Source organism: Providencia sp. R33, from assembly GCF_019343475.1.
GTDB lineage: Bacteria > Pseudomonadota > Gammaproteobacteria > Enterobacterales > Enterobacteriaceae > Providencia.
Genome location: NZ_CP072453.1, coordinates 1,091,995 through 1,207,337, shown reverse-complemented (window position 1 = coordinate 1,207,337; position 115,343 = coordinate 1,091,995). Strand labels below are relative to the sequence as shown.

General features: G+C 41.1%; 107 protein-coding genes and 1 pseudogene (2 of these 108 only partly in view). 55 read left to right on the top strand and 53 right to left on the bottom strand.

From position 1 onward, the window contains the following. On the bottom strand, positions 1-324 hold the 5' portion of the coding sequence (locus J6836_RS05540) for a DUF441 domain-containing protein (RefSeq protein WP_219247534.1). It extends 129 nt beyond the left edge of the window; only the first 324 of its 453 coding nucleotides appear in the window; the start codon lies at positions 322-324; its stop codon lies beyond the left edge, outside the window. A gap of 254 nt (positions 325-578) precedes the next feature. Between J6836_RS05540 and J6836_RS05535 the strand changes: the two genes are divergently transcribed. From J6836_RS05535 to J6836_RS05510, 6 genes are all read left to right on the top strand, one after another. Continuing rightward, positions 579-1,223 carry an epoxyqueuosine reductase QueH gene (locus tag J6836_RS05535; RefSeq protein WP_219247532.1) on the top strand — a complete coding sequence of 215 codons (645 nt, stop codon included), beginning with the start codon at positions 579-581 and terminating at the stop codon, positions 1,221-1,223. Positions 1,224-1,578: 355 nt separating this feature from the next. Further along, positions 1,579-2,004, top strand: coding sequence for a PPC domain-containing DNA-binding protein (locus tag J6836_RS05530; RefSeq protein WP_219247531.1), 426 nt, complete (start codon positions 1,579-1,581; stop codon positions 2,002-2,004). A 36-nt stretch (positions 2,005-2,040) separates the two neighbouring features. Further along, the gene (locus J6836_RS05525) at positions 2,041-2,622 is read left to right on the top strand and encodes an ECF transporter S component (protein ID WP_219247530.1); all 582 of its coding nucleotides are present in this window, start codon (positions 2,041-2,043) and stop codon (positions 2,620-2,622) included. Further along, positions 2,623-3,327 (top strand): energy-coupling factor transporter transmembrane component T, encoded by a 705-nt coding sequence (locus tag J6836_RS05520; protein WP_219247529.1) that lies wholly within the window; start codon positions 2,623-2,625, stop codon positions 3,325-3,327. Next, complete coding sequence (locus J6836_RS05515) at positions 3,318-4,181, top strand: energy-coupling factor ABC transporter ATP-binding protein (RefSeq protein WP_255586330.1); 864 nt, start codon at positions 3,318-3,320, stop codon at positions 4,179-4,181. Before J6836_RS05520 ends, J6836_RS05515 begins: the two co-directional genes overlap by 10 nt. Next, positions 4,168-4,968, top strand: a complete 801-nt coding sequence (locus J6836_RS05510) for an energy-coupling factor ABC transporter ATP-binding protein (RefSeq protein WP_219247528.1) — start codon at positions 4,168-4,170, stop codon at positions 4,966-4,968. The genes J6836_RS05515 and J6836_RS05510 overlap by 14 nt, the downstream gene beginning before the upstream one ends. Before the next feature lie 53 nt (positions 4,969-5,021). On the opposite strand, the gene purC is transcribed toward J6836_RS05510, so the two are convergent. The 4 genes from purC to dapA form a co-directional block, all read right to left on the bottom strand. Further along, entirely contained in the window at positions 5,022-5,735 is a 714-nt protein-coding gene (gene purC, locus J6836_RS05505) for a phosphoribosylaminoimidazolesuccinocarboxamide synthase (RefSeq protein ID WP_219247526.1), read from the bottom strand. Between the two features lie 438 nt (positions 5,736-6,173). Beyond that, positions 6,174-6,830 carry a hypothetical protein gene (locus tag J6836_RS05500; protein WP_255586329.1) on the bottom strand — a complete coding sequence of 219 codons (657 nt, stop codon included), beginning with the start codon at positions 6,828-6,830 and terminating at the stop codon, positions 6,174-6,176. Positions 6,831-7,022: 192 nt separating this feature from the next. Further along, positions 7,023-8,075 carry an outer membrane protein assembly factor BamC gene (bamC, locus tag J6836_RS05495; RefSeq protein ID WP_219247524.1) on the bottom strand — a complete coding sequence of 351 codons (1,053 nt, stop codon included), beginning with the start codon at positions 8,073-8,075 and terminating at the stop codon, positions 7,023-7,025. A gap of 16 nt (positions 8,076-8,091) precedes the next feature. Continuing rightward, positions 8,092-9,000, bottom strand: a complete 909-nt coding sequence (gene dapA, locus J6836_RS05490) for a 4-hydroxy-tetrahydrodipicolinate synthase (protein ID WP_219247522.1) — start codon at positions 8,998-9,000, stop codon at positions 8,092-8,094. Between the two features lie 287 nt (positions 9,001-9,287). Between dapA and J6836_RS05485 the strand changes: the two genes are divergently transcribed. Continuing rightward, the gene (locus J6836_RS05485) at positions 9,288-9,845 is read left to right on the top strand and encodes a glycine cleavage system transcriptional repressor (RefSeq protein ID WP_219247520.1); all 558 of its coding nucleotides are present in this window, start codon (positions 9,288-9,290) and stop codon (positions 9,843-9,845) included. A 14-nt stretch (positions 9,846-9,859) separates the two neighbouring features. Further along, entirely contained in the window at positions 9,860-10,330 is a 471-nt protein-coding gene (gene bcp, locus J6836_RS05480) for a thioredoxin-dependent thiol peroxidase (protein WP_206086558.1), read from the top strand. A gap of 53 nt (positions 10,331-10,383) precedes the next feature. On the opposite strand, the gene J6836_RS05475 is transcribed toward bcp, so the two are convergent. Beyond that, positions 10,384-11,448 (bottom strand): AI-2E family transporter, encoded by a 1,065-nt coding sequence (locus J6836_RS05475; protein WP_219247518.1) that lies wholly within the window; start codon positions 11,446-11,448, stop codon positions 10,384-10,386. A gap of 196 nt (positions 11,449-11,644) precedes the next feature. On the opposite strand from J6836_RS05475, the gene J6836_RS05470 reads away from it, so the two are divergent. Continuing rightward, entirely contained in the window at positions 11,645-13,108 is a 1,464-nt protein-coding gene (locus J6836_RS05470) for a beta-barrel assembly-enhancing protease (RefSeq protein WP_219247516.1), read from the top strand. A gap of 10 nt (positions 13,109-13,118) precedes the next feature. Next, the gene (gene arsC, locus J6836_RS05465) at positions 13,119-13,475 is read left to right on the top strand and encodes an arsenate reductase (glutaredoxin) (RefSeq protein ID WP_219247514.1); all 357 of its coding nucleotides are present in this window, start codon (positions 13,119-13,121) and stop codon (positions 13,473-13,475) included. Positions 13,476-13,766: 291 nt separating this feature from the next. Here arsC and J6836_RS05460 read toward each other — a convergent pair whose 3' ends face one another. From J6836_RS05460 to upp, 4 genes are all read right to left on the bottom strand, one after another. Further along, positions 13,767-13,940, bottom strand: a complete 174-nt coding sequence (locus J6836_RS05460; RefSeq protein ID WP_219247512.1) for a hypothetical protein — start codon at positions 13,938-13,940, stop codon at positions 13,767-13,769. A 240-nt stretch (positions 13,941-14,180) separates the two neighbouring features. Beyond that, positions 14,181-14,885, bottom strand: coding sequence for a DnaA inactivator Hda (gene hda, locus J6836_RS05455; RefSeq protein ID WP_273803179.1), 705 nt, complete (start codon positions 14,883-14,885; stop codon positions 14,181-14,183). Between the two features lie 129 nt (positions 14,886-15,014). After that, a complete protein-coding gene (gene uraA, locus J6836_RS05450) occupies positions 15,015-16,307 on the bottom strand; it encodes a uracil permease (RefSeq protein WP_219247510.1) in 1,293 nt (430 codons plus the stop codon). A gap of 109 nt (positions 16,308-16,416) precedes the next feature. After that, entirely contained in the window at positions 16,417-17,043 is a 627-nt protein-coding gene (gene upp / locus J6836_RS05445; protein ID WP_047757238.1) for a uracil phosphoribosyltransferase, read from the bottom strand. A gap of 359 nt (positions 17,044-17,402) precedes the next feature. Here upp and purM point away from each other — a divergent pair, with 359 nt between their 5' ends. The 7 genes and pseudogenes from purM to J6836_RS05410 all read left to right on the top strand — a co-directional run bounded on the left by purM (position 17,403) and on the right by J6836_RS05410 (position 27,165). After that, a complete protein-coding gene (purM, locus tag J6836_RS05440) occupies positions 17,403-18,443 on the top strand; it encodes a phosphoribosylformylglycinamidine cyclo-ligase (RefSeq protein WP_219247508.1) in 1,041 nt (346 codons plus the stop codon). Beyond that, the gene (purN, locus tag J6836_RS05435; protein ID WP_219247505.1) at positions 18,443-19,081 is read left to right on the top strand and encodes a phosphoribosylglycinamide formyltransferase; all 639 of its coding nucleotides are present in this window, start codon (positions 18,443-18,445) and stop codon (positions 19,079-19,081) included. The genes purM and purN overlap by 1 nt, the downstream gene beginning before the upstream one ends. 246 nt (positions 19,082-19,327) lie before the next feature. Then, the gene (gene speG, locus J6836_RS05430; protein WP_219247503.1) at positions 19,328-19,915 is read left to right on the top strand and encodes a spermidine N1-acetyltransferase; all 588 of its coding nucleotides are present in this window, start codon (positions 19,328-19,330) and stop codon (positions 19,913-19,915) included. A gap of 54 nt (positions 19,916-19,969) precedes the next feature. Next, a complete protein-coding gene (gene ppk1 / locus J6836_RS05425; RefSeq protein ID WP_219247501.1) occupies positions 19,970-22,039 on the top strand; it encodes a polyphosphate kinase 1 in 2,070 nt (689 codons plus the stop codon). A gap of 4 nt (positions 22,040-22,043) precedes the next feature. Next, positions 22,044-23,573 carry an exopolyphosphatase gene (locus J6836_RS05420; RefSeq protein ID WP_219247499.1) on the top strand — a complete coding sequence of 510 codons (1,530 nt, stop codon included), beginning with the start codon at positions 22,044-22,046 and terminating at the stop codon, positions 23,571-23,573. Between the two features lie 374 nt (positions 23,574-23,947). After that, positions 23,948-25,219 (top strand): annotated as a pseudogene (gene mgtE / locus J6836_RS05415) (magnesium transporter); the annotation flags it as partial. A gap of 590 nt (positions 25,220-25,809) precedes the next feature. Beyond that, the gene (locus J6836_RS05410; RefSeq protein WP_219247495.1) at positions 25,810-27,165 is read left to right on the top strand and encodes an MFS transporter; all 1,356 of its coding nucleotides are present in this window, start codon (positions 25,810-25,812) and stop codon (positions 27,163-27,165) included. Between the two features lie 66 nt (positions 27,166-27,231). Here the strand turns inward: J6836_RS05410 and J6836_RS05405 are convergent, their stop codons facing one another. Beyond that, positions 27,232-27,522, bottom strand: coding sequence for a hypothetical protein (locus tag J6836_RS05405; RefSeq protein ID WP_219247493.1), 291 nt, complete (start codon positions 27,520-27,522; stop codon positions 27,232-27,234). Positions 27,523-27,921: 399 nt separating this feature from the next. On the opposite strand from J6836_RS05405, the gene J6836_RS05400 reads away from it, so the two are divergent. From J6836_RS05400 to yegS, 7 genes are all read left to right on the top strand, one after another. Then, positions 27,922-29,172 carry an MdtA/MuxA family multidrug efflux RND transporter periplasmic adaptor subunit gene (locus J6836_RS05400; protein ID WP_219247491.1) on the top strand — a complete coding sequence of 417 codons (1,251 nt, stop codon included), beginning with the start codon at positions 27,922-27,924 and terminating at the stop codon, positions 29,170-29,172. After that, complete coding sequence (locus J6836_RS05395) at positions 29,172-32,294, top strand: MdtB/MuxB family multidrug efflux RND transporter permease subunit (protein WP_219247489.1); 3,123 nt, start codon at positions 29,172-29,174, stop codon at positions 32,292-32,294. Before J6836_RS05400 ends, J6836_RS05395 begins: the two co-directional genes overlap by 1 nt. Next, the gene (gene mdtC, locus J6836_RS05390) at positions 32,294-35,395 is read left to right on the top strand and encodes a multidrug efflux RND transporter permease subunit MdtC (RefSeq protein ID WP_219247487.1); all 3,102 of its coding nucleotides are present in this window, start codon (positions 32,294-32,296) and stop codon (positions 35,393-35,395) included. The genes J6836_RS05395 and mdtC overlap by 1 nt, the downstream gene beginning before the upstream one ends. After that, positions 35,385-36,773 (top strand): two-component system sensor histidine kinase BaeS, encoded by a 1,389-nt coding sequence (gene baeS / locus J6836_RS05385; protein WP_219247485.1) that lies wholly within the window; start codon positions 35,385-35,387, stop codon positions 36,771-36,773. Before mdtC ends, baeS begins: the two co-directional genes overlap by 11 nt. Before the next feature lie 2 nt (positions 36,774-36,775). Further along, positions 36,776-37,471, top strand: coding sequence for a two-component system response regulator BaeR (gene baeR / locus J6836_RS05380; RefSeq protein WP_219247483.1), 696 nt, complete (start codon positions 36,776-36,778; stop codon positions 37,469-37,471). 126 nt (positions 37,472-37,597) lie between these two features. Then, complete coding sequence (gene trhP, locus J6836_RS05375; RefSeq protein WP_219247481.1) at positions 37,598-38,983, top strand: prephenate-dependent tRNA uridine(34) hydroxylase TrhP; 1,386 nt, start codon at positions 37,598-37,600, stop codon at positions 38,981-38,983. A gap of 439 nt (positions 38,984-39,422) precedes the next feature. Then, on the top strand, positions 39,423-40,322 hold the full coding sequence (gene yegS / locus J6836_RS05370) for a lipid kinase YegS (protein ID WP_219247478.1): 900 nt from the start codon (positions 39,423-39,425) through the stop codon (positions 40,320-40,322). A 50-nt stretch (positions 40,323-40,372) separates the two neighbouring features. Here yegS and thiD read toward each other — a convergent pair whose 3' ends face one another. The 3 genes from thiD to J6836_RS05355 all read right to left on the bottom strand — a co-directional run bounded on the left by thiD (position 40,373) and on the right by J6836_RS05355 (position 43,748). Next, on the bottom strand, positions 40,373-41,170 hold the full coding sequence (thiD, locus tag J6836_RS05365) for a bifunctional hydroxymethylpyrimidine kinase/phosphomethylpyrimidine kinase (RefSeq protein WP_219247476.1): 798 nt from the start codon (positions 41,168-41,170) through the stop codon (positions 40,373-40,375). Positions 41,171-41,353: 183 nt separating this feature from the next. Beyond that, on the bottom strand, positions 41,354-42,220 hold the full coding sequence (locus tag J6836_RS05360) for a YjjW family glycine radical enzyme activase (RefSeq protein WP_219247475.1): 867 nt from the start codon (positions 42,218-42,220) through the stop codon (positions 41,354-41,356). Next, entirely contained in the window at positions 42,192-43,748 is a 1,557-nt protein-coding gene (locus J6836_RS05355) for a YjjI family glycine radical enzyme (RefSeq protein WP_255586328.1), read from the bottom strand. The genes J6836_RS05360 and J6836_RS05355 overlap by 29 nt, the downstream gene beginning before the upstream one ends. Before the next feature lie 515 nt (positions 43,749-44,263). On the opposite strand from J6836_RS05355, the gene pagP reads away from it, so the two are divergent. Beyond that, complete coding sequence (gene pagP, locus J6836_RS05350; protein WP_219247472.1) at positions 44,264-44,839, top strand: lipid IV(A) palmitoyltransferase PagP; 576 nt, start codon at positions 44,264-44,266, stop codon at positions 44,837-44,839. Between the two features lie 63 nt (positions 44,840-44,902). On the opposite strand, the gene J6836_RS05345 is transcribed toward pagP, so the two are convergent. Together J6836_RS05345 and mgrB are read right to left on the bottom strand one after the other, a co-directional pair. Continuing rightward, entirely contained in the window at positions 44,903-46,276 is a 1,374-nt protein-coding gene (locus J6836_RS05345) for an amino acid permease (RefSeq protein ID WP_219247470.1), read from the bottom strand. A gap of 231 nt (positions 46,277-46,507) precedes the next feature. After that, a complete protein-coding gene (gene mgrB, locus J6836_RS23325; RefSeq protein ID WP_442959471.1) occupies positions 46,508-46,642 on the bottom strand; it encodes a PhoP/PhoQ regulator MgrB in 135 nt (44 codons plus the stop codon). A 346-nt stretch (positions 46,643-46,988) separates the two neighbouring features. On the opposite strand from mgrB, the gene J6836_RS05335 reads away from it, so the two are divergent. Both J6836_RS05335 and yidA read left to right on the top strand, forming a co-directional pair. Next, positions 46,989-47,372, top strand: a complete 384-nt coding sequence (locus J6836_RS05335; protein WP_219247465.1) for a helix-turn-helix domain-containing protein — start codon at positions 46,989-46,991, stop codon at positions 47,370-47,372. Between the two features lie 227 nt (positions 47,373-47,599). Next, positions 47,600-48,412: a sugar-phosphatase gene (yidA, locus tag J6836_RS05330; RefSeq protein ID WP_219247463.1), complete on the top strand. Its 813-nt coding sequence runs from the start codon at positions 47,600-47,602 to the stop codon at positions 48,410-48,412. Between the two features lie 50 nt (positions 48,413-48,462). Here the strand turns inward: yidA and yddG are convergent, their stop codons facing one another. Beyond that, positions 48,463-49,359, bottom strand: coding sequence for an aromatic amino acid DMT transporter YddG (yddG, locus tag J6836_RS05325; RefSeq protein WP_219247461.1), 897 nt, complete (start codon positions 49,357-49,359; stop codon positions 48,463-48,465). Positions 49,360-49,522: 163 nt separating this feature from the next. Beyond that, positions 49,523-50,983: an alanine/glycine:cation symporter family protein gene (locus tag J6836_RS05320; RefSeq protein ID WP_219247460.1), complete on the bottom strand. Its 1,461-nt coding sequence runs from the start codon at positions 50,981-50,983 to the stop codon at positions 49,523-49,525. A 600-nt stretch (positions 50,984-51,583) separates the two neighbouring features. Between J6836_RS05320 and J6836_RS05315 the strand changes: the two genes are divergently transcribed. Beyond that, entirely contained in the window at positions 51,584-51,835 is a 252-nt protein-coding gene (locus J6836_RS05315; protein ID WP_219247458.1) for a DinI family protein, read from the top strand. A 366-nt stretch (positions 51,836-52,201) separates the two neighbouring features. Continuing rightward, on the top strand, positions 52,202-52,573 hold the full coding sequence (locus J6836_RS05310) for a hypothetical protein (protein WP_255586327.1): 372 nt from the start codon (positions 52,202-52,204) through the stop codon (positions 52,571-52,573). 61 nt (positions 52,574-52,634) lie between these two features. Here J6836_RS05310 and J6836_RS05305 read toward each other — a convergent pair whose 3' ends face one another. Beyond that, a complete protein-coding gene (locus J6836_RS05305) occupies positions 52,635-53,006 on the bottom strand; it encodes a hypothetical protein (RefSeq protein WP_219247454.1) in 372 nt (123 codons plus the stop codon). Positions 53,007-53,285: 279 nt separating this feature from the next. Between J6836_RS05305 and J6836_RS05300 the strand changes: the two genes are divergently transcribed. Then, on the top strand, positions 53,286-53,510 hold the full coding sequence (locus J6836_RS05300; protein WP_219247452.1) for a HEAT repeat domain-containing protein: 225 nt from the start codon (positions 53,286-53,288) through the stop codon (positions 53,508-53,510). 165 nt (positions 53,511-53,675) lie between these two features. Continuing rightward, positions 53,676-54,029, top strand: coding sequence for a hypothetical protein (locus tag J6836_RS05295; RefSeq protein WP_219247451.1), 354 nt, complete (start codon positions 53,676-53,678; stop codon positions 54,027-54,029). A 53-nt stretch (positions 54,030-54,082) separates the two neighbouring features. Here J6836_RS05295 and J6836_RS05290 read toward each other — a convergent pair whose 3' ends face one another. Further along, a complete protein-coding gene (locus tag J6836_RS05290) occupies positions 54,083-54,586 on the bottom strand; it encodes a DUF1543 domain-containing protein (RefSeq protein ID WP_219247449.1) in 504 nt (167 codons plus the stop codon). Positions 54,587-54,854: 268 nt separating this feature from the next. Here J6836_RS05290 and J6836_RS05285 point away from each other — a divergent pair, with 268 nt between their 5' ends. Then, the gene (locus tag J6836_RS05285; protein WP_219247447.1) at positions 54,855-56,006 is read left to right on the top strand and encodes a pyridoxal phosphate-dependent aminotransferase; all 1,152 of its coding nucleotides are present in this window, start codon (positions 54,855-54,857) and stop codon (positions 56,004-56,006) included. 58 nt (positions 56,007-56,064) lie between these two features. On the opposite strand, the gene J6836_RS05280 is transcribed toward J6836_RS05285, so the two are convergent. After that, a complete protein-coding gene (locus J6836_RS05280) occupies positions 56,065-56,409 on the bottom strand; it encodes a DMT family protein (RefSeq protein ID WP_219247445.1) in 345 nt (114 codons plus the stop codon). 115 nt (positions 56,410-56,524) lie between these two features. On the opposite strand from J6836_RS05280, the gene J6836_RS05275 reads away from it, so the two are divergent. Then, positions 56,525-57,016, top strand: coding sequence for an N-acetyltransferase (locus tag J6836_RS05275; protein ID WP_219247443.1), 492 nt, complete (start codon positions 56,525-56,527; stop codon positions 57,014-57,016). A gap of 64 nt (positions 57,017-57,080) precedes the next feature. Continuing rightward, positions 57,081-57,863 carry a class I SAM-dependent methyltransferase gene (locus tag J6836_RS05270; RefSeq protein ID WP_219247441.1) on the top strand — a complete coding sequence of 261 codons (783 nt, stop codon included), beginning with the start codon at positions 57,081-57,083 and terminating at the stop codon, positions 57,861-57,863. 57 nt (positions 57,864-57,920) lie between these two features. Here the strand turns inward: J6836_RS05270 and J6836_RS05265 are convergent, their stop codons facing one another. Beyond that, complete coding sequence (locus tag J6836_RS05265) at positions 57,921-58,322, bottom strand: hypothetical protein (protein WP_219247439.1); 402 nt, start codon at positions 58,320-58,322, stop codon at positions 57,921-57,923. Positions 58,323-58,483: 161 nt separating this feature from the next. After that, on the bottom strand, positions 58,484-58,822 hold the full coding sequence (locus J6836_RS05260) for a GlpM family protein (RefSeq protein ID WP_219247437.1): 339 nt from the start codon (positions 58,820-58,822) through the stop codon (positions 58,484-58,486). Between the two features lie 370 nt (positions 58,823-59,192). On the opposite strand from J6836_RS05260, the gene J6836_RS05255 reads away from it, so the two are divergent. Together J6836_RS05255 and J6836_RS05250 are read left to right on the top strand one after the other, a co-directional pair. Beyond that, positions 59,193-60,860: a methyl-accepting chemotaxis protein gene (locus J6836_RS05255; RefSeq protein WP_219247436.1), complete on the top strand. Its 1,668-nt coding sequence runs from the start codon at positions 59,193-59,195 to the stop codon at positions 60,858-60,860. Positions 60,861-61,017: 157 nt separating this feature from the next. Next, the gene (locus J6836_RS05250; RefSeq protein ID WP_219247434.1) at positions 61,018-61,860 is read left to right on the top strand and encodes an MBL fold metallo-hydrolase; all 843 of its coding nucleotides are present in this window, start codon (positions 61,018-61,020) and stop codon (positions 61,858-61,860) included. 97 nt (positions 61,861-61,957) lie between these two features. Here the strand turns inward: J6836_RS05250 and J6836_RS05245 are convergent, their stop codons facing one another. Then, entirely contained in the window at positions 61,958-62,347 is a 390-nt protein-coding gene (locus J6836_RS05245) for a nuclear transport factor 2 family protein (RefSeq protein ID WP_219247432.1), read from the bottom strand. A gap of 676 nt (positions 62,348-63,023) precedes the next feature. On the opposite strand from J6836_RS05245, the gene J6836_RS05240 reads away from it, so the two are divergent. From J6836_RS05240 to aes, 3 genes are all read left to right on the top strand, one after another. After that, entirely contained in the window at positions 63,024-63,233 is a 210-nt protein-coding gene (locus J6836_RS05240) for a hypothetical protein (RefSeq protein WP_219247430.1), read from the top strand. A gap of 728 nt (positions 63,234-63,961) precedes the next feature. After that, positions 63,962-64,285, top strand: coding sequence for a helix-turn-helix domain-containing protein (locus J6836_RS05235; RefSeq protein WP_219247428.1), 324 nt, complete (start codon positions 63,962-63,964; stop codon positions 64,283-64,285). A gap of 462 nt (positions 64,286-64,747) precedes the next feature. Further along, positions 64,748-65,716, top strand: a complete 969-nt coding sequence (gene aes / locus J6836_RS05230) for an acetyl esterase (RefSeq protein ID WP_219247427.1) — start codon at positions 64,748-64,750, stop codon at positions 65,714-65,716. A 319-nt stretch (positions 65,717-66,035) separates the two neighbouring features. Here the strand turns inward: aes and icd are convergent, their stop codons facing one another. After that, the gene (gene icd, locus J6836_RS05225) at positions 66,036-67,289 is read right to left on the bottom strand and encodes an NADP-dependent isocitrate dehydrogenase (RefSeq protein WP_219247425.1); all 1,254 of its coding nucleotides are present in this window, start codon (positions 67,287-67,289) and stop codon (positions 66,036-66,038) included. A 530-nt stretch (positions 67,290-67,819) separates the two neighbouring features. Between icd and J6836_RS05220 the strand changes: the two genes are divergently transcribed. The 9 genes from J6836_RS05220 (at position 67,820) to J6836_RS05180 (ending at position 76,541) form a co-directional block, all read left to right on the top strand. Then, entirely contained in the window at positions 67,820-68,473 is a 654-nt protein-coding gene (locus J6836_RS05220; protein ID WP_219247423.1) for a hypothetical protein, read from the top strand. Positions 68,474-68,604: 131 nt separating this feature from the next. Then, positions 68,605-69,261, top strand: coding sequence for a 23S rRNA pseudouridine(2457) synthase RluE (gene rluE / locus J6836_RS05215; protein WP_219247421.1), 657 nt, complete (start codon positions 68,605-68,607; stop codon positions 69,259-69,261). After that, positions 69,254-69,703 (top strand): NUDIX domain-containing protein, encoded by a 450-nt coding sequence (locus J6836_RS05210; RefSeq protein ID WP_219247420.1) that lies wholly within the window; start codon positions 69,254-69,256, stop codon positions 69,701-69,703. Before rluE ends, J6836_RS05210 begins: the two co-directional genes overlap by 8 nt. A gap of 135 nt (positions 69,704-69,838) precedes the next feature. Beyond that, complete coding sequence (gene mnmA / locus J6836_RS05205; RefSeq protein ID WP_219249392.1) at positions 69,839-70,942, top strand: tRNA 2-thiouridine(34) synthase MnmA; 1,104 nt, start codon at positions 69,839-69,841, stop codon at positions 70,940-70,942. A gap of 2 nt (positions 70,943-70,944) precedes the next feature. Next, positions 70,945-71,571 (top strand): high frequency lysogenization protein HflD, encoded by a 627-nt coding sequence (gene hflD / locus J6836_RS05200; RefSeq protein WP_219247418.1) that lies wholly within the window; start codon positions 70,945-70,947, stop codon positions 71,569-71,571. 17 nt (positions 71,572-71,588) lie between these two features. Beyond that, positions 71,589-72,959 carry an adenylosuccinate lyase gene (gene purB, locus J6836_RS05195; protein ID WP_219247415.1) on the top strand — a complete coding sequence of 457 codons (1,371 nt, stop codon included), beginning with the start codon at positions 71,589-71,591 and terminating at the stop codon, positions 72,957-72,959. Positions 72,960-73,197: 238 nt separating this feature from the next. Beyond that, positions 73,198-73,872 carry a two-component system response regulator PhoP gene (phoP, locus tag J6836_RS05190; RefSeq protein WP_219247413.1) on the top strand — a complete coding sequence of 225 codons (675 nt, stop codon included), beginning with the start codon at positions 73,198-73,200 and terminating at the stop codon, positions 73,870-73,872. Position 73,873: 1 nt separating this feature from the next. Next, complete coding sequence (gene phoQ, locus J6836_RS05185) at positions 73,874-75,331, top strand: two-component system sensor histidine kinase PhoQ (protein WP_219247411.1); 1,458 nt, start codon at positions 73,874-73,876, stop codon at positions 75,329-75,331. Between the two features lie 85 nt (positions 75,332-75,416). Beyond that, on the top strand, positions 75,417-76,541 hold the full coding sequence (locus J6836_RS05180) for a ribosomal protein uL16 3-hydroxylase (protein WP_219247410.1): 1,125 nt from the start codon (positions 75,417-75,419) through the stop codon (positions 76,539-76,541). Positions 76,542-76,663: 122 nt separating this feature from the next. Here J6836_RS05180 and pepT read toward each other — a convergent pair whose 3' ends face one another. Further along, positions 76,664-77,899 carry a peptidase T gene (gene pepT / locus J6836_RS05175; RefSeq protein ID WP_219247408.1) on the bottom strand — a complete coding sequence of 412 codons (1,236 nt, stop codon included), beginning with the start codon at positions 77,897-77,899 and terminating at the stop codon, positions 76,664-76,666. A 390-nt stretch (positions 77,900-78,289) separates the two neighbouring features. Here pepT and J6836_RS05170 point away from each other — a divergent pair, with 390 nt between their 5' ends. Further along, complete coding sequence (locus J6836_RS05170; protein WP_219247406.1) at positions 78,290-79,000, top strand: SDR family oxidoreductase; 711 nt, start codon at positions 78,290-78,292, stop codon at positions 78,998-79,000. Positions 79,001-79,052: 52 nt separating this feature from the next. Here the strand turns inward: J6836_RS05170 and cobB are convergent, their stop codons facing one another. Next, on the bottom strand, positions 79,053-79,886 hold the full coding sequence (cobB, locus tag J6836_RS05165) for a Sir2 family NAD+-dependent deacetylase (protein ID WP_219249390.1): 834 nt from the start codon (positions 79,884-79,886) through the stop codon (positions 79,053-79,055). Positions 79,887-80,213: 327 nt separating this feature from the next. On the opposite strand from cobB, the gene J6836_RS05160 reads away from it, so the two are divergent. Together J6836_RS05160 and J6836_RS05155 are read left to right on the top strand one after the other, a co-directional pair. After that, positions 80,214-80,702, top strand: coding sequence for a TIGR00645 family protein (locus J6836_RS05160; protein ID WP_219247404.1), 489 nt, complete (start codon positions 80,214-80,216; stop codon positions 80,700-80,702). A gap of 142 nt (positions 80,703-80,844) precedes the next feature. Continuing rightward, positions 80,845-81,390, top strand: a complete 546-nt coding sequence (locus tag J6836_RS05155) for a class IV adenylate cyclase (RefSeq protein ID WP_219247402.1) — start codon at positions 80,845-80,847, stop codon at positions 81,388-81,390. Positions 81,391-81,450: 60 nt separating this feature from the next. Here the strand turns inward: J6836_RS05155 and lolE are convergent, their stop codons facing one another. From lolE to lolC, 3 genes are read right to left on the bottom strand one after another with little or no spacing between them, the layout of a single operon-like run. Continuing rightward, on the bottom strand, positions 81,451-82,698 hold the full coding sequence (gene lolE / locus J6836_RS05150) for a lipoprotein-releasing ABC transporter permease subunit LolE (RefSeq protein WP_219247400.1): 1,248 nt from the start codon (positions 82,696-82,698) through the stop codon (positions 81,451-81,453). Further along, positions 82,698-83,399, bottom strand: a complete 702-nt coding sequence (gene lolD / locus J6836_RS05145; RefSeq protein ID WP_219247398.1) for a lipoprotein-releasing ABC transporter ATP-binding protein LolD — start codon at positions 83,397-83,399, stop codon at positions 82,698-82,700. Before lolD ends, lolE begins: the two co-directional genes overlap by 1 nt. Beyond that, on the bottom strand, positions 83,392-84,594 hold the full coding sequence (lolC, locus tag J6836_RS05140; protein WP_219247396.1) for a lipoprotein-releasing ABC transporter permease subunit LolC: 1,203 nt from the start codon (positions 84,592-84,594) through the stop codon (positions 83,392-83,394). Before lolC ends, lolD begins: the two co-directional genes overlap by 8 nt. A gap of 276 nt (positions 84,595-84,870) precedes the next feature. Here lolC and mfd point away from each other — a divergent pair, with 276 nt between their 5' ends. Next, positions 84,871-88,314 (top strand): transcription-repair coupling factor, encoded by a 3,444-nt coding sequence (gene mfd / locus J6836_RS05135; RefSeq protein ID WP_219247394.1) that lies wholly within the window; start codon positions 84,871-84,873, stop codon positions 88,312-88,314. 71 nt (positions 88,315-88,385) lie between these two features. On the opposite strand, the gene umoD is transcribed toward mfd, so the two are convergent. The 22 genes from umoD to yceD form a co-directional block, all read right to left on the bottom strand. After that, complete coding sequence (gene umoD / locus J6836_RS05130) at positions 88,386-88,979, bottom strand: UmoD family flagellar biogenesis regulator (RefSeq protein WP_219247392.1); 594 nt, start codon at positions 88,977-88,979, stop codon at positions 88,386-88,388. Positions 88,980-89,522: 543 nt separating this feature from the next. Further along, a complete protein-coding gene (locus tag J6836_RS05125) occupies positions 89,523-90,827 on the bottom strand; it encodes an NAD(P)/FAD-dependent oxidoreductase (protein ID WP_219247390.1) in 1,305 nt (434 codons plus the stop codon). Between the two features lie 418 nt (positions 90,828-91,245). Beyond that, positions 91,246-92,865 (bottom strand): bifunctional metallophosphatase/5'-nucleotidase, encoded by a 1,620-nt coding sequence (locus tag J6836_RS05120; RefSeq protein WP_219247388.1) that lies wholly within the window; start codon positions 92,863-92,865, stop codon positions 91,246-91,248. A 39-nt stretch (positions 92,866-92,904) separates the two neighbouring features. Next, positions 92,905-94,257, bottom strand: a complete 1,353-nt coding sequence (locus J6836_RS05115) for an OprD family outer membrane porin (RefSeq protein WP_219247386.1) — start codon at positions 94,255-94,257, stop codon at positions 92,905-92,907. Between the two features lie 1,340 nt (positions 94,258-95,597). Further along, positions 95,598-96,620, bottom strand: a complete 1,023-nt coding sequence (nagZ, locus tag J6836_RS05110) for a beta-N-acetylhexosaminidase (protein ID WP_219247385.1) — start codon at positions 96,618-96,620, stop codon at positions 95,598-95,600. Positions 96,621-96,673: 53 nt separating this feature from the next. After that, positions 96,674-97,537 carry a phosphotransferase gene (locus tag J6836_RS05105; RefSeq protein ID WP_255586398.1) on the bottom strand — a complete coding sequence of 288 codons (864 nt, stop codon included), beginning with the start codon at positions 97,535-97,537 and terminating at the stop codon, positions 96,674-96,676. 1 nt (position 97,538) lies between these two features. Continuing rightward, positions 97,539-98,120, bottom strand: coding sequence for a penicillin-binding protein activator LpoB (gene lpoB / locus J6836_RS05100; protein WP_219247381.1), 582 nt, complete (start codon positions 98,118-98,120; stop codon positions 97,539-97,541). A 2-nt stretch (positions 98,121-98,122) separates the two neighbouring features. Further along, positions 98,123-98,536: a YcfL family protein gene (locus J6836_RS05095; RefSeq protein WP_255586326.1), complete on the bottom strand. Its 414-nt coding sequence runs from the start codon at positions 98,534-98,536 to the stop codon at positions 98,123-98,125. Then, entirely contained in the window at positions 98,536-98,886 is a 351-nt protein-coding gene (hinT, locus tag J6836_RS05090; protein WP_219247379.1) for a purine nucleoside phosphoramidase, read from the bottom strand. The genes J6836_RS05095 and hinT overlap by 1 nt, the downstream gene beginning before the upstream one ends. Before the next feature lie 46 nt (positions 98,887-98,932). After that, entirely contained in the window at positions 98,933-99,724 is a 792-nt protein-coding gene (locus tag J6836_RS05085; protein WP_219247377.1) for a metal-dependent hydrolase, read from the bottom strand. A gap of 12 nt (positions 99,725-99,736) precedes the next feature. Beyond that, a complete protein-coding gene (holB, locus tag J6836_RS05080) occupies positions 99,737-100,729 on the bottom strand; it encodes a DNA polymerase III subunit delta' (RefSeq protein ID WP_219247375.1) in 993 nt (330 codons plus the stop codon). Positions 100,730-100,741: 12 nt separating this feature from the next. Further along, on the bottom strand, positions 100,742-101,368 hold the full coding sequence (gene tmk / locus J6836_RS05075; protein ID WP_219247373.1) for a dTMP kinase: 627 nt from the start codon (positions 101,366-101,368) through the stop codon (positions 100,742-100,744). Positions 101,369-101,374: 6 nt separating this feature from the next. Beyond that, a complete protein-coding gene (gene mltG / locus J6836_RS05070) occupies positions 101,375-102,397 on the bottom strand; it encodes an endolytic transglycosylase MltG (protein WP_219247372.1) in 1,023 nt (340 codons plus the stop codon). 43 nt (positions 102,398-102,440) lie between these two features. After that, on the bottom strand, positions 102,441-103,271 hold the full coding sequence (gene pabC, locus J6836_RS05065) for an aminodeoxychorismate lyase (RefSeq protein ID WP_219247371.1): 831 nt from the start codon (positions 103,269-103,271) through the stop codon (positions 102,441-102,443). A gap of 149 nt (positions 103,272-103,420) precedes the next feature. Then, complete coding sequence (fabF, locus tag J6836_RS05060; protein WP_219247369.1) at positions 103,421-104,671, bottom strand: beta-ketoacyl-ACP synthase II; 1,251 nt, start codon at positions 104,669-104,671, stop codon at positions 103,421-103,423. Between the two features lie 78 nt (positions 104,672-104,749). Further along, positions 104,750-104,986, bottom strand: coding sequence for an acyl carrier protein (gene acpP / locus J6836_RS05055; RefSeq protein WP_004253236.1), 237 nt, complete (start codon positions 104,984-104,986; stop codon positions 104,750-104,752). A gap of 155 nt (positions 104,987-105,141) precedes the next feature. Further along, on the bottom strand, positions 105,142-105,876 hold the full coding sequence (gene fabG / locus J6836_RS05050) for a 3-oxoacyl-ACP reductase FabG (protein WP_219247367.1): 735 nt from the start codon (positions 105,874-105,876) through the stop codon (positions 105,142-105,144). Positions 105,877-105,883: 7 nt separating this feature from the next. After that, on the bottom strand, positions 105,884-106,816 hold the full coding sequence (gene fabD / locus J6836_RS05045) for an ACP S-malonyltransferase (protein ID WP_219247365.1): 933 nt from the start codon (positions 106,814-106,816) through the stop codon (positions 105,884-105,886). 18 nt (positions 106,817-106,834) lie between these two features. After that, positions 106,835-107,785: a beta-ketoacyl-ACP synthase III gene (locus J6836_RS05040; RefSeq protein WP_219249387.1), complete on the bottom strand. Its 951-nt coding sequence runs from the start codon at positions 107,783-107,785 to the stop codon at positions 106,835-106,837. 9 nt (positions 107,786-107,794) lie between these two features. Further along, on the bottom strand, positions 107,795-108,835 hold the full coding sequence (gene plsX, locus J6836_RS05035; RefSeq protein WP_219247363.1) for a phosphate acyltransferase PlsX: 1,041 nt from the start codon (positions 108,833-108,835) through the stop codon (positions 107,795-107,797). A gap of 11 nt (positions 108,836-108,846) precedes the next feature. Further along, positions 108,847-109,017, bottom strand: coding sequence for a 50S ribosomal protein L32 (gene rpmF / locus J6836_RS05030; protein ID WP_047755811.1), 171 nt, complete (start codon positions 109,015-109,017; stop codon positions 108,847-108,849). A 12-nt stretch (positions 109,018-109,029) separates the two neighbouring features. After that, entirely contained in the window at positions 109,030-109,554 is a 525-nt protein-coding gene (gene yceD, locus J6836_RS05025; RefSeq protein WP_219247361.1) for a 23S rRNA accumulation protein YceD, read from the bottom strand. 143 nt (positions 109,555-109,697) lie between these two features. On the opposite strand from yceD, the gene J6836_RS05020 reads away from it, so the two are divergent. Continuing rightward, positions 109,698-110,282, top strand: a complete 585-nt coding sequence (locus J6836_RS05020; RefSeq protein ID WP_219247359.1) for a Maf family protein — start codon at positions 109,698-109,700, stop codon at positions 110,280-110,282. A 45-nt stretch (positions 110,283-110,327) separates the two neighbouring features. Here J6836_RS05020 and rluC read toward each other — a convergent pair whose 3' ends face one another. Next, positions 110,328-111,287: a 23S rRNA pseudouridine(955/2504/2580) synthase RluC gene (gene rluC / locus J6836_RS05015; RefSeq protein WP_219247357.1), complete on the bottom strand. Its 960-nt coding sequence runs from the start codon at positions 111,285-111,287 to the stop codon at positions 110,328-110,330. Positions 111,288-111,828: 541 nt separating this feature from the next. Between rluC and rne the strand changes: the two genes are divergently transcribed. Then, entirely contained in the window at positions 111,829-115,023 is a 3,195-nt protein-coding gene (gene rne / locus J6836_RS05010) for a ribonuclease E (RefSeq protein ID WP_219247355.1), read from the top strand. 197 nt (positions 115,024-115,220) lie between these two features. Further along, positions 115,221-115,343, top strand: the start of a protein-coding gene (locus J6836_RS05005; RefSeq protein WP_219247353.1) for a putative quinol monooxygenase. It continues 177 nt past the right edge of the window; 123 of the gene's 300 nt are visible here — the first part of the coding sequence; it begins with the start codon at positions 115,221-115,223; its stop codon lies beyond the right edge, outside the window.

The window sequence follows — 115,343 nt, the reverse complement described above, 5'->3', positions numbered from 1 at the left end:
CATTAAAGCCACTCCACGGCTCCCTAACCAAGAAACCGCGATACCAATGACGATTGCCAGAATGGATTTCCAATTCAAAAATGAGCCCAGTACTTCACCCGCACTGATTTTACCACTCGCAATGGGCGCCATGACCCCAATAGTTAAAATCAGGATCCCGATGGTTAACCCATACTTTTCAATCCAAGGGAAATAATTATTTAGTGGTGTTATTCGGACAACCAATAAAAATAACATGGCAAGTGTTACGGTCATATTATGGCTAATAATCCCTAACCCTGCTAAGACCAAAAGAATGATTAATGTGGGGTCAACGTGACTCATAGATTTTTCCCTGTAAAACTAGCAATTTTTTGTGAGTAGCAAAATAACTTATTTTAAAACATGTTATTGGCTCATTAGTTAAGAAGCAAACAATTACATCAACTCTTTTGTTAATAACCCTATCCAGTATTAGGTTTGTGATTTTTATTCGCCCTGGCATTACATTTTCAATACTAATCAGCAGCGGTTATTACTTTAATTTCTATCTGATTGTTTTATACTGCCAGCAAACAGACTCAACATAAGAAATTTTTATGAATATAACTCGAGAAAAACTCACTTTACCTGCAAATGCCAGCAAACTGTTATTGCACTCCTGCTGTGCCCCTTGCTCAGGGGAAGTCATGGAAGCTATTCAAGCCTCTGGTATTGATTATACAATTTTCTTTTATAACCCTAACATCCATCCTAAAAGAGAATATTTAATCCGCAAAGAAGAAAACATTCGCTTTGCTCAAAAACATAATATTCCATTTATTGATGCTGATTATGATACTGATAATTGGTTTGAACGCGCGAAAGGAATGGAAGATGAACCTGAACGCGGGATCCGTTGCACAATGTGTTTTGACATGCGTTTTGCGCGCACGGCTTTGTATGCCGCCGAAAATGGATTTTCTGTGATTTCCAGTTCACTTGGGATCTCGCGTTGGAAAGATATGCAGCAAATCAATGATTGCGGGAAACGTGCCGTTGCGCCTTATGAAGGTATGGAATATTGGGACTATAATTGGCGCAAAAAAGGCGGCTCCGCCCGGATGATCGAAATAAGTAAACGTGAACAGTTTTATCAACAAGAATACTGTGGCTGCATCTACTCATTGAGAGATACAAATAAACATCGAAAGTCCCAAGGGCGAGATATTATTAAAATAGGCGTTCTGTATTACACACCATAGCAAATTTCCCTCCCAGCATAATCCATGGCAAACCAGCAAAATGTAAAAATAAACCATGATTGTGCTGGTTTTTCACACCCAGAGAAAAACTTAAGTTAAATTCTCGGAATATTTATCACTCTTTAATTTTTAACTTATCCTTTTTTTTGATTTTCCACACCATAAACACCAACTTGCAGTGTGTTTTCCTGAAGTTTGCCTCAAATGTCCTACTCCCCAGAAAACCAGCGATTATTGCGTATAATACCCCTGAGTAATCAATACACAAAAACTTATAACCTAGCATTATTTATCATTTTAATGTTTTACATGGTTGTGCGACATTCTGCACAATTTCAGCTCTAGGATTGAAAACATGACCCAAACATTATCCCCTTATTCAAACGCGCGTTTTATCGCTATCCGTTTGCTTCCAGGTGAAGACGTTTTATTGACACTAAGGAAACACATTGCCCTGCATGGGTTCCAAGCCGCATTTATTGCTGGTTGCGTTGGGAGCTTAACAAATGTTGCGTTACGCTTTGCTGGGCAAGAAGACACCGACCATATCAGTGGAAAATTCGAAATTGTCTCGTTAATTGGCACATTAGAAGCCAATGGTGAGCATCTCCATTTATCCGTTTCTGATGAAAAAGGTCACATGCGGGGTGGCCATATGATGCCAGGCTGTAGCGTTAGAACCACATTAGAGTTAGTTATTGGTGAACTTGAAAACATCACCTTTACACGAGAACCCTGTGCTCTTTCAGGTTACGAAGAGCTTATTGTTATTTCGCGTTGATTTTCATATTTTATTTTTGCAAGGAATGGTTTTCTTATGAGTAAGTCATCGTTTATTTCCAGCCGTACACTGACGCTAATTGTTTTTTCAATTGCGATTAACATGGTTGTTGGCCAATTAAGTTCCATGTTAAAACTGCCGATTTTCCTCGATTCTATAGGCACGATTATTTGTGCATTACTCGCGGGGCCTTGGGCCGCATTAACCAGTGGCCTACTCACTAACTTATTGTGGGGATTATTAAGCGGGCCTATTGCAGCAGCTTTTGCCCCCGTCGCAATGATGATTGGGTTAAGCGCTGGCCTATTAGCGCGAGCAGGTGGATTTCGTACATTACCAAGAGTGATTTTATCGGGTGTAGTCATCACCTTTGCATTAATGATTGTTGCAGTGCCAATTCGTACATACTTGTTTGGTGGAACAACAGGTAGCGGCGCAGATTTCTTTGTCGCTTATTTCCATGCTGTGGGTGATAACTTACTTGAATCCGTCGCAATTACGGTATTAGGCGCAAATATTGCTGATAAAATAATCTCAGCGCTGGTCGCTTGGCTACTGGTTCGTCAATTACCTGAACGCGTGCAACGTAACTACCCTAATATGGCGAAGGTGCGCTAAATGCACCCTTTTACCTCACTAACCGCATGGTTTTGGCTCAGTGCCAGTTCATTATTCTTACCGCTGGGCTGGCCATTGGTTCTGCTGGGGTGTAGCACGTTTATTGCTTTATTATTGTGGCAACCCGCTCGCTTTCGCTGGAAATTTGTCGCGTGGTTTATGCTCCCGATGGGGTTAGGTTTATGGCTGATACACGGGGGCTGGTTAGCGCAATTACTGACGGGTGAAACTTTGAAAAATAGCCGCCCTGAGTTCGCATTAGCATTATGGTTTAAGCTACTCACCATCATCAGTGCTTCCCAAATCTGGCTACAATATGTTCCAACCGAGCGGTTTATCCGTGCTTTGTTCGCTAGCAGGCTACCTGCTAGCTTTTCTTACCTTCTTGCTGGGCCTCTATTGCTTGCTGAACAACTTAAGCAACAGCTGAGTATTATCCGTGAAGCACAGTTAGCAAGAGGCGTTCCCCTTGACGGTAATTTTTGGCAACGGTGCACTTCATTACCCGCCATTTTATTCCCCTTAGCCAGTAATACGTTAAGCGAGTTAACTATTCGTGGCGCAGCACTGGATATGCATGCTTTTCGCTACAGCGCCAAACGCACAACTTTAAACCCGCCAGTGGATAACCTCAGGCAAGTTGTATTACGTTACACCCTGTTATTAATGATATTTATTGAAGGTGGGTTAGCTCTGTGGTGGTAAATTTACAGCAAATGCACTTTATTCCCCAAGGTGCGCAACAACCTTTACTTGGGCCCATTGATCTCCAACTTAATGCGGGGCAATGGTTTTGCGTTTTGGGCGGAAATGGCAGTGGAAAAAGCACGTTAGCTCAGCTTATTGCCGGTTGGCATGGGGATTTATTACACGGTGAATTAACAGGCACAACCGAAGTCTTGCAGCAACCGCTAGTCAATAACTCATTAGTCCAAGCGTCTGTTACGCGCCAATTTATTCAGCAATCACCACATTTACAACTTTCAGGCTGCACATTTACAGTTGAACAAGAGATTGCCTTTGGCCCCGAAAATCTAGGCCTTAGCGAAGATGAAATTACCCAACGCATCGAACATGCCATCGCTTTCACGTTTTGTGAGCCTCTCAGGCATCGGCACCCCGCGACCTTATCTGGTGGCGAAGCACAACGTGTTGTTTTGGCGAGCGCTCTTGCTATGCGCCCACAATTATTGTTGCTCGATGAGGCTTTTAGTCGCTTGACGCCCAGTGCGACCCAGCGCCTATTGACTCAACTGAAACACTATTCAATGCAAACAAATTGCTGCGTCATATTATTTGAGCGTAATTTATTACCTTCTATTGGCTTTTGTGACAATTTTCTGTTGTTAAGTACAGGAAATGTATTTTCGGAGGCAGGAAGAATGCTCGCCAGTGGTTCTTTAGACACCATTTTTCCGAGCTCAATTGCCACGATTAATATGCCCGATGCATGGCGCGTGGTTGGTGAGTTAGTCAAACTTGGCAAATGGCAAAGCGCAATCCCTCGAAATGAAACTCAATTAGTGAATGCGTTTAAGGAATTATATGCTAGAGCTTAATGACTTAAGTTACCGCTGGCCAAGCTCAACTATCAATAATATCGCTAATTTATCGTTCAAGATCGAAACTGGAGAATGGGTTGCGCTTGTCGGTGATAATGGCGCGGGGAAATCCACACTCTTGCGGCTTCTTGCTGGGTTATTATCCCCTAATCAAGGGGATTTACGGTTACATGGTCAGCAACTTGCCCAGTTAGCGGCTCCAGAACGCGCTAACCACGTTGGCATCCTATTCCAAGAGGCTGAAAAGCAAATTTTCCACAGCACGGTTAAAGCCGAGGTTGCTTTCGGGCTAAAGCGGCAAAAGCTGGCAAAAGAGGTCGTTGCAGAACGCGTACAAAATGCGCTGGAGGCTTGCCACTTAGCTGATGTAGCTGAAAAACATCCCCTTGACCTTCACGCAGGGCAACGCAGGATGGTTGCAGTTGCTTGCTTAGAGGCGGTCTCTCCACCACTCATTTTGCTGGATGAGCCAAGCCGCGATTTTGATGCATTATGGATGCAGCGGTTTGAAAACTGGTTGAATTTACAACGAGATAAAGGTACGACTATTGTGACGATTAGCCATGACTTTGATTTTGTGGCTCGTCATTTTAAACGGGTGCTACATTTATCCCATGGAAAACTGATTGCTGATGGTTTACCGATTGAGGTGCTCAATCATAATGTGTTACAGGTTGAGTCTGAACTCCCTGCTCCAACCTTGATTTCATTAAGCCAAACGTTGGCATTATCATCTGAATCAGTCACACCTAATGCGTGGGTTAAAAATTTTCACCATGATTAAATAAAAAAATAGCCTGCTAAGCAGGCTAAAGTCGTTCTATTTATAGGAAATAATTAATCTAATTGAACCCCGATGCGGCGCGCAACTTCTTCATAAGCTTCGATTAAACCACCAAGGCTTTGGCGGAAACGGTCTTTATCCATTTTATTTAAGGTTTCTTTATCCCATAAACGGCTACCATCTGGGGAGAATTCATCACCCAGAACCACTTGTCCGTTGAATAAACCAAACTCCAGTTTAAAATCGACTAAAATCAAACCTGCATCTGCAAAAATCTTGCTTAATACATCGTTGGCTTTGTAGCTAAGTTCACGCATTTTGGCGAGGTTTTCTTTACTCACCCAACCAAAGGTTTCGCAGTAAGATTCGTTAACCATTGGGTCATGTTTAGCATCGTCTTTTAAGAACAGGTCAAATAATGGTGGGTTTAAAATCATCCCTTCTTCAACACCTAAACGCTTCACTAGTGAGCCTGCGGCACGGTTACGGATCACACACTCAACGGGCACCATGTCTAATTTTTTGACGAGTGCTTCGGTGTCAGATAGTAATGCTTCCATTTGTGTTGGAATGCCCGCTTCTTCTAACTTGCTCATAATGAAGTGGTTAAACTTGTTATTGACCATGCCTTTACGGTCAAATTGCTCGATACGCTCACCATCGAGTGCTGATGTATCATTACGGAATTCCAGAACTAACAGATCAGGATCCTCAGTGGTATAGACAGTTTTTGCCTTGCCACGATACAACTCAGCTTTCTTTTGCATCTTACACACTCCAGAGATGTGATTAAACTATAGAGAATAACAATATGTGAATAGATTTTGTGACGCTGTTTTGCAGAACACAAAATTAACGGAAGATGCAAAATGGGTAAAAACACCCTTTCGCCGTTAGTTTTTTGCTCTGTTTCAGTCAGTTAGCCATCAAACAATATCAATTATCTAACCTACTGATATTCAATATTTTATCTTTCAATGCCTATTATGATAATAAAATTTCACGCTCGACGCAAACGATTACTTAGCGATAAACACTGATTTTTTGTCCATTTGTTTTTCTCTATCTAAAGTTATCGTTAATAATGGGATGAGTTAAAATGAAGTATCAACCTTTAATTTGCTAATAACTAATTAGTTAACTATATCTTTGATAACAAAAGAAAGATGAATAATAAATAAACCAATTAATAATCAGAGTTATTATTAGGACTGATTCAATGCTGATTGACTGATAACAACTAACTTATGTGGATGAATATCTTTGTCTTTTCCCCAGTACACGTCCATCCAGTTAAGGTAAAAATCCTCCATATTCGCAATACGGGCAAGGGGCCTCTCTTCTTCTTCGCCATTAGAGGCGTAGACAAAATAATTTTGACTAAAAGCCCAACTGATCATCGTTTCCCAAAAACGCTGCCCAGCGTCGGTTTGTTCTTCATCAGTAACCATAATGGAATAAGAATTAAGTAAGTTAATGAAAAATTGACGAGGTAAATCTTTAATTATTTCAACATGGTTATATGCGCTACTGCGCCACACTTTAACCTGAGTACACGTGGTTTTCCCTATTACAATATCCTGCCGAAACCGCAGTTCAACCAAGTAAACCGTTTCAGGCTTCTCGCCTTCTGCAATTAAGCGGTACTGATCCTTCTTTTTTGATTTCACTAACTGATAGCCTTCAGGTAAGGCAAAATTAGGAAGTACAAATTTACTCACACCTTCCGCTAAAAAATGTAGCGTGTCTTCAACATTTCGGCGGGTGATGCGTAATTTTTGGTTAAATTCCGTCCCTGAAATCTTTCTTGGCATAATATCGTTGCTACCGTTTTTTATGGGTTTTGCCGAGTGATTATGCACGTTTCGCCTCTGAAGAGTTATTGATATTAAATGAAGTATATCCGAAAAATTGCTGATGATAAATTCATCAAAATATGCGTTAGCTGTATCGATTATTAATATGGATAATCGAACATTATTATTTGTTTATCCATAAAAAAACCGCGGCTAACAGAGCCACGGTTTCTATTTTTAACGACCAAAACGACGTGATTATTTCTTTGCAGGAGCTTTACTAAACGCCGCTTTTAATGCTGCAACCATTTCGTCATTTTGTTTCTGCGTTAACGCAACACCTTTTGTCGAAATAAACTGCAACGTACTACGGTTGTTTAAGTCACCCACTTGCACTTTATAGTCTGCTTCAGGCACTGTTGGGTCATCAATGCCCAGCGCTTGCCACTCAGAACTGCTTAAGCCTTTGTAAGTCACCATCACTGAACCCGTTGAACGCGTGCGGTCACCCACTTTCATCCCTACGCTTTCTAAGGTATGTGGTAAACGTTCCCAAACAGCATCAAACGGTGCACGGACAACAATCAGTGGTAAACCAGTGTCATCACTGCCAGTTTGCACATCAATGATGCCATAAGCGTTTTGCAGGCTGTTTTTGTTCGATGTATCACGTAACGCATACAGGTTGTCGGTTAATTCATTTAATAACAATTTGTTATAACGCTGAATTTCAACGACATCCGTAATGGTTTCATCCCCTTGGCGCATGCCTAAGCTCGTTACCGTCAAGGCAATCATGCCATTTTCAGGTTTAACTGACACTTTATGGCGGCTTTCCATTGGGACGTTTTCATCTGCACGATCCCATTTTACCCAATTGGTTTCAATGGAATGCGTACCGTCATCTTTTGAGGAAACAGGGATCCCTCGTTGCTCTAAAATCATCGTAACTTGTGACCATAAAGCACTGTTTTCAGGTGTATTTTCTAACAACAAACGGCTTGCATCGGCGCTATCTTCCGTGCGCGAACCCGCTAATTGCGAAATCGTCAGTACTGGTGGACGAATATCCAACGCTTTTCCAACAGGGCCTGTTGACGTGGTTTTTGGAATGTCGTATTCGCCATTTTGTGCAGGCAATGTAATCCCTTGCGGCACATTTAACACTTTCAATGGCGCGGCGTTAAGATATTCCTCATCACCACTGACCTGACGTTTATAGCGCTGATCGCTGGAGCAGGCTGCCAGTAACACAACAAGTGACAGGCCAGCAACCTTCATAACCTTCGATTTTTGCAATAATGTTGCCATTAAAATTCCCTAAATTTTACAGTAACCCAGCGAGTTTTAAAGCGTCCTCAACTTTTTGCTGGCCTGCGGCAGTTAACGGTGTCATAGGTAACCGTAATGTTCCATCTGCAATCAGACCTAAGCGATGACAACCCCATTTCGCTGGAATTGGATTCGGTTCAACAAATAACTGCTGGTGTAAGCCCATCAGTTTTTTATTTAATTCACGCGCCTCAGTATATTTGCCTGCAAGCGCTAAGTCACACATTTTTACCATCTGCGCGGCAGCAACGTTCGAAGTTACTGAAATAACGCCCTTTCCGCCCAGTTGCATGAAATCAAGTGCGGTCGCATCGTCACCGGTTAGCAGCACAAAATTATCATCAACCAGCTCTTTGATTTGATGAACACGTGCTAAGTTCCCTGTCGCTTCTTTAATTGCGACAATATTCGCCAATTTTGCTAAACGACCCACAGTTTCTGGCAGCATATCGCAACCTGTACGTGATGGTACATTATAAAGAATTTGTGGCAAGCTCGTGTTTTCTGAAATTGCTTTAAAGTGTTGATATAACCCTTCCTGAGAAGGCCTATTATAATAGGGTGTTACAGTCAGGCAAGCAACTACACCACTGTTTTCAAAATCATTTGTCAGTGAAATTGCTTCTGCAGTTGCGTTCGCACCCGCCCCTGCAATAATCGGGATACGCCCATCAGCAAGCTCTAACGTTGCTTTCACGACATCCACGTGCTCTTTATGCGTTAAAGTTGCAGACTCACCGGTAGTACCAACAGAAACGATGGCTGTTGTGCCGCTTTCAACATGGTAATCGACCAATTTTTTTAAGCTTGCTTTATCTAAGCGCCCAGCTGAATCCATTGGTGTGATAACGGCAACAATGCTTCCCGTTAAAAAATCTTTGTAGTTTGCGTTTCCATTAGCCATAGCGATACCCCTTAAATAATTGAACCTCCATGTTACGTTTTCATTTCCAAGAAGAAAACCACCCAACAGCAAGATTTTAATGAATTTTGTTAATGCCAGCGTAGTTAACTTAAATAGAAGTAATAATTCACTGACTTTTCTCGCAAGAGTGAATGACGCCTCTTGGCAGATGTCACTTTTTATGTTTTCCTTATCCATAGTGTACGTCAGTTTTTTATAGCCTTGTTTTAAGGCTATATTCTAATCAAATGTTTAACTGACATAATCAAAAAAATAAGGAATAGACTTTGCCTAAGACTGAACAGCAATTTCTTGTCATTACTGCGCTGGGAACAGATCGTCCGGGCATTGTGAACACTATTACACGCCTTGTTAGCGAGTGCGACTGTAATATTGAAGATAGTCGCTTAGCGATGTTTGGCAAGGAATTTACTTTCATTATGATGTTATCCGGAAGTTGGAATGCAATTGCCCTGCTTGAGGCAATTTTACCACCCAAGGGCGCTGAACTCGACTTACTGATCGTCATGAAGCGGACGCAAAGTGTTCAAATAACCTATTACCCATCTACAGTTACTGTGAATGTCGTTGTCGATGATGCACCTAGAATTGTCGAGCAATTCACAAATTTATTTACAACTTCACAATGCAATATCGCAGAACTTGTTTCTAAAACACAACCAGCCAATAATGATATGCCTGCTCAACTGGAAATTCAGATTACTGCACATGACCCGTTGGACGACAATGGCATAATTATAAAGAATAAATTTCAACAACTATGTACAATGCTAAATGCCAAAGGCAACATCAGTATTGTTAACAACCCCAATATGCAGAGTTAACGGAGATATATGTAATGAACCCATTGAAAGCCGGTGATAAGGCGCCACAATTTAGCCTTCCTGACCAAGATGGTGAGATCATCAATCTTTCTGATTACCAGGGTCAGCGCGTATTAGTTTACTTTTACCCGAAAGCGATGACTCCCGGCTGTACTGTTCAAGCGTGCGGCTTACGTGATGAGATGGATACACTCAAAGCAAAAGGCGTCGAAGTTTTAGGCATTAGCACAGACAAACCAGAGAAACTGTCGCGTTTCGCTGAAAAAGAAATGTTGAATTTCACGCTGTTATCCGATGAAGACCACCAAGTGTGCGAGCAATTTGGGGTTTGGGGCGAAAAACAATTTATGGGGAAAACCTACGATGGGATCCACCGTATTAGTTTCTTAGTCGACCCAACAGGGAAAATCGAACACGTTTTTGATGATTTCAAGACCACCAACCACCATGAAATCGTTCTCGCGTACATCAACGCAAACGCATAATATTTTATAATTCAATAGTGCTGTATATCCCATACAGCACTATGATTGATTTCTTATTTAGCCGCTTCTACTTGCTCTTCTGGCCAAACATGGATAACCGCTTTAATTAAAGTTGCTAATGGTATTGCAAAGAAAACCCCCCAAAAGCCCCATAACCCGCCAAATACCACTACAGACAAAATAATCACCAATGGGTGTAAGTTTACGGCCTCTGAAAACAGTAATGGCACCACAACGTTGCTATCCAGCCCTTGAATGATCAAATAAACTAACATCAAATACCAAAACTCACTGCCAATGCCGTATTGAAACAACGCGACAATGACAACAGGAATAGTGGCAGCGACTGCACCAATATAGGGAATGAGTACCGCGACACCCACAAGTACCGATAACAATACCGCATAGCGCAAATCAAAATAGGCGAAACATAAATATGTTGCGACGCCGACTATCACCATTTCCGTTACTTTACCACGCAGATAATTGGTGATCTGTTCGTTCATTTCAACCCAAACTTTCCCCACCAGCAAACGGTTTTTGGGCAGCAACTTTAAGAAACTCCGGCTAATACGTTCTTTGTCTTTTAGTAGAAAAAAGGTCATTAATGGCACTAACACTAAATATACGGCGAGGGAGAAGATCCCAATTAAAGATGCCACTGACGCTTTAACCACTGAATCTGCAATCCCTGACAAACGACTACGCAGGTTGTCTGCCATCATATCAATAATTCCCACGTCAACTAATGCAGGGTATTGCTCAGGTAATTTTTGTGCAAATTCATTGAAGCGGTTAACCATGTTTGGCAGATCGGACATCAAATTAATGCCTTGCTGCCATGCTGTTGGCGCAATAATTAAAATTACCATGGCACTTATTCCCGCAAACAGGGTCAAAATGATACTCACCGCAAGAGCGCGGGATAACCCAGTGCGTTGTAACATATTTGTTGGCCATTCAAGTAAATAGGCCAAGGCAATTGCCACCAGCAACGGAGCCAGTATACTGCTGAAAAAGAAGATGATCACAAAACCTGAGACAAGTAATGTAAACAGTGCCACGGCTTGTGGATCGGCAAAACGCCGACGGTACCATTGTAAAAACAATTCCAGCATGTGTTGCTCCTGAGGAATTAATGCGAAGGACAGTTCCTAAATTATCGAAAATTATACCGAATAACAGATTTTACGATAGCTTTTGCTATCATGTGTTTTAAACTTTTCGAGTTATTTAATGCCTTGTACTTATAGACTCGAAATAAAGTCGGTATTTACCCTAAATTTTAAACGTTGTATGGGATACTCACGTTTCATGAAAAAAAAATTGAAATACCCATTATTGGCTTTCATGATCGCTGCACTCATAAATGGTGCAGTTTTGCCTGCTTATAGCGCAATTGAAGATACCTTACCCGACATCGGTACCACTGCCGGTGGCACGCTCAGTATTAATCAAGAAATTATTATGGGTGATGCTATCACTCGGCAAATTCGTGCCAGCACACCACTTATTTACGATCCCCTGTTAACTCAATATGTTAACAAGATTGGCATGCGCTTAGTGAAGAATGCCGACTCAGTTAAAACTCCGTTTAAGTTTTATTTAGTTAATAACCCAAATATCAATGCCTATGCCTATTTTGGCGGCAATGTGGTGCTGCATTCTGCCTTATTCCGTTATAGCCAAAATGAAAGTCAACTCGCATCGGTAATGGCGCACGAAATTTCCCACGTCACGCAAAGACACCTTGCACGAATGATGGAAGACCAAAAAAGCACCACGCCGTTAGCCATTGCAGGGACAATTGGCTCACTCCTTTTAGTGATGGCCAACCCACAAGCGGGTTTTGCTGCACTGACAAGTACCATGGCGGGTGTGCAACAAGGGATGATCAGTTTCACCCAAGCGAATGAGCAAGAAGCAGACCGTATTGGCCTGCAAACATTGCGTCGTTCGGGTTTTGACCCTCATGCGATGGCAGATTTTATGCAAACTATGGCTGACCAAACCCGCTATATGTCTAAACCACCTGAAATTTTATTAACGCACCCCCTTCCCGACAGCCGTTTAGCGGATGCGCGTAACCGTTCAAGCCAATTACCCAAAGTTAGCGTACCTTCATCTTTAGATTTTATGTTGGCCCGTGTCCGTATTTTAGCCATGTATGGCACAGACCAAAAACATGCCCTTGACCAGATCATTGAAAATTACGAAAAAGGCACGTCAAACGAACAACTCGCCGCGCAATATGGCAAGGCGCTGATCCTTTCACAGGATAAAAAATATGCAGATTCAGGGAAAATCCTCACTGAGCTGTTAAATAAACAGCCGGATAACCCGTGGTTTATCGATAGCATGACCGATATCGACATTGAACAAAACCAAGCAATGAAAGCTGTTACACGTCTGCAAACTGCACTGAAAAAATCACCGAAAAACACGGTATTTATCGTTAACTTGGCGAATGCGTTAATCAACAACCATCAGTATAAAGAAGCCACTACACTGCTGAATAAATACACCTTTGATTACCCGGATGACCCGATTGGTTGGGATTTATTGGCTGAAGCGTCAGCAAAACAAGGCAATCGCCCAGAAGAACTCGCTGCTTATGCCGAAGGCCTCGCACTGCGTGGTGGTTATGACACGGCAATCAATTACTTAAGTGATGCCAGCCGCCAAAGCCGTTTAGGCAGTTATGAACAACAGCGCTACGATGCACGTATCGATGCATTGAGAAAACTACAATTACGTGATGAAAATGCAAAACCGTAAGGACTTAAAAATGACGGATTCAATTAAGATTTACCATAACCCGCGTTGCTCGAAAAGCCGTGAAACCTTAGCACTTTTAGAAGAAAAAGGGGTCGCACCAACGGTGGTTGAATACTTAAAAACGGCACCGACTGCTGTAGAGATTAAAAAGTTACTGAAAATGTTAGGTTTTAAAGATGCACGTCAATTAATGCGTACGAAGGAAGACCTGTATAAAGAATTGAATTTAAGCGATGACAGTTTAACGCAGGATCAACTCATTAAAGCTATGCATGAAAATCCTAAATTGATTGAACGCCCTATTGTGGTTAATGGTGATAAAGCCCGTTTAGGTCGCCCACCTGAGCAAGTGTTGGGGATTTTGTAAAAATCCCTCTTAATAAGCAAAAACCAGTCCCACTGAAAAATTAAGACTGGTTTTTTGTTATTTCTGACCTTTATATTCCATATAGCTCAGTATGGTTAAAAAAAAAGCAGTGAAAAAGCCCACTATATTTGAAATTATTATTGCTTCAATAAAATCACTTTTACCATAAGAAAAATTACCAACCTTATAGAGTATATTTAATTGGTTAATTAATTGGGTTATGACTATAACGCAAAAAAAAATAACAAATAAACTTAAATAAAAATAGATAAAATACAACAAGATTTTCATTTATTCATTATCTCCTTTTAGGTTGTCATCTATATTTTTCTTCGTTAATTCTGATGATACAGCACCCGTAGCACTACCAATAATATTAGGGTACTTAGATTGTTTTGGAGGAGCAGATATGGATGGCATATGGGTTAAAAATCGTTCTTTCAGCCCACTAGACCACGTATTCATTTTCTTATCTAATAATTGAGTTGTTTTCTGTCCGAAATAATGAAGAGCTTGCGGTTACTGTAAAAGAACCTATATATTCCCTTTCGTTCATGATTTGATTTCCTTACCTATTTTATAGTAAAGAAAAATCTAAAATACTATTTTTTTATAGTCAACTAACCATATCTTTTATATTTATTATTTTAAATACCATTGCCATTCAAGTTTAAGGCTATATTAATCATTAAGACAGTAATATTACTATAGCTTCAAAATATCTTTAACAAACGGAATGGTGAGTTTGCGCTGGGCAACAATTGAGGCGTGATCGAGCTTGTTGAGAATATCAAACAACGTACCCATTTTTCTGTCGAGGCGCTTAAGCACAAAACGGCATACATCTTCGGGCAGTTCAAAGCCACGCATGCGAGCACGTAATTGTAAGGCGTAGATTTTATCTTCATCACTTAATGGATGCAGTTTGTAAATCTGCCCCCAGTCAAGGCGGGATGCTAAATCAGGCAGTTTGAGGTCAATTTGACGAGGTGGGCGATCACTGGTGATCAACAAACAGGTACGGCCAATTTCGAGGATACGATTGTATAAATTGAAAATCGCCATTTCCCATTCTTCATCCCCCGCTATGCATTGGATATTATCAATACATACCAGTGAGAGGTTTTCCATGCCTTCAAGGACATCAGGTACAAAATAGGCGCGTTTATCTAAAGGAACATAACCAACAGCGACACCTTGCTCTGAAAGCTCTGCACACGCCGCATGGAGTAAATGGCTTTTTCCGCCACCTTCACGTGACCAATAGTAAATGTAGCTACCATGGGCTTGGTTGATTGCAGATTTTATAGCAGACAGCAACGCATCATTTTCCCCTGCATAAAAGCTGGCAAAGGTTTCATCATCCGGTAGATAAAGTGGTAGTGAAAGCTGTGATGGTGTGTTCAGAATCGCCTCTGGCTGTACAAATCAATTTTCGCTAAACAGTTTACCACAAAAAACGCGGCTAGATGAACAGGATCCCGTTCAATTGCCGCTGCTTTAACCACAGCGGCAATTGACTGAAATTAAAAAATACGATTACTTATCACTATTTAGCTCTTTAACTTCACTGTTAATAAACTGTTTTTCAGGGCGAACAAAGGTAATAAAGCGGAACAGTAATGCCATAAAGATCCCGACAATAGTCGCTAATGCCATGCCTTTCAATTCAGCTTGACCAATATGAATAACCGCACCACTCACCCCGATGATTAAGATCACAGAGGTTAAAATTAAGTTTTGTGGCTTATTATAGTCAACCTTCGAATCAATCAAAACACGAATACCTGACGCACCGATGACCCCGTACAATAATAAAGAAACACCGCCCATCACTGGCACAGGGACTAATTGGATAGCCGCGGCTAATTTACCGATACATGATAGCAAAATCGCGATAATCGCCGCTCCACCGATAACCCAAGTACTGTAAACCTTGGTGATCGCCATCACGCCGATGTTTTCACCATAGGTAGTGTTTGGCGTTGAACCGAAGAAACCGGATAACACTGTTGAGAAACCGTTAGCAAACATGGAGCGATGTAAACCAGGGGATTTCATTAAATCCCGCTCAACGATATTGGCCGTAACCACTAAATGCCCTACGTGTTCTGCGATAACGACTAAAGCCGCAGGTAAAATAGTGAGTATGGCAAACCACTCAAAACGTGGGGTATAGAATGTTGGGATAGCAAACCAAGGCGCTTCAATCACTGGAGTGAAATCCACAATGCCCATAAAATATGACAACGCATACCCCGTTAAGAACCCGATTAAAATAGGGATAATCGATAAGAACCCGCGGAACATGACCGCACATAAAATGGTGACTGATAACGTGGTTAATGAAATGATTAAAGTATTGGTATCAACCGCGGCGCCATCTTTTGGCAGTAAACCTGCCATACCCGCTGCCGTCTGAGCGAGCTCTAACCCGATAACGGCAACAATCGCCCCCATCGCTGCGGGTGGGAACATGACGTTGATCCAGCCCCTTCCCGCGACTTTGACAATTAACGCCACAAGGCAAAACAGCACGCCACAAATAATAAAGCCGCCAAGTGCCAGTTCATAGCCTAAAGGCAGTAAAATCAGCACCGGTGAAATAAAGGCAAAACTTGACCCTAAATAAGCAGGGATCTGACCTTTACAGATAAAGAGGTAGATTAGTGTACCGATGCCGTTAAACAGCAAGATTGTTGCTGGATTTACACCAAACAAAATGGGTACGACAACGGTTGCGCCAAACATCGCAAAAAGATGCTGAAAACTTAGTGGAATGGTTTGTAGTAATGGTGGTCTTTCTTCAACACCAATGGTGCGACGTGTCATTTTAGCTTATCCCCTTTTAGCTATGATTTATGCAAGTGCCCGAAGACCTGCATACGTTTTATCTCATTCAATAAATCAAAAAAAAGCCGACTTCTCAGTCGGCTCATTTTTATTTAGTACCAAATATCTTATCGCCCGCATCACCGAGACCAGGAACAATGTAACCTTCTTCATTGAGATATTGATCAATGGAAGCGGTATACAGCTCAACGTCTGGGTGGACTTTTTCTAATGCTTTGATCCCTTCAGGTGCCGCAACTAAGACTAAAACCTTAATTGACTTACACCCTTCTTTTTTCAGTAAATCGATAGTTGCGATCATCGAGCCGCCAGTTGCCAACATAGGGTCAACAACTAACGCCATACGCTCATCGATATCTGAAGTCAGTTTTTGGAAATAAGGGACAGGTTGCAGTGTTTCTTCATCACGGTAAACACCAACCACACTGATACGTGCGCTAGGAATACTTTCCAATACACCATTCATCATACCAATACCTGCACGAAGAATTGGTACTACGGTGATTTTCTTACCTTTAATTTGTTCTATTTCGACAGGACCACACCAACCATCAATAGTCACTTTTTCAGTTTCTAGGTCAGCGGTTGCTTCATAAGTCAGTAGGCTACCAACCTCTGAGGCCAGTTCACGAAAGCGTTTAGTGCTTATATCATGATCTCGCATCAGGCCAAGTTTATGTTTAACGAGAGGGTGTTTTACCTCAACGATCTTCATGGGTTTCTCCTACTATTTTAGACGCTGGCGGACAAAAAAATCGCGGGATTATAACTCTTTTAACCATGAATGCCACTAGATTACGTTTGATTTTGGTCAAAACATCAACGATTAGGCAAACTTTTTTTAAAATAGTATACCCCATATCGGTTAAGTTGCATGTTGATGATCAACCGAATTTATTTTTTTGCCAATATTTAAATACCACTCACATTTCACCTTGTGAACACGCTCACTTTCTGCCATTTCCAGCCATAAGAATTTTCATTCACAAAGCTATCGCAAACGTTTGCTTTGCCTGTTAGAATACTGTCCATGATGTTATTTTTCTCAAAAATGTAATTGCCTTGGGGGCCGTAGTGACTGATAAAACCTCTCTCAGCTATAAAGATGCCGGTGTCGATATTGATGCAGGTAACGCACTGGTTGAACGTATTAAAGGTGTTGTAAAAGAAACGCGTCGTCCCGAAGTGATGGGGGGTCTTGGTGGGTTCGGTGCTTTATGTTCCCTGCCACAAAAATACCGCGAGCCTGTACTCGTTTCAGGCACCGATGGCGTTGGTACAAAGTTACGTCTGGCAATGGATTTAAAACGTCACGATTCAATCGGGATTGACCTTGTTGCCATGTGCGTCAATGACCTTATCGTTCAAGGGGCTGAGCCATTATTCTTCCTTGATTACTACGCAACAGGCAAATTAGACGTTGATACCGCTGCCAGCGTCATCACGGGAATTGCTGAAGGCTGTAAACAATCTGGTTGCGCATTAGTGGGTGGTGAAACCGCTGAAATGCCAGGCATGTACCACGGTGAAGACTATGATGTTGCAGGCTTTTGCGTCGGTGTGGTTGAACGCTCTGAAATCATTGATGGCAGCAAAGTCAGCGCTGGTGATGCACTAATCGCCCTCGCCTCAAGTGGCCCTCACTCAAACGGCTATTCATTAGTACGTAAAGTTTTAGAAGTTAGCAAAACGAACCCTGAAACTGAACAGTTAGATGGCAAATCATTGGCTGATCATTTATTAGAACCTACACGTATTTATGTGAAAAACGTGTTAGAGCTGATCGCAAAAAATGACATTCACGCGATTGCACACATTACGGGTGGCGGTTTCTGGGAAAATATCCCGCGCGTTCTGCCTGATAACACCCAAGCCATTATCGATGGTAGCAGCTGGCAATGGCCTTCTGTTTTCAGCTGGTTACAACACGCTGGTGATGTCACTACCCATGAAATGTACCGTACCTTTAACTGTGGTGTTGGCATCATCATTGCCCTGCCACAGAGTGAAGTCAACGCCGCATTAGCGTTATTAACATCACTGGGTGAAAATGCATGGCAAATTGGCTCCATCGGCCAATTACCTGCAGGTGAAGAGCAGGTTGTAATCCGCTAATGAAAAAAATCGTTGTTCTCATTTCTGGCAGCGGCAGTAACTTACAATCGATCATTGAAGGTTGCCAATCAGGCACCATAAAGGGTCGTATAGTTGCCGTAGTGAGCAACCAAAGCACGGCTTATGGGCTAGTGCGGGCACAGCAGGCAGGGATCCCTGCCGCTTGCCTTGATGCAAAAACGTATACAAATCGCCAAGCCTATGATGCGGCTTTATTAGCGCTTATTGAGCAATACCAGCCCGATTTGGTGGTCTTAGCTGGGTTTATGCGTATTTTATCCCCAGAATTTGTGACTCATTTCACAGGGAAATTACTCAACATTCACCCTTCTTTATTACCAAAATACCCTGGGCTACATACTCATCGTAAAGCCTTGGAAAATGGCGATCAAGAACACGGCACTTCCGTTCATTTTGTTACTGAGGAATTAGACGGTGGTCCTGTGATATTACAGGCTAAAGTACCCGTTTTTCCCGAAGATACAGAAGAAGACCTGATTGAACGAGTCAAAACGCAAGAGCATGCTATCTACCCTCTGGTTGTACAATGGTTTAGTGATAACCGCTTAACCATGGTTGAGGGTAAAGCCGTATTAGATGGTAAAACGCTCCCTCAACAGGGTTATGCTAACGAGTAGTTTATTTACACGGTTAAATAGCAAATTGAAGGGTGGAATTTCCACCCTTTTTATTGCGGAATAATTGATTAATAAACAACCACCGATCTGATTGTTTTTTCAGCGATTAACCACTTAACTCTGCATAAAGTGAACTATTCTTCAACAAGGGGATGATCTCTCTGTGTTATGTCATTATTTTATCTAAAATAAGTGGTATCCTTATTTAAGCGAAAAAAGTTTTTTCATAACCAATAGAGGTGTTTTATGACTACCGGGCAAGTTCATCCGTTTAGGTTGCGCCCACTTGAACGTGAAGATTTAGCGTTTATCCATCAACTTGATAACAATGCCAGTGTGATGCGCTACTGGTTTGAAGAGCCTTATGAGGCCTTTGTTGAGCTAAGTGATCTTTACGACAAACATATTCATGACCAATCCGAACGCCGTTTTATCGTTGAAAATGATAGCGAGAAAGTCGGGTTAGTTGAGCTGGTTGAAATTGATTATGTTCACCGCCGTTCTGAATTCCAAATTATTATTGCCCCGAGCCATCAAGGCCATGGGTATGCGAGCCGTGCAGCAAGACTGGCAATGGACTATGCTTTCTCTGTATTAAATTTATATAAACTTTATCTTATTGTTGATAAAGAAAATGTCAAAGCAATCCACATTTATAATAAACTTGGCTTCCATACTGAAGGTGAATTGATCGACGAGTTTTTTGTGAATGGTCGCTACCATACGGCTATCCGTATGTGCGTTTTCCAACAGCAATATTTTGCGATGAAACAGCAATCAGAGAACCCAGAAAGCGTCATCGCACAAGATAAAGCAATTAAGCATCACATTTAGTTAACTGGCTGATACAATCGCCATTAAGCAACAAGCGTCTAATACGGAGTCAGAATGTCCCAAGAACGTCTCTATCATGAAAAAGAGCTCAGCTGGCTGTCTTTTAACGAGCGCGTTTTGCAAGAAGCCGCCGATAAGCGTAACCCGCTGATTGAGCGAATGCGTTTTTTGGGCATTTATTCCAATAACTTAGACGAATTTTATAAAGTGCGCTTTGCTGATGTAAAGCGCCGTATTTTAATCAACGAAGAGCGCGGCTCTGCCAGTGGTTCTCGCCATTTACTCAAGCGTATTCAATCAAAAGTCGCCAAACAAGAACAAGAATTTGACGTTTTATATAATGACTTACTGCTTGAAATGGCCCGTAACCAAATCTTCCTGATTAACGAGCGTCAAATTTCCCCGCGCCAACAAATCTGGCTACGCCAGTATTTTCGCCAAAATTTACGCCAGCACATTACACCGATTTTAATCAATCCCGATACGGATTTAGTTGAGTTTCTAAAAGATGACTATACCTATCTTGCGGTTGAAATTATTCATGGTAATGATATTCAATATGCGCTGTTAGAAATCCCATCGGATAAAGTCCCGCGATTTGTTAATCTCCCACCTGAGATGCCAAAACGCCGCAAATCCATGATTTTGATTGATAACATACTTCGTTATACGCTAGACGAAATTTTCAAAGGCTTTTTCGATTACGATGAACTTAATGCGTATTCAATGAAAATGACCCGTGACGCCGAATACGATATCGCGACTGAAATGGAATCCAGCTTACTGGAGATCATGTCGTCAACATTAAAACAGCGCCTAACTGCAGAGCCTGTACGTTTTGTTTATCAACGAGATATGCCAGATGAAATGGTTGCCTTATTGCGGGAGAAATTAGGGTTATCCAACGATGACTCCGTCATTGCTGGTGGCCGTTATCATAATTTCAAAGATTTTATTAATTTCCCCAATGAAGGAAATAAAAATTTATTAAACAAGCCACTCCCCCGTTTACGCCACCGCTGGTTTGATAATTTCCGTAACGGTTTTGATGCTATTCGTGAGCGGGATGTACTGTTGTATTATCCGTATTACACCTTCGAACATACCTTGGAGTTATTGCGCCAAGCCTCATTCGACCCAAATGTGTTATCCATCAAAATCAATATTTACCGTGTAGCGAAAGAGTCGCGCATCATCGATTCGGTGATCCACGCGGCGCACAACGGTAAAAAAGTTACCGTTGTCGTTGAATTACAAGCGCGTTTTGATGAAGCGGCAAACATCCATTGGGCGAAGCGACTTACAGAAGCGGGTGTCCACGTCATTTTCTCCGCGCCGGGCCTGAAAATTCACGCTAAATTATTTATTATCTCCCGTATGGAAGAAGGCCAAATTGTTCGCTACGCCCACATTGGTACGGGGAATTTCAACGAAAAAACCGCGCGGTTGTACACCGACTACTCCTTGTTAACGGCTAACGAGCAAATTACCAATGAAGTGCGCCGTGTGTTTAGCTTTATTGAAAACCCATATCGCCCTGTCACCTTCGATAATTTGATGGTTTCACCGCAAAATACGCGAACAAAATTAACGGCGTTAATTGACCAAGAAATTGCCAATGCCCTTGAAGGCTTACCAAGTGGCATCACATTAAAAATTAACAACTTAGTTGATAAAGAACTCACTGATAAGCTTTATGATGCTTCCAATGCAGGGGTGAAAATTCGCCTGTTAGTTCGCGGCATGTGTTCACTCGTGGCTGGGCAAGCGGGTTACAGTGAAAATATTCAAGTCACCAGCATTGTTGACCGCTTTTTAGAACATGACCGTGTTTACGTTTTTGCCAATGCTGGTGATGACAAAGTCTTTATTTCTTCAGCGGATTGGATGACGCGAAACATTGACTACCGAATTGAAGTCGCTGTTCAATTAGTCGATCCCCTTTTAAAACAACGGGTTTTGGATATTCTGGAATTACAATTTAGTGATACGGTAAAAGCGCGTTATGTTGACAAAGATTTAAGTAATCATTATGTTCCCCGCGGCAACAAGCGAAAAATTCGTTCTCAGATTGCCATTTATGAACATTTGAAATCACTTGAAACGCCAGATACCCGAGCTTGATACTATGCCAATAACAACATCATCAGCACCAAGACCCCAAGAAATTGCGGCCATTGACCTAGGTTCAAATAGCTTTCATATGGTGATTGCGCGCGTCGTCAATGGTGCGCTCCAAGTGCTTACTCGCCTAAAAAAACGGGTTCATCTTGCTGATGGACTCAGTGATACCAATGAATTAAGCGAAGAAGCGATGGAGCGAGGGCTTTCCTGTTTGGCATTATTCGCTGAACGTTTACAAGGATTTTCGCCTGATAACGTCTGCATTGTCGGTACCCACTCTTTACGTGTCGCTACCAATGTGAAAGATTTTTTGCAACGCGCAAAAGAGATCATGCCCTATCCTATTGAAATTATTTCTGGGCAAGAAGAAGCACGTTTAATTTTCATGGGTGTCGAACACACCCAACCAGAAAAAGGCCGAAAATTGGTTTTAGATATTGGTGGTGGCTCCACTGAAATTGTCATCGGTGAAAAATTTGAGCCATTATTAATAGAAAGCCGACGTATGGGCTGTGTCAGCTTTGCAAAAAGCTATTTTCCCAATGAAACCATCACACCTGAATTTTTTAACCGTGCCTACCTCGCGGCTTGCTTAAAATTAGAAAGCACCGCCATCCTGTTTAAAAAATACACGTGGGATGTAGCAATGGGTGCGTCAGGTACGATTAAAGCTGCACACAGTGTTTTATTGGAACTTGGCTATAAAGACGGGATTATCACCCGTGAACGCCTTGCTGAAATCAAAGGCATGGCTTTGAAATATAAATCTTTTTCTTCGCTAGATATTCCAGGCCTTTCCAATGAACGCAAACAGGTGTTTGTTCCTGGTTTAGCTATTTTGCTCGCCGTGTTTGATTCCTTGGATATTAAAGAATTACGTTTGTCCGATGGCGCCCTGCGTGAAGGGGTTTTATATGAAATGGAAGGCCGTTTTCGCCACCAAGATATCCGCCAGCGCACCGCCTTAAGCCTTGCCGAACACTATAATATTGATAGAGAGCAAGCAAAACGCGTACTGAAAACGATGGAAGAACTTTATTACCAATGGGGACAGCAGAACCCTAAGCAGCTCAACCCACAGTTGGAATCTATCCTAATTTGGGCTGTGATGCTCCATGAAGTAGGTTTAAGTATTAACCACAGCGGCATGCACCGGCACTCGGCTTATATCCTACAAAATACCAATTTGCCCGGTTTTAACCAAGAACAGCAGCTTTTGTTAGCCACACTGGTTAGAAACCATCGACGTGCCATAAAGTACGATGATATCCCTAAGTTTAACTTATTTAAACGCAAACAATTTATGCCGTTAATTCAGATTTTACGGCTCGCTATCTTATTAAATAATCAACGACAATCCACCACCACCCCTTCATCACTGCGCATTGAAACTGATGATGGGTATTGGACACTTTATTTACCGGCTGAATATCTTGAGCAGAATGCCTTGATGTTACTGGATTTAGAAAAAGAAAGTGGCTACTGGGAAGAGGTTCCTGGGTGGTCATTAAGTATATGTGCAGAGAATGAATAACTTTCAGCCATTATTGTGGTGATTTCTTCTTATTTTTTTCACGCTAAGCGCGGAAATCACTGCCTGTTTAGCGCGACTATTTGATATATTATTCAAATGGGCGACAATAATGATAATAAATTTCGTCCGCTCGCAGACGAATTAATAAAACGCGCTTCGGCGCGGCTATTGTTTTAAGGATTAAAATGTCACAATCTGCTTTCTCAAACGATGTGGGGCCAATGGTTAACCCGCACTCACAAAAGCTGGCACACATTCGCCAGCAGATCCTGACGCTTTTTTTAGATGACGAAGAATTCGTCCATGCGCTTGTTGAAAATGATCAACACGTCAGTATTGATGACAAAGCAATTAGTGAAAAGATCAGTACTGTTAAAGAATTACTCCTTGATTTACACACCGCGGATATCGCCGATATTTTAGAAATGCTCCCTTACGATGAGCGTCTCGCCTTATGGCGTTTGGTTGATAACAACGAACGCGGTGAAGTGCTTGTCGAGGCCTCCGTTTCTGTGTGGGACAGCCTGATTAAAGACATGTCGGATAGAGAACTACTACGTGCAGTCGCTAGCCTACATGTGGATGAACAAGCTTATATTGCCGAACACCTGCCGCGCGATACCATGCGCCGCTTACTCACCTATTTAGAACCAAGCCTACGCAGCCGTATTCGTGAAGTTTTACAATACGCAAAAGACAGCGTTGGCCAAATGATGGATTTCGAATTCGTTACCGTGCGCCCAAATGTGGCGTTAAAAACGGTTCAACGCTATTTGCGTCAACGTGGCAAAATTCCAGAAGCCACGGATAAAATCTTCGTCGTCGATAATAACAATTATCTGCAAGGGGAATTACCCTTAACCACCATTTTGACGCAATCTCCCGATAAAATCGTCGCGGATGTAATGAAAACAGATACGGTCACCTTCTTGCCTGATGAAAAAGGGGAAGATGCAGCAAGTGCGTTCGAACGGTATGACTTAATTTCTGCGGCTGTTGTTGACAGTAACGGCTTGTTGATGGGGCGTCTAACCGTTGAAGACATTGTTGATAATATTAGCGAAGAAAATGATAACAGCATTCGTCGTATGGGGGGTTTAAGCCCTGAAGAAGACGTCTTTGCCCCTGTTGGTCAGGCGGTTAAAACCCGTTGGACATGGCTGGCAATCAACCTATGTACGGCTTTCGTCGCATCCCGCGTAATTGGTGTGTTTGAAGACACCATCTCTCAGTTGGTTGCTCTCGCCACGTTGATGCCTATTGTGGCAGGGATTGGGGGGAACACGGGTAACCAAACCATCACCATGATCGTGCGGGCAATCGCGCTCCATCAAATTCAAAGTGGTAGTTTCTCTTTCTTAATGCTTAGGGAGCTGGGCGTCGCCTTTATCAACGGTATTGTCTGGGGCGGTATCATGGGGGTTGTCACCTATTTCCTCTATGGCGACCTCGCAATGGGTGCTGTCATGACGCTTGCGATGGTACTAAACCTATTGATGGCCGCGATTATGGGTGTGCTTATCCCACTGATTATGATCAAAATGGGTAAAGACCCTGCCATTGGTTCTAGCGTGATGATCACCGCAATCACCGATACTGGCGGTTTCTTTATTTTCCTCGGTCTTGCGACCCTATTCTTAGTATAATATTTGTTCGTGCATGCTCAATGATAGCTTCAGAGCATGCACGGTTTATAAAATTCCGCCATTACCCATCAAAACCGCACAAACATTCCAAATCAAACTCAAAAAACAAATTACTTTACGATGTATTTATTATTTTATTAGCGTGTTCAGCTATTACATTCATTAAAAAAAATATTCAATTAATTATATTTAGTGCTTAATTCATTATATTAAATAGTAAGAAATTATTAAATTAATCATAATTAGCTAAATATATTGCCATTTTAAATATACGATATTCTGCAAATTACGTATTCATAACATCATATAAGGTTATTTATACCCATATTAGATGTTAAGTCTTAACAAAGAAAACTAATAGGAATGTTATGCTTGTTTTCAGTGTTGCGGTTTACAGAATATAGAATTTCCTGCTATAAATATGAGTATGCAAAAAGATACTGTGTATTGAACTACGTTATACCCATCCAACGTTTTCGACCTCTTATCTGCACCCAATAAATATGATTGGCTCATTATTTTGAGTAAATGCTTGTTACCCTGAATTTATATCATCGTGGTATTTTCAGGTATTTTAGAAGGATAGTACTATGACATCGCAAACAGCTAGCCAGCCCTCGGCACGACCTTTGGGCAAAGAAGATTATAAAACTTTAGGCTTGTCCTCTTTGGGCGGCACATTGGAATTTTATGATTTCGTTATTTTCGTCTTTTACGCGAAAATTATTTCTCAGCTCTTTTTCCCTGGGGATAATGAATTTCTCGCGCTAATGGCGACACTTGGCTTGTTTGCTGCGGGTTACCTCGCTCGCCCACTTGGCGGCATTATTATGGCTCACTTTGGTGACAAAATTGGCCGTAAAAAAATGTTCACCTTAAGTATTTTCTTGATGGCGTTTCCAACGTTTGTCATCGGTTTCTTGCCAACATTTGAAACAATTGGTGCTGCTGCGCCACTGTTATTATTGTTAATGCGTATTATGCAAGGTGCTGCTATCGGTGGTGAAATGCCAGGCGCATGGGTATTTATTGCTGAACATACGCCGAAACAACGCTACGGCTTAGGTGTTGGTACGTTAACATCAGGGATCACTGGTGGTATCTTACTGGGCTCAATCGTTGCGATTATCATCGAACGCACCTATACCGCTGCTGAAGTGCATGATTTTGCATGGCGTATTCCGTTTATCTTAGGTGGTGTTTTTGGCTTTATCTCTGTGTATTTACGTCGTTTTTTACAAGAAACACCTATTTTTAAAGAGTTAGCGGCGAAAAAAGCGTTATCCCAAGAATTACCAGTAAAAACCGTCATTAAATCCCATAAACAAGCCTGTATGATCACCGCTGCGCTGACATGGTCATTATCCACCGCCATTGTTGTTACGATTTTGATGACACCGGATGTGGTTTTAAAAGGCATCTACAATATTGACCGTAACATTGCATTGCAAGCAAACTGCGCTGCGACATTAACTTTAACATTAGGTTGTATTTTCTGGGGTTGGTTAGGGGATAAAACAGGTACGCGCACCTCAATGACCTTGTCATGGGGCGGCTTGGCTGTCACCGCGATTTATTTCTATTCGTCGTTATCAACAGATATTGCTGCCAATACTTTAATCTTTAACTATGGGTTGATGGGCTTCTTTGTCGGTGCAATTGCAACAACACCAATTATCAGCACCCGTGCGTTCCCACCTGAAATTCGTTATTCAGGCCTGTCGTTCGCTTATAACGTTGCCTACGCTATCTTTGGTGGCTTAACCCCAATCTTAACAGGTGCATGGTTACAACAATCTCACATGGCCCCAGCGTATTATGTCGCAGGCGTGTCATTATTAGCGGTTGCCGTTGCATTCTTACCACTGTCTTGGAAAGGTTGGACTGCAAAAGAAAACCAAACAGATGATCGTGCACCTGTATTAAATACCAGTGCCACTCAGTAGTTAATCTGTTATACACCAGTGAAATGGCCTCTATTTAAACAGAGGCCATTTTTATTTATAGGCTGATTACAAAGTTGCGATTGGTAATGCAAAAGCCATTTCTAAATAATTAACCTCTACAGGTGCTTGATTTGTGACGCTGTCATCTTGTTTAAAATGTGCAGAGGTGGACACCAAAGCCTCCAATTGTTGGATATCTTTTGCTGCTTGATTAAAGAAACCTTGGATGCTGCCGCCAATCTCTGCAATTTCAGCGTCTAAACCTGCCGTAACTACGCCCTTTTCAGTTTTATTTTTTGCAGTATTTGCCATTTCATACGCCATTTCAGCGAAGTTCATCATATCGAGTAACGCCATAAATAAAATCCTTTTATTCTATTGAGTTAAGTTAATTCCTTTGTGCTGTGCACACTGACACAATATTATTTCTGCTCTTTTTTAACTAATTTTATGTTTATATAAACTGATATAATTCATATCCAAATTATATTAGAAAAACCTAATCCACTGAATTTAAATGATAATTTTTCTCATTTAAAATATTAGAGATTGTCCTAAAAATAATTTGTCCGTTTTACATGACAAATCCCTGTGTTTTCCGCCACATAAATTGACACTTATTCATAATTCCTCCATTTTTCTTTGTACCTATCAGGCTAAACTATTAGTATGTGTAACTGACTCTTTTCAGTTAGTTTTTTGCCTCAAAGCCAGACTAATTTTATCCACTCTTTTGAGTTAAGCGAATGACCAAAAATGAATAAGCAAAATCGCCGCAAATCTTTTACTCGCTCTGCTATTTTTGTTGCCATCATTGTGGCAGCCGGAGCCACTTGGTATTTTTACAACCAAGAAAAAACTGCAGATACGCCTAACTCAAGCACAGTTGCCAAACCCAACTCTCAACGCAGTGCAATGGGGCGTCCACCTCGCGTGTTAGCACCTGTACAATTTGCTGTTGCAGAACAAAAAGTCGTTCCACGGTTTTTATCGGGCTTAGGAACAGTTCAAGCGGCCAATGTAGTGACCGTCACCAGCCGCGTTGAAGGGCAATTGATGAAGCTCTATTTTACCGAAGGGCAATATGTCAATGCAGGAGACTTACTTGCACAGATTGACCCTCGCCCGTTTGAAGTACAATTAGCCCAAGCAGAAGGCCAGCTCGCAAAAGATAAAGCAACACTTGCCAATGCCCAATTGGATTTAGCGCGCTACCAGAAATTAGCAGGTACAAAAGTCATTTCACAACAAGAACTGGATAACCAGCGTGCGTTAGTATTGCAAGCCCAAGGCAGTATTAAAGTTGACCAAGCCGCCGTCGACAGCGCCAAACTGCAATTAACTTACAGCAAAATCACCGCCCCTATCTCAGGTCGCGTAGGGTTAAAACAAGTGGATGTGGGGAATTTTGTTTCGTCAGGGACGTCAACGCCGATTGTGGTGATCACCCAAACTCAACCTGCGGATGTGCTTTTTGCGTTACCTGAAGGGGACATCCCAGCAATCCAACAAGCCCAAGCAGCCAGTAAAAATGTGCTGATTGAAGCGTGGGACCGTAATAATATTGCACTGATTGCCCGCGGCGAATTGCTCAGTACCGATAACCAAATTGATGCCGCGACAGGCACATTAAAAATTAAAGCACGCTTCACCAATGAAGAACAAAAATTGTTCCCGAACCAATTTGTTAATGTGAAGATGCAGGTCGAAACCCTGCAAAATGCCGTGGTTATCCCTACCGCCGCATTGCAAATGGGTAATGAAGGCCATTATGTGTGGATCCTCAGTGATGATAACAAAGTCAGCAAGCATACCGTAACTGTGGGCATACAAGACAGCCAACAAGTGGTGATTGAAAGTGGTTTAGCTGCTAATACAAAAGTCATTACAGACGGCGTTGATAAACTCACAGATGGTACCACCGTTGAGGTCGTTACCCCTGAAAGCCTAGCCAAAAAAGACAAAGAACCTCGCAAAGGTAAACCGTCTAGCGCGGAGAAAGCGTAATGCGGCCTGAAATGTTGAAAGGCGGCGGCCCTTCTCGCCTATTTATCTTGCGCCCTGTCGCCACCACCTTATTTATGGTGGCTATTTTACTGGCAGGGATCATTGGCTATCGCTTCTTACCTGTTTCCGCCTTACCTGAGGTCGATTACCCAACAATTCAGGTTGTAACCCTGTACCCCGGTGCAAGCCCTGATGTCATGACCTCGGCGGTTACCGCTCCCCTTGAAACCCAGTTTGGGCAGATGTCAGGTTTGAAACAGATGTCATCCCAAAGCTCAGGTGGCGCGTCCGTCATCACCTTGATGTTCCAACTTTCATTGCCATTAGAAGTTGCCGAGCAAGAAGTGCAAGCTGCAATTAATTCCGCCAGCAGTCTACTTCCATCGGATTTACCTTATCCACCGATTTATAATAAAGTGAACCCTGCGGATCCGCCTGTTTTAACGCTGGCAGTAACATCCGATGCGATGCCACTCACGCAGGTGCAAGATATTATTGAAACGCGTATTGCACAGAAGATTTCCCAAGTTAATGGCGTTGGTTTAGTGACGCTCGCGGGTGGTCAGCGCCCCGCTGTCCGTGTGAACCTGAACCCACAGGCGATGGCCGCCAAAGGGCTGGACAGCGAAACCATCCGTGTCGCCATTAATAATGCTAACGTCAACTCTGCCAAAGGAAGTTTTGACGGTCCAACACGCGCAGTAACTCTTTCTGCCAATGACCAAATGAAATCCCTTGATGATTACCGCAAGTTAATTGTGGCATTCCAAAATGGCGCACCGGTGCGCCTTGGGGACATTGCGACCATTAAAGAAGGTGCTGAAAATGCCTATTTGGGGGCATGGGCAAACAACGAGCAAGCTATCGTGATTAACGTTCAGCGCCAACCTGGTGCGAACGTTATTGAAACCACAGATACTATCCGTGCATTATTGCCTGAGCTGATTGAAAGCCTGCCTAAATCCGTTAATGTTGATATTTTAACGGATAGAACCAGTACCATTCGCGCGTCAGTCAACGACGTGCAATTTGAGTTGATGTTAGCTATCGCGCTGGTTGTGATGGTTATTTATCTCTTTTTACGCAACGGTATTGCCACGTTAATTCCCGGTATTGCGGTTCCCCTTTCATTAGTGGGCACCTTTGCAGTGATGTATTTTTGCGGATTTTCCGTGAATAACTTGACGTTAATGGCGCTAACCATCGCCACTGGCTTTGTGGTGGACGATGCGATTGTGGTGATCGAAAATATCTCCCGCTATTTAGAAAAAGGGGATAAACCGCTGGTTGCCGCATTAAAAGGCGCAGGTGAAATCGGTTTTACCATTATCTCCCTGACCTTCTCCCTTGTCGCAGTATTAATCCCGCTGCTGTTTATGGGGGATATTGTTGGCCGCTTATTCCGTGAGTTTGCCATTACCCTTGCTGTCGCTATTTTAATTTCAGCGGTGGTGTCCCTCACCCTAACCCCGATGATGTGCGCACGGTTATTAAAGCCCGAATCTCAGCATAAACATAACCGTTTTGAGTTAGCGTGTGAGCGATTCTTTGACCGCATGGTGGCTGGTTATGCCGTTTGGCTGAAGCGAATTTTAAACCACCAGTGGCTCACGCTGTCCGTTGCACTCGGCACCATGGTGCTTACCGTTTTGCTGTATATGTGGATCCCAAAAGGCTTCTTCCCATTGCAAGATAGCGGCATTATTCAAGGCTCTATTGAAAGTCGGCAGTCCATTTCGTTTTCTGCGATGGCGCAAAAACAGCAAGAAGTTGCAAACAAGCTCCTTGCCGACCCTGCGGTTGACAACGTCACAACCTACGTTGGTGTTGATGGCACAAACGCAACACTGAATAACGCACGCATTCAAATCACCTTAAAGCCCCTTGATGACCGTGAAGATCGCGTGGTGGCCATTATTGCTCGCTTGCAACAATCCGTTGATAACATTGCTGGGGTGAATTTATACCTGCAACCAATGCAAGATTTAACTATCGATACGCAAGTTGCTCGTACTCAATATCAATTCACCCTGCAAGCCGGTACTCTCGACGAGTTGTCGACGTGGGTACCTAAGTTGATGAGTGAATTAGAGCAGCAGCCTGAATTGACCGACGTGAGTAGCGATTGGCAAAATAAAGGGTTAGTCGCTTACGTGAATGTTAACCGTGATACGGCAAGCCGTTTTGGCATTACCATGTCATCCATCGATAACGCGCTGTACAATGCCTTTGGTCAGCGCATGATCTCGACCATTTACACCCAATCGAATCAATATCGCGTTATTTTAGAGCATGATACGCAAACTCGTGATGGCATGGATGCCCTGAATGATATTCGCTTAAAAGGCACTGATGGCGCCATTGTGCCACTGAGCACCTTAGTGAATATTCAAGAAGGTTATGGCTCATTAGCGATTAATCATCTTGACCAATTCCCAGCCGTTACCTTCTCATTTAATGTGGCCGATGGTGCATCTCTGGAATCTGCCGTCAACGCGGTTAAGCACGCAGAATCACAAATTTCGATGCCAAAATCCATCACCACACAATTCCAAGGTGCAACGTTAGCCTTTGAAGCCGCCTTAAGCAGTACCATTTGGTTAATCGCAGCCGCGATTGTGGCGATGTATATCGTACTGGGTATCTTATACGAAAGTTTTATTCACCCAATTACCATTCTTTCCACCTTACCGACTGCAGGCGTGGGGGCACTTCTTGCCTTAATGATGGCAGGAAAAGACCTCGATGTGATCGCGGTAATAGGGATTATCTTATTGATTGGTATCGTGAAAAAGAACGCCATCATGATGATTGACTTTGCACTCGCCGCAGAACGAGAGCAAGGCATGTCGCCATATGATGCCATTTATCAAGCTTGTTTATTACGTTTCCGCCCAATATTGATGACAACTATGGCTGCGCTGCTAGGTGCATTGCCATTAATGCTCAGTACGGGTGTCGGGGCTGAATTGCGCCAACCACTGGGGATTTGTATGGTAGGCGGTTTGATTATGAGCCAGATCTTAACGCTGTTCACTACCCCAGTTATTTATTTGTTATTTGACCGTTTGTCACATTACTTAAAAGCACGCCGTCAAATGAATAAGACGCAGGTGTCGTAATGAAACGCTTTTTTGCCCTGTTTATTAGCCGCCCCGTTGCCACCACGCTGATTAGTGTGGCTATTACCTTGTGCGGTGCATTAAGCTTTCTCTTTTTGCCTGTCGCGCCGCTTCCCCAAGTGGACTACCCCGTGATTAACGTGACAGCGTCACTTCCTGGGGCATCACCTGAAACCATGGCATCTTCTGTTGCAACCCCTTTAGAACGCTCATTAGGCAGTATCGCAGGGATCAGCGAGATGACCTCAAGCAGCGCGCTGGGTCGCACCACCATTACCCTTGAATTTAACCTCGATAAAGATATCAATAACGCGGCCCGTGAAGTCCAAGCCGCCATTAATGCCGCCCAAACCCTGTTACCTAGCGGCATGCCGAGCCGTCCGCGTTACTACAAATCGAACCCATCCGATGCGCCTATCATGATTTTAACCATGACATCGCAAACTATGGGGACGGGGGAAATTTATGATATCGCCTCAACGCGCCTTGCCCAGCGCATTGCGCAAATTGAAGGGGTCAGTGAAGTGTCTGTGGGCGGGGGCTCCCTTCCCGCTGTGCGTGTCGAATTAAACCCAACCGCTTTATTCAACCAAGGTGTCTCCCTTGATGCCGTGCGCTCAGCCATTAGCAGCGCTAACGTACGTCAACCCCAAGGCTATATTAACGATAACGAAAAACGCTATCAGGTCCAAACTAACGATGAGCTGAAAAAAGCCGCCGATTATCGCCCTATTATTGTCCACTATAAGGCAGGTAATGCGGTTAAGCTCAGTGATGTCGCCAATGTAAAAGATTCCATTGAAAACGTTCGTGCCGCGGGTATGGCTGATGGCAAGCCGGCTATCTTGATTGTTATTCGCCGTGAAGCGGGTGCCAATATCATTGAAACCGTCAACCGTATACGGGCTGAAATCCCCGAATTTAGAGATATGATCCCCGCCGCTATTGACCTCAAAGTCGCACAAGATAGGACGCCGACCATTCGCGCTTCCCTTGCGGAAGTGGAACGCGCCCTGTTAATCGCCGTCGCGCTGGTCATTTTAGTGGTTCTACTATTCCTGCGCTCTGGGCGTGCCACCTTAATTCCTGCTATTGCCGTGCCCGTTTCATTAATTGGGACTTTTACTGCCATGTATTTATGTGGCTTTAGCCTTAACAATCTTTCATTGATGGCGTTAACTGTTGCCACCGGCTTTGTGGTCGATGATGCCATAGTGGTTCTGGAGAATATCTCCCGTCATATTGAAAATGGTATGAAGCCCTTTATGGCCGCTGTCAAAGGGGTACACGAAGTCGGTTTTACTGTGGTTTCCATGAGTATCTCCTTAGTGGCGGTGTTTATCCCACTCCTCTTAATGGATGGATTGGTTGGGCGGCTTTTCCGTGAGTTTGCAATCACCCTTGCGACCGCTATTGGGATCTCGTTGGTTGTATCTCTCACCCTGACCCCGATGATGTGTGCCTATTTGCTCAAAAAGCAGCGTAAAAAAGTTAAGGCCAAATACCGTGGTTTTGGACGTATTTTGCTGTGGATTCAAGAACGCTATGGCGTTGCACTAAACTGGGTGTTAAACCACCGTCGCAGCGTATTAGCCATTTTGTTTGCCACTATTGGCCTCAATGTTTATTTATATATTACTGTTCCTAAAGCCTTTTTCCCTGAACAAGATACAGGCCGTGTTTTGGGCTTTGTCCGTGCTGACCAAAGTATCTCGTTCCAATCGATGAAAGAAAAAATGACCCGCTTTATGGAGCAGGTTAAAGAAGACCCAGCAATCGATAATGTGACGGGTTTTACAGGTGGTAGCCGCGTTAACAGTGGCTTTATGTATATCTCTCTGAAACCACTTGGGGAGCGTACCGAAAACTCAGCGACTGTTATCAACCGTTTACGTGCCAAACTTGCCAATGAGCCGGGGGCAAACTTGTTTATGATGCCGGTACAAGATATCCGTGTCGGCGGCCGCCAAGCAAATGCCAGCTACCAATTTACCTTGCTTGCCGATGAGCTCAATGCACTAAGAGATTGGGAGCCTGCAATCCGTAAAGCATTAGGCGAACTACCACAGTTAACCGACGTGAACTCCGATAAAGAAGACAAAGGCGCGGAAATGGCCATCACTTATGACAGAGACCTAATGGCACAATTAGGGATCGACGTACGTGAAGCCAACAGCTTGTTGAATAACGCCTTTGGTCAACGCCAAGTTTCCACCATCTATGAAGCCATGAACCAATATAAAGTGGTGATGGAAGTCGCTCCTGAATATACCCAAGATGTCAGTGCTCTTGACAAAATGTTTGTGATTAACAAAACCGGGCAAGCTATCCCCCTCGCCTACTTTGCCCGTTGGCAACCTGCCAATGCGCCACTTAGTGTGAATCACCAAGGGTTATCTGCCGCATCCACCATCGGTTTTAACGTGGCAGATGGCTACACACTAAATGATGCGATGGTGGAAATTGAAAAAACCATGACAGCCCTTGGCGTGCCTTCGACTGTACGAGGCACCTTTGCCGGTACCGCGCAGGTTTTCCAAGAAACCTTGAAATCTCAGCTATTTTTAATTCTAGCTGCCATCGTTACAGTTTACTTAGTACTCGGTATTCTGTATGAAAGCTACATTCATCCGCTGACGATTTTGTCTACCTTACCCTCTGCGGGGGTCGGTGCATTATTAGCCTTAGAATTATTTGATACACCATTTAGTTTAATCGCCTTAATTGGCATCATGTTGCTTATTGGTATCGTGAAGAAAAATGCCATCATCATGGTGGACTTTGCGATCCAAGCCCAACGAACCGCGGGCTTAACGGCTCGAGAAGCCATTTTTCGCGCCAGCTTGTTGCGTTTTCGCCCAATTTTAATGACCACATTGGCGGCAATTTTTGGTGCTTTACCCTTAGTTTTAGGTAGCGGGGATGGCGCAGAATTACGCCAACCTCTAGGTATAACCATCGTCGGTGGTTTGATCATGAGCCAGCTGCTCACCCTCTTCACCACCCCCGTGGTCTATTTAAGCTTTGATAGCTTAAGACAGCGTTGGGCAAGCAGAAAAACAGCGTCACGCCTTAAAACGGAGAAACGCCATGAAGCTTAGGTTTAACAGTGTGAGTACCCGCCTATTTCTGGCTATCTTTGCCACCTGTTTGCTGCTTGTGGTGATCATGCACCAAGGCGTGCGCATGAGTTTCCAACATGGTTTTGTTGATTATATTAAAGAAAATGACCAACAACGAGTCGAGCAGGTATCCGCAGCCCTTGCGGAACAATATCAAGAAACAGGAAATTGGCGTTTTTTACTTGGTGATGAGCGCACTTTTTTCCGTATTTTGCGCTCAGTTGAACACCAACAACACCGCGGCCCCATGCGCCAACGCTGGCGGACGATATTTTGGGTCTATGACACCCAAGATAGACTGATTTTTGGTAACGATGCGCCACTGCCGAGTAAAGTGATCCGAGAACCTATCGTCACCGATGACGGGAAAACCGTGGGTTGGCTGGTTGCCAGCTATGAAGATGGTATCAGTAGCGCCCTTGACCGCCGCTTTGACAGCAAACAGCTGTATACCAGCTGGGTGATTGCGGGGCTGTCCCTGTTTGTGGCGCTGGTTGCCACTATTTTTCTAGCTCGCAGCTTTTTAAAACCAATCAAACGTTTACTTGAAGGCACTAACCAATTAGCACGTGGTGACTTTACCACTCGCGTACCTGAAGAAGGCCGAGACGAATTAGGCCAATTAGCGAAAGATTTCAACCACCTCGCCTCTACCCTCGAAAAAAATGAGCAAATGCGCCGTGATTACATGGCGGATATTTCCCATGAACTACGCACACCGCTATCCGTTTTACGGGGTGAGTTAGAAGCAGTGCAGGATGGAGTACGCCAAGCGACGCCGGAAACAATCAATTCTTTACTCAATGAGACCCACACGCTGATTAAACTGGTAAATGATTTGCATCAGCTATCGCTTTCTGACCGTGGTTCGCTGATTTACCGTAAGCAACCTATTGATATTATCCCCTTACTGGATATGGTTATCGGGCAATCACGTTGGCGTATTGAAGCTCAACAATTGACGATTTCGCGCCACTTTATTGAACATGCCATCGTGTTTGCTGACCCAGATCGCATTAATCAATTATTCTATAATTTGATGGAAAATAGCCTTCGTTATACTGATCCAGAGGGGCAAATTATCCTTGATGTCACGGAACAAAACCATCAATTGTCTATCGTTTGGCAAGATAGCGCACCGGGTCTAACAGCACTGCAATGCCAACATATTTTCGAACGTTTTTACCGTGCTGAAGGTTCCCGTAACCGTGCCAGTGGCGGCTCAGGTTTAGGGTTAGCCATTTGCTATAATATCGTTGAAGCGCATAATGGGACTATTACCGCAGCGCCTTCATCCCTTGGCGGTGTCAAAATCACTATCACACTACCGATACAATCTCAGGAAAAAGGGGTTTGATCATGGCAGAAAGTCACAGTGCCCATATTTTGATTGTGGAAGATGAACCTAAATTAGGCCAACTGTTATTTGATTACCTGCAAGCGGCAAATTACCGCCCCACCTTATTAAGCCGCGGTGATGAGGTTATTCCTTATGTACAAAATAACCATACTGACCTGATATTATTGGATTTAATGCTACCTGGGTTAGATGGGTTATCCGTTTGCCGTGAATTACGTAAATTCAGTGATGTGCCTATCGTGATGGTGACAGCAAAAACGGAGGAAATCGACCGCTTATTAGGGCTAGAAATTGGCGCTGACGACTATATTTGTAAGCCTTTTAGCCCACGGGAAGTGGTTGCGCGTGTTAAAACTATTTTACGCCGTTGCCAAGTTGCCATGGATCCAGCCCAATCCCATCATTCAACACAACTGATTATTGACGAAAATGCATTCCAAGTGCGCTATGGATCAAAATTGCTTGAACTGACCCCTGCTGAGTTTCGGTTGCTCAAATTTCTTTCCGATAATGCAGGTACCGTGTTCTCTCGCGATCAACTTCTCGACATTCTCTATGATGACCACCGCGTCGTCACAGACCGTACAATTGATAGCCACGTAAAAAACTTACGTCGCAAATTAGAGTCATTAGATAACGAAAAAACGTTTATTCGTTCAATTTATGGACTGGGCTATCGTTGGGATGACATTTAAACATTAAATAGACGTACTTTTATTAAGGGATATTTGGTTTTTAACGCAATTAGCGTTAAAATCACCGCCCTTAATACGCCATTTCCACTGAAATGGTGCTGACTTGATATCAGATAGAGACAAACCATGTTTACACCAGAGCTTTTATCCCCTGCCGGTTCATTAAAAAATATGCGCTATGCTTTCGCCTATGGCGCTGACGCTGTCTATGCAGGGCAACCCCGTTATAGCCTACGCGTTCGTAATAACGAGTTTAACCACGAAAATCTCGCCAAAGGCATTCAAGAAGCCCATGAACTGGGTAAGAAATTTTATGTGGTAGTAAATATCGCACCGCATAATGCCAAATTAAAAACCTTTATTCGTGACTTAACACCCGTTATCGAAATGTGCCCTGATGCACTGATTATGTCTGACCCCGGTCTGATTATGATGGTGCGTGAAGCCTTCCCTGATATGGATATTCATTTATCCGTTCAAGCAAACGCAGTTAACTGGGCATCGGTAAAGTTCTGGAAACAGATGGGACTGACGCGTGTGATCTTATCCCGCGAATTGTCTTTAGAAGAAATTGCAGAAATCCGCCAGCAAGTGCCAGATATGGAATTGGAAGTCTTCGTCCACGGTGCATTGTGCATGGCGTATTCAGGCCGTTGCCTGTTATCTGGCTACATTAATAAGCGTGACCCGAACCAAGGTACCTGCACCAACGCCTGCCGCTGGGAATACAAAGTGGAAGAAGGTAAAGAAGATGATGTGGGCAACATTGTTCATGTTCATGAGCCTATTCCCGTGCAAAACGTTGCGCCAACATTGGGTGCTGGCGCGCCAACTGATAAAGTGTTTATGATTGAGGAAGCCAAACGCCCGGGCGAATATATGACCGCGTTTGAAGATGAACACGGCACCTATATCATGAACTCTAAAGACCTTCGTGCCATTGAACATGTTGAAAACCTGACCAAAATGGGTGTTCATTCACTGAAAATCGAAGGCCGTACCAAATCTTTCTATTATTGTGCGCGCACTGCACAGGTTTATCGCCGTGCAATTGATGACGCCGTTGCGGGTAAACCGTTCGACCCAACGTTACTGTCTACCTTAGAAGGGTTAGCCCACCGTGGTTATACCGAAGGTTTCTTACGCCGCCATACCCATGATGCCTATCAAACTTACGAATACGGCTATTCTGTATCAGATACCCAGCAGTTTGTCGGCGAATTTACGGGTAAGCGCGTCAATGGCCTTGCAGAAGTTGACGTTAAAAATAAATTTAGCGTGGGCGATAGCTTAGAAATGATGACACCTGCGGGCAATATCGTATTTACCCTCGATGCCTTAACAAATCGCAAAGGTGAAGCTATCGATGTCGCCCCAGGTAATGGGCATGTAGTGTATCTGCCTATTCCTGACGATGTTGATATCAACTTTGGTTTGTTGATCCGTAACCTTGCAGGGACAACAACACGCGACCCGCACCAAACTCAGTCAGAAAACCACATTGCAAGCTAATACTTATCAATAATTTTCGATAAAAAACACATAATTATCTAGCCAAGAATTCGCAATCTAATCATTTGAATTTTTGGCTTTTTTATGGGTAATCGATAAGCCAGTTTCACTTTAAATGCCATTTCGCATTTGCGAATCATTCTCGTTATTGACATTTTCTTTGAAAAGTGCACTTAATATCCAATTTTATGCAACAGATCACATCAATTGGTTATTCAATATCGTATAGTCACTATCGAAAACGAAGAACTAGAAAGTCATAAAATAAGACTAGGAACCACCTCCTTGGCTGGCTCAATCTCCCTTGAGCTAGCCATTTCTTTTATCTAAACCTTTTATCTCCCTGACTTCCCTTCTGTAAAAAAGATAAAATATTTCCTTTACCAACGGCAATCCCCTTATACTCATTTTAGATAATAAACCATATGGATGAGTATTTATGATTAAATATCAGTCAGCTATGATTATTCTCAATGGCAAGCAATCAAATAACCCTGATTTACGTAAAGCCATCGCCCATTTGCGCCAAGAAAATTATTTAATTACAGTGCGAATTCCATGGGAAATGCAAGACACCCACGATTTTATTGCCGATGCCATCGAAAATAACATTGCCACTGTGATTGCCGCTGGTGGTGATGGCACTATTAATGCAGTTGCAAGTACACTCATGCAGTTTCCAGCTGAAAAGCGCCCTACTTTAGGCATCCTTCCTATGGGCACCGCAAATGACTTTGCAACCAGTGCAAATATTCCGTTAGATATTGAGTCCGCCTTATCCCTAGCAGTGAAAGGTAAAGCGGTTCATATTGATATTGCTCAGGTTAATGAAAAATACTTTTTTATTAACATGGCGACGGGCGGTTTTGGTACACGGATCACCACAGAAACCCCTGAAGCACTGAAATCCGCGCTTGGTGGTGCCGCTTATGTGATAAATGGTCTTTTACGCCCTGACACACTGAAAACCGATATCTGCCGTATTGAATCAGAAAATTTCACGTGGGAAGGTGAAACGCTGGTTATCGCAATTGGTAATGGGAAACAAGCAGGTGGAGGGCAACAACTGACGCCGCATGCACTCATCAACGATGGTAAACTGGATTTATTAATTGTTCCTTCACGAGACGTGCTACCCGCCTTAATAAGCAATTTATTTTCAACAGATAAAAATGAGCATTTAATTGAAAAAAGTTTAACGTGGGTAAAAATTTCTTCCCCTCACAATATGGTGCTAAACCTTGATGGGGAGCCGTTATCCGGGGATTCCTTTACCTTTCAAGTTCAAACAAATGCCTTACGGTGCAGGCTACCACCACAATGCCACCTATTAACCTAAACGGTTTAATATCAGGAAGCCTTGTTTGGGTTTCCTGATATTCATCTTGGTTACCACCATGAATGAAAATGATGGACAGGACCAATACCTTGCCCCACTTCTAGACTGTCCGCTTGTTCTAATGCGGCTTGCAAATAAGCTTTTGCCTCACTTACCGTTGATTGCCAGTCAAGATGACGTGGGCGCAATGCCGCTAACGCCGCAGACAACGTGCACCCCGTACCGTGTGTATTTTTCGTGTTAATGCGCACAGAGGTAAAGCGCCATTCCCCTTGTGGGGTAATGAGCCAATCAGGGCTTTGTGCATCTGTTAAGTGCCCCCCTTTCATCAGAACCGCTTGGCAGCCCTTCTCTAGGAGTTTATAGCCTTGTGCTAACATTTCACCTTCTGTTTGCGCCATTTTCTCATCTAACAATGCCGCCGCTTCCGGTAAATTTGGGGTGATTAATGAAACTAACGGTAATAATTGCTGACGCAATGCATCAACCGCATCAGGTAACAATAAAGGATCGCCACTTTTTGCAACCATCACGGTATCTAATACAACAAACGGGATCGGGTATTGTTTCAATGCGTTCGCCACAACCTCGACATTGGCTTGGTTAAATAACATACCAATTTTCGCGGTATCGATGCGCACATCACTGAGAACCGAGTCCAATTGTGCTGCCACGAACTGCGCAGGTAAATCCTGAACAGATTGCACGCCACGGGTATTTTGCGCCACCAATGCTGTCATCACGCTGGTTCCATAAGCCCCAAGCGCCGAAAAAGTTTTTAAGTCCGCTTGGACACCCGCCCCACCTGATGGGTCTGTTCCGGCAATGGTTAACGCGTTGATTCGCATGAGTGGCCCCCCTTCTTGATTAAAAAACACGTCAATATCATTGGTTTAAAACCTATCTTAAACCAAACAATCAAATTGCTTTGATTGTCTCATAACATTTAACAAATGCCAGCGGTTAGTGAATGAATTTTAATGACTTAGTCATTTAAAGTCGTGATTTTCTATTGAAAGGGTTAGCATGCCTTATAAATAAACATTGGGTAAATGAATGTTATCAACGCCACGCTCACGCAACTGAGCCGCAAATGCCTCTACATCAGTTTGGGTTGCTGCCGGCCAATTTGCCGCTTCATTTTTAACACCATGCTGCTGAAATGCATTAATTTTTATTCGTGTTGTCGATGGCAATGAATTGAGTAATTCCGCCAGCGCATCAATGTGTTTTTGATAGTCGGTTTGCTGCGGAATATACAATAAGCGCAGTTCGTATAATTTCCCTGCATTTGCTAATAATTGAATTGTTTCAAAAACGCGCTGGTTATCTTTTCCCGTTAACCGCAGTGCGTATTCATCGCTCCAGGCTTTTAAATCGATCATCACCCCGTCGGTATAGTCTATTACTCGCTTCCACCCTGCTTTTGCAAGATGACCGTTGCTATCAATAAAGCAAGTTAAATGGTTAAGTGTTGGCGATGCCTTGATGGCTTTAAATAAATCAACAATAAAGGGAAGCTGAGTTGTTGCTTCCCCACCGCTTATCGTCACACCATTTAAAAACATCACGTTTTTATTCAAACTACTGATGGCCTCGCTCACACTGAGCGGCGTTGTCATTGGGCTTGAATTTTTTGTGCAGGTTTGCAGGCACGTATCACAAAGCTGGCAAGCCATATTGTCCCAAATGACTTTGCCATCCACCATTGATAAGCCCCCGTGGGGACAGGTAACCACACAGTCCCCACAGTCATCGCACAGCGCCATGGTATATGGATTATGGCAATTCAAACAACGCAAATTGCAGCCTTGCAAGAAAATCACTTGCCGGTTCCCCGGCCCATCCACACATGAGAACGGAATGATTTTATTCAGCGTAGCGCATCGATTGCTCATGGCTAATCACTCGTTGTTGCCGTGCTGTAATCTTGCAATTTTTTGTCGCTTCTTCCCCTAACCACGTGGTATTACTTCTCGACCCTTCCGCCTTGAATTTTTCAATATCGGACAAACGCACCATATACCCAGTGACACGTACTAAATCGTTGCTGGCCACATTTGCCGTAAACTCACGCATACCACAGCTAAATGCCCCTTTACACAACTGTAAGAGCGCTTGCGGGTTTTGCTTGATGGTTTCATCGATAGTTAAGATATCGCTGATCCCAGATAAGTAATATTTATGATGTGGCGCGACAGCTTGAATATGCGAAACGGGGTCAGGCTCTTCTCCATAAGGCAAACGTGCACCTGGCGTTGTGCCAATGTCTGAGCTGATCCCTGACTGTGCATGCAGCATCGCCCGTTGTTTATAACCATATTTAACAGGGGTTGCCTCAACGTAATCCGCCAGTTGTTCACTGATTTGGTAAGATAACGGCAAGGCTGGAGAATTAGGTTCATAGTGGCCTTTCATCCCATCTTTTTCCATTAACAGATTGACGGCTTCCGCTAAACCAAAAATACCAAACATCGGTGCAAAACGCTGCGGTTCAATCAACCCTTCATGCACAAGGAAACTGGTTTGAAAGAAGTTAGACTCTTCAAATAAAAACGCACTGCGCGTTTCGATGAGCTCCATTTGTAAATCACAATATTTTTTCAGTTGATTTTGTAGGAAGTCATCGGAATTTTGGCTGCGTAAAGCCACTTCTCTTAAGTTGATACGCACCAACGTGCTGCCACCACCTGCAACAGGCAAAGAATTATAGCAACTGACAATACCGTAGCCTTGCTCATCAAATGCAGCACTATGTACAAGGTCATTGGCAATATGTGGTTTACTGCATTCACATATATTTTCAATGGCTTGTAAGAAAAGTGACTCAGGGGTTCTTTGCGGGTGATAAACAAACGTGAGGTTTGGTGCAACTTGCTTTAACTCTGCATCAATACGCAAGATCAGACGGCAAATGAGATTATCATCAGGCCCAATGTTGGCATGCATAAACGCATCAGGTAAGGTACGGTCCAACATCACCCAGAAACGTTTTAGCTTCGGATAAAGCTGCTCTTCTGTATACTCCCCCACATAAGGCATTAATATTTTATCAAGATATCCAAGGAAAACGGGGAAACCAGTAACCGAAGGTACATGATTGTAAATAATCATCAAATGATTCAGTGCATCGTCAAAATCTTCCGCAGGTGCTAGCTCTAAGTAGCTAGAGCCCTGCTTAAGAAATTTAGCATAATCAGGTAAAACATAACGGGGCTTATACGGCGCACTCCCTTCATACATGTCGCAAATAACGCGTTCATTTAGTGCTTCTGCTAAAGGCTCACTCATTGCAAGATAGGGAATATGACTTTCTGCCTCAATGGCTAAAAAGTTGGCTTTTTGTCTGGGAGATAATAATTTATCCGTGGCGATGGCCAAACATTTGGCTTGATAATCGGTTAAAGGTTCTTGGCGCTTCATCATAGGAAATTCCTTATTTTTCGGGGTGCGGTCGCACACCTTTGGCAGTCAATACGCCGCCTATAACCTCATTTCATCCCATTGTGCGCTCTCTTTATTTGACTCCAGTCATACTTTTCTGCATTGTTTGCAGAGTTTTTCTCATAAATGTCTACTCGGTCAACATTATTGCTTATCGATTGCTGATGCAATTCACGCATAAAAAACCGCTCTTAACCTAGCAACAATAGCTTTAAATCACCTCATTAACGCTTTTTAGGAAAGTTATACGCCAAAATGACGTGAAACTAGGCTAAGATAATCTTCATCAATGATTGTTATTTGAACATTTTTTACCTGTATAAAATCTGTTACGACAGTCTTATTTAATTATTTTTCTTAACAATCGAATAAATACTGTCATCTTTGGCGTATCTTAATTAAAATAATTCAGCTCATAATTATTATAAAAATGCTAATCTGCTAATCATTAGCGAGCTAATTATCATTTATATCAGCGATAAAGAACTGGATCTTCAATGAGAGTTTATAAAAAAAGACAATGGGTCATCGGTGCCTCAATACTACTGGGCGCTTCCCTTGGCATGTCAACACCTGCACTTGCGCAAGACCAATCAACCAATCTTTGGGATACTTTCAAAGGGAATGTGAGTTCCACTTGGGATTCCGACCAGTATGAACTGTATGTTCCCGCTGTCACATGGCACAACCGTGCAATGTACGACAAAAAGAAAACTGATGAGTACAATGAGCGCCCTTGGGGGATCGGCTTTGGTAAATACCGTTATGATGAAGATAATGACTGGCACGCGATTTATGCCATGGCATTCAAAGATTCACATAATGACTGGGAACCTATTGGTGGCTACGCCTACCAAAAAATGTGGATCCCCGGAGACCTTGATGGTTTTCGTATGGGAGCGGGTTTCACATTAAGTGTCACTGCACGTAAGGATATGTATTACATTCCAATCCCCGCGCCGCTTCCTTTAGTTTCAGTCGAATATGACAGGCTTTCACTTCAAGCAACGTATATTCCTGGAACCTACAATAACGGAAACGTCCTGTTTGCCTGGTTGCGTTGGCAGTGGTAAAAACAGTGTGATACAAAAAAGGCCAGAGATTTTTATCTACTGGCCTTTTTTACGCGTTTAATTCTAGCTTTGTTGGCGTTTTGCTAGTTCTTGTTTCTTCGCACCAGAGAATTGATAACCAATCCACAGTACGCCGATCCACACAGGGATCATCAGAACAGAAACACGTAATCCATCCATGGTAAGAATAATACCTAAGATTAACAGCAGGAATGCTAAGCACAGGTAGTTACCAAACGGGTACCAAATACTCTTAAATTTGGTAGCTATACCTTGTTTATTCATTGCAGCTCTGAACTTCAAGTTTGAAACGCAAATCATAATCCAGTTCAATACCAACGTGGTGACGACTAAGGACATCAATAATTCGAATGCCTTTCCTTCCATCACAAAGCTAATCAGTATCCCACCTGACGTTGCAATACCAGAAACCAGTAATGCCATAACAGGGACACCACCTTTGTTCACTTTAGATAAAAATTTCGGTGCGTTATTTTGCTGAGCCAAACCAAATAACATACGGCTTGTTGCGTAAGCGCCACTGTTATAGACAGAAAGAGCCGCAACCAAAATCACAAAGTTTAAGGTATTCGCAACCAGCAAGTCGCCTAACTCATGGAAAATCAAGACAAATGGACTTGTTTTACCATCGAGATCAACCCACGGATAAAGCGCCAACAGGACAGCAAGTGAACCGATATAGAAAATCAAGATACGGTAAACAACTTGGTTGATAGCTTTTGGAATGCTTTTCTCAGGATCTTCCGCTTCAGCCGCCGTGATCCCCACTAGCTCTAAACCACCAAACGAGAACATGATAATAGCAAGCGCCATCAGAAGCCCGTGGAAGTCCTTCGCAAAAAAGCCACCATATTCCCACAAGTTACTGACTTTAGCCTGTGGCCCACCATGGCCACTTAGCAGAAGATAGCAACCAAAGATAATCATGGCGACAACGGCAACAACTTTAATTAATGCAAACCAAAATTCGGTTTCACCGTAAGAACGAACATTAATCAAGTTTACCGCATTAACGGCAATAAAAAATATGACCGCAGATACCCAAATTGGTAGCTCTGGCCACCAATGTTGCATGTATTTCCCAGCGGCAGTTAATTCTGTCATGCCGACGAGGATAAACATAAACCAGTAGTTCCAGCCGGATAAAAAGCCCGCAAAACCACCCCAGTATTTAAAAGCGAAATGACTAAAAGAACCCGCAACAGGCTCTTGTACAATCATCTCGCCCAATTGACGCATAATCAGAAAGGCGATAACGCCACACAATGCATAACCTAACAGAACAGATGGCCCTGCCATTTGTATGGTTGTTGCAATTCCAAGGAACAAGCCTGTACCAACAGCGCCCCCCAATGCAATCAACTGGATATGCCTATTTTTCAATCCCCGCTTTAGCATTTGCTGCTCTTGCGCCATAACTTTACCCTTTCGTCCTATTACTTGCTTTTTATCGTCCAAAATTATAATAATCGGACAAGTTTATTTGAATTTTCTTATTAAAACCACATTCTTATGATGCTGTTTTTGCATTTTAAATGCCCAAGAGCATTTTTCATTTATTGCTTTTATTTATTCGTATATTACGCATTGATACTGAATAATTATTATCGCGCTTCAATATCAAGTATTGCGCATTAAAAAGCAAATTCAAAATGGTAACAAGTCGGTTACACGGCAAATTCCAAAAATAAAATTATCGCCTCCCTGATCGCAAACGCTATCCATGGCAAGCAAGTACAGAAATAGGCAAACAAGCAAAACACTAACTGTGATAACAATGATACGACCTAACACCCGGCATTCCTTCACAATAACAAAGATGATTTTTATTTTTCAAATGATTACAATACTTATGCCCTGTCATTTTATGACCGTGCATTTTAATTGCATTGCAGGTAAATTTTCGATTAGCGAATAGTACGCCAATCCATTCCGTGAAATTTGAGGAAAATAAGCAATTGGCTCATCTTTACAATAATTGAGCTTATTTTAAGCGCTATCCTTCGTTAACTTATTCTGTTTGTGCTTTTTTTATTCAAAAAACAGTGAATATCGCACAACCAGCCTTTGTCATGGGGAAATGAAGTTGTGTATACTTCAGCTACCGTAAAACAAGAAATTATTTGAGATGCCACAAGATAATCACTTAGCACTTGTCTATGCGTTGAGTAAATGGATAGAAGAACATCTGGGTCGAGTCATACATCTGGAAGAGCTCGCAGCCTATTCAGGCTACTCACTTTGGCATATGCAAAAAATATTCAAAGAAGTCACTGGGATTTCCTTGGGAAAATACATTCGCCAACGCCGTTTAGCTGGCGCCGTTAATTTGCTACGCAATAGTAACCAAACTATCTTCGATATTGCCCTCGATTTTGGTTTTGGTTCTCAATCTCACTTTACCTATATGTTCCGTAAGGAGTATGGCATTACGCCATTTGATTTTAGGCAAAATGACCAAATCCAACTTGATATCAAAGAGCCGCTGCATTTAACTCGAGAGTATGAGTGAGCATGTGTTAATCACATTAATATTTTGAATTTACTCATTAATGTTCTAACACATTATCATTTCACCCCATCATCACGCACAATGCTTTTGAACAGTCGCTGGAAACATGCGCTGTTCAAGGCTGTTTTTTATCCTCCATTATCTGATTTATACCCACTTAGATAATTTACATTACGAATAATTAGAGTAAGGTACTGTGGTAATGTATTAATTTCAGGAGGCAGTGGATGTCTATCAAACTGGTTGCTATTGATTTAGATGGCACATTACTCAATCCCCAACATCAAATATCCCCCGCAGTTAAAGATGCCGTCATACAAGCCAGTCAAAAAGGGGTTTATGTCGTACTCGCATCAGGGCGCCCCTTTTCAGGGATCGCTCCTTACCTTAAAGAGTTAGGTCTAGATACCGCTAATAATTATTGTATTAGTAACAATGGCAGTGTTATCCACCAAGCGAGCGATGGTAGCCATTTAGTAGAAACGCCATTAGACTTTGATGACTTTGAATATTTTGAAGAATTAAGCCGAAATGTGGGTATTCACATGCATGCCCTTGCAGATAACACGATGTTTACCGCTAATCGTCATATTAGCCACTACACCGTAATGGATGCTTATCTCACCAATACACCACTGGTATATTGCCCTGCCAATGAGATGGACCGTTCCCTTGCCTTCACAAAATTTATGATGATTGACCACCCAGAAACATTGGAAATGGGTATCAGTTATATTCCTGAAAATGTCTTCGAAAATTATGCACTGACGAGAACCAGCCCTTACTTTCTTGAAATATCCAATAAAGCGGCTAATAAAGGTGCAGCACTTCAGATAATCTGTGAAAAATTGGGGCTAACCCCTGATAAAGTCATGAGCATTGGCGACCAAAATAATGATATCCAAATGCTGCAATATGCCAGTGTTTGTGTTGCGATGGGAAATGCTGTAGAGCCTATACGTAAAATGGCGAAATTTATCACCGGTACGAATGAAGAAGATGGTGTTGCTATCGCCATTAATAAATTTATTAATGTCTAACTCATAAACCAGCTGGAAAACAGCCCATTTACTTGAGCTGTTTTCGCGCTTTATTTAACCTGTTTTTGCCTTGTTGCAAGAAAACAGACAATTGAACCAATGGTGACCATTAAAACCCCTTGCCAGAAGCCCAATGTCAATGCTGTGCTTAATAATACGGAAGCAAATGCCGTTGAAATAACAGGGGTGAAATATGAGAGTGTGCCCAAAAAGGCGACATTTCCTTTGATGACAGCGAAAGTCCACAATGCATTCGCACCACCTGTCGCAATAGCAGCGATAAGTAATAAAGTCAGGCTATTTGGCGTAATGTTAAATTCACTAGGCGCACTAAATAAATAAAGAACCCACAACCCTATTGCTGTCATAATAAAAAAGAGCACCATTCCATTATGACCACCTGAAATACGTTTCGTCACATTACTATAAAATGACCAAAAAATCGCGCCGATAAAGGCGAGAAAATAACAAAGTGGATTACTTTGAATATTGGCTAAAATAGACTCAATAGAAAGTGGTTGATCGCCAGAAATAACCCAGACAAGCCCCATAAACGCAAGGACTAACCCTATAGCAAGTAATAGGGTAAAACGCTGACGATTAAAAAAAACGGCTAATGCGATGGTAAAACTTGGCCATAAATAATTCACCATTCCCAGCTCAATAGCTTGCTGTCGGTTATTGGCTAAACCGAGTGCGAGCACAAAACATATTTCATAACTGACGAATAACAATGTCCCCCAAAATAAATAACGTTTAGGGTATTGCTTTATCTTTGGGAAGCCCATTGCCAAAACTAAAACAATTGAACCAATGGTATACACTAATGCCGCACCGCCTACAGGGCCGAAGTTTTCACTAACACTGCGGATCAATCCAACCATAGTGCTCCACAGTAAGATAGAAATAACCCCATACAGTGTCGCTGCGTATTGACCTAGTTTCATTATTTTCTCTGCCAGTTAATTTTTAAAAAATACGCCTAATAAACAAACTATTATTCTTTTAAAAAACCTTATAGCTCAACACATTGGAATGCAAGTACTTTTCTCTACATAAAAAAATTCCTAGGCTTTAACCTAAGAATTTTATGATTTAATATCGTTTTAATTAATGGGAGCTTTCTTTTTCAACCCATTTTTCGACCTGCTCTTTTTCCCAAATCCCTTCTTCAAATTGTTTTTTCAATTCTGGATGTTGGTTAATATCGAATGTAGGAATTTTCCCCGCCGCTAATTGTTGGTTGTAATCTTTAGCTAATTTGAATGCGATCCCCGATAATAGAAGAATTGCAATAAGGTTCGTCACGGCCATTAACCCCATAGATAAATCAGCTAACTTCCAAATAAATGGCATTTCCGCTAATGCGCCAAACATCACCATACCAAGCGCCGCTAAACGAAAAATAAATAACCCAGCAGTGTGGTTATTTTCTAAAAAGATCATATTACTTTCAGCGTAAGCATAGTTCGCAATTATTGATGTAAAAGCAAAGAAAAAGATCGCAATTGCAATAAATGAGCTTCCCCAGCTCCCTACTGCTGATGACAATGCTAATTGCGTTAATTCGATACCATTGATTTTATCAACTCCACTATCTAATACCCCAGACGATAAAATAATAATGGCAGTCGCACTACAGATAACAATCGTATCCATAAAAACCCCAAGCATTTGAACATACCCTTGGGAAGCTGGATGAGGCGGATAAGGAGACGCAGAAGCCGCTGCATTCGGTGCGGATCCCATTCCCGCTTCATTAGAGAATAAACCTCGCTGAATGCCCTGAGTCATCGCCTGAGCAACCCCATAGCCTACAGCGCCCCCTGCGGCTTCTTGTAGCCCAAAAGCATTACGGATAATCATCATAAAAACGTCTGGTAAACGTTCGATGTGGTGACCAACAACCCAGAAAGCTAACAGCAAATAAGCAAGCGCCATAATAGGTACAACGAGCTCAGCCACTTTTGCTATTGATTTTAATCCACCAAAAATAATGACGCCACTAAGAATAACTAAGCCAATACCGACATAAAGTGGATTGAAGTCAAAAGCAGCTGCAGTCGCTTGGGCAATTGAGTTAGCTTGAACAGCGTTAAATACTAACCCAAATGCGATAATGAGGAAAATAGAAAAAAGAACACCCATCCAACGTTGATTTAAGCCTTTTTGCATATAATATGAAGGCCCACCACGGTAATTCCCTTGGTCATCTTTTGTTTTATACAGCTGTGCTAATGTGCATTCAACAAACGACGTCGCCATTCCAAGCAATGCCACAACCCACATCCAAAATATTGCGCCAGGCCCTCCCGCAGTTAATGCGATAGCGACCCCCGTTAAGTTTCCTGTACCAACACGCGCTGCTAAACTGGTACATAACGCTTGAAATGAAGAAATCCCTGCGCTATCAGATTGTTTGCTATTTTTCAGGATACCAAACATATGGCCAAAATGCCTGATTTGAATAAAACCCGAACGAATTGTAAAATATAGCCCTGCGCCAAGTAATAAATAAATAAGCAGCGAACCCCAAATAATATTCGTTAATGAATTTATAAATTCTATCAAATTACTCTCCTTTTTTATTAAATCAACTAACGTAAATAGTTAGTCATTAATCTTGCTCCATATCAGCCAAACATTTTAATATAACGACTAAAGGACAAAAAAACATACAACCAATTTACAAACATATCGATTTCTGAAATTATATTTTTTTATCTTTAATGTAAATTCATTTTTCTTATCACTAAAAACCAATCTCTAAAAATACAAACGAAAAACAATCCCATTAAACATAGACGATTTAAAATAAGCATAAAAATCAACACATTACATAAATACAAAATTAATTCGAAATTAAAAAATCAATCGTTTGATTTTTAGCTACTTTTTTAAACTAATAAACATATAAATTAATGATTAATCTTAATTCATTACTTAAAATCAAAATAAAAAACATCATTAAAAAATAATCCTTAAATTAAATTTAAACTATGAGCGACAATAAATTTTAATTTAAATTAAATATAGTAATAGTCCGTTATTTAAAATAAAAATCATCACATCAAAATATCACATTATGATAGTCATAAAATGAATGTTGATTATGCTTTATGATAACAATACACTGAGCGCAAATTTGCTTTATTAACAAGAGGCTTACACATGGAAATTAATATCAAAGTATCCGATGATTCAATTGAACAGCTCCCAGCTAAAATTTATGATACTTTCTGTGCTGAATTAAAAGCACGAGTTTTAGAAGTGTACCCAAGCAGCAACCTATTGATTACACATGATAGCGGACCAACAACTTTCACAACAAAAGGCTTCCATAATGACAATGAAGCTCATATCGTTTTACATGAGCTTGTTGAGGATGTTTTAAAACATGGTCACTGGCTTAAAAATCAGTAATCTTTACGTATCTCATGGCTGGCTGCATCATTAAAGTTGCAGTCAGTTATCAATATTGTTAAATCATCACCCTCTTTTACTTCTCTATCTCTAGCTTAAATCCTGATCAAGATCATACTTAGCATGATATTTTTACTCTCTTCACTAAAACTCCTTTACCCCTCATCGTTATATGATAAAGTATATAACGTAATTTTCATTTACATTGCTTTTGCTAATTTATAGCGGCCAGTATTTATACTGGCTCTTTTTTATGAAATGATGCGAAATACAGCACAACTTCCCCGTTTTAGTCCTAATCTGCTATAGTAGTTTCTAGATATTATTTAGAGTAACTATTCATTGAGTGCAAACAGAGGTATGACTATGAAGCGTTTATTACTGGTTCTTTGCCTGTCACCAGCTTTAGCCATGGCAGCCAATGCCCCATTAAATATTAGTGAAACTGCCAAAGATTATTGCGAAATAACGGGTCAAGCGCTAAGCGAAGCATACAGCACTAACAAGAGTAGTAATGACCTAACCCTTGAAGCAATTGCAAAATTGAAAAGTGAAAATGTTGATTTGAAAAAGTTAGAGACTGTTGAAGCCGACCTCCGTCAGAACCTCACTTCTGCTATTGATGCCATTCGCAGTAATAAATCTAAATTTAAAAACAACGCAGAATTCACTAAATCATTAAATGATTCAATCTCAGCGTGTAAAATTCAAACAGAATTACTCCTGAACAAGTCATAATCAAAGCAAATTTTGCCAACGTACTAAAAGAGCGCAACATGCAATTGCGCTCTTTTTCATATCAAGGTGCTTTAGTACATAAATTTTCTATTGAAAATTGCAACTCAGGAGTTTCACTAATAATCAGCTGGCTATGCTCTGAAAACTTCCCCTCTTGCACGCTCACATTAGCTATAAATGGCAGCATCTCATTGTGCGATGCATCTTGATATAAGCCACAAACTCGGTAGCTATTCCCTTCTTTATATTCACTCTTTAATGTAATTCTGACATCCTTGAATGTGACAGAGTCTGGTTGGTTTAATTTCTTCTCGACCAATTGCTTAGCAGCATCCTCAACATCTGAATCACCAATAGTGGTATAAAAATGATAGGCAAAAACGCCCAGCGCTAACAATAAAACGATCAAGAGCTTTGTTTTTAAACGTTTCAAGCGGTCATCCTTCGTACTATGTGTTTACTCAGTATATTATAAAGGCATAATAGCCATCACGGTGAACAAAATGAGCCTTTAAGAACACTACCTTAGTGTTTTTTTCATCCCAACTTTATTATTTAGTCGCGAAGAATATTTTATAATTATCATTATTTATTTTTATTAATATTAGTTGTTTTTATATCATTTTGTTAATCATTGATAAAAAAAACATTTTAAGTTTTACTTTCTAGCTTTATACTTAGCGCACCCCCGTATTTTACCGTCAATTAATTTATGAAAGAAAAAATTGTTAAAAATTTAGTTGAATTAACTTATGGCACAAATAATGATGTTAAAATTGCAGCCATTAATGCATTAGGTGATTATAAGTGTTCCATTGAACAACAACATGCTATCGACCGTTTATTAAACTTATGTGATGATTACAATAAAGATATTGCAGTCGCCTCAATTACCTCACTCAGCAAACTTGCGAAATTTTTCACAGAAAATCAGTAAACTAACGAAAAATTAATTACTTTAACAACTTATTTTCATTGTGAAGAAATAATGAGTTAATATTGCATGAATATTGATTTATTTATTTAGATAAGTAAATCCAGTTGAATTAATTAATTTTGCTGCCAATATAATAATTAATAAATATTCCAAAGGAGATGAAATATGAATATTCTTAAACCATTAATTATTGCGACAAGTTTACTGGCAGCAAGTTTCTCAACATTTGCCTATCACGGAGATGGCTACGGAAATGGTAACGGCTCTTGGCATCGCGGCGGGTACCAAAATCAGCAACAATATAATAATCGCCCTTGTGATAACTATCATAATAATAATAACTACAATAGGCGTCATCAAGGAATGATGCAATATTCAACGTCAATACAAACCAGTCAACCTGAAGAAGCACTTAAAAAAATAATGGCTGATGTTCCTAAAGGTGAAAACGGCAAACAGTATATGGTTAAAGTTGCTGTAGTCGAAATCATACCAAATACACCAGTACAAGCTCAGTAATTGAAAACCCAGGGTAGTGAATACTACCCTGTTGGTTACTTAGCCTATTATCCTTATAATCCAATAGGCTGATAACCTTGCCACTGCGGTATAAAGTGCTCCCCCAGCTTATTTTCTGTAAGGTGAATATAAAAATCACCAACTTGATGTAGTAACACACAGTTATCCACATCTTTCAAATTATCTTTGTGTTGTTGCTGACTATCAACGAGTAGCGTTTTAATCGCTTTTTGCTTCGCTTCTTCTGCTGTTTTTCCAACAAATAAGTCAAACTCATGCAGCTCAGCTAAATGGTTTGGGGCATATCCCCCCACATTCGCAAAATAAAGTTTTTTGTTATTTTTTGAAGGTTCTCTACTCAAAGTAACATCAAACCCATCCGCCCACTGGATAGATGCATAACCATCGATGTGTATTTTATCTTTGTCTCCAAACCATGCTTCTCTCAATGCAGGCCAAGCATCTGTAGGCTTTTCTGCAACAACAAACTGAACATCATGGACTTCAATGTTAGATTTACCGGCGTTACCACCAATATAAAACATAAATAATTTCATTCTGACTCCAATTTAACCACTATCGATATATAGTAAATTACACAGCGATTAAAATTCAACTAATCATTGTTCCTTTTTGTGAAAATAATGATCAAATTCCCACCTATGCTTTTAATTACATTAGGTTAATAGTTATATCGTTTTAGTTAAAAAAACATTAAAAACACAAACAACTGAATAAATAATCATTTTAAATATATAATTATTTACTTTGAGATTATTTTGAGTAATCTAATAAGCTCAAGAATAATAATTTCAGGGAATAATTATGGATCGTCGTTCATTTCTAAAATCCACTTCATTAGTAGCTGGTGGATTAGCGCTAAATACACTTATAAATCAAGCTTCTGCTAATACAGCATCGGTACAGCTACCAGATACTAAGCATCCGCTATTACTCAATTTTAATGAGAACTCATTAGGGATGTCCCCAAAAGCGAAAGACGCCATTATCGCTGCTTTACCAAATTCATTTCGCTACCCTGACGATGCTCGAGCTGAATTAATCACCAATATTGGCTCGCTTTATGATTTATCTGATAAGCATATCAGTATCGGTAATGGTTCATCAGAAACCATCCAAGCTGCTGTAGCCATGTTGGTAAATAAAGCTAAAAGCCAAGGGAGAAAAATTCAACTTGTCACCCCTGACCCTACGTTCAATTATGCTGAACTGTACTCACTTCCACTTGACGTACAAATTACAAAAATCCCTCTAAAAGCAGATTTATCTTTTGACTTAGAAAAAATGGAGAAAGCCGCAAATAATTTTGATGGCCTATCCATGATTTATATCTGTAATCCAAACAACCCAACAGCCATGATCACCCCTCATAGTCAGTTAGACGGATGGATGAGCAAAGCTTCTGATAACCAATTTTTTATTGTTGATGAGGCCTATGCTGAATTTGTCGAAGACCCTAGCTTTATCAGCGCAATAGAATTAGTTAAAAAAGGGCAAAAGAACCTTATTGTTACAAGAACATTTTCAAAAATATTTGCACTCGCGGGGTTACGCGTTGGCTATGGAGTAGCAGCACCAGAAGTTATCACTGCCGTAGACGAATTTTTATCCATTGATAACACAAATACAGCGGGTGCTGTCGCCGCCCTTGCTTCATTGAAAGACAAGGCCTTTATCGCGTACAGCCTTAAATCCAACAATTTGTCACGTAAAATTGTCGAAACAGCACTGAATGAATTGGGATTGGAATATGCACCTTCGCAAGCAAACTTTATTTTTCATAAAGTAAAAGGCGATGTAAAAACTTATAAGCAGCGCATGGCTGATGCCAACGTTATGGTAGGACGAGAGTTCCCTCCTGCTGTAGGCTGGAATCGTTTAACACTTGGAACCCCAGAGGAAATGGAACAATTTGTCACGGTTCTAAAAGAATTCCATAAAAAAGGTTGGGCATAATCCCCTGTTCCCACGCGACCAAAGTAAAAGGAACAGGCACTAACCTGCTCCTTTTATTTTAAAATGGTCCTTTAAAAATAAAAAATGCCCCCGCAAAAATGAGGGTAAAACCTATAATATGGTTAACAGTTATGCTCTCTCCCAGATATAAAACTGAAAAAAGCACAAACACACAGAGTGTAATAACTTCCTGCATTGTTTTTAATTCTGCTGCACTGTAAAACTGATGTCCCAATCGGTTAGCTGGCACAGCAAAGCAATATTCAACAAAAGCAATTAACCAACTAAAAAACACCACTACATATAACGGTTTTGTCGTAAACTTTAAATGTCCATACCAAGCAAACATCATAAAGACATTTGAAATCACAAGTAAAAATACAGGGTATAATTTTGCTAGCATTTTTTTTCATCGTAAGAAGATAATTAACATTATTATGAAATTAAACAATCACAATTTCAATGAGGTATATTATTCATTATAAAAATCATTTTTATTCAGTTAAATGGAGTGCTAAATGCTTATTCAATATCGTTTAATGGACCTTGCAGATAGTCCTAAAGTCGCTCATTTGTTACAAGCTAATGCGCCATCTAACCACGGTGAACTTCTCGGTGAGTTTCCACTTCCTAAGGTAGAAGCTATTTTTAAAGGAAGCTCAGGAACCATTATCGCCTACACACCTCAAGACGTTATCGGTGTTGTTTTCAGTTTTAATCCGTTATCTTCCACACTCCCTCCTATTGCCATCTTTATCCTTGAACGCTTTCCAGACCTTATCAAAGAGAACTGGCTTTATGGGCCCGTTTGTATTGATAATGCTTACAGAGGCAAAGATATCCTTAAAAATTTATATGCCAAAATCTGCGCCTTGAATACAGGTAAACCTGTTGCCTTTATTAATACTCAAAACCAACGGTCATTAGCCGCCCACCAAAAATTAGGCATGCATATTGCCACAAATTTTATTTTTGATAATACCGAGTACTATTTAGTGATAGGAAATTAATTTAGTACCATTTAGTACATTTTTTGGTAAACTAAATGAATTACTGTATTAAGGAGTACATTTAATGACGGACTTTCTTTCTGTAAACCAAAAGGCATGGGATAAACAAGCTGAATCACAACAAGCGTGGTCTACACCAGTGGATTCTCAAACCATTTTTGCAGCTAAACAAGGCAACTGGCAAGTTCATCTTACCCCTAGCCCTGTTTCAAAAGATTGGTTAGGTGACATTAATGGAAAAAAAATTCTTTGCCTTGCATCGGGTGGTGGCCAGCAAGCTCCTGTATTAGCCGCAGCGGGTGCACACGTTACCGTTTTTGATTTCTCAATAAAACAACTTGAGCAAGATAGAATGGTCGCAGAACGTGACCATTTAACATTAGAAACTGTACAAGGTGATATGCGCTCACTATCCATGTTTGCCAACGAAGAGTTTGATATTATTTTTCACCCTATATCTAACCTGTATGTTCCAGATGTCAATCCTGTTTGGCAAGAATGTCACCGTGTGTTAAAAACAAGTGGAAAATTATTATCTAGCTTTTTTAACCCCATCGTTTTTATTGGTGACCGAGATAAAAAATATTATGAACAAGGTATTATCAAACCAAGTTATACCATGCCATTTTCTGAATTAGATGCTTTATCCGAAGAACAAATTTCACTTAAGAATGAAAAACAAGAAGCCTTTGTATTTGGCCATTCTTTAACTGATTTAATTGGCGGGCAGATTAAAGTAGGATTTCATATTGCAGGTTTTGAGGAAGATTGGCAGCCACATCCACGTTTTGTTGTTGACCATTATTTGCCAACATTCCTATCAACATTAGCCATTAAAATTTGCTAAATATCTTACATTCGTTGGCCAACAATTGGCTAACGAATGTAAATCCTCAGAAATAAGCTACCCATCACGATGGCAATAACGTTCCCAAACAGACTCAAACTGTTCAGGGGGAATAATATCATCTGTCTTTTCCACAAATGGAATTGAAATCATTACTTTGCCTGTTTTATTTTTATGTAACCTAACAATAAATCGCTTATAGCCATGAGGCAATTCATTTTCAAAACCGAAGACTTCACCGCAATAGTACCCTGTTTCCTCACCTTCATCACTTTTTGTGAGCACATAATATTTCACATTCTTGTAGGTTGCAGCAGATGGATATGCCAAGAAGTCTTCAACTGAGCTTCTCACTCTGCTGTCTGTATCTAATTCTGGATCAAGAGTGATTTCTGTCATGATCCCTGCAATGAATGCACACCCAGCAACAAGTAATAAAACTAAAGATCTTAATAACATTTTATAGAGATAACCCGTGAGAAATCATTAAATATTATTATAGTCTATACCGATTGTTTTGCGACCTCAAAGCTAATCAGACAGTTTATTTTTATAGTCTAATAATCTATTCGAAAATATTTTTTTCACCAAAAATTCAACTTAAGTAAACGCCTTCTTTTTTATTGAACAAGCTGCCAAATATAAACCAAAATAGCAGCCGTAATTATCCATATTATTGTTGCTAAGCTCAAACTTCCCCAAGCAGTCATTTTGGTTGCAAATATATAGACCGTGAGTAAATACATCGCATACGGAATTAAGGACCATAATCCAAATAACGCCGTTTTTCTTAATGCTTCAGTACCTTGCTCTTGTACAACAATCACATGTGCAATAAGCGCAAAAGTTGGAAATAAGGGCACCAGTCCAGCAATATAATAGACTTTGCTCCGTGAAAATAAAGCAATGATAAGTACAGCTACAGCACCAATTAGACACTTTAAGAATAATGAAAACATAAGAGTTCAATTCCTTTTTAAATTTAGCCTATTATCATCTCTTACTGCTGAAAAGTTAACCATGTTATTAATTCAAACAACAGTTCAAAAATTTTCTTTCCATTTTGTTAACCATTCCAAGAAATTAAGTAAACATACCTATGTTTCATTCATTTTTATGAACTAAGTCATATTATTGCATATAAAGTATCCATCAAGAGTGCCGATACATTGAATTAGTCCCTACGCCTGATGCTTTCGCGTGACTATATATAACATTTTAGCCTATTGGACAGCTTTGATTTGTGCCTGGTTAACAACGTTATGTCTGAAAGTCGTTATTTGTATGTATTCAAAGCATACTGCTCGATGGTATGAAAGGAAATAATCAATGATGTCTGATACTTCAAAAAAAATTAAATTCAACTCGGCTAAATTTACCTTCACTGGCCTCAAAACGACGACGTTAGTCTGGTTTATTTCAGGATTGCTGATCGTTCTGCTACTGTCAACTTGCTGGTTTTTCTTTAGCTCGTTAAAACAGTATCAAGCAACACTCAATGATCTAGATATAATTTATAACGAGCAAACTGAATTGAACAATACGTGGCAGTCTTTACTTCAAGCACGAAATACCTTAAACCGTGCAAGCTCTCGCCATTTATTGATCATCAATAAAATGAAAACCTCGAATACTGACATCGACAGTCTTATTCAGTTTTATCATCAAAAAATGACACAAACCAACGCATATTGGAAAAGTTTTTCTGAAAGTTCCATGTATCAAAACAGTGAAGCTTTCACTGATTTAGAAAAATCTTACAACACATTATATGCAGCACTGAATGAGCTTTCTGTCTTCTTAATCGAAGGCAAAACCTACGATTTTTTAAATCAACCCACACAATCATTCCAAGACGCATTTGAAAAAAATTACATAAATTATCATCAACAACTTATTACACGTTACCACGACATTGCCGCCTCAAGCGAAAAACTTTATAACCAAAGCATCATTGGTCTTATTGTGATCATTACAATAATCACCATTGTCACACTGTTCATTCGTTTTATTTTGCAATTTTTCTTTATCCGCCCTCTCAACCAAGTTATTGATGGTATCGAAAAAGTTAGTCAAGGTATTCTTTATCATCAGTTTGATAATAAAGGCCTTTCTGAAATAAAACTACTTAAAATGCATGTCTCTAATATGCAAAGTAAGCTCATTGAAATTGTAAAAAATATCTATGATAATACTCACCATATTAAAGTTGAGTTGAATGATATCACTCAAATGAACCACGATTTATCCATCCGCGCAGACCAACAAGCAGCGGCAATTGTTGAAACGGCCGCCAGCGTTGAAGAATTAGACTCTTCATTCAAACTCAATACGGCACACACAAATCAATCTTGTCAGCTCATGTCTGCAACGAGTCTCACCATAGATAAGAGCAATGAGCTAATTTCTGATGTTGTTGAGAATATGGATGATATTGTCGACTTTTCTAAAGAAATCAGCAAAATTACCTCTACGATTGATAATATCGCCTTCCAAACGAATCTGTTGGCGTTAAATGCTGCTGTCGAAGCTGCTCGAGTCGGTGAACATGGGAAAGGTTTTGCCGTCGTGGCTAATGAGGTTCGTGAATTATCAATTAGTTGTACACAAGCATCCAAAGAAATTAAATTACTCATTAATAATTCAAATGATAAAATTAATCATTGTTTCCAATTGGCTGCGGATGCTAACGATAATATCGTCTCTATCGCTCAGGATACCTCTAATATTAACGAGATGATCCAAAGCGTTGCCCTTGCTTCTAATGAACAAACTCACGGTGTGAGCCAAATCCACCTTGCTATCAATGAATTAGATAACACAACTCAGGCGAATGCTTCAATGACACGTGAATTACAATCTTCATTAAAAGCACTCGAATCGCAATCCGATTTATTGGAAAAGATTATTTCTATTTTCCACGTTGAAGCCAAAGAGACACAAACATCTGACATCACTGAGCAGAAAAAAGATCTAAAAATTAAAAAGCTTCACTAAATTAAATTATTAAACCACTGGGCGCTATTCATAGTGCCCATATTCTTATTTCCTTTCGTATATTTTTCTTTCGCTCGTGTTTCCCTGCCATTGAATATTTCCAACAAATAATCTGATATAACATATATCGATTATTTCGAATAACAACGAGCCCACTATGACAATTAAAATTACCGTTCTGGTTGATAACAACACACTCATCGACAGCTATTTCTGCGGTGAGCCAGGTGTCTGCTATCACATTGAAGCTGATGGCAAAAAAATATTATTTGATACCGGTTACTCTGACATTTTTATTGATAATGCCCATACACTTAATATTGACTTAGCCGACATCACTGACCTTGTGCTTTCACATGGCCACAATGACCACACATGGGGATTAGGTCATTTAATCCAGCATTTTGACCGTCGTAATGTTGAACAAAAACAACCCAAGCACCTTATTTATCATCCTGATGCATTAAAACTAAAACAATTTCAATCGAAAGTGATTGGTGCGAATACGCCAAAAAATGTACTTGATGCTTATTTCACATGCGTTGAATCTATACAACCATATTATTTGTCTGACAATATTATATTTTTAGGCCAAATACCTCGAAATAATAACTTTGAAGGAAAGGCCCCTATCGGTATCACTCTGGATGAAAACCAACAGCACGTCGATGATTATGTCCTTGATGACACCGCTCTCGCAATAAAAACAACAGCCGGACTGATTGTGATAACAGGCTGTTCTCATTCAGGTATTTGCAACATTGTTGAATATGCAAAACACGTCACAGGTATCAATAAAATTGTCACAGTGATTGGCGGTTTTCACTTACAACAAGCCTCTGATGATATTTTAGAACAGACGAGTAACTACTTTAACCAGCAGGATTTATTACACATCCACCCATGCCACTGCACTGATCTTGCGGCCAAAATACATTTAGCTAAACATACCCCAGTTAAAGAAGTTGGCGCTGGCTTACAGCTCACTTATCCACGTTAACAAACTCGCCCAGCAAGAAGCTGGGCATTTACTTTGCAGTTAATCTGACAAACAAAAATTATTTTTCTACCCTTCAAATTACTTAGGTATAATTACGTTAAGTTCGTGAACCCAAGTCTCGGTCGGATTTGCCGCCTTGGATCATTCGCGTCAGCTCTTCACAACGTACGATTTTATTATCTAAGATAGTAAAACAGGCAAATACTTCATACTCACTGTAAGAACCGTCTTTTTTCAGTGCCTTTGCAAAATGTTGAGTATGAACGCAGTGATCACCCTCCGCGATAGATTTAATTGTTATCGTAATTGATTCAGTTGCTTCCTTTAATACCTTCATATGCGTAACAAACTCATCAAAGTCAATTTCTTTACCATCAACAACTTGAATGTAGTTTCTAGAAAAAAACTTTTCTATAACAGGTATTGAGCCGATTTGCTTTCCTAATACAGAATCTAAAGCCTGTCTAACCAACTGTCTATTTCCCACAAGTGGCCTCTTGATTTTTTATAAATGTCGCTACTTTGATATATGTTGTAAATCAGTTATTTCAAGGGAGTTTTTTATACATATACAACCGCCAATTTGTATAGCCAACCTCAATATGTTAAAAACCGAATAGGGATTTTACTTTTTAACATTTAAATACACTTATTAAGTGGCTTCTCCTTATCTTGGCCAAAAACATTCTACCTCATTGTTTCATATCAATTTAGTTCTATTTTTCTATCCAATATCCAATCGTTATCACTTTTTATTTTTACTCTAAACTGGATTAAAAGATAAACACTGATATGATCCATTTGCTGACTTAGATGATCGGCACTTTATAACTATAATTATACAGATACATTTCCATTAGATACCCCTGCTTGCAGGGGCTTTTTTTATGAAAGTAGTACCTCGTTAAAATACCATGCCTTCCAGTTATACTTGGGTAACAGACCTTTTTTATAAAATCAGTTGTATAAACAGATGAAAAATTTTCTCTTTTCACTCTACTACTCTGTAGATGTCTTCTTTCTATAGGTAGAATTTTATTGTCTCCTTCATACTACTCGTTACAATATTTAACCCTTTGTTAAGGTAATTCATGGCTGTTTAACGTAGAGTCGTATTAATTTTTGTAAAACCACCATTCAAAATTTTACAATAAGGCGGCACTATGCGATTCAACTTAACTCAAATAAATATTTTAGAAGAAAACACGAGAACAATTGGCTTAGATATCATTCTAACTGGAGATGATAAATCTGTTCACCATTTAAGAATTGATGTCAAAGGGCTCGATATGATGAACCTCACCTTGAGAGAAATTGAGAAGCAAGCGATTAAACTGGCTAAACATAATTTTGAACATTGCTCTAATGGATAAGCCTGCGTATTTCACCAACACGGCTCTGATACATCATGCGATAGATTAATTCAGCCTAATACTCATTTTTTCAGAGCCCCCTTCTATCCATTTAACTCATTTCATACTGTCTAAAAATATTAGTAGCTATCATTACATTACTACCATCAAGTTTTAAAATAACATGCCGATAAACTAAACTATTACGCCCAATTTTGATATATAGTAATGATACATTTCAATATACTGACTCTATTCCTAAGATAAAATAAAGCCATTCGCTCCTATTTTATAAAAATAGTTGTAACAAATCATTTCCAATGGTAAATATATATTTCACTATTGTTCTTTTAATGTGAAAAATAATAAATAATTTTGTATAAAATAAATAAAAATGAATGATTCAAATAATGAATAAATAAAACTCCATACAATAATTATAAAATACCAATTCATATTGGTATTTATTTATACATAAAAAAATGCTATCGCGAATACTCGCATTAAGAGTATTCGCGATAGTCAACACAAATATAGGAAAAAATGCATAAAAATAAGATATTAGTTGATAAACTTATTTTTCAATATGTTACTGTCAATACATTATAATTTCAATCAACTGTTTGAAATCCATCAATAGTTTAAATCGATTAAAAATAGAGTAACAAATGTTTAAAACGATTGTACTTGATGTAAATATTTGACTAGTTTTTTGTCTCAGAAAATTCTTAATAAAAATAGAGGTTAATATGGATCGCGCTATTTTAAATAGCAAAGTTAATACCTTAGTGGGAAATTATTTAAGACAAAAACGTATTGAAAATGACATGACAGGTGCTGAAGTTAGCGAACTACTTAATGTTAGCCAACAACAAGTTTCACGTTATGAAAATGGTATTAACACCATTTCATTTAGCTTAATACTACTATTTCTCATGAAGCTTAATATCAGTGTAGAATCATTTTTTGTTTCTTTACTTAAAGAACTGGAAAATGAAGGTGAAATTATGGATTTAGGGTTAAAACTATACTTAAATCCATCACCCCAAAAAAATCAATACCTTTATATATAAGAATATTGCATTCAACACTTAATAGCTAAATTAGAAAACATAAATGTTAAGAAACAATAAAAACCTTGGTTTACACCTAAAAAAGACAAGCACATTAAAGCATATTTCAGCGAATGAAATGGCAGAATTACTATACATACCAACAGAATATTATTTAAGTTATGAAAATGGCGAGAAAACCATTTATACAGACCATTTGTTTCATATATCTAAAATTTTAAATGTCGACATTCGCTAGTTAATCAACACATATTTAGAATAATTAATTTATCGTATTTAAAAGCCAGAGGTTTATTAAGACCTCTCGCCTTTAAAAATTAATCTGCTAATAAAACTTCTCCTTTAAAAGCTAATGAAATATCAATATGTAATAAAAAATATCGATTTTAATATTGGATAACAAGGTCACATCTTAATACTCTAAATCACCTACAATAAAAATGATGATGGTAGGAGAAAAAAATGAACCCGAAAAATAAAGTAAACGTGCTTAAACTCATTTCAACAGAAATGAACAAAGTCATTGATTTTTATTCAAAAAACACATCTAACCCACCTAAAAACACCGATTTATCATCATTACGTGATGCTTATAATGAAGATAGAAAATATTGGAATGCTGATGCACCAACCATGCAATCAATCTATGATACCAGCATCCAAACCCCTTATGGGACCGTTCTCACACGTATATTTCAGCCTGTAATCAATACGCCAGCTACATTATTTTATATCCATGGTGGCGGGTTTATTTTGGGTAACCTTGATACCCACGACAGGATAATGCGTTTATTAGCATTATATACGGGCTGTACTGTCATTGGTGTTGACTATTCTTTATCCCCTGAAGCTCGCTACCCACAGGCAATTGAGGAAATATCTACGGTATACCAGTTTTATTCTCTTAATGCCGAAAAGTATAATATTAATATGAGTCAGACGGGATTTGCAGGCGACTCTGCTGGGGCTATGCTGTCATTAGCAACAACTCTTTGGCTTCGTGATAATAATATCGTAAATCATGAAATTAAAGCTAATTTACTTTGGTACGGGCTCTATGGCTTACAGGACTCAGCGAGTCGTCGCCTTTATGGCGGGGAATGGGATGGCTTAACACAAAAAGACCTAGAAAGTTATGACAATGCATACCTTGGTGAGTTAGGAGGCCGAGATGCGCCATACTACTGTTTATTCAATAATGATTTAACTGATAATATTCCACCTTGCTTTATTGCCAGTGCGGAATTTGACCCACTTTTAGATGATAGCTCTGCATTATTTAATACATTAAATGCCAATAAAATACCGTGCAAATATAAAATGTACCCAGGTACATTACATGCATTTTTACATTATAGCCGCATAATGAATATTGCCGATGAAGCAATTCGAGATGGTGCAGAATATTTTAAAGAACAACTTATGCAATAAGCACTAAACAATAGCCTCCGAATTAAAACGTTATAATTCAATTTGCTATACTCCATTCTTTACTTAATGGTTGCAAGTAAAATGACTTTATAAAATAAAACAGAGGCGATTATGTTAATCACACTAAGAGCTGTTACAAAAAACGATGACCCCATTTGTCTTTTAGACGTATCTGATAGGGCAAGGAAATTATATTACTTCAAACCCTTGGTCGCTAATTGAAGGCGCTTATAATAATATTTTTTGCAGAAGAATATTTCTAGACAATAAAAAAACGGGAGTTTTTAGGCTCCCGTTATTAATCACACCACGTAATAAATTACATGTGTTTAATCATTGCATCGCCGAATTCGCTACATTTCAGTAATTTAGCGCCTTCTAACTGACGTTCGAAATCGTAAGTTACAGTTTTAGCCGCGATTGCGCCTTCCATACCTTTAACGATTAAGTCAGCGGCTTCAGTCCAACCCATATGGCGCAGCATCATTTCAGCAGAAAGGATAATAGAACCTGGATTTACTTTGTCCTGACCTGCATATTTAGGTGCAGTACCGTGAGTTGCTTCGAACAATGCACACTCAGAACCGATGTTAGCGCCAGGTGCAATACCGATACCGCCAACTTGTGCTGCTAATGCATCAGAAATGTAGTCACCGTTTAGGTTCATACATGCGATAACATCATATTCCGCAGGGCGCAGCAGGATTTGTTGTAAAAATGCATCTGCAATCACATCTTTAACGATGATGTCTTTGCCAGTTTTAGGGTTTTTAATTTTAACCCATGGGCCACCATCTAGTAATTCGCCACCGAATTCTTCTTGTGCTAATTGGTAACCCCAATCTTTAAACGCACCTTCAGTGAATTTCATAATGTTGCCTTTATGAACTAAAGTCACTGAATCACGACCGTTATCAATTGCGTATTCAATTGCAGCACGAACTAAACGTTTTGTTCCTTCTTCTGAACATGGTTTGATACCGATACCACAATCTTGTGGGAAACGGATTTTTGTCACGCCCATTTCATCTTTCAGGAATTTAATCACTTTGTCAGCTTCTGCGCTGCCAGCTTTCCACTCAATACCTGCGTAAATATCTTCTGAGTTTTCACGGAAGATAACCATATCAGTCAGTTCAGGTTGTTTAACTGGGCTTGGTGTGCCTTTGTAGTAACGTACTGGACGTAAGCAGATGTACAAGTCAAGTTGTTGACGCAGTGCAACGTTCAAAGAACGAATACCACCACCAACTGGAGTTGTTAAAGGACCTTTAATTGAAACGCGGTAATCACGGATTAAATCGAGAGTTTCTTCTGGTAACCAAACATCTTTACCATAAATTTGTGTAGATTTTTCGCCAGTGTAAATTTCCATCCAAGAAATTTTGCGCTCACCGTTGTAAGCTTTCTTAACTGCCGCATCAACCACTTTTAACATTGCTGGAGTGACATCAACACCAATGCCGTCACCTTCGATATAAGGGATAATTGGGTTGTTCGGAACGTTTAGTTTGCCTTTTGCATCAATGGTAATTTTAGCGCCTTCTGCCGGAACTACTACTTTGCTTTCCATTAACCTCTCCTTTCACTTGCGTATTTTGCTTGTTAATTTTTTGTAAGAGACGTGTCAATACTACTGCAATCTGCGTCGAACGCCAATGATTACTCACCTAAGCTTTAGTATGGATCGCATTAAACGCACTAACACGTGAATAAAAACAGAATAATTCCCTATAAAATCATATCATTACTGAAAAAGATAACTCACTCATACCCTACAAATCATCGAAACCCAATAACACTACCTTGACGACTTTGAAACTCAATTCACATTAATTTTATCTGGAATAACATTAATAAACATTCGAATTGCTCACATAAATTAAGTTGCTTGTTATTTTTTCCTTTAATAAACAATAACTTTAATTAACAAATCATCAATTTATTACTTTTATGATTTTAATGTTTTTAATCTCTGGTGAAGGTGAACAATAAGTACACCAAATAAGCTAAGAAATAACTCCCACTAATAAACATCGTAATATAGCCAAATATAAAATGAATATAAAATCATTAATAACCAACTCATAAAAAGGTGATTATATGAAAAAACTTTCTATTTTTATTCAAAAAAAGAAAAATGAATATGCTCAACACCCTTTTTTCTTAAACCCCATCGACCCGCAGCTCCCTATAGCAGAATCTCTAGAGTTTCTGCCTAAGATAGCCTTTTTTATTATGAGCTTTGGTGATTTAAATAAATTTATTTTGCCTTTTACTTTTCCACAAAATGCGTTAGAGGTCGCCGTTAATACACACGCACTTGAAGATGAAAATCATTGGCCATGGTATCTCAGTGATTTATGCACATTAAAAATGAATAAGTCACAACCTATAACAGACACTCTAGCGTGGCTGTGGTCACCACAAATGGAAGCGAATCGTAAACTCACTTACCAACTCATTGAAATGTTATCAAACCAGCCTGCAAAAATTCGATTAGTCATCATTGAATCAATAGAAGCCACAGGTCGTGTATTTTTTACTTATTTAAATAAAATTGCACAACATTCCCCTAATGCGTTAGTTTATTGTGGTGATCTTCATTTAAGTCGTGAAAGCGGTCATACCATGGGTAGTGAAGTTGAACTTATTGATACTATTCCTTTTAGTCATCAAGAATATACAATCTGCTTAGGTCTCATTGAACGAATATTCGATATATTTAATGAGTTCATTGATGAGATCAGCGAATAATTAATTAAAATATGAGTCATAACGCTTTGTGACTCATATTTCCCTACCTCCTAAGAATATTTTTTTTCGTTGATTTCCATTATACTTTCAGGCGTACCTTTTTACTGGCACTACTATCTGGCTAACGATAAATGAATATACCCCCTAAGAAACGGGCTAAATTTGGCTCATCCCCTATAAAACAAAAACACGCCAAATCCACTAAGCATTTAGCAACTTCAGCTAGTCACCAACCCGCTAAAGTACGCAAAGTTATTCTATTCAACAAGCCCTTTGATGTACTGCCACAATTTACCGATGAACAAGGCCGCGACACCTTAAAAAACTATATTCCCATTACTGATGTTTATGCCGCGGGTCGCCTTGATAGAGATAGCGAAGGCTTGTTAATTCTAACTAATGATGGAAAATTGCAAGCGCGTTTGACACAACCCCAGAAAAAAACAGGGAAAATATACTATGCTCAAGTAGAAGGTATCCCTGATGAAAGCGCATTGGCACAATTTCGCCAAGGGCTGATGTTAAATGATGGCCCTACACTTCCCGCAGGAGTAGAGTTAGTTGAAGAACCCAAATGGCTGTGGCCTCGCAATCCGCCAATAAGAGAACGCAAAAATATTCCAACAAGCTGGCTTAAAATTACCTTATATGAAGGCCGTAATCGGCAAGTGCGCCGCATGACGGCAAATATCGGATCCCCGACACTACGTTTAATTCGCTATCAAATGGGTGAATTTAACTTAGGGGATTTGTCAGTAGGTGAATGGATGGAGGTCAACGTTGTTTAAACCCAATGTCACTGTCGCAACAATTGTGCATGCTGAAGGCAAATTTTTGGTCGTTGAAGAGTGGATCAATAATAAGCCTACCTGGAACCAACCCGCAGGGCACCTAGAGGCCAACGAAACCCTCTTGCAAGCTGCTGAACGAGAATTACTTGAAGAAACGGGTATACAGGCTATGCCAACTCAATTAATTCAAATCCACCAATGGATAGCGCCAGATAGTACGCAATTTATTCGTTTTTTATTTGCCGTCGAACTTGATGCTATTTGTGAAACCCACCCGCAAGATAGCGATATCGCCTGTTGTCACTGGGTCGACGCGCAAGACATTTTAGAAAGTGACTGCCTGCGCTCCCCTTTAGTCGCTGAAAGCTTGCGTTGCTTTCAAACTGGCAATAATTATCCACTCGATATTCTTTCAGCTTATGGCACTCACTATCAATAACGCCCTTTTGCTTGGTGAAATAGTCATCAAGCAATAATATTCTCTCTAACTCTGGTGCAACAAGGGGTCAACATGCTAGAGTATGGGGCTTGATTTTTCCGCATTGAGACTATTTCCATGTCAAATAACAGTACCATGTCAGATAACAGCCAGAAAAAAGTCATCGTCGGTATGTCCGGTGGTGTTGACTCATCCGTATCCGCCTATTTGCTCCAACAGCAAGGATATCAGGTGGCTGGTCTGTTTATGAAGAACTGGGAAGAAGATGACGATACGGAATATTGCTCCGCAGCAACTGACCTTGCTGATGCACAAGCGGTATGTGACAAACTCGGTATCGAGTTACACACCATCAACTTTGCCGCTGAATATTGGGATAATGTATTCGAACATTTCTTAACCGAATACAAAGCAGGCCGCACGCCAAACCCTGACATTCTGTGCAACAAAGAAATCAAATTTAAAGCCTTTTTAGAATTTGCCGCTGAAGATTTAGGGGCTGATTATATTGCTACAGGTCACTATGTACGCCGCCGTGATGTTGACGGGAAAAGCCAGTTACTCCGTGGTTTAGATGGCAACAAAGACCAAAGCTATTTCCTGTATACACTCAGCCATGAGCAAGTGGCAAAAAGCCTGTTCCCTGTCGGTGAACTCGAAAAACCTGAAGTCCGCCGTATTGCAGAAGAAATCGGCTTAATCACCGCAAAGAAAAAAGACTCAACGGGAATTTGCTTTATTGGCGAACGTAAATTCCGCGATTTCCTCGGCCGCTACCTCCCTGCTCAACCAGGCCCAATTGTCACGGTTGATGGTGAAACAATTGGTCAACACGAAGGCTTGATGTATCACACATTAGGGCAACGTAAAGGCTTAGGCATTGGCGGAACGAAGGAAGGCTCGGAAGATCCTTGGTATGTTGTCGATAAAGATGTTGAAAACAATATCTTAATTGTTGCACAAGGCCATGAGCATCCGCGTTTGATGTCTATCGGCTTGATTGCACAGCAATTAGACTGGGTTGATAGAGAAACACTAACCCAACCGTTGCGTTGTGTGGTCAAAACGCGTTACCGCCAAGGGGATATCCCTTGTATAATTACGCCTATAGATGCAGAGCGAATCGAAGTCACATTTGATTACCCTGTTGCTGCTGTCACCCCGGGGCAATCTGCCGTGTTTTATATTGACGAAGTCTGCCTTGGTGGCGGCATTATTGAAACCCGTATTCAGGAGTAGTTGTGGCGAAAAATTATTACGACATTACACTGGCCTTGGCGGGGATCTGCCAAGCAGGTGCTATGGTTCAAAAGCTGGCCCATGAAGGCATTTGCCTTGATAGCGATGCCGAAACGATGGTCAATAGCCTAACCAATATGAACCCAAACTCCACGTTAGATGTGTATGGTAATGACCCTGCAAATCTCAAAACGGGTTTAGGTGCAATGTTAGGCATGTTAACGGGTGGTAATAGCGGTTTATCCGCCGAAATGACGCGTTATATGCTGAGCATGATGGTCCTTGAGCGCCGTCTGAATAAAGACGATGAAGCAATGAATAAGCTTGGGCAGCGTATTGAGCAATTTGAACGTCAAGCTAGCTATTTTGAACCACTCTCTGAGGGCGTATTCAATGCGTTAGCAGGTATTTATGTTGATGTCGTCAGCCCTGCAGGCCCTCGAATCCAAGTTACAGGTTCTCCTGACATTCTGAAAAACACTTTAGTTCAAGCTAAAGTTCGTGCAATTCTGCTTGCAGGAATTCGTTCCGCAGTACTTTGGCAGCAAGTAGGTGGAAGTCGCATCCAACTTATGTTTTCTCGTAATCGTCTGGCAAATCAGGCGAAAGAAATTTTGTCTCACCTTTAAATCTGGAGTTGCTACCAATGGAATTATCCTCACTGACCGCTGTATCCCCGATTGACGGCCGTTACGGTGATAAAGTCAGCGCTTTACGCACTATTTTTAGTGAGTTTGGCTTACTGAAATTTCGCGTGCAAGTTGAAGTTCGCTGGCTGCAAAAACTGGCTGCAACCGCTCAAATCAAAGAAGTTCCTTCATTTGATGCTGACGCAATCGCTTACTTAGATGAAATTGTCGCGAACTTCTGCGAAAAAGACGCGATGCGGATTAAAGAAATTGAACGCACAACCAACCATGATGTTAAAGCTGTTGAGTATTTTCTTAAAGAAAAGGTAGAACATATTCCTGCTCTGCATGCTGTTTCTGAATTCATTCACTTTGCATGTACATCTGAAGATATCAACAACTTATCCCATGCATTGATGCTCAAAACAGCACGTGAAGAGGTATTATTACCTCAATGGCGTCAAATTATTGATAAAGTTAAAGCAATGGCACATGAATACCGCAACCTGCCACTGCTCTCTCGAACTCACGGTCAACCAGCGACACCATCAACGATTGGTAAAGAATTTGCCAACGTTGCTTACCGTTTAGAGCGTCAATTCCGCCAACTGCAACAGGTTGAAATTTTAGGTAAAATCAACGGTGCAGTCGGTAACTACAATGCACATATGGTTGCATACCCAGAAGTAAACTGGCACGAATTTAGTGAAACTTTTGTTACCTCACTTGGCATTCAATGGAACCCATTCACCACGCAAATCGAACCGCATGATTACATTGCTGAACTATTTGACTGTGTCGCGCGTTTTAACACGATTGTGTTAGATTTCGACCGTGATATTTGGGGTTATGTCGCATTAAATCACTTTAAACAGAAAACTATCGCTGGTGAAATCGGCTCTTCCACCATGCCGCACAAAGTTAACCCTATCGACTTCGAAAACTCAGAAGGTAACTTAGGCTTAGCTAATGCAGTTTTAGGCCATTTGGCAAGCAAACTGCCTGTCTCCCGTTGGCAACGTGACTTAACCGACTCTACTGTACTGCGTAACTTAGGTGTTGGTTTAGGCTATGCCTTAATTGCCTATCAATCTACCATGAAAGGCTTAAACAAGCTGGAAGTTAACGAACAGCACTTACTAGACGAATTAGATCAAAACTGGGAAGTATTAGCTGAGCCTATTCAAACTGTTATGCGCCGTTATGGCATCGAAAAGCCTTATGAAAAGCTAAAAGAATTAACCCGTGGTAAGCGCGTTACCGCAGAAGGCATGAAACAGTTTATTGATGGTTTAGAGCTACCAGAACATGAAAAAGTGCGTTTAAAAGCAATGACACCTGCTAACTATATTGGTTACGCTGTCACTTTTATTGATGAACTAAAATAATCTTAGTTTATTTAATCAGGCGGTCAATGTACCGCCTTTTTTTATTATCACTGCTTCTATATTAGCCATATATACCCCAAAACCGCCTTATCACTCGAAAAAAACCGCTTTTTTTTTGATTTGTTTGACTTATATTTACTTAATCCCTTGTCGCGGCTGAGATCTCTTTTTACCATTGCAGTTCTAGTGCTACTATCATCTTGGCAGACACTATCTCTTTTTACTATGAGGGTTTCAGATGCGTATTCTTATCGTCGAAGACAATGCGTTACTTCGTCATCACTTAACAGTTCAACTTAAAGAACTGGGTCATCAGGTTGATTCCGCTGAAGACGCAAAAGAAGCAGATTATTTTTTGCATGAAAGCTGCCCTGACATCGCCGTTGTCGATCTAGGCTTACCCGATGAAGATGGTCTATCAATGATCAAACGTTGGCGCAGTAATCATGTGAATATCCCCCTCTTAGTACTGACTGCTCGTGAAAGTTGGCAAGAAAAAGTCCAAGCTTTGAATAGTGGTGCAGATGACTACGTCACCAAACCTTTTCAACTGGAAGAGCTTGTGGCGCGTATGCAGGCATTAATGCGCAGAAACAGCGGGTTAGCCTCACAAGTATTAGAGTTAGGTAATTTTGTTATTGACCTATCCCGTAAAGAATTCACCGTAAACGGCGAAGCCGTTAAACTCACTGCATTTGAATACACCATCATTGAAACCTTACTACGTAACAATGGCAAAGTTGTCAGTAAAGACTCATTAATGCGCCAACTTTATCCAGACGCAGAGCTCAGAGAAAGCCATACCATTGATGTTTTAATGGGTAGATTACGTAAGAAAATTCAGCAATTTCATGATGATGAAGTTATCGTAACGGTTCGTGGCCAAGGCTACCGTTTTGATGTGAATGGCTAATATGTGGCTAAGCAAATTTAAAGTTAAACCACTTTCGTTGCGTGCTCGGTTTTTGTGCGCAACTTCGGCTGTTATTCTTGCATTAACCCTGTCCTATGGCATCGTGGCCATACTTGGCTATTTAATTAGCTTTGATAAAACAACCTACACCCTACTACGAAGCCAAAGTAACCTTATTTACAGCCTAGCTCAGTGGCAAAACAACAAAATTGACATCCGTGTTCCTCCAAATTTTACGCTGAATAACCCTACACTTGTTATTATTTATGATGAACAAGGACAAGTATTATGGCGCCAACGCGATGTGCCCAGTGTCGAACGGCTGATCCGTAACGATTGGCTGAAAAAAGAAGGGTTATATGAGATTGACACTGATATCCGTGAAACTCGCCAACTCCTTGATGACAATCCAGAATATAATAATAAGCTGGATAAAATGGAAACTGACGATGAACCTCTCACTCATTCCGTTTCCGTAAATCAATATGCCGCAGGTGAGAACCTTCCTCCTTTAACTATTGTCGTCGTTGATACTTTACCGCAGGATTTACAAAACACAGGGTTAGTGTGGGAATGGTTTGGTTATGTATTACTGGCTAACCTTATTTTGGTTATTCCCTTACTATGGCTTGCTGCCTATTGGAGCTTACGTCCAATTAAATCCTTGGTTTCTCAGCTCAGTAGTCTTGAAAAAGGCGAACGAGATACCCTTGATGAAAACCCACCTTCTGAGCTTAGGGGCTTAGTGCGTAATTTAAATATCTTGTTAACTAACGAACGAAAACGTTACAGCAAATACCGCACGACGTTATCTGATTTAACCCATAGTCTGAAAACCCCACTCGCCGTTTTACAATCCACACTACGATTGCTACGTTCAGGTAAACAAATGAATATCGATCAAGCTGAACCAATCATGTTGGAACAAATTGGTCGAATTTCACAGCAAGTTGGTTATTATTTGCATCGGGCATCGACACAAGGCGATGAAAACTTAATGCTTAGAGAGATTTCATCTGTTCCATCAATCTTAGATAGCTTAGCAAGCGCACTACATAAAGTTTATCAACACAAAGGGGTTTCTATTACCGTCGATATTTCCCCAGAAATCACTTGGCTAGGACAACCGAATGATTTCATGGAAGTGATGGGCAATATTATGGAAAATGCTTGCAAATATTGTTTGGAGTTTGTAGAGGTTACTGCCATCGTTGAGCAAGATAGCCTCACATTAATTGTAGATGATGATGGCCCAGGTGTTCCTGAAAGCAAGCGTGACCTGATTTTTGTTCGTGGACAACGTGCAGATACACTTCGCCCCGGCCAAGGGTTAGGGTTATCCATCGCGGTAGATATCATTGATCAATATGATGGGGCTATCACCATTAGTGACAGCCCTCTCGGTGGGGCGCGTTTAACCGTCACATTTCGCCAGCAATCCATGATTGAAGATAGCTAATCTGTGATGTGAGTCCGTTTAGCCCCTACTTTGCAAACCATTTCAGGTATACTATTTAAGATGTTTTTTTACTAGGGACAATAAGATGGACTATACACTCAATCTTGACTGGCAGAGTTTTCTCGACAGTCATTGGCAGAAGCGCCCACTGCTTATCAAAAAAGGGTTCGCGCGTTTTATTGATCCTATCTCACCAGACGAGCTTGCTGGTTTGGCGATGGAAGATGAGGTTGATAGCCGTTTAGTTAGCCATAAAGAGGGGATTTGGCAAGTAGGTCACGGCCCATTTGAAAGCTATGATCACCTCGGTGAAGAGAATTGGTCTATTTTAGTGCAAGCAGTGGATCATTGGCATCACCCAAGCGCAGCATTAATGAAGCCGTTTCGTGTCCTGTCAGATTGGCGTATGGATGACTTAATGATTTCATATTCTGTTCCTGGTGGTGGTGTTGGCCCTCACCTTGATCAATACGATGTATTTATCATTCAAGGGGAAGGCCGTCGCCATTGGCGTGTTGGGGAAAAAATCCCAATGAAACAGCATAGCCCTCACCCTGACCTTCTACAAGTGCAGCCCTTTGACGCTATCATCGATGAAGAGATGGAACCCGGTGATATCCTGTATATTCCACCTGGATTCCCACACGAAGGCTACGCTATCGAGCCCTCGTTAAACTATTCTGTTGGTTTCCGTGCACCTAATACACGCGAACTGATGAGCAGCTTTGCTGACCATTTAATTTCGAATGATTTAGGCAGCTATCGCTACAGCGATCCTGATTTATCGTTCCGTGATAACCCTGCTGAGATATTACAGGGTGAACAAATCAAACTGCGTGAAATGATGGAGTCACTGATTAACGACCCTGATTTGTTCCGCAAATGGCTAGGTGAGTTTATTTCTCAATCACGCCATGAATTAGACATTGCACCACCAGAGCCACCTTATGAACACGATGAAATCTATGATTTGCTGAAAACTCAGGAAGAGACCTTATATAAACTCAACGGTCTTAGAGCATTACGTGTTGGCGACCAGTTTTTCATAAATGGTGAATGCTTAGAAACCACCTGCTATGAAGCCGCAGACAGCTTATGTCGATATGACGCTGTAAATAGCCAAACACTGGGTGACGCTATTGATGATGTCAACTTCATCGCGCTTATAACAGCCTTAGTGAATAACGGTTATTGGTATTTTGACGATTAAACCGTAAATTTAACGTTATTTATTACTCAAAGCTCATCATACTGATGAGCTTTTTTAATTTTAAGTCATAAAAAACGCCCAGAATATTATGTTCTGAGCGCTTTATTTAATTGATTTAACTATTATTGCTGTTTTGCATGAATAGCAGTCAGCTCCGCAATTCGCATAATAACGTCTACAGCCTGCTCCATACCTTCTTGGGTAATGAATTCATGTTTACTGTGGAAATTATACCCTCCAGTAAAAATATTTGGGCAAGGTAAACCGCGATGAGACAACTGAGCGCCGTCTGTTCCACCTCGAATAGGCTGAACAATAGGTTCAATACCACAATCAACCATGGCTTGTTTTGCTAATTCAACAACATGTGGGTATTTCATCACTTCTCGATGCATGTTGTAGTAGGTATCGTCTAATGTCAGCTCGATATAGCAGCTTGGGTGTAGATTTTCCCCTACCTTTTCAGCAATACGAATAATATTTTTCTTTCTTGCTTCAAAACTGGCGAGGTCAAAATCGCGAATAATGTAGTTTAACTCTGCCTTTTCTACCGTTCCCTTTATAGATGTGAGATGGTAAAAACCTTTATACCCTTCTGTATTTTCAGGGACTTCATCTGCTGGTAACATTGAATGAATGCGGTTGGCTAAATTAAGCGCATTTACCATTACCCCTTTTGCATTACCTGGGTGGGTATTGTTCCCTACAATTTTGATCCCTACGTTTGCCGCATTGAAATTTTCATACTCCAATTCCCCGACTCCACCACCATCAACGGTGTATGCCCACAATGCATCAAACTGTTTAAAATCAATATGACGAGCACCGCGGCCAATTTCTTCATCTGGGGTAAACGCTATACAAACCTTGCCATGAGGAACATTATTGCCTTTTAAACGCACGAGGGCCGTGATTATTTCAGCGATCCCCGCTTTATCATCCGCACCTAATAACGTTTTACCATCGGTCATGATTAGTGTTTTACCAATCATTTCATGCAACACGGGGAACATGACTGGTGATAACACTTCGTCACCAATACCCAGAGCAATATCACCACCACGATAGTTTTCTAAAACTTGTGGGCAAACATTTTTACCTGAAAAATCAGGCGCTGTGTCTAAATGAGAAATAAAGCCAATAGAAGGAACATCCCAATCAACGTTCGATGGCAAAAAGGCCATCAAGCAACCTTGGTCGGTTAACGTCACTTGGTCAAAGCCTAATTCATTCAGCTCTTTCGCTAGTGCTCGGGCAAATTTTAGCTGGCCTGTGCTACTAGGTACTGTTTTTGCATTCAGTTTTGATTGTGTATCAAAAGCAGTATATTCAAAAAACCGCTCCAAGAGTTTGTCCATACCCATCCCCCTAAAATATCAATAGTCATATTATGGGAAAGATCACAGATTCAATTATTGTTTCAAATCAGCTTTGCGGTTATTGCTGGTGCTTTTTTATGATAATTCGTAAATTATATTTAATTCACTCATTTTATTTTTTACGTCTGTTGCCATTTTATCCGCAAAAGTACCCATAAATAATAAGGATAATACTCTATGAGTATTTTTTAATCTAAAATAATTTATTTATTTCTTACCTAAAATGTCAAATTAAGTTAACTGTTAACCAACAACTGCATTATTAACCAATTATTTTTTAAACAACTGTGCTATATGAGATAAATAATTATTTGCTTGCAATTTAGCAAATAAATCACATCAAGTTATTTTTAGGTAGTTAAGGATACTATGTCAAATACTTGTTTAATTTATGGTGTTAGCAAAGGATTAGGTAAGGCACTTGTTGAAGGTGTACCTAGCCCTAATGATGTTATTTATGGGGTTTCTCGCTCAAAACCACCATTTGAGCAGGCCAATTTTCATTGGATCCCAGCGGATTTAAGTGATAACCAGTCAGCCAATATAATTAAAGATGCTATTAAGCAGCAACCCATTAATACCTTAATTTATAATGTTGGTATCTGGGAAAAACTCGCATTTAGCGATGAATACCGGTTTGAAACAAGTGATGATATTGAAATACTGAATATGATCCAAACCAATATCAGTGCTTGCTTGCTCAATCTGAAAGCATTATTACCCAACTTACGTTTAACAAAAAATAGCAAAATTATCTTAATTGGTTCTACATGGGGGCTAGATAACCATAAAGGCAAAGAAGTGACCTTTTCAGCCACAAAATATGCGCTTAGAGGCATTGTTCAGTCATTAAGAGAAACGTTAAGAGAAGATAAAATTGCTATTTCAATACTTAATCTAGGTTATTTAGCAACTGAATACCCGTTATCTTTACCTGTAGATGATGTGATTGAACAAAGTGAAGGCCAATTGATTCCACTACAAGATGTGATTAATGCTGTACGTTTTATACTCAGCACTAGCAATGCAACTTGCGTAAAGGAAATCACTATGCCAGCCATGATGGATGAAAATGTTTAACTGTATTTAATAAACAAACGATTAAAAAGGGAAACACTCGTTTCCCTTTTTTTTATTGTGCGGTGTCTTTAACCTGCAATTGCATTATCAGCTGATTGATATATTCCACCACGACTTGACTTGCCAACCCATAATGTTTTTCATCGAACTCACTTTCAACTTGGCTTGGTTCTAAGTTAAGTTCAACTGTATGCGCACCATGCAATTTCGCCTCATGGACAAAACCTGCTGCTGGATAGACATGCCCAGAGGTGCCGATAGAAATAAAAATTGCCGCATTTTCAAGGGATTGATAAATATAATCCATACCAATAGGCATTTCACCAAACCACACTATATGTGGCCGTAGCGGTTGAGGAAATTGGCAGCAATGGCAGCGGTCTTCCGTGGTCAAATCCCCTTTCCATTCCAAAACTTGGTTGGACCAATTACAACGCACTTTTAATAATTCGCCATGCATATGAACAATGCGTTTACTTCCCGCCCTCTCATGCAAATTATCAATATTTTGTGTGATCAATAAAAAGCGCTCACCCAGTAACTCTTCCAGTTGTGCTAACGCAAAATGTGCTGCGTTGGGTTTGATATTTTCCTGCTGAAGTTGTTTGCGTCTTTCATTATAAAAACGCTGTACTAATTGAGGGTTTCGCTCAAAACCTTCTGGAGTAGCAACATCCTCAACACGGTGCTCCTCCCACAACCCATCCGCAGAGCGGAATGTTTGAATGCCTGACTCAGCTGAAATACCTGCACCCGTTAATACGACAATATTCACTTTTTTCATATCGTTAAGTCTGTTATCTATATAAAAAGACCGGTTGCGGAGCCGCTGCCGACGTACACACTTGTTTTTACGCATTTTTTTTAGTCTATGACGATATCGCAACATCAAAAACTTCCCTTCATCCATGCAACCAATGCATAACAATCTAGACAGCAAACTGAAAACTGCCCCTGTTAATACACGACTTTTCTATATTATTTAAACATTAATACACTAGAGCGCATCACACAGATGAATGCAAATAAAAATATCGAGGGTATCGATTTTGTCACCTTTTTATCATAAATATTTCATCATTTTCTCATGATTGAGCCACAAAAATTACACAACTGTAAAACAATAAAAAAACCTTTCTTGATAACACCGCATACAGTTAAAATACCCACCGCAGATTTTACAGCGATATTTTTTATCATTTAAAGGAGTTTCATGGAAAAGTTTTTCGAAAGGGCAATGTACGCTTCACGTTGGATTTTAGCGCCTATCTATTTTGGGCTGTCACTGACATTATTAGCTTTAACGATTAAGTTCTTCCAAGAACTCTACCACATCCTACCTAATATTTTGTCCATCCCTGAGGCAGACTTAATTCTCACGCTGCTCTCATTGATTGATATGGCGTTAGTGGGTGGCTTATTAGTGATGGTGATGTTTTCAGGTTATGAAAATTTTGTATCCCAAATGGATATTCCTGACAGCAGCGAAAAACTAGGCTGGTTAGGCAAAATGGATGCCTCTTCCCTGAAAAACAAAGTTGCTGCTTCAATTGTGGCAATTTCATCTATTCATTTGCTGAAAATCTTTATGGATTTAAAAAGCGTCGAAAATGACAAACTCATGTGGTACGTCATTATCCACCTGACTTTTGTACTGTCAGCCTTTGTCATGGGCTACTTAGATAAAATGACAAAAAAATAATTCACACTTTGTTTTTGTGCCTATTTTTCATATGAATAGTAGGCACCCTACTCATTTTTATCACACCTTTAACGCTATGCCATTCCTCCCATTGTGTTACGATTATCCCTAAATAATTTGATGGCACAATAAGGACGTTAATATGAGCGATCATTTCGTGGGTAAATATGAAGCAGAAATTAAGTTTCGTTTAGCCGATCACGCTGTATTCCTACAAAAAATTAAAGCTAACCACGCAGAACCTTTTACCGAAAATAATTCAGAAACAGATTATTTCTATGAAAGTACTGACCTTCCTCTTTCAAACAATAATATCAGTATGTGTGTTCGTGAGATGGTGCCATCAGGGATCAAGCTTTGGATAGTCAAAGGCCCTTTATCTTCAGAATGCAAAGCCATTAATATCGATGACTGCCAACACGTAAAAAATATGTTAGTCACTTTGGGTTATCATTGTCATTTAACGACGACAAAAGTCCGTAGCATTTATTTCCTCGAGGATGTCCACATCACAGTAGACCACCTTGATGGCATCGGTTGGTTTGCTGAGTTTGCCATCATGACAGACGATGAAAGCCTGCTTGAACACTACTATCAAAAATTAATGTCGGTAGCAAAAGGGTATGGTTTTACGGAAGAAATGATTGAAAAGCGCAGCTATAAGCAAATGTTTTTAGAAAAAAGATAAGAAAAATGCCAACGTACCTTTCACCTCGGTGAAAACAATACGTTGGCATTGATACTCAAACTACTGACCGCTTAAAATTCGGGCGGGGTCTAACTTACTGGCTCGACGAGCAGGATACCAGCTTGCCAATAGGCTCAAAATAATGGTGGTGATTAATACATAAACCACATCCATAATGTGCAGTTCAGAGGGTAAGAAGTCGATAAAATACACATCCCCTGAAAGAATGGGATGGCCTAAAACGACCTCTAACCCTTTAATTAGAGTGGTTAAATTGACGGATACCAATACGCCAAGCACCACACCAATCAGCGAACCAACCAAACCACCCAGTAATCCATACCATAAGAAAATAGCACGAATTTGCCTGTCTTTCGCCCCCAGTGTTCGTAATACGGCAATATCACTACTTTTATCTTTAACGGCCATCACTAGCGTTGAGACAATATTAAAACACGCAACACCGATAACCAAAATCATAGCTAAGTACATGATACTACGAACCATTTGAATATCATTGTACATATAACCGTAATCGCCAATCCAGCTTTTTACAATAACATGGTGCATGGTTTTTAAACCTGCATCATAGACAACCTTATCCGCTTCAAAAGGGTCTTTTGCTTTTATTTCAAAGCCGCTAATGCCATCACCATAATCCAGATATTGCTGTGCATCGGCTAATGGCACTAATGCTAATTGGTGATCAAGTAAACCACTGAGTTTAAAGATCCCCTCTACTTGTACACGAATGCGTTTAGGCTGCTGAATTTTTAAGCTTTCGTCAGTATTGGGGATCATAATTGTCACCCAATCCCCTTGCTTTACATTCAAGGCATCAGCCACACCTTGGCCTAAAATAATCGATTGATTACCCGCAGCAAAATGTTTCCAAGCATCATTCAACACAAATTGCGGCAATGCACTAACCTGTGACTGTGTTTCAGGGGAAACGCCCATCACTTGAATGGCTTTCAAATTTGCGCCACGTTCAAGCAGCCCCGTGAAATTCACATACGGGCTAACGCCTTCTACTCCTGGTGTTTTGCGAATAACCTGCTCAGCAAAATCCCAATCTTTATAAGGCGGTTTGACCGCGTAAATCTGCCCGTGAGGTACCACGGATAAGACACGATTATTCAATTCGCGCTCAAAACCATTCATGGCGCTCAAACCAATAATCAGCACCGCAACACCTAGCACAATCCCTAATGTTGAGACAATCGAGACCAAAGACACCATGCCTGTGCGCCGACGCCCTCGACTAAACCGTATCGCCGCTAAAAGCGTAAGTGGCAATTTAGACATTACCGAGCCCCCAACGTGATTTCCTGCTGTAAGTGGCCATCGCGCATTTCCAACTGACGAGATAACCGACGTGCTAATGTCATATCATGAGTCACCACTAAAAATGCCGTACGCTGCGTACGATTTAATTCGCCTAGTAGCTCAAAAATCGCATCCGCATTGCGTAAGTCAAGGTTCCCTGTCGGTTCATCCGCCAGCACAAGTGCTGGCGCATTCACCAGTGCCCGTGCAATCGCAACACGTTGGCGCTCCCCACCCGATAACTCTGAAGGGCGGTGATCCGCACGGTGCCCTAGCCCTACGGCTTCCAACATTTCTTTAGCTTTGGTAAACGCTTTTTCTTTTGCTGTAGCCCCTATCAATAGCGGCATCGCGACATTTTCAAGCGCAGTAAAATCAGGTAAAAGGTGGTGAAACTGATAAATAAAGCCTAAATCTTTATTACGGATAGCGGCTCGTTCATCAGAAGATAATTGATTAATATGTTGCCCGCGAAAAATTACACTACCTTCTGAAGGTGTATCTAGTCCACCCAATAAGTGTAATAACGTACTTTTTCCTGAACCTGAACTGCCCACAATCGCCATCATTTCCCCTTGCCCCATGGAGAAACTGACATTTTTCAACACTTGCGTCGACAATGAACCTTCTTGATAGGTTTTGCTTAAATGTTCGCAGACAAGAAGTGGTTGTTTATTCATAACGTAAAGCCTCAGCAGGTTGAACTGCGGCTGCGCGCCAAGAGGGATAAAGCGTCGCAAGCAGTGAAATAAGCATCGCAGAAACTGCAATAATTAAAATACCTGAATAATCAAGTACAATGGGCAAAGAAACCCCTTTGGGCAATAGCCCAATTAGCGGCATAATCACATTAAGTTGGCTCGATAATAGTGTGCCTAAAACGGTACCAATCAATGTACCAATAATTCCAGCCCCAGCGCCTTGTATCATAAATATGGCTAAAATACGCCAGCGTTTTAAGCCTAGCGTTTTTAAAATCGCCACCTCACCTTGTTTTTCCATCACCAGCAAAGAAAGTGAGGTAATAATATTAAAAGCGGCGACTGCAATAATTAAGCTTAATAGCAAGCCCATCATGTTTTTTTCCATGCGAACGGCTTGGAAAAACTCACCTTTGCGCTCACGCCAGTCCGTCCACACAAGCCCATCAGGTAACACCTGCTTGCTAAGTGAATCAACTTTCAGTGGTTCATTTAAGTATAAGCGCCATCCTGTGATATTCCCTACGGGATAACGTAGCATTCTTGCTGCATCTGGAGCGGAAACAATCAGTTCGCTAGTATCAGCTTCACCATTCGTTTGAAAAATACCCGCAACCGTAAATAAACGCTGGCTTGGAATACGCCCCATTGGGGTCAATTGGCTCACACCTGGAATAATTAAACGCACATCATCGCCACGTTTTACACCCAATGTATCTGCTAATTTACTCCCCAGAAAAACAGTATAGCTTCCTTCTTTGAGGTCACGACGATCACCACTAATCAGTTTATCCAGTAGCAATGAGTCCGCATCGGGTTCTATACCTGCCATCACTCCCACACCGACATTCGTGCGGCTTTGTAATACCACGTCCGACTGAACAATAGGCGCAATTCGGCTCACGCCTTGCAAATGCTGCAAGTCTGCAATAGGGGATTTTGTAGGATCAATATTTCCAGATGGCGACGTTAAAATAGCCTGCGGCATATAGGCAAGTATGCTATCTTGTAGCGATCGCTCGAAACCGTTCATCACAGATGTCACCGTAATTAAAGCCGTGACACCAAGAGTGATACCAATAGCCGATAAACTGGAAACAAAGCGCCCAAATTTATCCGCTGCGCGCCCACGCAAATAGCGCAGACCTATAAATAATGAGACAGATTGGTGCATAAAATCTTTAATGCCCCTGTTGCCAAAGCGAAGTGTTCAGCGATAATAAAGGCTACGATTGACGAATGGAACCACTCTGCGGTTTTTTTTCTGCTTTCGCCTCTTTTTTGTCTGAAATTCAGACAAATTGTAGGCTAAAATAAGTTGTTTTGCTGTTAACTTTATAGTTTAACTATCAGTTAATTTATTTAAGTGTTAATCATCTAAAGGCTGTCTATTATTGTTCTGACGCTTGTTTAACTGCTAACTAATCGCTGTGAGATACCAAAGATTTCTATGTCCTCAAAATTTCGTTATGAACTCCCTAGTCGTAGTGGCGATGTTCGCCATTTAGGTTGCCTTATTGGGGCGGCTGGTGCACTTGAATGTGGAGAAATGATAGAACGTCATCAAGGGCCCGTTGTCATTGTGACGCGTGATATGCAAAATGCATTACGTTTACGTGATGAAATACAACAATTTACACATCACCCTATTGAGACGCTTTCTGATTGGGAAACATTACCTTACGATAACTTTTCCCCACATCAAGAAATCATTTCTCATCGTTTATCAACACTTTACCGTTTACCCTCTTTGCAAAAAGGCGCATTAATATTACCTGTTAATACTTTGATGCAAAAAGTGTGTCCCCCTGATTTTTTAACGAGTCACGCGCTCGTTATGGCAAAAGGTGATAAGCTCTCGCGCGATAATTTACGCGACGAGTTAGATAAAGCGGGTTATCGCCATGTGGAACAAGTATTAGAACACGGTGAGTATGCAACCCGAGGCGCTTTACTTGATTTGTTCCCTATGGGAAGTTCACTGCCCTTTCGTATTGATTTCTTTGATGATGAAATCGATAGCTTGCGCACGTTCGATGTCGATACCCAAAGAACATTAGAAGAGGTCGCCAGTATTAATTTACTGCCAGCCCACGAATTTCCAACAGACAAAGATGCGATTGAACGCTTTCGTAGCCAGTGGCGTGAACGCTTCGAAGTCCGCCGTGATCCTGAACATATTTATCAACAAGTTAGTAAAAACACTCTACCGACAGGCATTGAGTATTGGCAGTCATTATTTTTTGCCCAGCCATTGCCATCATTATTCGACTATTTACCGCCTTCAAGCCTGATTGTTTCACAAAATCTACAAGAAGCCGCTGAGCGTTTTCAAACTGATACTCAACAACGGTATGTAAGCCGTGGTGTTGACCCAATGCGCCCCCTGCTTCCTCCTGCAGATTTATGGCTTACCGTTGAACAACTCAACCAAAACTTAAAACAATGGCCACGCATTCAACTTTCATCTGAAACGCTACCTAAAAAAGCAGCAAATACCAATTTAGATTATTTACCACTTCCCGATATCAGCATTCAAGGGCAAAGCAAAACACCATTAGAAAAGCTTCGCCAATTTAGTGAGCAATTCGACGGTGCACTCATTTTTTCTGTGGAAAGCGAAGGTCGTCGTGAAACGGTCACTGAGCTATTAGCCCGGTTAAAAATACGCCCTGAAATTATTGAAAGCTATACAAGCCCAGCCACCCCACGCTTTGCGATTACCATTGGCGCAGCTGAACACGGTTTTATCCAATCAGATACGAATAAAGCATTGATTTGTGAAAGCGACTTATTAGGCGAACGTGTTGTTCGTCGTCGCACAGATAACCGCCGTACAATTAACACTGATACCTTAATTCGTAACCTCGCAGAATTACGCCCTGGGCAACCCGTTGTACATATTGAGCACGGTGTGGGTCGCTACCAAGGTTTGATTACGCTTGAAGCGGGTGGGATTAAAGCTGAGTATTTAATTCTTACCTACGCGGGAGAAGACAAGCTGTACGTCCCTGTTTCTTCACTGCACTTAATTAGCCGTTATGCTGGTGGTGCTGACGAAAATGCACCGCTACATAAACTGGGTAGTGACAGTTGGGGGCGAGCTCGACAAAAAGCGGCCGAAAAGGTACGTGATGTTGCAGCAGAACTGCTTGATATTTATGCACAACGTGCAGCCAAAGCGGGTTTTGCCTTCAAACATGATAAACAACAATACCAAGAATTCTGCCAAGGTTTCCCTTTTGAAACGACGCCAGACCAAGAAATGGCAATTAACGCAGTATTGAGCGATATGTGCCAACCATTGGCGATGGATAGGCTTGTCTGTGGGGACGTTGGCTTTGGTAAAACTGAAGTGGCGATGCGAGCGGCATTCCTTGCTATCAATAATAACAAGCAAGTCGCTGTGTTAGTTCCGACTACCCTACTTGCTCAGCAACACTATGATAATTTCAGAGATAGATTTGCAAATTGGCCCGTGCGTATCGAAATGCTTTCTCGCTTTAAAACGGCAAAAGAACAGCAACAAATTATCGCGGATGCCGCTGATGGCAAAGTCGATATCTTGATTGGCACACACAAATTACTGCAAAGTGATATTGTGTGGAAGGATTTAGGCCTGCTGGTTGTCGATGAAGAGCACCGCTTTGGCGTCCGCCATAAAGAACGTATTAAAGCAATGCGTGCTGATGTCGATATTTTAACGCTTACTGCAACCCCGATCCCTCGAACACTAAATATGGCGATGAGCGGAATGCGGGATTTATCGATTATTGCAACCCCGCCAGCACGTCGCTTAGCCGTTAAAACCTTTGTTCGCCAATATGATGAGTTAGTGGTTCGCGAAGCGATTTTGCGTGAAACCTTACGGGGTGGGCAAGTTTATTATTTGTATAATGATGTGGAAAATATCGAAAAAGCCAAGGCACGACTCGAAACGTTAGTCCCTGAAGCCCGCTTTGTTGTGGGGCATGGGCAAATGCGCGAACGTGAGTTAGAGCGAGTCATGACAGACTTCCACCATCAACGTTTTAACGTTTTAATTTGCACCACCATTATTGAAACGGGTATTGATATCCCAACAGCTAACACGATTATTATTGAACGCGCTGATCACTTTGGTTTAGCGCAATTGCACCAATTACGTGGCCGTGTTGGCCGTTCACATCACCAAGCCTATGCCTATTTACTAACACCACATCCAAAGGCAATGACTACTGATGCCCAAAAACGCCTTGAAGCCATTTCATCTTTAGAGGACTTAGGCGCAGGCTTCGCCCTTGCAACTCATGACCTCGAAATTCGCGGTGCGGGTGAATTACTGGGTGAAGATCAAAGCGGACAAATGACCACTATCGGTTTCACGCTGTATATGGAATTATTAGAAAGCGCTGTCGATGCTCTAAAAGAAGGTCGAGAGCCGTCATTAGAAGACTTAACGAATCAACAAACCGAAGTTGAATTACGAATGCCAGTCTTATTGCCTGATGATTACATCCATGATGTGAATATGCGCCTTTCATTTTATAAACGAATTGCCAGTGCAAAAGACAGCCAAGAATTAGACGAGCTACGTACAGAGCTGATTGATCGTTTTGGCAGCCTACCCGATGCGGGTAAATTCCTATTAACTTCAGCCGCAATCCGCCTACACGCGCAATTTTTAGGTGTGAAACGTATTGAAGCGCATGAAAAAGGTGGCTTTATTGAGTTTGGCGAGAAAAACAAAGTTGACCCAAGCTTCTTGATCAGCTTGTTGCAAAACCAATCAAAAACCTATCGATTAGATGGTCCTACCCGCTTGAAGTTCTTCCATGACTTAACTGACAGAGTAACACGACTTGAGTTTATTAAGCAGCTCTTAACTGATTTTGAAGAACACTTACTCGCTTAATCGATTTTAGGCTAAAACGAATAAAGGCTATCCGTAGATAGCCTTTATTTTAGGTAATTATAAAATCAAATTTACTCAAAATAACCTAATGTGTTTTTATTGGGCTGTAATTTCAGGACGCCAGTAGTGCCTGAAAGCGGTAATTCATTTTGATGTAAACAGTAAAATGGCAAAAGTTCTTTGACATCGCTACGTACCGTTTCACAAATGGAATTTGACGAAGGTAAATCTAAACGCCCATCTTCATTTAAGGGAATAAAAATAGAGGGAGCATAAGATGTTCTGACCTTGCCAATGGTTTTACCTATCTGATAGACCACATCATAACCGACAACGGCCAATTCCATTCTTTGTGTTTTTACACAGATTTTGTTTTGATTATCAAACAGAGACGGAAACCCTTTACCTTGAAGGGCTTCAATCATAAAAATCATTTTGCACTCATTTTGTGCAGGGTGAAAACGTGATAAGGATTGCTGATTAAATGAACCAAGCACCCCCGTTAACGTGCAATTTTCATATTCAACCAAGCGATTCGCCTTTATAGGCTCAACAGATAAGACAGTGGCAAGTTTGGCTTCTGGTTCTTGAATAAACAGTGAGACAGCAAACGAAACAAGGCAAATCGCTACTAGCGCTAATAACAACTTAAATTTTAGCTTCATCAATTTACCCTTATAAAATACCCATATATCTATTGTAACTATTAAGCGAGAGAATTCGATCTTTGCGCAGGTAATTCACATTTTTTTAGAATTATCCTAATCTAATTCAAATGAATCATAATAATTTTATTATTCTGTTATTTATCATTAATGTGACACTTAACAATGTAAATTAACTGTACTATGCCAAACAGGCATATATTAATAATTTTATCGTTATATAAAGTTAAAATAATGTTCGCTAATTAATAAATTACTTTCCATTATTATTATTTTTTCAAATAATTATTAACATTAATTATATTGATTATTTAAACATCATTTATGATGATTTCTGTTATATTAAACTATCTGCTATTACTGAAGATTGATCTAAATAGGTTTAAATGCAGATCCACCCTAACCTTATGAAAATAAAAATTAATTAAGCCTTTATATTACCGTTGAACTAACTCATAAAAGCAGTAAAAATCAATGCACCTGATTACCTTCGCAATCAAGTGCATCTATTATCACTTATATTTCTTTTTCTGCCAGTAGAAATTAGTGTAGTTTGAGTTTTGGTCGAATAATTCGGTTAATACTGCCAACCAGCATCATCAGCCCAGTCTTAATGTACCCATGCAGTGCAATTTGATGCATTCGATATAACGAAATATACACAAAGCGAGCAATTCGGCCTTCCACCATCATATCACCACGCATCAGATTGCCCATTAAACTACCAACAGTACTAAAGCGCGAAAGTGATACTAAAGAGCCATGATCTTTATAGATATAATCCTTAAGCGGTTTATCTTTCATCATCGCAAGGATATTGTCGTAACATAAGCTGGCCATTTGGTGTGCAGACTGTGCCCGTGGAGGAACAAAGCCCCCTTCAGGTTTGGCGCAAGATGCACAATCGCCAATGGCAAAAATCGAGTCATCCAATGTCGTTTGTAGCGTAGGCTTAACGACTAACTGATTAATTCTATTCGTTTCTAACCCTGCGATATCTTTCATAAAATCAGGCGCTTTTATACCAGCCGCCCACACCATAAGATCCGCATGAATTTTACCGTCTTCTTTAGTATTTAATCCATCAGCTTCAGCGCTAGTCACCATGGTTTTCGTCAACACATTGACACCAAGCTTGTTTAACTCTTGATGTGCAGCACCTGAAATTCGCGGGGGTAACGCAGGTAAAATACGTTCACCCGCCTCAACCAGCGTCACATTTAAGGCGTCTGTATCTAGCCCTTTAAACCCGTAACTGGTGAGTTGCTCCACGGCGTTGTACAGTTCCGCCGATAATTCAACCCCTGTCGCGCCGCCGCCAACAATAGCAATATTTACTTTTTCCTCTGCGCTATCACGCACAGAATAGCGTAGGAATAAATTTAACATTTCATCATGAAAACGGTGAGCTTGATGCGGGTTATCTAAGAAAATACAGTGGTCCTTCACGCCTGGGGTACCAAAGTCATTTGATGTGCTGCCCAGCGCCATCACTAAAATATCGTATTCTAATTCCCGTAAAGGCACTAATAACTCACCGTGCTTATCATGCAGTTCCCCTAACACGATTTTTTTATTCTCACGGTTAATATTTGTTAATGAACCCAACTGAAAATTGAATGCATTATGCCTTGCATGGGCTAAGTAACTAATCGCATCAACACCATCATCCAATGAGCCCGTTGCCACTTCGTGCAGCAATGGCTTCCAAAGGTGGCTTGGGTTACGGTCAACAAGCGTAATATGCGCCCGTTTTTTTCTACCTAATTTTCGGCCCAAACGTGTTGCTAGCTCTAAGCCACCCGCACCACCGCCGACAACGATGATTTTTGGTTGAGATAAGGTCATAAATTCCTCGAACAAATATATTAAAGTTATTTAAGGTTTCTAGTGATAAAAATCTTAGATAACAATAATTAACGCTCTCATTATTCTTGATAGAAAATTTAGAATATCACGCTTGGTCTATTGGTAATACCAAATATTGATTTACATCAATTTAATAGATTATTAAGACATCGGCAACCCTCTTCAAATCATTTTTTGTCAGGGCGTGAATCGAGTCAGCTTGAAACTGTTTAATATCAATCAGATGATTAAATCCATACATTGATTAGTGATAATGAGAATCATTATTCTATCATTTTTATTTTAAAACAGATAATTGATTATCTTTGAATGATGAGATAGCGGGATGAATAAAAAACAACAAAAAACCCGAAACGCTTAGCGCTTCGGGTTTCAATTATTCAAAAATCAATTTACGTTATTTGATTTTTTTGATACGCACGTCAGTTGGAACTGAAACAGGTGAGTTATCTTTGAAGTATTGCATTAATGCTTCGTTATCTGGCACGCTGTAAACACGGTCTTTACCTTCATTGAAGGCAGAGAAACGGCTACCACCTGTTGCTAAGAACTCATTTGCAGCAACACGGTAGGTTTTTTTCATGTCTAATGGTTTGCCATTCAACTTGATTGAGTTTTGGATAACTTTATCACCCACAGCACGGCTGTCATCCCACTCATAATAGAAGCCTTTAGAAACAGGCATCACTTGTGGACGCGCACGATCCCATTGTTGCTCAAGGGCTTGTTTAATTTGTGCACCAGTCAGTGACTGCGTTACCACTACGTTAGAGAATGGTTGAACGGTAAAGATATCGCCATAAGTCTGTTGACCCGCTTTCATGTCAGCACGAATACCACCACTGTTCATGAAGGCGATTTGTGCGCCACCCGCATCTTTTGCTGAAGCGACATACAATTGGCCATCTGCAATAATTTTACCTAGTGTTGAATCCCCACCAGACAATAATTTCTTGTCAGAATCCGCACTCAGAGAACCCATCACTTCTTGCGAAATTGGTAACGCAATTTTTTCGTATTTTTGTACGAAAGTCGTTAACTCAGGGTTTTTCTCATAACGTTTTGTTTCAACAGGAATATTTTTTGCTTTAATACTAACAATATCTTTTGTTTTTCTATCAATCTCAATGTTTAACTGAGATAACAACGTACCGTTAGACTGGGCAGAAATAACCGTTTTACCGTTAATTTCACAATTATACGCTTGGTGAGTATGGCCACTGACCACAAAATCAACAGCGCCATCTAATTGATTAACGATATCAACAATTGGGCCTTTGATATTATCACAGCGGTTAATATCTTTGACTTTAGTATCGACTTGTTGGGTCGCGCCTTCATGGATCAGCACACCGATGCTGTTGATGCCCTTCGCTTTTAACAATTTAACTTGGTTGTTAATGGTTTCGACTTCATTTTTGAATTCTAAACCTGCGGTACCACTTGGTGTCACGATAGCCGGAGTGCCTTCTAGCGTTAGTCCAATAAACGCCATCGGAATGCCATCAAACTCTTTGATAAAATAAGATGGGAACAGGGTTTCACCTGTTTCTTTCACGATTACGTTCGCCGCTAAGTAGTTAAAGTCAGCGCCAGCAAACGAATCTTTACCCACACAACCCGCAGTTGGATGGCAGCCACCATTTTGTTTTCTCAGCAGCTCTTCTTTGCCTTTATCAAACTCATGGTTGCCTACTGCGCTCGTTTCCATGCCAATTGCACTTAATGCTTCGATTGTCGGCTCATCGTAGAACATAGAAGACAATAATGGGCTCGCACCAACTAAGTCACCTGCACCTACCACGATAGTTTTATCGTTTTGCGCACGTAGTTGGTTAACTAAAGTCGCGATAGATTCGATGCCACCCAATTTACCATCGCCCGGTGCTTGTAGTGCGCCGTGGAAGTCATTGATACCAATAACTTGTACTTTTACTGTGTCAGCCGTTTTAGTTGCACAACCGGCAAGTAGTGCTCCCGAAATCAAAACGGTCAGTAATCCAATTTTATGTTTCATTTTTCAACCCTTTTATTATAAACAGCACTCAATTACCGACTACATTTTGAAGCGATAAGTGGTTGTCATAGAACCAGACAACGAGTGAGCACGACGTGAGTGACCGTCATACAGTTTTGGCGTTGTGTAGTCATTTTCTTGCTGGTGGTGCCAACCCAGACCGCCGCTCAATGAAACGGATAAGTTTTCTGTTGGTTTCCAGTAGCTGAATAGACCAAATTGACCTTGTTTTAATCTTTCGCCTTCATATTTGAATTCTGAATAGTTGGTACGCGCACCTACAGACAGTTCTTTGCTCACGCGGTATTCAGCAGCTAACGCGATCATCGCTTCACCGTCACGAACATAGTCGATATCTGAGTATGCAGGTGAGTTAAAACGACCACGGGTGTTGCCGATTGGGTTACGAGCAAATTGACCAACGCCGTTCGCTTTTTTCGCTTGGGTATAAGTTAAGCCAGTGCTAAGCGTCCATGGGGTTTCTGGTACACGCCATTCAGCGGTTCCCGCGTAGTGCCATGCACGTTTGTCAAAGTTACGTTTGCCTTTTGCATCGTTAGTTTCAGTACGTTTACCGTCACTACCGTATTCATGATTATAAATTTGTGTGCCGAGTGTTAAGTCAGAGGTCAGCTTATATTTTGCTTCAAGGCCTTGTTGGCGGAATAAATCATCAGCTTGACCGTAAAAATAATGTACTTTCAGTGGTTTAGTATTGTAATTAATACCACCAGTGATCACGTGGTTAACGTTGTGTCTTACACCATTACCATCAGTAAAATACATTGCATCAATGTTTGGGCTATCACGGCGCATGACTTTCTTGTCAAGATATAATAAATCTAAACTCCAATCATCAATGGCTGTATTAGTGTAGTAACCACTGTAGCTATTTAAAGAAAGGCGTTGTGAGTTAGTGAAAATACCTGTGTTTTTCAGTGTAAACCAACCTGCTTTCGCATTAAACTTAACAGGTTCTAAATCTAATTTCACTTTGGCATAACGCTGACCAATTTTGTTATAACCTTTCGCATGGCCATCATCGTTATATAAAATTGCACGAGAGGCGAAGTCTTTACTTGCGCCTAATTTAATACCGCCGTAGTAAGATGCATCAAACCCAATCACATCCGCAAAATAACCTGAAGTAAAATCAGCTTGGAAGTTTTGCCCCCAAGCATTCGCAACTTGCTTTCTATAACGACCTTCGTCTTTATCGAAACGGTTTTCAGTTTTCAGGTATTTCCACATATTACGAGTAGACAGCTCTAACTCTGAATCCGCAATAAATGAGTTTTCTTTGATTGAATTTTCCCAGTTGCTCGCATTTGCCATGGTAACTGCTAAGTAGCAAGGAGAAAGCATTAATAGCGCAAGATTTTTAACTTTCATTGGAATTAACCTAGTTAATGATTATTTGAATTAATTTTATGTTGTGTCATGTTCCCATGAACAACAAATCACCATTTTTTATTTTTAGCTTAATAAAACAATTTAACTTAACGATAAAAAAAACGTCCATTTCAAACACTAAAGTCATTTTTTAAATGAAAAAATTCATACGCAACCTAGCCGCATACGTGTTTACTTTTTGAGTTAATAAGGTGTTATCCTTACTGTTAAAACTTAATTAATTTTAATTATCCCGAGGCTTTCTCACTCATTTTTTATGTTTTATTTAGGTTAAGCAACAATAAGGTGTCAATATTTAAACAACATAGAAAGTATAATTAATGCTCAAAACCCTTTTAGCTTTTTCTATTTTATTTTGGACAAAGTTAGCCCATGAGAAATAAGCTTCTCTGAATTTACCGCTCTATTTGGCTTAATATCTTGTTTGTGAATGACTTTCTTTTTCAATGCACTGTACTTACTGGTGCATTGTCATAAAACTATCATAATAGGAATGCTAACGTAATTTTACGTCAATTAAAACGATCACTGTCACAACACGTTACATAAGTTGCATTCAATACCTTTATGAATGTGATACGTATCACATATATACCCTATTTTATTTTTATATAAATTAAGCGGGATATAAGAAGAAAATCATATTTACCTTTAGGTGATAAGAAAAAAACCTTTAAAATCTGAATTCAACTACAACATTATGTGCTTATTGACGCTTTTGCAGAACTTGATACCCCATTCTTTTTGTCAATACTCCATTGGCTTTTGGAATATCAAAAAACATGTATCTTTAGCTTTGCTTAAGAGTTCCTATAATATGTTTAGTTTTTATGCGAATCGTTTGCGTTAACTAATATGCAAAAATAACAGAGAGTTAATGCCCCTTTCTTTAGCAAATTAATTAATTTAATTATAAGACCAATTTATGAACTAAAACAAAATCTACCATGCAAATAATTGAAAGCCACCTTTAATTATTTTAATCTTAAATTAAATTATTGGGCTTATATTCCAAATTTTCATATTGAGTAAAATAGTGATATTTATAGTTTCATTCTCTTCTTTGGATGTTTTTGTTTCATTTCCGTGTCTTTCTGAACGATTAATTTTTATTAAAAAATAAGTTTTTGTTTTTTATTTATCCTATTTTCAAAATAATTAAATCCTATTAAATTTATTTAATCGCGTTACGGGTAACGTTATTAAAAATATCCAGTGAATTCCTTGGTTTCAAACGCTCCACATTAAGATTGGTTATTACGCAAAAAAAAACCAGTGAGATAAGGCTTCTCACTGGTTTGATCGGTACTTATTTTTGACTACTGCTTAGATTCTTGCCATCTATTATGTAATTCAACCAATTTTTGATTGCTATCCTGCCAACGCGCCGCACTTTGCAACTCTTTCAAACTGTATTGGCGGCCACTGTGATAAAGCTTTGACGCTTGGCTATTATGTTGTTTTGGAAGATTATCTAACACGCTCACCGCGCCTTCGCGGTTATTACAGACCAGGATCATGTCACAACCTGCATTCAAGGACGCTTTTGCTCTTTCTGGATAACTACCCATAATCGCAGCACCTTCCATCGATAAATCGTCAGAAAAAATAACGCCATTAAATCCAAGTTGCTCACGTAAAACAGATTTTAACCAGAAAGGCGAACCGCTTGCTGGTCTGTCATCAGCCTGTGTATAAATAACATGGGCAGGCATGATGGCATCTAACAATTCTCTTTGAATAAAATCTTTGAAAATCGACATGTCTTTGCCACGAATTACATCAAGGGCACGGTCATCCCGAGGTGTTTCTTTATGAGAGTCCGCTTTTACTGCGCCGTGACCAGGAAAATGCTTCCCTGTTGTTTTCATTCCAGCGCTATGCATACCTTTAATGAAACGCTCTGCCATCACCATCGCTATCTCAGGGTTTTCATGGAATGAACGCTCACCAATTGCAATACTTTGATGGCCTAAATCAAGCACAGGCGCAAAACTAATGTCGATGTCCATCGCTATCATTTCTGCGGCCATTAACCAGCCAGCTTCCTCTGCCAATTTTGCACCATCATGTTCATTATTCAGTGCGGCAAATGCTTGTGCTGATGGTAGTGCTGTGAAACCATCGCGAAAACGTTGTACCCGCCCACCTTCTTGGTCTACTGCAATTAAGAGTCGGTTTCGTGATGCATCTCGAATTTGACGAACCAGTTCACGCAGTTGCGCTGCATCATGAAAGTTACGGGTAAATAAAATTAAGCCGCCCACCAGTGGATGAGCTAATATTTCGCGTTCTTCATTGTCCAGTTCATACCCCTGAACATCTAGCATTATTGGGCCCATAACCTGCCTCACTTGTTTCATTCATTAACTGTATAAAGAGTTGTGCCAAGCATTTAGCCTAGCAAATTGAAATATTGTCGTAGTGGTTGAGAGTGTAACAAAAAGTCAGGGTCTCGACTTTCATGCCACTGTACTTCATACCACATTAATGTCATGTATTTTACCCAAGGTGACCATAAATTACAGTGATGCGTTAACTGAAATTTATCATGGTAAGCACCTTGAATATCACAATATTGCGTCAAAAATTGCTGGCGCTGGCGCACTGTAAGGTTATTGAATTGAAAATAGGTTTCTAGCGAAAACGCAATATCGGTATTTGCGGTATATTCCCAATCCAATAACATCATTTTCTCATCTTCTCGAATAACGATGTTTTTAGGATGAATATCCATATGAGCAGGTGCCAATTTCAACGTCTTTGGCATCTTTTTTTGTAAAAAGTCTCGATGAAGCCGCTTCCAGCGTGGAGAAAAACGCTGTTGATCCACACGTTCCCCATAATGGGCAATTTCTGCCCTCAATGGTAATGTGTAAGTCAATAATGATGAACAATGTAAAGTAGCAATGATACTGGCAAGTTCCTGCTGAAACTCTCGCGAATAAAACATATTCTCGCTGGGATGCTGCCCTTCACTCCATGCTAAAACTAACCACTCGGCATTATGTGCAACCACAGCCTGAGCAAAGGGTAAATGTTGAATTTGCCGCAAGATACGGGCTTCTTTGTGTCGAGAGACATACAATGCATTTTGCCGATAGGTATCTACGCGAGCCACCAGCTTTAATGGGCAATTGGGTTGATGACTTTCAACTAAAAAGCTGCCACCAGATAACCCTACTAACGGAGAAATTTCCCAGCATTTGGTTGAAATTGCTGGGAAACGTGTCGAGAGTAAAGCAAGCAATGACTGCATGTTACTCAATATTATTTTTTCCAGTCCAAATAATTTCGCCTGTTTGCACTTCCATTAATTGCATCTCAAGACGCCTTTCTTTGTTTGACCCAGACATCACGCTGTAAATCACATAATTTGCCTGTACATAGCGACCAAGGCCAATTGCTTTGCTGCGAGTCACAAGGCTATCTTCTTGGGATAACCCCAGCGTCTTACGCGCTGCATTAACCACATCTTGTGGGACAACATTAAAACGGTGAGTATTCTCCACCGCAGACATCATATTGGATGTAATCAGCTGTACAGGAAGAGAGCCATTTGTATTATTTTTGACTGAGTCAACTAACAAAACTTTGCCTGACTCCACACCCTCTGCTGCCGCCATTTGTGCGACTAACGGTGCAATTGCAGCGGACCAATCCGTTGTTTGCTGTTTAGGTGGGGTTGGTACCTTATCTGGCGGAGGCGGTGGAGGTGTCACCTCTGGCTGTTGCGGTTCAACAGGCACAATCGGTGGCGGCTCAACCGGTTGTTGTGGCGGGTATGACGGACAACCAGCTAAAATAAGCGTTGTCGCAGCTACCATTAAGATCCGTTTCATTATTATTCTCCGGCCTTAGGGGATAAAAAAACATGAATACGCAGATTATCTGCACGAGGTGAAGAGGTTATCGCACGAATTTGTTCTGTGGAATTTGGTAACAGTGACTTTTCTGCTACCGCCAATGTATCCACCTTCAACCCTTGCTTATCATACCAATATACGCGGTAAGCAATATTTACCGTGTTTGATTGCACATTGCTAATATTGATGGTGGCAACATGTTGATGATTTTCCATGCTCACAATTGGGTTTTCAACAATAATACCTTTAGCCAATACAGACGGTTCCATGATCACACGCTGCTGTTCATTAAAAACCAATCCTTGCGGTTTTTTATAAAGGCAACCGCTCAGAAGTATGGCGAGTGAACCTAGCAATATCACTCGGCTTATTGTTGTTCCCAATATTTTCATTATTTTGCCAATAATGGGCCTAATGGGCGACCACCCACTAAGTGCATATGTATATGGAAAACTTCTTGGCCTGAATGTTCATTACAATTCATAATTAAACGGTATCCGCTTTCTGCAATACCTTCTTCTTTCGCAATTTTTGCCGCAACCGTAAATAAACGGCCAAGAGCCAGTTCATCATCCGCAGTGACATCGTTCACAGTTGGGATCAATTTATTAGGAATGATTAAGATGTGTGATGGCGCTTGTGGTGAAATATCACGAAAAGCCGTGACTAGCTCATCTTGGTAAACCACATCCGCAGGGATTTCACGACGGATGATTTTGCTAAAAATGGTTTCTTCTGCCATGTTAATTTCCTTAATAATTCAGAATGATTTAATTATCGTGTGCTGATTATGCGTTATTCACGCCGACATTTAAATGAAACAAACGATTGAAATTCTGTGTGGTGATCTCGGCCATCTCCTCAACACTAACGCCCTTGAGCACAGCCATGTATTCCGCCACATCACGCACATAAGCAGGCTGGTTTTCTTTTCCACGGTGCGGAACGGGTGCTAAGTAAGGTGAGTCTGTTTCGACAAGAATTCTATCCAGTGGGACAATTCTCGCCGCTTCGCGAATTTGCTCCGCATTGCGGAATGTCACAATGCCTGAAAATGAAATGTACATGCCTAAATCAAGCAACTCGATAGCGGTGTCTTTATCTTCCGTAAAGCAATGCAACACACCGCCACAATCCATCACCTTTTCTTCGCGGAGGATTGTCAGCGTATCTTCCCGCGCTGAACGGGTATGTACAATAACAGGTTTATTCACCTCACGGCCAATGCGAATATGTTGGCGAAATGACTCTTGCTGTAACGCTGCATTTTCCTGCTGGTAATAATAATCTAAGCCCGTTTCCCCTAACGCGACAACCTCCTGCCCCGCAGCTAATTGCGCTAAACGTTCGAAATCGTGCCCTTCATCTAAATTCAGGGGGTGAATACCACAAGAAAATGCAATATTGTCGCGCTCACCAATCAACGTTTTCATTTTTTCAAAACCCGGCAGCGTCGTTGCCACCGCTAACATGAAACCAACATCACGGGCAGACGCTTTTGTTATCACATCATCGACATTCGTATGTAATTTTTCATAATCTAAACAGTCGAGATGGCAGTGTGAATCAACAACAAACATATTTAACTCTTTTTAAAATGAGGGGTTCGCCAGTAAGGCTTCCCATTGTAATAATTGATTAGCCAACAGGAGTTCCTGATTTAACGCAGGAACGGTCAGTAATTGATGGCGACAATACAGCCATTGCTCATACACATCATGAAGTTGTGTACGGTTCATCATGGATGCCAATTGCATCACTTGCGGGCTATAGTCTTGATTAATGCAAAACTGCGCTGCGCCTTGCTGTACCTTAATGGCATCAGCAAATAAGCTTAATAGCCAATTCAGGGACATCACCGCATCATCTATATTGAGCGAGGGCAGCAAACTTAGCATATCGCGGTTTTGTAATGCTAACGCCATGTTATGGCATAATGCAGTACGCTTTTGCCATAAATTGTCATCAAGTAGTGCTAACGCTGCAACTGGTGCACCTTGGCAAAGTTTTAAGGCAGTAACCGCATCAGCCATAACCAAATCAGGCTTTTGCTTTTGCAGCCAATATAATGCGATTTGTGAGTCTGGCGCTGGTAAAAAGTGGCTCAGACAACGGCTGCGGATCGTAGCTAATAAGTTTTCCTGTTTTTCGCTACCTAACAAAAAATAGGTATCTTTAGCCGGTTCCTCAAGGGTTTTTAGTAGTGCGTTCGCCGCGGCATCGGTAAGTGCATCTGTACTGGGAATATACACTACCTTACTGCCACCCTGTTGCGCATGACTACTTAAGGTTTCAATCAGTTTTCTAACAGCATCAACACTGACCGTCGATTTTCCTTTTTCAACCTCAATCACATGGTAATCAGGGTGCGTTCCTGCCAACATTAGACGGCAACTATGACACTCCCCACAACTTTTCATCCCATCGCGATTTTGGCAAATTAACCAACGACTAACCCCATAACATAATGCATCAGCACCATTACCTGGTATAGAATTAAGTAACAAGGCATGGTGACCTCGGCCACTTTGGTAAGCCGCGATGATTTGCCGATAAGGCTCATTTAACCAAGGATACCAATTCATGCCATCAACACCTTATTTTGCTAACCATGCCAGTAACGCGGCACGAATATCGTTTTGAACTTGCTCGATATTTTGACTTGCATCAATTGTCACGATGGATTTATCACCAGCTGCTAGTTCCAAATATCTTTCTCGGGTTCTTTCAAAAAAGGCTAGCGACTCTTTTTCTATTCTATCTAGTTCACCTCGTGAACGAGCACGTTGAAGGCCAAGTTCTGGTGATAAATCAAGGTATAACGTCAGATCGGGTTTAAAATCACCTAATACTAAATCACGCAAAGACTGCATTAAATGGCGATCAATCTGGCGTCCACCACCTTGATAAGCTTGTGATGACATATCATGGCGATCACCTACAACCCACTTTCCAGCAGCAAGCGCAGGTTTAATCACGGTATCAACTAACTGTACACGGGCAGCATACAGCATTAAAAGCTCGGCTTTATCCGTGACTTTGTCCCCTTCAATACCTTGTTTGATGAGCTCTCGCAGCTTTTCTGCCAGCGGTGTGCCCCCAGGCTCGCGGGAAAAAACGATATCGTTGATACCTGCATGGTTCAGAGTATCAACCACCGTGTTGATTGCAGTGGTTTTTCCTGCCCCTTCTAATCCTTCAATAACAATAAATTGGTTTTTCATGTTTTATCAGTTTTGCTGTTCAATTTGGCGGTAAACTTTGACGGCACGGTTGTGGTCATTCAAGTTACGGCTAAAGGTATGTCCCCCTTTACCGTCCGCGACAAAATATAAGTAATCTGTTTTCGCTGGATGTGCAGCTGCTTTTACAGATGCAAGGCTTGGCATTGCTATTGGTGTTGGTGGTAATCCGTCAATTTTGTAGGTGTTATATTCTGTATAATTATCTAAATCACTGCGGTAAATTTTACCACGGTATTTATCACCCAAGCCGTAAATTACCGTTGGATCGGTTTGTAAGCGCATTTTTTGCTTTAAGCGGTTAATAAACACCGAAGCAACCTGTGAACGTTCGTTATCAACACCAGTTTCTTTTTCAATGATTGACGCCATAATCAACATTTCATAGGCATTTTTATACGGCAGATCCCTATCACGCCCTTTCCATTCATCATCAAGGCTGGTTTGCATGCGCTTATAAGCACGTTTCAAAATTTCAGTATCTGGCGTTCCAGCCGTATATAAATAAGTGTCAGGATAGAGCCAGCCTTCCAAGGTTCCCTCCCCCTTAAAGCCTATCTCATTGTAAAGCTCGGTCGGTGTCATTTCCGTGGACTTATGCGCTAAATATGGCGCATCACGTAAAATATTGCTCCAATCGGCTAAACGATTCCCTTCAATAAACCGAATCGAAAATTGAGCTTCCTTACCACTAACAACCAATTTTAGTAACTGTTCAACATCCATATCAGGTTGTAAACGGTATGTGCCGGCTTTTAGCTGCGCCAATTCAGGACGCAATTTCAATAACCATTGAAATTCATTTCCCTGCTCAATCAATTTTTCATTAATTAGCAGTGTTTCAAATGCCACACGCCCTGTCCCCGCAGGCACAGTAAAAATCTTTTCTTGTGTGAGGTTAATCGGTGTTTTCGCGTAGTTCAATACTTGGCGATATTGCAAATAAAGTGCAATCGCCACGACGGTAATCAGAACAACAGCAATCAAAATGATTTTTTTAGCTAATTTCATTTATTGACCATACCAATGCGTATTAGGCTTTAATTTATGCAAGTTAGATTTTGCAGCGCAAAAATAAGTATTCGAACAGTTCCCGCGAAGCATACTGTAATGGGCTTTCTTGTGAGCCTATTTGGATACTTTGAACGGGTAGAACTGGCATCAAGGCATTGCACATAATGACTTCATCGCAATGCGCTAATATGGAAGCAAATCGTTCGACCTCTTCAAAATGGTACTGACTCCGCGCTAATAACGCTATGATCTTTTGTCTCATTAATCCATTAACCCCACTGTGCGATAACACGGGGGTATAAACAGTTTGCCCAATGCGCCAAAACACATTGGCACTACAACATTCAACAATGGTGCCGTCGGTATCGAGTACAATCGCTTCATCCGCTTGAGCTTCGTCAATTTCTTGGCGGATCAACACTTGTTCAAGACGGTTTAGGTGTTTCATCCCTGCCAATAATGGGTTTCGTGAAACCGGCGTTTGGCTCAATATTAGCTTAGCACCTTTACATTGTAATTGAGTATAGTGGGATGGAAAGGACGAAATACTGGCAATAATTGTTGGCTTCGTAAAACCAATAGAACTGTAACCTCGCCCGCCAACACCACGGCTAATAATGACTTTCAATACAAATTCGTCATCTGCTTGCTTTGCGCAAATTTCAACTAAGTGCCGCTCTAGTTCATCCCAATCAGGGGCAGTAATTTTTAACCGCTTACAATCACGTGTTAGACGCGCAATATGCTCTTTTAGCATCTGCGCTTGCTGATTCATTCCGTGGATAGTCGTAAAACAGCCATCCCCAAACGCAACGGCGCGATCAGAGACACTAATTTGCTGGCAAAGTTGACCATTAACCCAATATGACATTGATAATACTTATAATAAAAGCTGATAAATCAGACAGTAATCAGGTAGAACTATCATAAACTAAAGCATAGAGCTGTGCAAAGAGACAGGCAAAATAAAGCCTCAGCTGTATACACAACTGAGGCTGAATTAATAACGGAACGAATTGACTATTCTGCGTGGTAACGACGGAAAATCAATGAACCGTTTGTGCCACCAAAGCCGAAGGAGTTACACAGAGCGTACTCCATGTTCTCAACTTTACGAGCTTTATTCGCAACGAAATCTAGCGTACAACCTTCATCAGGATTATCTAGGTTAATCGTTGGCGGAACAATTTGATCACACAGAGACAAAATTGTGAAGATAGATTCAACTGCACCTGCGGCACCTAATAGGTGGCCTGTCATGGATTTTGTTGAACTTACTAACACGTTTGAGTCTTCACCAAATACAGACTTAACCGCTTGCGCTTCTGCTAAGTCACCTGCATTTGTTGATGTACCGTGTGCGTTGATATAGCCCACTTCGCTAGCCTCAATGCCTGCATCTTTTAGCGCATTTTCCATCGCTAATGCAGCACCTTCACCATTTTCTGGCGGAGATGTCATATGGTAAGCATCGCTGCTCATACCAAAGCCAGCCACTTCTGCGTAAATTTTGGCTCCACGCGCTTTCGCATGTTCATATTCTTCAAGAATAATGATACCTGCACCATCACCAAGAACAAAACCATCACGGTCTTTATCCCAAGGGCGACTTGCCGCTTGTGGGTCATCATTGCGAGTTGACAGTGCACGTGCCGCACCAAAACCAGCCACACCTAATGGTGTCGTCGCTTTTTCAGTACCTCCTGCCAACATAACGTCTGCATCGCCATAGGCAATCATACGTGCGGCGTGTCCAATATTGTGAACACCCGATGTACAAGCGGTGGCAATCGCAATACTTGGACCACGCAAACCATACATAATGCTTAAGTGGCCTGCTGCCAAGTTAATGATTGTCGATGGTACGAAGAATGGGCTAACTTTACGAGGGCCACCGGCCATCATAGCTTCACAGTTATCCTGAATTAACCCTAACCCGCCAATACCAGAACCAATCGCTAAACCGATACGAGTAGCATTGGCTTCTGTTACTTCCAATTCAGCATCTTTAAAGGCTTGGAAGCCTGCTGCAATACCATATTGAATAAATGGGTCCATCTTCTTCGCGTCTTTGCGAGAGATGCCAAAATCTTCGTAGTTGAAATCTTTTACTAAGCCAGCAAATTTAGTTGCGTGGTTAGTAGTATCAAAATGATCAATGAGGCTGATACCACTCTGTCCGTCACAAACAGCTTTCCATGATGACTCAACTGTGTTGCCGACAGGAGATAACATGCCCAGTCCGGTTACGACTACACGACGCTTAGACACGTATTTCCTCCAAGGAGGGAAAAGTTACAAAAGGAACATAGGCGATCGAGTGATCGCCTAGACATGTTTTTCGTACAATTATTTAGATGCGTTCTCGACGTAGTCAATCGCAGCCTGTACTGTTGTGATCTTTTCAGCTTCTTCGTCAGGGATTTCGCAATCGAACTCTTCTTCCAGAGCCATAACTAGCTCAACTGTGTCAAGAGAATCAGCGCCCAAGTCATCAACAAATGAAGCTGTATTTACAACTTCTTCCTCTTTAACACCCAGTTGTTCAACGATGATTTTCTTAACGCGTTCTTCGATAGTGCTCATACTATTAAAATTCCTATCAAAACTCGCTTTCGCGATGGTTTTCGTAGTTTATGAAATACAGGAAAAGATACAACCCAATCCCGACTGTTGGAACCATTATTTTGCATTATTTAGCGTTGGATAACACTAATAATGCAAATAGTTCCATCATTTCTTTAGATCATGTACATGCCACCATTGACATGCAATGTTTCACCTGTGATGTAAGCAGCTTCGTCAGAAGCTAAAAACGCTACAGCACTGGCAATTTCTTGTGCATCACCCAGTCTATCTGCAGGAACCTGAGATAAAATGCCTGCACGCTGTTCATCTGTCAATGCTTTCGTCATATCAGTTTCGATAAAACCAGGGGCAACGACATTAACAGTAATACCACGAGAAGCGACTTCACGAGCTAATGATTTACTAAAACCAATCAGCCCAGCTTTCGCTGCTGCATAGTTTGCTTGTCCCGCATTTCCCATTACGCCCACAACAGATGCGATGGAAATAATACGCCCACAACGTTTTTTCATCATGGCACGCAAAACGGCTTTAGACAAACGGTAAACGGATGAAAGATTGGTGTCAATAATATCTTGCCACTCTTCTTCTTTCATACGCATCAATAAGTTATCGCGAGTGATACCTGCATTATTAACCAAAATATCAATTTCGCCAAATTCTTCGCGAATTTTGGTCAACGTTTCTTCAATTGATGCTGCATCAGTCACGTTTAACGCTAAACCTTTCCCCTTACCATCAAGGTAAGCGGTGATAGCGTCTGCGCCTTTTTCGCTAGTTGCTGTACCAATAACGGTTGCGCCACGTGCAATTAACGTTAAAGCAATCGCTTTACCAATCCCGCGGCTCGCACCTGTTACTAGTGCAATTTTTCCTTCAAAGCTCATGTCGTCCTCAACTATTTTCTAAAGCAGTACTTAATGATACAGGATCATTGGCTGCTACGGCAGTTAAATTAGAGACAATTCGCTTGGTAAGACCAGTCAATACTTTACCTGGCCCCATTTCGATAAGGTGTTCAACACCTTGATCTGCCATCAATTCTACTGTTTCCGTCCAGCGTACTGGATTATACAGTTGACGGACTAAAGCATCACGAATATTTTGTGCCGATTGCTCAATTTTAACATCAACATTGTTGATAACTGGATAGACTGGCTCACAAAATTCAATTTTTTCTAACGCTTCGGCTAATTTTTCAGCAGCAGGCTTCATTAATGCGCAATGAGAAGGTACGCTAACAGATAATGGCAGCGCGCGTTTTGCACCCGCCTCTTTACACGCAGCACCCGCACGTTCAACTGCCGCTTTCTCCCCTGCAATAACCACTTGGCCTGGGGAGTTAAAGTTTACTGGCGAAACCACTTGGCCTTGTGCCGCTTCTAGACAAGCTTTTTCAATGGATTCATTATCTAAACCAATAATGGCATACATTGCGCCAGTACCTTCAGGAACCGCTTCTTGCATTAACTTGCCACGTAATTCGACAAGTTTGATCGCTTCTTTGAAGTCGATAACACCAGCACAAACTAACGCAGAATACTCACCAAGGCTGTGCCCTGCCATAATTGAAGGCATTGCACCGTTTTTAGCTTGCCAAACACGGAAAATTGCCACAGACGCCGCTAATAATGCAGGCTGTGTTTGCCATGTTTTATTTAATTCTTCTTCTGGTCCGTTTTGGACTAATGCCCAAAGATCGTAACCCAATGCTTCTGATGCTTCAGCAAATGTTTGTTCAACCAGCTGATTTTCTTCAGCTAATGCCGCTAACATTCCTAAAGACTGAGAACCCTGTCCGGGAAATACCATCGCAAATTGTGTCATGTCTGTTTTCTCAGTAAATTAAAAACGAACTAAGGCAGAGCCCCACGTGAAACCGCCACCAAAGGCTTCTAACAGCACGAGTTGGCCACGTTGGATACGTCCATCGCGCACTGCCTCATCAAATGCAGTTGGGACCGATGCCGCAGAAGTATTACCATGACGGTCTAGGGTGATAACCACTTTATCCATGGTCATATCGAGTTTTTTTGCCGTCGCAGCAATAATTCTTAAATTTGCTTGATGTGGCACTAACCAATCAAGTTCTTCTTTTGCAATACCGCTAGCGGCCAAAGTTTCATCAACAATGTGCGCCAATTCACGGACTGCAACTTTGAATACTTCGTTACCTGTCATAGTTAAATACGCAGGGTCGTCTGAACAACGGCTGCGATTAGGCAACGCGAGTAAATCCCCATAACGCCCATCAGCGTGTAAATGGGTTGAAATAATACCGGGTTCATTAGACTCACCCACAACAACAGCACCTGCGGCGTCACCAAATAAAATAATGGTACCGCGGTCTTCTGGGTCTAATGTTTTTGATAATGCATCTGCACCAATGACTAACGCTTTTTTCGTCATGCCAGTTTTAACAAATTGGTCGGCAATGCTGATTGCATAGGTAAAACCTGCACAAGCTGCGGCGACATCAAACGCTGCACAATCATTAATACCGAGCATTTGTTGTACTTGGCAAGCAGCGCTTGGGAAAGCGTGGGTTGCAGACGTTGTTGCAACAATGATTAAACCAATTTCACTGGCTTCAACTTGCGCCATTTCAAGGGCTTTTTGTGCCGCATAAAAGCTCATAACAGAGACATTTTCGTCTTCGTTAGCAATTCTTCTTTCATGTATCCCAGTGCGGGTGACAATCCATTCGTCAGAAGTATCAACCATTTTTTCCAGATCAGCATTGGTGCGTACTTGCGCTGGCAAGTAGCTGCCTGTTCCTAAGATTTTACTGTACATAGCCATAGGTTATTGATCGCTCCTGGGTAAAACAATATTTAATCGCGCTGTTATTCTTTCTGGTACTTGTTTTTCAACAGCTTGCACTGCACGGTCAATCGCAGCTTTAAATGCATTTTCGTTAGCCGCACCATGACTCTTGATCACAATACCTTTTAATCCTAACAGAGTCGCACCGTTATACTGGTCGGGGTTCATATCCCCAAAACGCTTCATTAAACGTTTTTTAAGCCATTTTTTCGCCAGTTGCATCAACCAACTGCGTTTTTTCTTTTCATCGTCCGCCGATTTTAACAAGGAAAGAATAACGCGGATCACTCCTTCCATTGTTTTTAATGAGACGTTACCTGCGAAGCCGTCACACACTAACACATCCGTTTTGCCTGTCAGTAATTCATTACCTTCAACATAACCAATATAGTTAATGGACGCCGTTTCTTTTAACACTGCGGCGGCTTCGCGGATATTATCCAGCCCTTTGCTCTCTTCTTCACCGATATTAAGCAAAGCAACTTTCGGTTTTGTGATGTTGACCACTTCTTCAGCCATCACCGAACCCATTACGGCAAATTGCACTAACATTTCACTACTACAGTTGACGTTTGCTCCTAAATCCAGCACCACCGTTTGGCTTTTTTGCTGATTTGGTAAGATGGTCATTAGCGCTGGGCGCTCAATACCGTCTATGGATTTTAACATCAACTTTGCTAACCCCATCAACGCGCCCGTATTACCGGCACTCACGCACGCTTGTGCCTGCCCTGTCTTAACTAACTCTAAGGCCACTCGCATCGAGGTTCCTTTGCTTTGTCTTATTGCATTTGATGGTTTGGCATCGTTAGCAATAATTCCGTCCGCAGGGATAATTTCGACGCGCGAAATTTGCTCAACACTTAGGTGTGCAAGCAAAGGTTGAATGGCTTCGGGTTGACCGACAAGCAGTAATTTGAGTGCTGAATTAGATGCCAGAGCCTGCAATGCAGCAGGCACTGTGACGCGGGGACCAACATCCCCGCCCATAGCATCTAACGCGATGGTTAGATTAGCCAAGGTACCAACAATTACTTGCTGATAACCTTACGGCCACGGTAGAAACCGTCTGCAGTCACATGGTGACGCAGGTGAGTTTCACCTGAAGTTTTATCTACAGAAACTAGGGTAGCAGTCAGTGCATCATGTGAACGACGCATACCGCGTTTTGAACGAGTTGGTTTATTCTGTTGTACGGCCATTGACCTTACTCCTTAAGTACTTTTCTTTAAACTGGCTAATACGGAAAATGGGTTTGGCTTTTCTGCCTCAGGAGGCAGTTCACCATACACCATGTCCGCTTCGGACACTTCACAGTGTTCAGAATCATGAACCGGAACAACTGGTAAGGAAAGAATTATTTCATCTTCTATCATTCCCAGCAAATCTATTTCACCAAATTCATCAATTTGAATTGGTTCGTAGAGCTCCGGTAATGCTTCGGCCTTTTCGTCATTGACGACAGGACTAAAACAATACGATACGTAGGCATGATGCTTGAAATTTTTTCCGCAGCGTTGGCATTGGAGGGTGAGATCCACATCGGATTTCCCTTCGATAACCGTGAGACGCTGTTTATCAATGTTAAATGATAATTCGGTTTCTACATCACTGTCTACACTGACTACTGATTCTGCAAGACGTGCAACTTGCTCAGGTGTATAACTCCCGACATAGTCGAGGTTTTTCTGAGCTGCACGCTGCGCATCGATAGTCAGGGGTAATTTTACCTTTTGCATAAGGCGCGCATATTAACTTTGTAATGAGCTATAGTCAAAGAAAAAGGCGGGGTAAACTCGCCTTTTCACCAAAAAATCGCAGGTTTTGCGGTTTATAGTTTAAAATGAGTTAACCCTTTTGGCTACGAGTTTCGAGAAAAATCATGAAATCGATTATTTTGGCGTCAACTTCACCCTATCGACAATCCTTATTAAAAAAACTAGGACTGCCGTTTTTAGCCTCGCCTCCGAACATTGATGAGTCCCCCGTTTTAAATGAATCGGCTCAAGCGTTAGTCATGCGATTATCACATGCCAAAGCGGCAGCACTCGCAAAACAGTATCCTCAACATTTAATTATTGGCTCTGACCAAGTGTGTGTCATTGATGGCAAAATTGTCGGTAAGCCGCACACCTTTGAAAATGCATTCAAACAATTGAAAGCAGCATCGGGCAATAAAATCACTTTTTATACTGGATTGTGCCTATTAGATTCCGCAACTGGCAAATTTAATTTGCAGTGTGAATTGTTCGATGTGTATTTCCGTCAGCTAACTGATCAGGAAATCACCAACTACTTGTATAAGGAAGAACCATTCCAATGTGCGGGGAGTTTCAAATCAGAAGGACTCGGCATCACGTTATTTGATAGGCTCGATGGACGCGACCCTAACACCTTAATTGGATTACCAATTATTTTGCTGCTCGACATGCTACGTCAGCATGATGTGAACCCACTGTTGGATTAATCAACCATTGGCGGGTAATCGCCCTTACCCGCCAATCAGTGAAACTTAAGATGAAGTTTTACGATTACGTAAGACTTTTAAGCAATGATTGAGTTCTGCGCCCATTGGCGCTTGCAGCCGCATTTCTTCCCCAGTTTTAGGGTGGGTAAATTTTAACGCGCTTGCATGCAGGAATAATCGATTAAGGCCTGTATCCGCTAACTGGCTATCAAATTGTTCATCACCATAACGGTTATCAAACGCAATTGGATGGCCTGCATATAAGGTATGCACACGAATTTGATGCGTTCGACCTGTCACAGGGCTCGCTTTTACTAATGTTGCATTCTCAAAACGCTCTTCTACTTTAAAACGCGTCTCCGATGGCTTGCCTTCACTGCTCACTTTGACGACCCGCTCACCACTTTGTAAAATATTTTTCAATAACGGTGCTTGAACCACTTTTACGTGAGATTGCCAATTGCCACGCACTAAGGCCAAATAGTCTTTTTGCATGGTTTTCAAGCGTAATTGTTCGTGTAAGGCTCTTAATGCAGAACGTTTTTTCGCGACCAATAAAATACCTGATGTATCCCTATCTAAGCGATGAACGAGCTCAAGAAAGCGCGCTTCAGGCCGTAAGGCGCGAAGCCCTTCAATAACGCCAAAGCTTAACCCACTCCCGCCGTGCACCGCTGTGCCAGAAGGTTTATTCAGTACAAGAATGGAGTCATCTTCAAATAAAATACAATTCGCTAATGCAGCCACTTTATCTAGTTTAGCGGAAACTGCGGGTGCCTCACGTTCAGCAACTCTCACTGGCGGAACACGAACCTGATCCCCTTCAACGAGCTTGTACTCAGGCTTAATCCGCCCTTTATTCACACGCACTTCCCCTTTACGGATAATGCGATAAATCATGCTTTTTGGTACGCCCTTAAGTTTAGCGAGCAAAAAGTTATCGATGCGTTGCCCAGCCTCGTCATCGCTGATGTCTATAAATTGAACTTGATTTTGTGTATTCATTCGGGAATGCGTTAACTCTAATTGATTAAAATATGCGCTTATTGACTCTCTCTATCATACCGACTCCACGAATTTTTTTATGTTTTTTTTTATTTTGGTTATTTTCTGCATGATTTATCCTATTTCTAAATAAAATTTCCATATAACTTCCTTATCGACTTGCTATAATGCACATGGCAATGGAATAATATGTAGTTGCCGAGATGTTTAAAAAACGAAAATTGGCGTTTATAGGATTTCTTATTTGATAGCGTAACAATGCAGCAATGGCGTAAGACATTTAGCAATATCAAATAAATTAGCGAGCAACGAATTTTGGCTTATTGGGTTAGGGACTTCCGTTTTTCATTTAATTTACGGCACCTTAATTAAGAACGCTGAATTTTTAATCTAAAAATCAGGTTCACCGAATACTGCGCGTCTCTATACGAACGACTGCCGCGAGGCAGACGGTTTTGTAAAAATCACGAGGCCATCGGTTTACAGTAGCTCTTTCTTTCGCTGCTCTTTATTTAAAAGAAAATAATGAGTAAGTAATAACATGAAAAGAATGCTAATAAACGCAACTCAACAGGAAGAGTTGCGTGTTGCCCTTGTTGACGGGCAACGTCTCTATGATTTGGACATCGAAAGCCCAGGTCATGAGCAAAAAAAGGCGAATATTTACAAAGGTAAAATCACCCGTATCGAACCTAGTCTTGAAGCTGCTTTTGTTGATTATGGCGCAGAAAGACACGGTTTCCTTCCTATCAAAGAAATCGCTCGCGAATACTTTCCTAGCAACTACCACTCTCAAGGCCGTCCTAACATCAAAGATGTGTTAAAAGAAGGCCAAGAAGTTATCGTCCAAGTTGATAAAGAAGAACGTGGTAATAAAGGTGCAGCGTTAACCACTTTTATTAGTCTGGCAGGTAGCTATTTAGTGTTAATGCCAAATAACCCACGCGCAGGCGGTATTTCTCGTCGTATCGAAGGTGAAGACCGTACGGAACTTAAAGAAGCACTGTCCTCTTTAGAAATTCCAGATGGTATGGGCCTGATTGTCCGCACCGCGGGTGTTGGTAAGTCAGCAGAATCCCTGCAACAAGATTTACTGTACCGTTTACGTCATTGGGAAGCGATTCAAAAAGCGGCTGAAAACCGCCCTGCACCTTTCCTAATTCATCAGGAAAGTAATGTAATCGTACGTGCGTTCCGCGATTACCTGCGCCCAGACATTGGCGAAATTCTGATTGATAATCCGAAAGTCGTCGAAATGGCTCGCAACCATATCGAAGCGATTGGTCGTGGTGATTTTGCAAGCAAAATCAAACATTACAGTGGCGATGTCCCATTATTCAGCCATTACCAAATCGAATCTCAAATTGAATCTGCGTTCCAACGTGAAGTGCGTTTACCTTCTGGTGGTGCATTAGTCATTGATACCACAGAAGCATTGACTGCAATTGACATCAACTCATCACGTTCTACTCGTGGTGGTGACATCGAAGAAACTGCATTCAATACTAACCTTGAAGCTGCCGATGAAATTGCTCGTCAATTACGTCTACGTGACCTCGGCGGCCTGATTGTTATCGACTTTATCGATATGACGCCGGTTAGGCATCAACGTGAAGTAGAAAACCGTTTACGTGAAGCTGTTCGCCAAGACCGCGCTCGTATTCAAATTGCCCGTATCTCTCGTTTCGGTTTATTAGAAATGTCCCGCCAGCGCTTGAGCCCATCATTAGGTGAGTCAAGCCACCATGTTTGCCCGCGTTGTATGGGAACTGGGACAATTCGTGATAACGAATCGCTGTCATTATCCGTTCTTCGTTTAATCGAAGAAGAAGCACTGAAAGAAAACACCCATGAAGTGCACGCTATCGTTCCAGTGCAAATCGCGTCTTATTTGTTGAACGAAAAACGTAAAGCGGTTAGTGAAATCGAGCAACGTCAAACTCACGTTCGTGTTGTTATCGTACCAAATGATCAGATGCAAACGCCTCACTTCCACGTGATCCGTATCCGTAAAGGTGAAGAAGTGAATACGCTGAGCTATAACTTAGCTCAATATCACGAAACTGAAACCTTAACTCATACTGATGAAACAACAGCTGAGCGTAAAGCACCTGAGCAACCTGCGATTTCTGCATTTGCCCTGCAAGAACCTGTTGAGCTTTCTTCTGCTAAACCGCAAGAAGCAACACCCGCTAAAGCGCCAGTAAAAGCGGTATCAAATGAACCTGCGCAACCAGGTTTATTCAGCAAAATTGCAGCATTCTTTAAAGGTCTCTTCGGTGGTGAAGAAGAGAAAGTGGTTGAAGCGCCGGCACCAAAACCACGCAATAATAATGACCGTCGCCGCAATAACGATCGTCGTCGTAATAATGATCGTCGCAATAATAATCGCCGTGACCGTGATGATAGCGAAAACCGCGATAGTCGTGATAATCGCGACAACCGTGACAATCGCAATAACCGCAATGATCGCAATGCTTCATCGGAAGAAACGAATAATCGTAACAAGGGTCGCAATAATAAAAATGCGGCACCACAAGATGAGCAAACCGCTGAAAACGGCAATCGTGACAACCAGCAGCGTCGTGAACAACGTGCTGATCGCCGTCGCCGCCAAGATGAAAAACGTCAGCAACAAACCGCAAAAACTCAGCAAGATGCACAACAAGATAATGCTGAAGCAACAAATACAAGGGACGAAGAAGAGCAGCGTCCAGCTGCGCCTCGCCGCCAACGTCGTCAGCTAACACAGAAAATTCGTGTAACTGATAACGAACAAGTGGTTAAAACCGATGTTGCCGAACCTGTTGTATCAGCACCAATTGCTGCGTTACCTGCACCAGTTGTGGTGGTTAATCAAGTTGAAGGCCAAGTGCAAGCTGATGATCTGCAAGATTTAACCAATCAAGCAGATGGCGAAGAAAAACAAGACACGATCATTCCTCGCCGTTCGCGCCGTTCGCCTCGCCACCTACGTGTGAGCGGTCAACGTCGTCGTCGTTACCGTGATGAGCGTCATCTCAATGCTTCGCCAATGCCATTAGCGGCAGCGGTGGCATCACCAGAACTTGCTTCAGGTAAAGTTTTCATTCATTACCCAATTGTTCAGCCTCAACAAGAGAGCATGGCAATCATTACGAATGAAGAAATGCTTGAACAGCAAAATGGTATTGAGTCTATCAATGCAAACGCGGCAATAGTTGCTGCACCTGCTGTTGTAGCAACGCCTGTAGTTGAGGAAGTAGCTGTTGTTGAAGAAATTCAACCTGCTGAAATTGTTACACCAACCGCTGAATTTAGCGCAGTTGTTGAAGAGCAAGCAATCGAAACGACTATCGACGATGTAAAACCTAATGTTGAAGAAGTCATTGTTGTTGCGGATACCGAAGTTGAAACGGCTGTTGAAGCTATCGTTGAAGAAAACATTCAACCTGCCGTTGAAGAGATTACTGAAACTATTATCGAACCAGTCGTTGAACAGCCAATTGCCCCAGTGGTAATTGAACCAACTAAGGTTGAGTCACCAGCAATTTCTAATACGACTGCAACTAGCTTGCATAAACGCCATGCGTACTCGCCAATGACTAAAGCACCAGCACCAACTGCTGCAGCGGCACCATTTGAAATTACTGAATACCAACGCGAAACCTCTACGTTTGAAGGTAAAGGTGGCGCAGGTGGCCATGTGGCATCGAATGTTGCAACTTCAGAAATGGCAAAACCTGCTAGCTTCTAAACTGAGTTAGAACTGATTAAAAAAGCCTTGCTGGGAAACCACCAAGGCTTTTTTGTTGTTCATCTGCATTCAAATTATTAATTTACCAATTAAAAAATTTCATTGATGATCGATATTCTACTCTTGCGTTAGTGCTACCCTTGTGATTATATAACTGTATTTTTATACAGTAATCATCCCACAGGAAGGAATCTATTATGTTGAAAGTGATAGCAGAAGACTTTATCAAAACAGACGCGATTGAAACGGTAATGCCGTTATACCGTGAACTGGTTGAAGCGACAAAACAAGAGCCTCTTTGCATTAGTTATGATTTGTAT

What these genes read in the sequence shown, in the direction of transcription:
- J6836_RS05360 (WP_219247475.1), bottom strand. Translation starts at nt 42,220, where the DNA reads ATGAGCAATCGATGCGCTACGCTGAATAAAATCATTCCGTTCTCATGT.
- purN (WP_219247505.1), top strand. Translation starts at nt 18,443, where the DNA reads ATGAAAAAAATCGTTGTTCTCATTTCTGGCAGCGGCAGTAACTTACAA.
- J6836_RS05295 (WP_219247451.1), top strand. Translation starts at nt 53,676, where the DNA reads ATGAATATTCTTAAACCATTAATTATTGCGACAAGTTTACTGGCAGCA.
- J6836_RS05275 (WP_219247443.1), top strand. Translation starts at nt 56,525, where the DNA reads ATGCTTATTCAATATCGTTTAATGGACCTTGCAGATAGTCCTAAAGTC.
- rne (WP_219247355.1), top strand. Translation starts at nt 111,829, where the DNA reads ATGAAAAGAATGCTAATAAACGCAACTCAACAGGAAGAGTTGCGTGTT.
- J6836_RS05105 (WP_255586398.1), bottom strand. Translation starts at nt 97,537, where the DNA reads ATGCAGTCATTGCTTGCTTTACTCTCGACACGTTTCCCAGCAATTTCA.
- J6836_RS05235 (WP_219247428.1), top strand. Translation starts at nt 63,962, where the DNA reads ATGGATCGCGCTATTTTAAATAGCAAAGTTAATACCTTAGTGGGAAAT.
- J6836_RS05395 (WP_219247489.1), top strand. Translation starts at nt 29,172, where the DNA reads ATGCGGCCTGAAATGTTGAAAGGCGGCGGCCCTTCTCGCCTATTTATC.
- lolC (WP_219247396.1), bottom strand. Translation starts at nt 84,594, where the DNA reads ATGCACCAATCTGTCTCATTATTTATAGGTCTGCGCTATTTGCGTGGG.
- arsC (WP_219247514.1), top strand. Translation starts at nt 13,119, where the DNA reads ATGACGGATTCAATTAAGATTTACCATAACCCGCGTTGCTCGAAAAGC.
- J6836_RS05535 (WP_219247532.1), top strand. Translation starts at nt 579, where the DNA reads ATGAATATAACTCGAGAAAAACTCACTTTACCTGCAAATGCCAGCAAA.
- J6836_RS05405 (WP_219247493.1), bottom strand. Translation starts at nt 27,522, where the DNA reads ATGGCGTTACTCGATATGATGAACTTCGCTGAAATGGCGTATGAAATG.
- phoQ (WP_219247411.1), top strand. Translation starts at nt 73,874, where the DNA reads ATGTGGCTAAGCAAATTTAAAGTTAAACCACTTTCGTTGCGTGCTCGG.
- J6836_RS05530 (WP_219247531.1), top strand. Translation starts at nt 1,579, where the DNA reads ATGACCCAAACATTATCCCCTTATTCAAACGCGCGTTTTATCGCTATC.
- J6836_RS05125 (WP_219247390.1), bottom strand. Translation starts at nt 90,827, where the DNA reads ATGACCTTATCTCAACCAAAAATCATCGTTGTCGGCGGTGGTGCGGGT.
- phoP (WP_219247413.1), top strand. Translation starts at nt 73,198, where the DNA reads ATGCGTATTCTTATCGTCGAAGACAATGCGTTACTTCGTCATCACTTA.
- mltG (WP_219247372.1), bottom strand. Translation starts at nt 102,397, where the DNA reads ATGAAATTAGCTAAAAAAATCATTTTGATTGCTGTTGTTCTGATTACC.
- J6836_RS05310 (WP_255586327.1), top strand. Translation starts at nt 52,202, where the DNA reads ATGAAGCGTTTATTACTGGTTCTTTGCCTGTCACCAGCTTTAGCCATG.
- bcp (WP_206086558.1), top strand. Translation starts at nt 9,860, where the DNA reads ATGAACCCATTGAAAGCCGGTGATAAGGCGCCACAATTTAGCCTTCCT.
- uraA (WP_219247510.1), bottom strand. Translation starts at nt 16,307, where the DNA reads ATGACACGTCGCACCATTGGTGTTGAAGAAAGACCACCATTACTACAA.
- fabD (WP_219247365.1), bottom strand. Translation starts at nt 106,816, where the DNA reads ATGACACAATTTGCGATGGTATTTCCCGGACAGGGTTCTCAGTCTTTA.
- J6836_RS05255 (WP_219247436.1), top strand. Translation starts at nt 59,193, where the DNA reads ATGATGTCTGATACTTCAAAAAAAATTAAATTCAACTCGGCTAAATTT.
- fabG (WP_219247367.1), bottom strand. Translation starts at nt 105,876, where the DNA reads ATGAGCTTTGAAGGAAAAATTGCACTAGTAACAGGTGCGAGCCGCGGG.
- purB (WP_219247415.1), top strand. Translation starts at nt 71,589, where the DNA reads ATGGAATTATCCTCACTGACCGCTGTATCCCCGATTGACGGCCGTTAC.
- trhP (WP_219247481.1), top strand. Translation starts at nt 37,598, where the DNA reads ATGTTTACACCAGAGCTTTTATCCCCTGCCGGTTCATTAAAAAATATG.
- J6836_RS05510 (WP_219247528.1), top strand. Translation starts at nt 4,168, where the DNA reads ATGCTAGAGCTTAATGACTTAAGTTACCGCTGGCCAAGCTCAACTATC.
- tmk (WP_219247373.1), bottom strand. Translation starts at nt 101,368, where the DNA reads ATGAAAAACCAATTTATTGTTATTGAAGGATTAGAAGGGGCAGGAAAA.
- J6836_RS05240 (WP_219247430.1), top strand. Translation starts at nt 63,024, where the DNA reads ATGCGATTCAACTTAACTCAAATAAATATTTTAGAAGAAAACACGAGA.
- dapA (WP_219247522.1), bottom strand. Translation starts at nt 9,000, where the DNA reads ATGGCTAATGGAAACGCAAACTACAAAGATTTTTTAACGGGAAGCATT.
- baeS (WP_219247485.1), top strand. Translation starts at nt 35,385, where the DNA reads ATGAAGCTTAGGTTTAACAGTGTGAGTACCCGCCTATTTCTGGCTATC.
- pabC (WP_219247371.1), bottom strand. Translation starts at nt 103,271, where the DNA reads ATGTCATATTGGGTTAATGGTCAACTTTGCCAGCAAATTAGTGTCTCT.
- bamC (WP_219247524.1), bottom strand. Translation starts at nt 8,075, where the DNA reads ATGGCAACATTATTGCAAAAATCGAAGGTTATGAAGGTTGCTGGCCTG.
- J6836_RS05280 (WP_219247445.1), bottom strand. Translation starts at nt 56,409, where the DNA reads ATGCTAGCAAAATTATACCCTGTATTTTTACTTGTGATTTCAAATGTC.
- J6836_RS05120 (WP_219247388.1), bottom strand. Translation starts at nt 92,865, where the DNA reads ATGAAACATAAAATTGGATTACTGACCGTTTTGATTTCGGGAGCACTA.
- J6836_RS05260 (WP_219247437.1), bottom strand. Translation starts at nt 58,822, where the DNA reads ATGTTTTCATTATTCTTAAAGTGTCTAATTGGTGCTGTAGCTGTACTT.
- lolD (WP_219247398.1), bottom strand. Translation starts at nt 83,399, where the DNA reads ATGAATAAACAACCACTTCTTGTCTGCGAACATTTAAGCAAAACCTAT.
- J6836_RS05180 (WP_219247410.1), top strand. Translation starts at nt 75,417, where the DNA reads ATGGACTATACACTCAATCTTGACTGGCAGAGTTTTCTCGACAGTCAT.
- J6836_RS05095 (WP_255586326.1), bottom strand. Translation starts at nt 98,536, where the DNA reads ATGAAAATATTGGGAACAACAATAAGCCGAGTGATATTGCTAGGTTCA.
- J6836_RS05250 (WP_219247434.1), top strand. Translation starts at nt 61,018, where the DNA reads ATGACAATTAAAATTACCGTTCTGGTTGATAACAACACACTCATCGAC.
- aes (WP_219247427.1), top strand. Translation starts at nt 64,748, where the DNA reads ATGAACCCGAAAAATAAAGTAAACGTGCTTAAACTCATTTCAACAGAA.
- icd (WP_219247425.1), bottom strand. Translation starts at nt 67,289, where the DNA reads ATGGAAAGCAAAGTAGTAGTTCCGGCAGAAGGCGCTAAAATTACCATT.
- rluC (WP_219247357.1), bottom strand. Translation starts at nt 111,287, where the DNA reads ATGAATACACAAAATCAAGTTCAATTTATAGACATCAGCGATGACGAG.
- J6836_RS05335 (WP_219247465.1), top strand. Translation starts at nt 46,989, where the DNA reads ATGCCACAAGATAATCACTTAGCACTTGTCTATGCGTTGAGTAAATGG.
- yceD (WP_219247361.1), bottom strand. Translation starts at nt 109,554, where the DNA reads ATGCAAAAGGTAAAATTACCCCTGACTATCGATGCGCAGCGTGCAGCT.
- mdtC (WP_219247487.1), top strand. Translation starts at nt 32,294, where the DNA reads ATGAAACGCTTTTTTGCCCTGTTTATTAGCCGCCCCGTTGCCACCACG.
- J6836_RS05085 (WP_219247377.1), bottom strand. Translation starts at nt 99,724, where the DNA reads ATGTTTGTTGTTGATTCACACTGCCATCTCGACTGTTTAGATTATGAA.
- J6836_RS05475 (WP_219247518.1), bottom strand. Translation starts at nt 11,448, where the DNA reads ATGCTGGAATTGTTTTTACAATGGTACCGTCGGCGTTTTGCCGATCCA.
- J6836_RS05410 (WP_219247495.1), top strand. Translation starts at nt 25,810, where the DNA reads ATGACATCGCAAACAGCTAGCCAGCCCTCGGCACGACCTTTGGGCAAA.
- nagZ (WP_219247385.1), bottom strand. Translation starts at nt 96,620, where the DNA reads ATGGGCCCAATAATGCTAGATGTTCAGGGGTATGAACTGGACAATGAA.
- J6836_RS05170 (WP_219247406.1), top strand. Translation starts at nt 78,290, where the DNA reads ATGTCAAATACTTGTTTAATTTATGGTGTTAGCAAAGGATTAGGTAAG.
- mfd (WP_219247394.1), top strand. Translation starts at nt 84,871, where the DNA reads ATGTCCTCAAAATTTCGTTATGAACTCCCTAGTCGTAGTGGCGATGTT.
- lpoB (WP_219247381.1), bottom strand. Translation starts at nt 98,120, where the DNA reads ATGAAACGGATCTTAATGGTAGCTGCGACAACGCTTATTTTAGCTGGT.
- baeR (WP_219247483.1), top strand. Translation starts at nt 36,776, where the DNA reads ATGGCAGAAAGTCACAGTGCCCATATTTTGATTGTGGAAGATGAACCT.
- J6836_RS05525 (WP_219247530.1), top strand. Translation starts at nt 2,041, where the DNA reads ATGAGTAAGTCATCGTTTATTTCCAGCCGTACACTGACGCTAATTGTT.
- J6836_RS05020 (WP_219247359.1), top strand. Translation starts at nt 109,698, where the DNA reads ATGAAATCGATTATTTTGGCGTCAACTTCACCCTATCGACAATCCTTA.
- yidA (WP_219247463.1), top strand. Translation starts at nt 47,600, where the DNA reads ATGTCTATCAAACTGGTTGCTATTGATTTAGATGGCACATTACTCAAT.
- J6836_RS05220 (WP_219247423.1), top strand. Translation starts at nt 67,820, where the DNA reads ATGAAAAAACTTTCTATTTTTATTCAAAAAAAGAAAAATGAATATGCT.
- acpP (WP_004253236.1), bottom strand. Translation starts at nt 104,986, where the DNA reads ATGAGCACTATCGAAGAACGCGTTAAGAAAATCATCGTTGAACAACTG.
- yegS (WP_219247478.1), top strand. Translation starts at nt 39,423, where the DNA reads ATGATTAAATATCAGTCAGCTATGATTATTCTCAATGGCAAGCAATCA.
- J6836_RS05315 (WP_219247458.1), top strand. Translation starts at nt 51,584, where the DNA reads ATGGAAATTAATATCAAAGTATCCGATGATTCAATTGAACAGCTCCCA.
- J6836_RS05520 (WP_219247529.1), top strand. Translation starts at nt 2,623, where the DNA reads ATGCACCCTTTTACCTCACTAACCGCATGGTTTTGGCTCAGTGCCAGT.
- J6836_RS05460 (WP_219247512.1), bottom strand. Translation starts at nt 13,940, where the DNA reads ATGAATACGTGGTCTAGTGGGCTGAAAGAACGATTTTTAACCCATATG.
- umoD (WP_219247392.1), bottom strand. Translation starts at nt 88,979, where the DNA reads ATGAAGCTAAAATTTAAGTTGTTATTAGCGCTAGTAGCGATTTGCCTT.
- rpmF (WP_047755811.1), bottom strand. Translation starts at nt 109,017, where the DNA reads ATGGCCGTACAACAGAATAAACCAACTCGTTCAAAACGCGGTATGCGT.
- J6836_RS05155 (WP_219247402.1), top strand. Translation starts at nt 80,845, where the DNA reads ATGAGCGATCATTTCGTGGGTAAATATGAAGCAGAAATTAAGTTTCGT.
- yddG (WP_219247461.1), bottom strand. Translation starts at nt 49,359, where the DNA reads ATGAAACTAGGTCAATACGCAGCGACACTGTATGGGGTTATTTCTATC.
- ppk1 (WP_219247501.1), top strand. Translation starts at nt 19,970, where the DNA reads ATGTCCCAAGAACGTCTCTATCATGAAAAAGAGCTCAGCTGGCTGTCT.
- J6836_RS05400 (WP_219247491.1), top strand. Translation starts at nt 27,922, where the DNA reads ATGAATAAGCAAAATCGCCGCAAATCTTTTACTCGCTCTGCTATTTTT.
- J6836_RS05290 (WP_219247449.1), bottom strand. Translation starts at nt 54,586, where the DNA reads ATGAAATTATTTATGTTTTATATTGGTGGTAACGCCGGTAAATCTAAC.
- J6836_RS05040 (WP_219249387.1), bottom strand. Translation starts at nt 107,785, where the DNA reads ATGTACAGTAAAATCTTAGGAACAGGCAGCTACTTGCCAGCGCAAGTA.
- J6836_RS05355 (WP_255586328.1), bottom strand. Translation starts at nt 43,748, where the DNA reads ATGATGAAGCGCCAAGAACCTTTAACCGATTATCAAGCCAAATGTTTG.
- hinT (WP_219247379.1), bottom strand. Translation starts at nt 98,886, where the DNA reads ATGGCAGAAGAAACCATTTTTAGCAAAATCATCCGTCGTGAAATCCCT.
- holB (WP_219247375.1), bottom strand. Translation starts at nt 100,729, where the DNA reads ATGAATTGGTATCCTTGGTTAAATGAGCCTTATCGGCAAATCATCGCG.
- lolE (WP_219247400.1), bottom strand. Translation starts at nt 82,698, where the DNA reads ATGTCTAAATTGCCACTTACGCTTTTAGCGGCGATACGGTTTAGTCGA.
- J6836_RS05470 (WP_219247516.1), top strand. Translation starts at nt 11,645, where the DNA reads ATGAAAAAAAAATTGAAATACCCATTATTGGCTTTCATGATCGCTGCA.
- mnmA (WP_219249392.1), top strand. Translation starts at nt 69,839, where the DNA reads ATGTCAGATAACAGCCAGAAAAAAGTCATCGTCGGTATGTCCGGTGGT.
- J6836_RS05300 (WP_219247452.1), top strand. Translation starts at nt 53,286, where the DNA reads ATGAAAGAAAAAATTGTTAAAAATTTAGTTGAATTAACTTATGGCACA.
- J6836_RS05270 (WP_219247441.1), top strand. Translation starts at nt 57,081, where the DNA reads ATGACGGACTTTCTTTCTGTAAACCAAAAGGCATGGGATAAACAAGCT.
- J6836_RS05420 (WP_219247499.1), top strand. Translation starts at nt 22,044, where the DNA reads ATGCCAATAACAACATCATCAGCACCAAGACCCCAAGAAATTGCGGCC.
- pagP (WP_219247472.1), top strand. Translation starts at nt 44,264, where the DNA reads ATGAGAGTTTATAAAAAAAGACAATGGGTCATCGGTGCCTCAATACTA.
- purC (WP_219247526.1), bottom strand. Translation starts at nt 5,735, where the DNA reads ATGCAAAAGAAAGCTGAGTTGTATCGTGGCAAGGCAAAAACTGTCTAT.
- J6836_RS05160 (WP_219247404.1), top strand. Translation starts at nt 80,214, where the DNA reads ATGGAAAAGTTTTTCGAAAGGGCAATGTACGCTTCACGTTGGATTTTA.
- pepT (WP_219247408.1), bottom strand. Translation starts at nt 77,899, where the DNA reads ATGGACAAACTCTTGGAGCGGTTTTTTGAATATACTGCTTTTGATACA.
- thiD (WP_219247476.1), bottom strand. Translation starts at nt 41,170, where the DNA reads ATGCGAATCAACGCGTTAACCATTGCCGGAACAGACCCATCAGGTGGG.
- speG (WP_219247503.1), top strand. Translation starts at nt 19,328, where the DNA reads ATGACTACCGGGCAAGTTCATCCGTTTAGGTTGCGCCCACTTGAACGT.
- upp (WP_047757238.1), bottom strand. Translation starts at nt 17,043, where the DNA reads ATGAAGATCGTTGAGGTAAAACACCCTCTCGTTAAACATAAACTTGGC.
- J6836_RS05115 (WP_219247386.1), bottom strand. Translation starts at nt 94,257, where the DNA reads ATGAAAGTTAAAAATCTTGCGCTATTAATGCTTTCTCCTTGCTACTTA.
- rluE (WP_219247421.1), top strand. Translation starts at nt 68,605, where the DNA reads ATGAATATACCCCCTAAGAAACGGGCTAAATTTGGCTCATCCCCTATA.
- J6836_RS05345 (WP_219247470.1), bottom strand. Translation starts at nt 46,276, where the DNA reads ATGGCGCAAGAGCAGCAAATGCTAAAGCGGGGATTGAAAAATAGGCAT.
- J6836_RS05285 (WP_219247447.1), top strand. Translation starts at nt 54,855, where the DNA reads ATGGATCGTCGTTCATTTCTAAAATCCACTTCATTAGTAGCTGGTGGA.
- J6836_RS05265 (WP_219247439.1), bottom strand. Translation starts at nt 58,322, where the DNA reads ATGTTATTAAGATCTTTAGTTTTATTACTTGTTGCTGGGTGTGCATTC.